Raw genomic sequence first — 115,343 nt, 5'->3', positions numbered from 1 at the left:
TTTTTTTTGTAACGTCAAAATAGCATGGCAAGGGGTTAAAACCCCTTGTTTTAAAAATAAAAATGCGTCAAACTGAATTTATTTCAGTTTCTCATCCTGATTTGCCGTAGTTATTCCTTTTTTTGATGATTCTTGTCAATTCGAGTGATTTTAATGACTAAAAGGAATTAAAATTGTATCGAGAATTTGAGTTATTTTATGTTGATTTATATGTTAAAAAGTTCTCGATACAATTTTTTTAAAGGAAAAAAATCACTCGAACTGACCGTTTATTTAATTTTTAAATAGGTTCTAAATGTTATTCGTTTTTATTTTTGATAGTATAATTATTGATAGCATTTCGAACGTTTCCGTATTTTTTTAATATTTCGGTAGCTTTTTCGGGTGAGATATTTAATTCAGCAACTAACATTTTTTCGGCTCTTTTCACTAATTTTTCGTTAGATAGTTGCATATCTACCATTTTGTTTCCTTTTATTTTTCCAAGTTGAATCATGGTAGCGGTTGAAATCATGTTTAGGATTAATTTTTGAGCCGTACCAGCTTTCATACGAGAACTTCCAGTAACAAATTCTGAACCAACAACAACTTCAATAGGAAATTGGGCAGTTACAGCGAGCGGACTATTTTTATTACAAGTGATACAACCTGTTATTATTTTATTTTCGTTGCATTTTTTTAGTGCTGAAATAACGTAAGGTGTTGTTCCTGAGGCGGCAATACCGATAACGACATCATTTTCTGTAATTTCTTGATTTTGTAAATCTATCCAACCTTGGTTTTGGTTGTCTTCGGCATTTTCCACGGCATTTCTGATGGCTTTATCTCCACCAGCGATAATTCCTGTAACTAATTCGGGGGAAACGCCAAAAGTAGGAGGGCATTCGCTTGCGTCTAAAATCCCTAAGCGTCCGCTAGTTCCAGCCCCGATATAGAATAAACGTCCATTTTTTTTAAGTTTTTGAACGATAATTGCTGTTAATTTTTCAATTTGTGGCAATGCTTTTTCTACGGCATTTGGTATTGTTTTATCTTCTTTATTGATGTTTGATAATAATTCAGAAACGCTCATTTTTTCTAAATCATTATATTTTGATGTTTGTTCGGTTGTTTTTATAAATTTCATATTTCAAATTTAGGAATTATAAATTTTTAATTGATATTTTATCACGTTTTTATAAATTGATACATTCTAAATGTAGGGGTGAACCTATGTGTTCGCCCATTATTATCAAAATTATCAAACCAAAAAAAGTAGCTGAATGAACAGCTACTTTTCAATAGATTATTTTTATTTACAAATATTTTAGATACTTTGTAAAATTGTATTTAAAGTTTCACTAGGTTTCATAACATTGTCTGTTAAGGTATCATTTGGTTTATAATAACCGCCGATATTGACTGCTTTTCCTTGCACTTTATTTAATTCATTTACAATTACGGCTTCATTTTTCGCTAATTTTTCAGCAATCGGTGTAAATTGAGTTTTTAAGGTTGTTTCTTTATTTTGATTTGCTAATGCTTCTGCCCAATACATTGCTAAATAAAAATGCGAACCTCTGTTATCAAGTTCTCCAGTTTTTCTTGAAGGTCCTTTTTTAGTATCTAATAATTTATCGGTTGCATCGTCTAGTGTTTCGGCTAAAACGTTTGCTTTCGGATTATTTGTACTTGTTCCTAAATGTTCTAAAGAAACGGCTAATGCTAAAAATTCTCCTAAAGAATCCCAACGTAAATGATTTTCCTCTACTAGTTGTTGCACGTGTTTTGGAGCAGAACCACCAGCACCTGTTTCGAACAATCCACCACCATTCATTAATGGTACGATAGATAACATTTTAGCGGAAGTTCCTAATTCTAAAATCGGGAATAAATCGGTTAAATAATCACGTAATACGTTTCCAGTAACAGAGATGGTATCTTTTCCTTCTTTTACTCTTTCTAGGGTATATTTAGTGGCTTCAATTTGCGATAAAATTTGAATATCTAAACCTTCAGTATCATGATTTTGTAGATATTTCTCTACTTTTTTGATGATTTCAGTATCATGCGCTCTTTCTTTTCCTAACCAGAAGATAGCAGGAGTTTGAGATGCTCTAGCACGAGTAACGGCTAATTTCACCCAATCTTGAACAGGTGCATCTTTTGTTTGACACATTCTCCAAATATCGCCTTTTTCCACTTCGTGTGATATCAGGACAGTTCCATTTGAATCGATTACGGTAACTTTTCCATTTTCTGAAATTTCAAAAGTTTTATCGTGCGAACCATATTCTTCAGCTTTTTGTGCCATCAAACCAACATTAGGAACAGTTCCCATTGTTGTTGGATCGAAAGCGCCATTCTTTTTACAGAAATCGATTGTTTCTTGATATAATCCAGCGTATGAGCTATCAGGAATTACGGCTTTTGTGTCTTGTAATTTTCCTTGTTTGTTCCACATTTGTCCAGAAGTACGAATCATTGCAGGCATGGAAGCATCAATAATTACATCTGAAGGCACGTGTAAATTGGTAATTCCTTTATCAGAATTTACCATAGCAAGGTCAGGATTTGCATCGTAAATAGTTTGAATATCTGCTAAAATCGCTGCTTTTTTTTCTGCGGATACTTCTTCTAAATTGCTTAATAAATTTCCGAATCCGTTATTTACATCAACGCCAATTTCTTTAAAGGTTTCGTTATATTTTTCGAATAAATCTTTAAAGAAAACACGAACGGCATGCCCAAAAATAATTGGGTCAGATACTTTCATCATGGTTGCTTTCATGTGTAGTGAAAGTAATAATTTTTTGTTTTTGGTATCGTTAATTTGTTCTGATAAAAATGCGATTAATGCTTTTTTACTCATTAAAGAACCGTCAATAATTTCGCCTGCTAACAAGGCTGTTTTTTCTTTTAATACGGTTATTGTTCCGTTATTACTTGTATGTACAATTTTTACATCGGTAGCGTCTTTTACCGTTACTGATTTTTCAGTATGTGCAAAATCTCCAGCATTCATGGTCGCTACATGAGTTTTAGAATCGCTACTCCAAGCACCCATTGAGTGCGGATTTTTACGGGCATAATTTTTTACTGCTTTCGGAGCTCTACGGTCGGAGTTTCCTTCACGTAAAACTGGGTTTACAGCTGAACCTTTAATTTTATTGTAACGTGCTAGAATTGTTTTTTCTTCTTCGGTGGTTGCTTCTTCAGGAAAATTTGGCAACGCATATCCTAATGTTTGCAATTCTTTAATTGCTTCTTTTAATTGAGGAACAGAGGCAGAAATATTTGGTAATTTAATAATATTTGCTTCTGGTTTTTTGGCTAAATCTCCTAAAAAAGTTAAGGCATCTTCAACTTGTTGTGCTGGTGTTAAGAAATCAGAAAAGTTAGCAAGAATACGTGCTGAAAGCGAGATGTCTTTTGTTTCTATTTCTATGTTAGATGATTTTGTAAAAGCTTTTACAATAGGTAAAAACGAGCGAGTAGCCAATGCAGGAGCTTCGTCCGTTTTTGTGTACATAATTTTTGCAATTTTGCTCATATTTCAGTTTTTTAGAGAGTTTTAGAAAGGTGTTCTTAAAAACACGCAACCTAATTATTAATTTTATATTGAATTATTACAAATTTAATAATTACTTATGAGTTTATTGATGATAAAATGTTAATAGTTGTGGTGCTTTATTATCAATATGATAAAAAAATAGATCAGTTTGAGAGGTGTTTTTCTTTAAAAAAAGATGTTTGAGATTTTTTTATATTCAATTAATCAAAATAATTCAAATTCTTGATACAATTTTAATTCCTTTTAATCATTAAAATCACTCGAATTGACAAGAATCATCAAAAAGCTAAAAAACACAGAAAATCAGGATGCGAACCTGAAATAAATTCAGGTTGACGGATTCTATTTCTTATTTTTCTGTGATGTTTTTTTTTAGATGAAATTTAAACAGGCTCTAAAATCACTTGAATTTACAAGAGAACTTGATTTTTTAAGCCAAAAAAAAGCACTGTGAAAAATCACAATGCTTTTTTATAAGTTGAATACAGATGTTATTCCTAACCTCTTCTTTCTTTAATTCTTGCTTTCTTACCAGTAAGATCTCTAAAGTAAAAGATACGTGCTCTACGTACAATACCTTTTTTGTTTACTTCAATTTTTTGAATAGCAGGTAAGTTAATAGGGAAGATACGCTCAACACCTACAGTACCAGACATTTTTCTGATTGTAAAAGTTTCAGAAGCACCAACACCTCTTTTTTGAATAACTACACCTCTAAAAAACTGAGTACGTACTTTTTCTCCCTCTCTAATTTCATAATACACAGTAAGTGTATCTCCAGCTGAAAATTCTGGTAATTCGTTTCTTGTTACAAATTCGTCTTGAACAAATTTTACTAAATCCATGGTAATGATATTTATATAGTTTTATAAAACAACATTCACGAGTATCGTCAGAGGTTAATTTATGACGGCAAAATTAATTAAAATTTTGTAAAACACATACTTATTTATGGTTATTTTATAATAATATTTTAACTTATTTTATAAATCGTTCAATAAATCGGGTCTTATATTTTTGGTGTGTTGGTAGGCTTTTTCTTCTCGCCACTTGTCAATTTTCGGAAAATTCCCTGATAATAATATTTCAGGAACTTTCATTCCGTCATATTCTGCGGGTCTTGTGTAAACGGGTGGTGATAATAAATTATCTTGAAATGAATCTGTTAAAGCCGATTGTTCATCGCCTAAAACCCCAGGAATTAAACGCACAACAGCATCACATAAAATGGCTGCGGCTAATTCTCCGCCTGTTAAAACATAATCGCCAATAGAAATTTCTTTGGTGATAAATTTATCACGTACACGTTGATCGACACCTTTATAATGTCCTGTTAAAATGATAATATTTTCTTTTAACGAAAGGGTATTCGCTATTGATTGATTTAGCGTTTTCGCATCTGGCGTCATATAAATAATTTCGTCATATTTTCTTTCAGCTTGTAATTTCGAAATACAAGTATCAATCGGTTCAATCATCAAAACCATACCTGCGCCACCGCCAAATTGGGTGTCATCTAATTTTTTGTAAGAGCCAAGTCCGTAATCACGTAAATTATGAAAATGAATTTCGGCTAAACCTTTGTCAATGGCACGTTTCATCATTGAATGTTCAAACGGGCTTTTTAATAAATCGGGTGCTAGGGTAATAATATCTATTCGCATGTTGGCAAAGATATAATTTTTTTAAATTTCTTCGGAAGTTCTTTTGTGATTACGAATTGTTTTTTTGTAAACGGATGTTCAAATTGTAGGGTAGAGGCGTGTAAATAGAGTCCTTTTCCGTTTAAGATCAAACCTTCTGAAAAGTATTCTTTATCGCCTAAAATTGGATTATTTATAGCGAATAAATGTTTTCTTAATTGATGTTTTCTTCCTGTTTTTGGTGATAATTCAACAAGGTTTAACATTTTGAATCGTTCAGAAATAACTGATTTTATCAGTTTATAAGATGTTTGTGCTTTTTTATCATCAATAGGAAAATCAATAATTCCGTTATTTTCTATCTTCCCGATAGTTATAGCGTGATATGTTTTTGTAATTTCTTTATTTTCAAACAATTTATTTAAAGCGATGATGCTCGAATTTGTTTTTCCAATTAATAAAAGTCCGCTTGTCGGATAATCTAATCGATGTACAGGTCGTGGACGTGTTGCATCTTCCAAAGGGCTTTTGGTGATGTTTTGTAAGAGTGCATTATCAATAGTTGCAAACGAATTTCCACTGACTAAAATACCCGCAGGTTTATAAATAACGGCTAAATAAGCATCTTCAAAAAGAATTTCTAAAGGAAATTCAAATTGTTTAAGTGTTTCTTTTTCCGATGTTTTGTATAATTCTATTTTTTCATTTCCATTGATAAAAAGTGCTGTTGTTGCAATTTTATCATCAACGAAAACCAATTTTTTCTTAATTGCTTTTTTGATGCCCGATTTTGTTGGAATTGTTTTAAAAATACCAACGGCGTATTCTTGTAATCGAATTGATTTTTCTAGAAAAGGTACTTTATGTGTTTCAGATAACATCATATTTGGGATATTTGAAGTTTGCTAAAAGCACGTAAATCTTCAAAAAAAAGGTTAAAATCTTCTTCAAATAATTTATAATGAATGGTTAAATCTTCAGAAGCTAGATTCATTTTTGAGCGTCCTTCGGTGCGTTTATTGATGCTATTTAAAACCTCTTGAATTCCATTGGTAAACTGATAATTATAGAGCCAATCATATTGAATCATACTAGGTAATAATTTCTGTGTTTTTTCAGGAAGAATAGCCTTATTTTTATGCAATAATTGATATACGGAATTTACATAAATATCTAATGGAATTTCAGAATACATTGTCCAATTTTTGGCTAAAAAATGGTCATAAAAAACATCGATAATTACGCCATCATAATGTCCGTAGCGTTCGTGTAAGCGTCTTTTACTTTTTCGAACAATTTGGTGTGCATCGGTATAGGTATCAATTTGACGGTGTAAAATAATTCCTTTTTGAATATGATGCTTGAAATGAGAAATTTTAGTTCCTTTAATATGGTCGGCAATAAAATTACCAATCATTAATTGGGTATTGTTTCCCGATAAATATAAATGTGATAAAAGATTCATAAATTAAAGAATAAAACTCAAACAAAAAACCACAAACTATTAATTTGTGGTTGTACGTTTTTTATTGATATTTAGTTTTTACTAGGAATATTTTTTAATATTTCTAATAAAAATTTCCAATATTTTTGAGTTGATGATATTTGTGCGCGTTCATCAGGAGAGTGTGGTGCTCTAATATTCGGACCAAAAGAAACCATATCCATTTCAGGATAATTTTGTCCTAAAAGTCCACATTCTAAACCTGCATGACAAGCGGCAACATTAGGTTGTTCGTTATGTAAATCTACGTATAATTTTTCAACAATTTTTAATATTTCAGAATCTAAATTTGGCAACCAACCTGGATAGGTTCCTGAAAATTCTACATTAAAACCAGCTAATTCAAAGGCACAGCGCAATGAATTTGCTAAATCCCATTTGTTACTATCCGAAGAAGAACGTGTTAAACAGGCTACTTCAACATTTCCTTCTTTTACAGTAACACGTGCAATATTGTTTGATGTTTCAACTAATCCTTCAATATCTGGACTCATACGATACACGCCGTTTAATGCGGTATATACAGCTTTAATTAATCCTTCCTGAATGCCTAAATCCATTACATATTTGGGCGTTTCAATCGTTTCTAATACGATTGCTAAATTAGGTTCTAAGGAAGCAAACTCTTTTTTAATGGTGTTTATTAATTCTTGAGTTTCGAATAAAAACGGTTCTTTAGAAATGGTATCAATCACTACTTTTGAGAAGCTTTCACGAGGAATAGCATTACGTAAACTTCCGCCATTTATTTCAGCGATACGCAATCCGAAGTTGGTAAAACCATCAAATAACAAACGATTCATTATTTTGTTGGCGTTTGCTAAACCTTTATGAATATCCATTCCTGAATGTCCTCCTGTTAATCCTGTAATTGCTATTGAAAAAGCGGTGGTATTTTCAGGTGTATTTTCTTGGGGATACTTTCTTGTTGCGGTAACATCTACGCCACCTGCACAACCCATGCTGATTTCATCATCATCTTCAGTATCTAAATTTAATAAGATTTCTCCTTTTAAGATTCCAGCATCTAATCCCATAGCGCCAGTCATTCCTGTTTCTTCATCAATGGTAAACAAGGCTTCAATAGCAGGATGTGCAATATCCGAAGCTTCTAAAATAGCCATAATTGACGCAACTCCTAAACCGTTATCGGCACCTAAAGTTGTTCCTTGAGCTTTTACCCAATCACCTTCGATAAACATTTTAATTCCTTGGGTATCAAAATCAAAAACGGTATCAGCATTTTTTTGATGTACCATATCTAAATGACTTTGTAATACAATGGCTTTGCGATTTTCCATTCCAACAGAAGCTGGTTTACGAATAATTACGTTTCCAACCTTATCAACCATGGTTTCTAAATTTAGATTTTCACCAAAATCTACCATAAATTGAATGATTTTTTCTTCTTTTTTTGATGGACGAGGTATTGCGTTTAAATTCGCAAAATTTTTCCAAATAGCTTTCGGTTCTAGGTTTTTTATATCTGAATTCATTGTAAATAAGATTTTTAACTTTAAAGCACGAAGGTACTTTTTTTAAGTGAGATATATAGCGTGCATTGTTTGAAAAAATGTAAATTTGTCCTATGGATTTTTCTTCAAAATTATTAGAAAACGCAGTGCAAGAAGTGAGCCGATTACCAGGAATTGGCAAGCGTACGGCACTTCGTTTGGTATTGCATTTATTAAAACAACCCACCCAAACAACCGAGTATTTAACAACAGCTTTAACACGTTTGCGAAACGATGTAAAAACCTGTGAAAAATGTCATAATATTTCAGATACTATTCTGTGTGAAATTTGTAATAATCCGAAACGAAATACTGAAATTGTATGCGTGGTGGAAGATATTCGTGATGTCATGGCGATTGAAAATACGGCTCAATTTAGAGGTGTTTATCATGTTTTGGGTGGTAAAATTTCACCGATTGAAGGTATTGGTCCTCAAAACTTGCAAATAACTTCTTTAGTTGATAAGGTAAAACAAGGTGAAGTAAAAGAGTTGATTTTTGCGTTAAGTTCGACTATGGAAGGCGATACGACTAATTTTTATATTTTCAAACACATTGAGAAGTATAAAATTATTACCTCTACAATTGCCCGTGGAATTTCGGTAGGTGATGAGTTAGAATATGCTGATGAGGTTACGCTTGGTAGAAGTATTGTAAATAGAATTCCTTTTGAACAATCAGTGAGTAATCAGTAAAAAAAAAAGACTTATAAAAAATAGTATAAAAAAGCGATGTTTAAACATCGCTTTTTTTATAAAATATTATATTGATGGTGATTTTCGATAGGTAAATCCGTTGTTTGAAAAAGTTAATTCTTGATTGTCATCAGAAAAAATAATATTTAAGTCAGCGCCGTTTCCTTCGTATCCTTGTATTTTGATATTATAGGTTTTGTTGTTGTTATTTTTCCAATATCCTTTGCGAGATTCTTTAGCATCTTTTTCACATAAACCAGAATTATCATTATAATCGTTAAAAGAGTAGGAATTATCTTTCCTAAATACATAAGTGTCTTGAAAATCACAATTATTAATTGCTTCTTCGCCCTTTTTTTTAATAAATTTCCACGATCCTACTATAATATCAACTTCTTCAGTTTCATTGTCTTCGGGTACTTTTTCAGTTTCAGAAGAACATGAAAACAGGAACATCATTGTTGCAAATACTAAAATTATTTTTTTCATAATAGGGGGTTTTTATGTTAAATTATTGTTCGTTTACTCTTTATTTTAACGAAAATATAATTAAATATCTAATTTAGAGTATCTTTAATTAATTATTTTTTAGTTTTAGCTTCATTTGTGTCCCATGATTTTTTTATTCTTAACCTTTTATAAAATCGAATACCGAGCATCAATAATACGCCAAAAAGAATAATACCTGTAACGCCCCAAACCCAACTAACGGCATTTTTTAAGACCACTAAAAAGACAACGGCAAATAGAATTACGGTAGGTGCTTCGTTAAAGATTCGAAGCTTTGTAGGCGTGTAATTAATTTCATTACGTTGTAATTCTTTATATATTTTATGACAGAATCCGTGATAAAAATACAATGCCAAAACAAAGGATAATTTAACGTGCATCCAAGGCATTTCTAAATAACTAGGGTTTACAAAAAGCATCCAAAAAGCAAAAAAACTTGCTAGAAATAAAGATGGCCACGTAATTATATACCACAAACGCTTGGTCATTAATTTGTATTGTGTTTGCAAAATTTCCTTGGCAGGTTCGTCTTTTTTTTCGGCTTCTACATGATAAATAAATAAACGACCAACGTAAAATAAACCCGCAAACCAAGTAACTACAAAAATAATATGCAGTGCTTTTATGTATAAAAAATCCATAATAAAAAAAATGAGGTCTTAAAACTTTATGTTTTAAGACCTCAAATTTAATGTTTTTTTTAAATAAAAATTACATTTGCTTTTTTAATTCAGCGATAGATTTAGCAACAAGAATTCCAGGTAATTTTACAGGTGCTCCAATTTGAGCTAAAAAAGTACCTTTAACCTCTCCTTTTTTATAGGTTGTAAAACCAATTCTATATAAACCAACAGTTAATGCTTTTAAAGGATCTCCTGTTTTACTTTTATATCTTAATAATGAGTTATACTTAGATCCGCTAGGAAGTTTAGGCATTTCACTACTGTCATCATTTTTAGCAAGCGTAAACCATTTGGCACTTTTTACGTTACTTTCTGAAATACTATTTTTTGATACAATACTTGAACGTTCTAAAGTAATGTAAGTATCAAAATAATCTTTAGAATCTTTATTTGCTTCAAAATCATCAGAAACAATTGCGTTTTTAGCTTTGTTTTTCCCTACAGGAGATACCATTCTTACACCTAATTCAGGAGCAATAGCAGGAACCCAAACATATAAGTAATAGAATTTTTTTCCTTCTCTAGTTTCATCTTCATTTCCAGGCTTTACAAAACCTTTGTAAGAAACAACATCTGTATAAGGTAATCTAACTTTTTTAAATCCTAGATTTTTTTGTGTTAAACCACCAAAACTTCCTAGTTTTTTTTGAGCATTTACACTACCTAATGCGATACTTGCGATAGCAACAGAGGCAACAATTTTTTTAATGTTTTTCATTGTGTTTTTTATATTAAGTTAGACCAAATGTAAATAAAATTAATCAATTAAATAATTTTACCTAACAAAAATATTTTTTTAAAATTCACGAATCCAATTGGTTAAAACAGTCACCCATTCTTCATTGTCATTAATACACGGAACGGTGTGAAATTCTTCGCCACCAGCTTCTAAAAACTCTTCTTTTCCTTCCATGGCAATTTCTTCCAGTGTTTCTAAACAGTCAGAAACAAAGGCAGGCGTTACGATGGCTAATTTTTTAATACCTTCTTTTTCGGCTTTTTTAACAATTGTTCTATCGGTATAAGGTTGTAACCAAGGGTCGACACCTAAGCGAGATTGAAACGATGTTGAAACAGTTTTTGGATCTAAATTTAAGGCTGAAATTACATTTTTTGTCGTTTGAAAACATTGATGACGATAACAAAACTCATGTGCTTTTGATGGCGTATTACAACAACTTCCATCTATCTTACAATGACTTTTTGTAATATCGGATTTACGAATATGACGTTCAGGAACACCATGATATGAGAATAATAAATGGTCGTATTCTTTATCGGCTAAATAATCTTTAATGCTATTTGCTAAGGCGTTAATATATTCAGGTTTTTTGTAAAAAGCAGGAACATCGGTAATTTTCATTTCAGGGAAAAATTCCTTTCTAATTTCTTCGGCTAATACGACGATTGTTTCGGTAGTTGCCATGGCAAACTGCGGATATAACGGAACTAATAACACTTCGGTAACACCTTTATCGTGCAATTCTTGGAGTCCTTTTTTGATGGTCATTGTACCGTATCGCATTGCTAATGCTACGGGAATATCGGTTTTTTCTTGTACTTTTTTTTGCAAGCGCTCCGATAAAACAATTAATGGTGAACCGTCTTTCCACCAAATTTTTTTATAAGCGGCGGCTGATTTTTTAGGTCTGGTGTTTAAAATAATTCCTTTTACTAAAAATGAACGAAACCAATACGGAACATCAATTACGCGTTCGTCCATTAAAAATTCTCCTAAATATTTTTTAACATCCTTAGGATCGGTACTTTCTGGAGATCCTAAATTTACTAATAAAGCTCCTTTCATCTTTTTTATTTTTACGTATTTTATTTTTTACTTTTTTACCTTTTCTTTTAAAAATAATTAAATTTTAACCAAATTTAATTATTTTTTATGTTCTTTAATTGATTTGTTGTTTCATATAATGCGATACTTAAACTATGAATCACGTTCATTGATGAATTGCGTCCGTACATTGGAATTGCGACAGTTGCATCGACATTATTAATATCTTCGATACCATTTCGTTCGCTTCCTAAAAGTAATACTATTTTTTCTTTGGATGTAAAATCAAAATTTTGAATAGCGACACTTTTATCGGCAATTTCGATACCGATAATTGTATTTCCTTCTTCTTTTAATTGCTTAATTAGTATATTAAAATCATCATAAACTTCGTGTTCAATTTGAGTAATGGTATTTCTAGCGGTACGTTTTACGTTTCTATTTTCGGTAGATGGTGAGCTTTGATGTAAAAAGATTTTTTGAACGCCAAAACTCTCTGCAATACGAAAACACATACCGATATTTTCGGGAGTTCGTATGGCATCGCAAACAATGGTTATCGGGAATTGTTGCTGTTTATTTTTGATATCGTAATGCGTAAGTTGTTTCATTCTTCACTTTTGATTTTTATTTTTGATTTTTTTGAGTTGCTTGTAAAGACATTACATATTGTTTTGGAGTTGTACCAAATTTCTTTTTAAAAGCAGCGATAAAATGACTAGAAGCACTATAACCAACCTGTAAACCAACTTCATTTACATTAAATTGATTACTTTCTAATAATTTCCGAGCGTGTTCCATTTTATAATCAAACAGAAAACTGTATACGGTATCGCCATATATTTGCTTGAAACCTTCTTTTAATTTCTTTAGATTTAAACCAACTTCACAGGCTAATTCTTGCAAGGTTGGCGGTTCACTCATTTTAGAAATAATAAAATCTTTGGCATGTCTTATCTTTAAAACATCTCGATCATCAACTAAAAACGGACAATATTCATTTTCGGTATTTTCGCCTGTATCAAAATGAAGACTTAACAATTCGTATGTTTTTCCTCTAACGTAAAGATCTCTCATAGAACTATGATTCTTTGCCGTTAAAATTTGATGTAAAACCATTAGTGTATTCGGGCTAATGGCAGTACTATCGTAATATTTTTTATGCTTATTATTATCACTTAAAAAAGGAATATAACTGGCTTCTTTTGAAAATAAAGAATGAAATTTTTCAATAGTTATCAAAACAGAAACGATAGCTGTTTTAGGTAAGATTTCTAAATTAATAGGTAAGTTTTGCTGTGGATTATACAAAAAAATAACCTGTTTATCTAATACGTTAAAGGTATAGCTCGTGTTATTAAAATGAAACTTGCAATTTCCTTTAACACAATAATGTAACTGTATATAAGAGTTATCAATATCTCTTTTATAAAATTGTGTTTTTTCGGTGTTATTCTGAAATTTTAACACGAAAAAACCCTTTTCTAAAACGACCTCTCTAAATGTACTTTCTGCGATGTTTTTTGGCATGAGTCAAAATATAATTAAAAACAATTTATTTAGAATGACTCTAAATTGAAGTGTTCTCCATAGTTGATTTTAGTGCAAAAATACACTTTATCTGTGTTTTATGGCTCTTTTTATACTAAAAAACAGCTATCGACATTAAAAGTTCTTTGAGCGACATTTTTTTATAATTAATCTTTTTACTTTTGCTTGACCTTATTGACTAAAACTGAATGACAGCAGATAAACATAATAAGAATTTATACAATATAGGTGTTAGTTATAAAAAAGCTGATGCAACTATACGTGGTAAATTTAGTATTTCTAAAGAAAATCAAGTAGCACTTTTAGAAGAAGCCAAATCAAATGGCGTTGATGGTATTTTTGTATTATCAACCTGTAATAGAACCGAAATTATGGGTTTTGCAGCACATCCTTTTCAATTGATTAGTTTGTTGTGTAAATACTCAAACGGAGCAATTGAAGAATTTGCAGCCGTTTCGAATGTTTATAAAGATAACGATGCTATTCGACATTTATTTCGAATGGGAACTGGTTTAGATAGTCAAATATTAGGAGATTACGAAATTGTTGGTCAGTTACGTCAAGCTTTTAAATTAGCCAAAGAAGTGGGAACGGTAAACGCCTATTTTGAACGTCTATTAAACCATGTAATGCAAGCAAGCAAGCGTGTAAAAAATGAAACGAAACTAAGCTCAGGAACAACTTCTGTTTCGTATGCTGCGGTTCAATATATTATTGAAAATTTACCCGATTATAATTTAAAAGATATTTTAGTCTTCGGATTGGGGAAAATGGGGAAGCATACCTGTAAAAATTTAGCAGAATATACACAGAATAAAACGGTTCGTTTAATCAACCGAACCGAAGAGAAAGCTATTGAATTTGTAAAAGAACATCCCGCTATTCAAAAAGCCAAGTTCGAAAACTTAAACAAAGAAATTGCCAATACTGATGTATTAATTGTATCGACAGGAGCACCCGAAGCAACCATTAAAAGAGAACACGTTTTAACCAATAACGAACTTTTAATTCTCGATTTATCAATGCCTGCAAACGTATCGAAAGAAGTAGCAGATTTACCAAACGTTACCTTGGTAAATGTTGATGAATTATCAAAAATAACCGATCAAACTTTAGCCATTCGTCAGCAAGAAATACCCGAAGCTGAAAAAATTATACAAACTCATAAAAATGAGTTTAAAGAATGGTTAAGTCATCGCAAATTTACACCCGCAATCACCGCCTTAAAAGAATCGTTAATTATCATCCAACAAGATGAAATTGCTTTTCATAAGAAAAAAATAAAAAACTTTGATGAATCGCAAGCAGAAGTAATTACTTCTAGATTTATTCAGAAAATAACTACACAATTTGTAAAACACTTAAAAACCGAAGAAACTTCGATAAATACAAGTATCGAAGTAATGGCAAAAGTGTTTGGTGCAACTTTAGAAACTATCCATGCAGAAGACAATTAAAATAGGTACACGAGATAGCCAATTGGCTATGTGGCAAGCAAATAAAGTTCGTAAAGAACTAGAAGAATTAGAATATGAATGTGAGATAGTTCCCATAAAATCAACAGGAGACCTTATTTTAGATACTCCCTTACACGAGTTAGGAATTACAGGTGTTTTTACTAAAAACCTTGATCTTGCCATGTTAAGTGGTGAAATTGATATTGCCGTGCATTCTTTAAAAGATGTTCCAACCGTTTTACCTGAAGGAATTATTCAGGGAGCTGTTTTGAAACGTGCCAATTATAACGATATTTTAGTTTTAAAAGATAATGAAGAGTTTTTCGGACAGCCAAACGGTGTTATTGCAACAGGAAGTTTGCGTAGAAAAGCACAATGGTTAAATCGTTATCCGACACATAAAGTAGTTGGTTTACGAGGAAACGTAAATACTCGTTTGCAAAAATTAGAAGAAAATGATTGGGATGGAGCTGTTTTTGCTGCCGCAGGATTAGAGCGTTTAGGTAAAAGACCAGAAGGAGCAATTAACCTTTCATGGATGATTCCAGCGCCAGCACAAGGTGCTATCATGATTACCGTTTCTGATAATGATGATTTCTCTAAAGATGCTTGTGAACAATTAAATCATTATGAAACCCAACTTTGTGTAGGTATCGAACGTGAATTTTTAAATCTTTTGGAAGGCGGATGTACTGCACCAATCGGAGCGTTAGCCTATGTTGATCCTAAAACTGAAGAAATAAACTTTAAAGGATTACTATTAAGCGAAGACGGAAAAAAGAAAATATCTGTAACCAAAAATGCAAAAGTAGGCCGTCATCGCTTTTTAGCAAAAGATTGTGCCGATTATATCATCAATAAAGGAGGAAAGGAATTAATGAAAAAACAAATAGTCGAAGAAAAAGAATTCGCTATTTATTCTACTAAAAAATTATCCGAAACTCAAAAAGAATTAGTAAACGAATCTGTTGCTGTTCAAGATAGTGATTTTATCAAAATTCGATTCAATAGAATCTCGCCTAAAGTTATCAAAGATGAAATTGAAAATGTAATTATTACCAGTCAAAATGGAGCGGAAGCAATCGCAAATTCTTTTACTGCGGATGAATTAAACTTCAAAAATATCTATTGTGTTGGGCGTAGAACTAAAAAATTAATCGAACAAAAAATAGGGAAGGTTGTTAAATCAGAAAGGAATGCCCAGAAATTAGCAAGCTATTTATCAAAAGAAATAAAAGGACAAAAAGTAACCTATTTTTGTAGCGATTTACGATTAGATACCTTACCAAATATCTTAAAAGAAAACGAAATCTCAGTAACCGAAATTGAAGCCTACAAAACAATGTTAAGCCCATCTAAAATTGATGAAAATAATAATGGCGTGTTGTTTTATAGCCCATCAACAGTGGAAAGTTATGTAATTGGAAATACGGAGAGTAATATTGGAAATACTCAAAATAAAATCGCTTTTTGTATCGGTGAAAGTACCGCAAAAGAAGCTCGAAAGCATTTTGAAAACGTACAAGTTGCAAAATTACCATCCGTAGAAAGTGTACTCGAATTAGTAAATGCACATTTTATAAAAGCATAAAAAATGAACTAAAACGCAGTCAAGAGGTTTTTTAAATAGACATTTCGACTGCGTTTTTTATATAAAATAAAATAGTTTTTAAACTAGTACTAAAATTATGTTTAGAACAAGAAGACTTAGGAAAACCGAAGGAATCAGAAGATTAGTAAAAGAAACAAAAGTATCCGTAGACGATTTTGTCTATCCTTTATTTATTGAAGAAGGAGAAAATATCGAAAAAGAAATTGTTTCGATGCCTGGTATCAAGCGTTTTTCATTAGATAGAATTTCAAAAGAATTAGATGAGGTAGTCGCCTTAAATATTCCTGCTGTTTTATTATTCGGAATTCCTGCTAAAAAGGATGATCAAGGAACAGAAACTTGGAATGACAACGGAATTATGCAACAAGCAATCCGTTTTATCAAAAAGAATTACCCAAGTTTATACGTAATTACCGATGTTTGTTTTTGTGAATATACTTCCCACGGACATTGCGGAATTATCCATGATAACGATGTTGATAATGATGCCACTTTGGTCAATTTAGCCAAACAAGTAATTTCACACGCAAAAGCAGGTGTCGATATGGTTGCGCCTTCAGGAATGATGGATGGAACAATTGCAATGGTTAGAGAAAGTTTAGATAATACAGGTTTTGCAAACTTGCCAATTATGGCATATTCTGTAAAATATGCATCAGCTTTTTATGGGCCTTTTAGAGATGCTGCCGATTCTGCACCAACTTTTGGTGATCGTAAAACCTATCAAATGGATCCTTCAAATAGAGATGAAGGAATGCGTGAAGCAACTTTTGACGACCAAGAAGGAGCCGATATTTTAATGGTAAAACCAGCATTGTCGTATTTAGACATTATTAGAGATTTAAAAAATAATTTTGACCGACCAATTGCCTGTTATAATGTAAGTGGTGAGTATGCGATGGTAAAAGCTGCCGCTGAAAAAGGTTGGATTGATGGCGAAAAAGTGATGATGGAAAGTTTGCTATCAATGAAAAGAGCAGGAGCTGATATTATTATCACGTATTTTGCCAAAGAAGCTGCCAAAGTTCTGAATAGAAAATAATACGATACACGATAATATAATAATATTATGACAAGATAAGATTGTCATATATCGTAGATATTATAGATACGTATTATAAATACAAAAATTGTATCGAGAAGTTATTTAATAGCTTTTTGATACATTTTTGCTTGATAAAAAGCATATAAATACTAGAATAGAGATTAAAATACTATAAAATGGAATTCAAAAAATCACAAAAATTATATAAAAAAGGATTGGTAAACCTTGTAGGAGCTGTAAATTCTCCTGTAAGAGCATTTTCATCAGTAGGAGGAAATCCGTTGTTTATCAAAAAAGCAAAAGGAAGTAAAATTACCGATGTTGATAATAATACCTATATCGATTTAGTATTGTCTTATGGACCGATGATTTTAGGACATCGTCATAAAAAAGTGCAAAAAGCCATCACAAAAGCCTTGAAAAATGGCTATTCTTTTGGAGCATCTACAGAAAATGAAATTAAATTAGCAAAAATAGTATGTGATGCTTTTCCTGGAATGGATAAAGTTCGTTTTGTAAATTCAGGAACAGAAGCCGTTTTAAGCGGAATCCGTTTGGCTAGAGCGTTTACAGGAAAAGATAAAATTATAAAATTTGCAGGATGTTATCACGGACATCAAGATGCGTTATTAGTTGCGGCGGGTTCTGGTTTAGCAACCTTGAGTTTACCAGGAAGTAAAGGCGTTCCAGAAGGTGCCGTAGAAAATACATTAATCGCTACTTATAATGATTTAGAAAGTGTAAAAGCACATTTTGAAGCACATGACGATATCGCAGGTGTTATTTTAGAACCAATTGCAGGAAATATGGGCGTTGTAGTGCCTTATACAAACTTTTTAAAAGAACTAAAAACATACTTAGAATCGAAAGGAGCGTTGTTAATTGTTGATGAGGTAATGACAGGTTTCCGTTCTAAATTTGGAGGCGCACAAGAATTATTAGGCGTAACCGCTGATATTACGTGTTTAGGAAAAGTAATCGGTGGTGGTTTCCCTGTAGGAGCTTACGGAGCTCGTAACGAAATTATGCAAGAAGTTGCCCCTTTAGGAGGGATGTATCAAGCAGGAACGTTAAGTGGAAACCCGATTGCAATGGCAGGAGGAATTGCTACTTTAACCGAATTAAAAAGACAAAATCCGTATGATAAATTTAACGAAACAGCACAAGTTATTGAGGAGTTTCTGTTAAATTCTGCAAATAAATATGGCGTAGAAATTACGGTAAATAGGTTTGGTTCTATGGTAAACCCATTTTTTACCAATGTTACGGTAACTAATTTTGAACAAGCGCAAACATCAGACACCAAGAAATTTGCAACCTTCTTTTGGGCAATGATTAAAAACGGCGTATTTTTACCACCATCGCAGTTTGAAGCATGGTTTTTAGCATCCGCTTTAACAAAAAAAGACCTTAAAAAAATAGCAAAAGCGATTGATAAAGCAATGGAAGCTGTTTCTAAAATGTAAATAAAAAAATAACTATTTGTTAATTTTTTTTGATGATATTTTGATGATTTTATGAAAATTATCTTTTAAAAAATTATTAAAAATCTGAAAAATAAAGAATTATCAAAAGTAAAAAAGTATAAAAATGATAAAAAACGATTTATTTTTAAGAGCATTAAAAGGCGAAACAGTTGATCGTCCACCAGTTTGGATGATGCGTCAAGCAGGACGTTATTTACCTGAATTTATTGAAATCAGAAAAAAATACGACTTTTTTACCCGTTGTAGAACTCCTGAATTAGCATCAGAAATTACTGTACAACCTATCCGAAGATTTGGTATGGATGCCGCTATTTTATTTTCTGATATTTTAGTGATTCCACAAGCAATGAATATCGAAGTTCAAATGAAACCAGATTTTGGACCGTATTTACCAAATCCGATTAGAGATCAAAAAGGATTAGATACCGTGGTTGTTCCTGATGTAAATATAGAATTAGACTACGTAATGCAAGCTATTAAAGCGACCAAAGAAAAGTTAAACGATGAGGTTCCTTTAATTGGTTTTGCAGGATCGCCATGGACTATTTTATGTTATGTAGTACAAGGGCAAGGCTCGAAAAATTTTGACAAAGCAAAAGAATTTTGTTTTACAAAACCAGTTTTGGCACACCAATTGCTAAGTAAGATTACAGAAACCACAATTGCTTATTTAAAAGCAAAAGTGAAAGCAGGTGTAGATGCTGTTCAAATTTTTGACTCTTGGGGAGGAATGTTATCACCAACCGATTATCATGAATTTTCTTGGCAATACATTAATCAAATAATAGAAGCATTAAAAGACGATGCACCAGTAATCGCTTTTGGAAAAGGATGTTGGTTTGCTTTAGATAAAATGGCAAATTCAAACGCAGCAGCTCTAGGAATTGACTGGACATGTTCTCCTAAAAATGCACGCTATTTAACAGGTGGAAATATTACATTACAAGGTAATTTTGACCCTTCAAGGTTATTGTCGCCACCAGCTGAAATTAAAAAAATGGTACACCAAATGATAAATGAGTTTGGTAAAGATAAATATATTGTTAACTTAGGGCACGGAATTTTACCTAACATTCCGCTTGAAAATGCAAAAGCATTTATTGATGCGGTAAAAGAGTATAAGGTTTAAAACTGTAACCCCCTTTTAAATTATTAAAAATGAATAAAATAGTACTTATATTAACTTTATTGCTAGCAACACAAGGCTTTTCTCAAAAGAGAATTTATTACAAAGATATTGTTGAAGAGTGTATTTCTACAGCAAGTAATGACGCTGCAATGTTAGACGATGTAGTATATAATTGTATTAAAGATAAATATATCTCTAATTATAATTTCACATCAATTAAAGGAGAAACCATAAGTACTGATGCTATTGATACACCTATCGTTTTGCTTGCCGCAGCCACTTGGTGTGCGCCTTGTTGGGGAGAAATTCCAGCATTGAATAAAATGGTCGAAAAATATGATGGTAAAGTAACGTTTATCATGCTTTTTTCAGATTTAGAAAAAGGGGTTACCAGAATGGCAGAAAAACTTGATAAAAGAATATTTTTAGTGCCTTCCAAAGAAAAATTAGAAAATAGATCTTCCTTAAAAGTAGCAGGATTTATTCATAAACTAGATTATCCATCAGCATATTTAATTACAGATAACAAAAGAATTTTAGATTTTAAAAGAGGAGCGTTATCACCAACCAAAAAAATGGGCTGGGATGAAGTTAATAAAATCAACGAACAAGAATTAGATGAATTTATTAAAGCTGTAATCAAATAAATGTTGATTTTACGTTAATAATACATTGAAAATATAGTGAAAATACTTTAAAACCTCTTTCTTTTTAGAAAGAGGTTTTTTAATTTAGTCGAAATATAAAAAAAATATAAAAAAGAAATGATTAAAAATATATTAGAAGCCATTAAAGCCTATTTCGGAGCTTTTCAATTAATATCAAAATTGAAATTATGGAAATATTTTACAATTCCGATATTAATAAGTGTTTTTACTGCCATTATAATCGCAAGTTCAGCCTACGCTTTATCAGATGATATTGGACATTATATCGCTAATTTTTGGAAATGGGATTTTGGCAAAGAAACCTTTGAAATGATTAGTACTTTTTTAAGTGGATTATCAATTTTACTTATCGGATTGATACTTTACAAACATATTGTAATGGCGTTATCAGCTCCTTTTATGAGTCCTGTATCAGAAAAAATTGAAGCGTATTTAAATCCAGCAATACACGGACATCGAAAAACATCATTTCAGGAACAATTAATTAGAGGAATTCGAATAAATATACGTAATTTATCGAGAGAATTATTTTTTACAATTCCCATTTTATTGCTTAGTCTAATCCCTTTTGTTGGAATTATATTTACCGTTTTATTATTTCTGATGCAGGCGTATTACGCAGGTTTTGGAAATGTAGATTACACTTTAGAACGTCATTTTAAATACAAAGAAAGCATCAATTTTGTAAACAAAAATAAAGGACTCGCTATTGGAAACGGAATCGTATTTATGTTGTTTTTATTAATTCCATTTGTTGGTGTACTATTAGTATTGCCTTTATCAGTAACTGCTGCAACAACCGAAACTATTAAGAAAATTCAGTTAAAAGAAGTATTAGAATAAGTATTTTTGCATCAAATTTAGTGTTAAGTTAAGCGATAAATTCAGTATAAATAATCAAGAATTACCCATAAATGAAAGATAAGTTTTACAAATACATAGAAAAATTACAAGATACCATAACCGAAAAATTAGAACAAATTGATGGCAGTGCAAAATTTCAAGAAGATACTTGGAAACGTGCCGAAGGTGGTGGTGGAAGAACCCGTGTTATCGAAAATGGAACTATTTTTGAAAAAGGCGGTGTGAATATTTCAAAAGTTTTTGGAGAATTACCAGAAGTATTACGCAAACAATTCGGCGTTAAAAATGGTGATTTTTTTGCCTGTGGATTAAGTTTAGTGTTGCATCCGAAGAACCCATTTGTGCCAACAGTACACGCAAATTGGCGCTATTTTGAAATGTATGATGAAAAAGGAAACATCGTTACACAATGGTTTGGCGGCGGTCAAGATTTAACACCGTATTATTTATTTGAACAAGATGCAACCCATTTTCATAGCGTTTGTAAAACAGCCTGTGATAAACATCATGCTGCTTTTTACCCGAAGTTTAAAGAAACTTGCGATCGCTATTTTTGGAATACTCACCGAGAAGAAGCTCGTGGAATTGGAGGTTTATTTTTTGATTATTTAAAAGAAACTCCTGAGTTTTCAATCGAAAATAGATATGATTTTGTAACAGAAATAGGAGATAGTTTTCTAGAATCATACGTGCCAATTGTCGAAAAAAGAAAAGAAATTCCCTATGCAAAAGAACACAAAGATTGGCAAGAAATACGAAGAGGACGCTATGTAGAATTTAATTTAGTACACGATAGAGGAACATTATTCGGACTAAAAACAAACGGACGCATAGAAAGTATTTTGATGAGTTTACCGCCTGTTGTGCAATGGAAATACGATCATCATCCAAAAGAAGGAAGCGAAGAAGCGAAATTAGTACATGTTTTAAAAACACCCAAAAATTGGGTATAACCAGTATCATAAATTATTGATTATCACTTTTGATGATAAATGTGTAATTTTAATGCTTTTTAAAATAGTTTTTGTGTGATAAATATTTTTTTATTGTATTATTTCTGATTATAATTTAATAATTGGTAAATTTAACTTTTTTTTAAATCATTAAAAATATAAAAAAATGCTCGATTTTTAGTAACTTTGCGTACCTTAAAAAAAACGGATACTATGGCTAGATACGAATTGAAATTACCGAAAATGGGAGAAAGTGTTGCAGAAGCAACTATCACGTCTTGGGTTAAAGAAATTGGAGATACAATTGATATTGATGATACCGTTGTTGAAGTAGCAACCGATAAAGTCGATAGTGAAGTGCCAAGTGAAGTAGAAGGAACTTTAGTTGAAATTCTATTCGATAAAGATACCGTTGTGCAAGTTGGTCAAACGATTGCAATTATTGAAATAGCAGGAAATCAAGAAAATCATCAAGAAAATCAGGATGAAAATCAACGAGAAGATACTAAAAAAGCTGTCGTTGCAGTAGAAAAAACAATTTCAGAAGCTAAAAATACCATTTCTAAAACAATAGATACTTCCGAGAGTGATCGATTTTATTCGCCTTTAGTGAAAAATATCGCCAAAGAAGAAGGAATTTCACTTGAAGAATTGGAAACCGTAAAAGGAACAGGAAAAGAAAACAGAGTTACCAAAACAGATATTTTATCTTATTTAAAAGATAGAAAAAATCAAATTAAAGCAACTGATACCGTACAAAATACCGTAAAATCAGTAAAAGTTGAAACGCCAAAAGTTACAAAAAAACCATCAGTACCACTTACTTTAACGGGGCAAGACGAAATTATCGACATGACTCGCATGGGAAAATTAGTGGCAAAACATATGGTCGATTCTGTACAAACATCAGCACATGTGCAGTCTTTCATAGAAATTGATGTAACTAATATTGTAGCTTGGAGAAATAAAGTTAAAAATGCATATCAAAAAAGAGAAGGTGAAAAATTAACATTTACGCCAATTTTTATGCAAGCCGTAGCGCAAACAATTAAAAAACATCCGATGATAAATATTGCTGTTGATGGCGATAAAATTATCAAAAGAGGTAATATTAATTTAGGAATGGCAGCAGCTTTGCCTGATGGAAATTTAATCGTGCCAGTTATTAAAAATGCCGATCAATTAAGTTTAGTTGGCATCACCAAACAGGTAAATAATCTGGCTGTAAAAGCTCGTGGAAATCAGTTAAAACCAGACGATATTCAAGGCGGAACGTACACGGTTACCAATGTAGGAAGTTTTGGAAGTATCACTGGAACGCCAATTATCAATCAACCGCAAGTAGCGATTTTAGCCTTAGGAGCGATTGTGAAAAAACCTGCAGTTATTGAAACGCCAGAAGGCGATTTTATAGGGATTCGTCAAAAAATGATGGTGTGTCATTCGTACGATCATCGAGTTGTAAACGGCGCTTTAGGAGGGATGTTTATCAAAACATTAAAAGAAATTTTAGAAGCTTGGGATGTAAATCAAGATTTTTAGAGATAATAATAAAATTAAGTATTAAAACAAGGGACTTTAATTACAAAGTCCCTTGTTTTAATTATTGCTAGTTTTTGATTTATAATTTAGTTTTGATGATAAATATTTTCCAAAGCTGTTTTTAATTCAGGATATTCAAACGTATAATTTTCCGCTGTTTTTTTAGCAGAAATTCGACTACCTTTTAATAAAATATCCGCCATTTCGCCTAAAATAATTTGCAATACAAAAGCAGGGGCATTTAATGGAAAAATCGGTTTTTTAATGATATCACCAAGTGTTCTTGTAAAACTATTATTCGTTTGATGTTCGGGAGCTACCGCATTATAAATCCCTATAAAATGCCTGTTTTCTACCGATTTTACATACAAATTACATAAATCATCTATATGAATCCACGGCATATATTGGGTGCCATTTCCTAAAGAGGCTAAAAATAAAGGCGTGTTTATTTTTGATAAAGCTCCGCCAGATTTAGAAAGTACCACAGCAGTTCGCAAAATAGTAACAGGAATGTTTAATTCCGTAAATTGATTTGCCGATTTCTCCCAAGCAACACATACTTTTGAAATAAAATCATTTTGAGGAGCGTCAGTTTCGGTGAAAATTGTATTCGAAGTAATTGCGCCATAATAGCCAATTCCAGATGCCGATATAAAACCATCTAACCGAATATTTAATGCTTTAATAGTATCAAAAAGTAAATCAGAAGAAGCTACTCGACTATTAATTAAAATTTCTTTTCGTTGTGATGTCCAGCGTTTATCAGCAATTCCTGCACCCGCTAAATGAATAATATGTGTAACATTCTCAAACGCTTTTTTATCAATGTATTTTTGTGAAATATCCCACTTAAATTCATTTACTCTCTTCGGATTTCTTGTCAAAATCGAAAAATCAATGCTTTTTTGCTTAAAAATATCTTGCAATTTGTTGCCTACCAAACCTGTACCACCTGTAATTAATACTTTTGTCATTGCTTTTGTCATTGCTTTTATGATTAATTTAATATGAAGATTTTTTTATGCTCTTAAAATCTATTAAAATAAACTTTTTAAAGAAATAAAAAAAACAAAAAATGAATAAATAGTGAAAAATGAAATTTAGTAAATAAGCTTAGCCCCGATTGAAGCAATTGTTTGAGCTCCTTTTTTTTGATTTTTCTTCAAAAAAAAAAGCGAGTGCGGAAAGCGGGAAATAGCTCCAAAAAAAAAATCTCCTCAATTTCAGAAGAGATTTTTATAATAGTTCTACTATTTTGATTTTTTTATTTACTGGCAATAATCCATTTGTTGATTTTATCTTCCAACAACGCCAACGGAATACAACCCGTTTCTAAAATTTGATGGTGAAATTCACGAATATCAAATTTATTTCCTAATTCTTTTTTCGCTTTTGCTCTTAATTCGCTAATTTTTAACTGACCAATTTTATACGATAACGCTTGTCCTGGATTCGCCATATAACGCTCAATTTCTGAAATAATACTCACTTCAGATTCCGCTTCATTATCCAACGAATATTGAATGGCTTTCTCACGACTCCAACCTTTGGTGTGAATTCCTGTATCAACAACCAAACGAATTGCTCGGTGCATTTCCATACCCAACATTCCAAAATATTGATAAGGGTCGCTATATAAACCCAATTCTTTTCCTAAATTTTCCGTGTATAACGCCCAACCTTCGCCATAAGCACTGTACCATAAGGTTTTTCTGAAATCTGGTAAATCATCATTTTCTTGCGTTAATGAAACCTGATAATGATGCCCTGGAATGGCTTCGTGCAAAAATAATGCTTCGTCCATAAATACATTGTATTTTGTAGCATCAGGAATTGGTACGTAAAAAACACCTGGACGTGTGCCGTCCAATGAACCCGCATTATATTCGGCACTTGCCGATGCTTCTCTGAATTTTTCGGTTTGCATAACCGTAAAAGGTGTTTTGGGTTTGTTCCCAAATAATTTGGCTAATTGCGGTTTCATTTTAGCATGAATCGCATTAAAATTATCAATAATTTGTTTCGGCGTTTTGTAAGGCATTAATTTTTTATTATCACGAACATCATTGAAAAAATCTTTTAAACTTCCTGTAAAACCGACTTCCTTTTTTACTTTTTCCATTTCTGATGAAATACGTGCCACTTCACGGAATCCTAATTCATGAATTTTATCAGCAGTCATTTCGGTAGTCGTGTAATTTTTAATGGCGTGTGCATAATATGATTTTCCATTTGGAATCGCATCAATTCCGCTGGTTTTTCTACCAGATTTTAAATAATCTGTTTTTAAGAAAGTGTACATTTTTTTAAAAACAGGAATTAATTTAGCTTCTAAAATTTTCGTGTAATCTTGGGCTAGTATTTTTTTATCAGCATCTGAAAAAGTATTTGGTATATTTTTTATCGGCGTATAAAACAAGTGATTTTTGATATTACTTTCTGCCAATGATTGGAATTGTGGAATTATTTTTAAAATTAAAGATTTTGGCAACACATAGTTTTCCGCAATTCCTTGACGCATATTTTTCATCGCATTTTCTAACCAAATATGATATCCGTTTAATCTTTTTAGCCAATTTTGATAATCTTTTACGGTTTCAAAAGGTTGTGAACCGCTACCACTTGCAAAAGTTCCCATCGTTAAATTGATCGTCCACATTTGGTTTATCGGCATTAAAATATCATTCTTAAAACTGTTTTGTGCTAGTGCCATATCGCAATCCCACACTAAAACGGCTTTGCTCATTTGCTCACTTTCGCTTAAATCCGATTCCTTAAAAGCAAGTATTTTTGCTTTAAAATCAGTATAAAAAGCGTTGTTTTTTTGCTGATACGCTTTTGATAAACTATTTGGAAATTTATCATTAAAGCGATTATCACCAGCATTGGTGGCGTTAATCGGGTTTAAGTTGAATTTCCCTTGGTTATAATCTTCTAAAACTTTCGTAAATGCGGTGTTTTTTAACGCAGTTCTTTTCTCTTGATTTTCTTGTGTTTTTTGCTGATTTTCTTGTTTATTTTCTTCTTTTTTACAAGAAGTAAAAAGCGTGGCGATCGCAATTAAGCTGATGGATAAAAATAATTTTGTCGTGTTTAATTTTGTCATTTTTTTTTGTTTTATGTATGTTTTTTATTTTTTTTAGTTTTTATATTTTTTCTAAAATTTATTTTTTAGTAGTTTCATACAGTTCGGCTCCCCAAAGTTGAATGTCTTTTTCATGCAAATCCGAATGATTAAATAATTGATAAAACTCTTTTTTAATTTCTCGAATTGCTTTAGAATCTTCAGTTCTGATACTTGTTTCGTAGTTATTTTTAAAACCACTTACCGTAAAATTTAACGAACCTAAATACGCAATTTTATCATCAATAATATAAATTTTACTATGAATAAATGAATCGCTTAATTTTGATTTGTAAGGCGACATATATACTTTAAAAGGAAAAAGTTGCGAATATTTATACCTGTTTTTCTGTTTCTTTTTAGCTTTTTTTCTAACAGAAATATAACTGATAAGTAAGATGATTATAGGGATAAATCCAACAGCAATTCTTACATCTTCGGTTTGATAAAAAGCATATAGCATCGTAGCTACAACTCCAAGAATACTAAATAATATGATTTGTGAAAAAGCCTGCCATTTTTTAGGAATGTTGTTTTTATTTTTATGTTGAATGATTAATTGATGAATATTTTTGTCTGCATCTCCTTTAAAATCTTCAATAGTATCGGATGTAATTAATTCGATACTTAATTTTCTATTTTTTAATTTGATGAGTTCTCGAACCAAAGAAGCAGATAAATAAGGTGATACAATTTTTACTGATTTTTTGGCTTTGTAAATATCACTAAGTAAGTTTTTTCCAGCACTTTTACCTATGTGAATATCACACGTTGCTTTGTTGATAAACATTTTTTATGTTGTTGTAATTTTATCCGATTCGTGTTCCATTTTTCATTTTTTTATCCGCAGAAATTAAAGAAATTTCGTAGCTATCACCAATGGCACCTAATACTAAACATTCGCTCATCATGTTGGCGATTTGTTTTTTAGGAAAGTTGATGACCGCTATAATTTGATTTCCGATTAATTCCTCTGGCGTATATAATTTGGTGATTTGTGCCGATGTTTTTTTAATGCCAAATTCACCGAAATCAATTTGCATTTTGTACGCAGGATTTTTCACTTCTTTAAAAATTTCGGCACTCATAATCGTTCCGATACGCATTTCTATTTTGATAAAATCTTGCCAAGTTAAGGTATTATTTTGCATTTATATTGTTTTTGAATCCCTGTTTAAAATCTGAAAAAACAGAAAAGTAAATTTAGAACTAAAATAGGTTTCAAAAGGCAAGGAATCAAAAAAATAATTAACGATTATCTTGTTTTTATTTAACATAAAATTCACTAAAATTCCAATTCATTATTTTTTATAAAATACCTATCTTTTACTTATCTTTAGCACCTATTAATAGTCATTTTTCGTATGAAATTATATCAAGAAAATCAGTTAAAAGTATACAATTCTTTATCAAAAAGTAAAGAGCTTTTTAAACCTGTAAACGACGGATACGTAGGTATGTACGTCTGCGGACCAACCGTGTATAGCAATGCTCATTTAGGAAACGTACGAACGTTTATGTTTTTTGATGTGGTGTATCGTTATTTATTGCATTTGGGGTATAAAGTGCGTTATGTGCGTAATATTACCGATGCAGGGCATTTAGAAAACGATGCCGATGAGGGCGAAGATAGAATTTCTAAAAAAGCACGTTTAGAAAAAATTGAACCGATGGAAGTGGTACAAAAGTACACGGTTGATTTTCATGATGTTTTAAAAAACTACAATTTTTTACCACCAAGTATCGAACCAACGGCAACAGGACATATTGTCGAGCAAATCGAAATGATTAAAGAAATCATCGAAAAAGGTTTTGCCTATCAAGTAAATGGTTCGGTATATTTTGATGTGTTAAAATATAATGAAACGGGTAATTACGGAATCCTTTCAGGACGAAAAATTGAAGATGCCATTCATAATACTCGAACTTTAGATGGACAATCGGATAAGAAAAACCCACAAGATTTTGCACTTTGGAAAAAAGCTGATGAACGTCATATTATGCGTTGGCCTTCGCCTTGGAGCGATGGTTTTCCAGGTTGGCATCTAGAATGTTCAGTAATGAGTACGAAATATTTAGGTGAAAAATTTGATATTCACGGTGGTGGAATGGATTTAAAATTTCCGCATCACGAATGTGAAATTGCACAATCGCAAACCTGTAGCGGTGTTTCGCCTGTAAATTATTGGATGCATACCAATATGTTGTTGTTAAATAGTCAGAAAATGGCAAAATCAACAGGGAATTTTATTTTACCAAATGAAATTTTAACAGGAGAAAATGACATTTTACCAAAAGCTTTTTCAGCAAGTGTCGTTCGTTTTTTTAATATGCAAGCCAATTATAGAAGCATTTTAGATTTTTCAGGAGAAGCCTTAGAAGCATCAGAAAAAGGACATTCAAAATTAATGGAAGCAGTAAACTTCTTAGAAAAAATTGAAGCAGGAAATACGTCTACTTTTGATGTTCAGAAATGGAAAAAAGACTGTTATAACGCCATGAATGACGATTTTAATACGCCTGTATTAATTTCTCATTTATTTGAAGCTGTAAAAACAATCAATCAAATAAAAGAAAATACCGCAAGTTTAACCCAAACAGATTTATCAGAATTTACAACAACTCTAAACGCTTTTGTTTTTGATGTTTTAGGATTGATGAATCAAGCAATTCAAGGAAATTCTTCGGATAAAGTAAATGGTGTTGTTGAATTATTAATCAAGCTACGAAAAGAAGCACGTGAAAATAAAGATTGGACATTATCTGACCAAATTCGTGATGAATTGTTAGCTTTAGGCGTTCAATTAAAAGATGGAAAAGACGGAACAAGTTTTTCTATCAATTAAGAAAATAGCCATTAAAAAGAAGATAAAAACTTGAAGAAAATTTTAGCTTATCCGTTTATCTTATTGGTGCGATTTTATCAAACAGCAATTTCACCATTTACACCCGCAAGCTGTCGATATTCTCCAACGTGTTCTAGTTACACCATAGAAGCATTGCAGAAACATGGATTATTTAGCGGCGGTTGGTTAGCCTTGAAAAGAATTTTTAGCTGTCATCCGTGGGGTGGAAGCGGGTATGATCCAGTGCCTGAAAAGCCTGTGTCAAAAAAAGAAAATAAATAATAGTCGTTTTAATGTAATGACATAAAATAAAATAATACATGAATTTTTTATCCATCGTATGGGATTTAGACCCTGAAATTATAAAAATAGGAAGCTTCGGTATTCGTTGGTACAGCTTAATGTTTGTTACCGTATTTGTATTAGGACTTCATTTAATGAAGAAAATTTTTATAAACGATAATATTCCTGCGGAAAAATTAGATCCATTATTTATGTACGTATTCGTTTCTATGTTGGTGGGAATGCGTTTAGGAGATGTTTTCTTTTATAGTTGGGATTATTATCAAAACCATTTATTAGAAATCATTTTACCAATGAAACAACTAGCTGATGGTTCTTGGAAATTCACAGGTTTTACAGGTTTTGCAAGTCATGGAGCAGCCATTGGTATTCCGATTGCCTTGTATTTTTACGCTAAAAAACACTTGCAAAAATCGTGGTTATTTATTTTAGATAGAGTAGCCGTTTTGGTTGCTTTGGCAGGTTTTTTTATCCGATTAGGAAACTTTTTTAATTCTGAAATCTACGGAAAACCAACAGGAAGTAGTTTTGGTGTCATTTTTAAAAGAGCAGGAGAAACTGTGGCGTGTCATCCAACGCAATTATATGAAGCGTTTAGTTATTTAGCGTTGTTTTTTGCTTTGTGGCATTTTTATTGGAAAACAGATAAAAAGAAGCAATCAGGATTTTTATTTGGATTGTTTATGGTCGTTTTATGGTCATTGCGATTCTTTATTGAATTTTTGAAAAAAGCACAAGTTGATAGCAGAGAAGATTGGGTTTTCAATTCTTTAAACACAGGGCAAGTATTAAGTATTCCACTTGTTTTAATCGGTTTTTGGTTGATGTTTAGAAAATCAAAATAAGCAATTTTATAAAAAATAAAAACCTCCAAGTTGCTGTAAATTACAGCTTGGAGGTTTTTTTATGGTAGTGTTTTAATTTTGAAGATATTTAAGCATCTAAATTATCTAAAACCTATTTTTGTTTTTTAGTGTGCGAAAATATTTTATACTGAAGCAATGCCATCATTAGAAAAAAAGCAACAAAATTTATCAGTAATAACATTGAAATTTCAGGCTTAATAGAGGCTAGGTTTCCTCCGTAAAAGGCAACTTTTCGAAAGCCACTCAAAAATTGAGTAAGTGGAATATATTGTGCAATATTTGAAATCGCATTTGGTATCGCCATCGTTGGCCAAGTAAAACCACTAAGAACAAAGGCGGGCGTTGAAATAACCATTAATAATTCGGTCGCTTTTAATTGATTTTGAAAAGCAATAGAAAACAACATTCCAATACTCATTGATGATAAAGTAACCAAAAAAGTTAAAACTAACATCGGAAAACTATAAATTTCTGCATCAATATTAAAATACGGAATAAAGAAGCTAACGACCGTCCACATAATAGGAATCATCAGAAAAAAAGGCGTAGATTTAAGGACAATATGATACAAAGACCACTTACTTTCTTTCACTAAATTTGAAAAATAACCATCTTCAAAATCTCTAGCAAAAACCAAAGCCATTGCCAAAAATATAATTTGTTGCATAATCCCAGCAAGCAATCCTGGAAGCATAAACGTTACATAATTTCCTGTTGAATTATATAATTTGTTGAAATTTATTTTAAAACTTTCGTAAGCGTTTATAGCTTGTTCAGGATGTAATCCTTGTTTTTTAAGTCCTTCAATTTCAATTCCTGCATTTACAGTCATTAGTACCGATTGAATATTTTTACTAGCCGTATTAGCGTTTAAAATATTTGCCATATTCAAATCTACACGTACTTCAGGATGTCGTTTTTGTAAAACATCTGCCTCAAAATCTGTAGGAAATGTAATAACAGCTACATATTGTTCGGTTGGCATTTCTGCTTTAATATTGCCAGGCGTATATCTTATATCTTTAATTTTTAAGCCTTCGTTGTCATTAAAAGCATCAATGATTTTATCAGTTGTTGGACTGTTATCCTGATCTATAATGACAATCGGCAGGTTTATTACTTTTGCTTGCTGATACACAAAACCAAATAATACTCCATATAAAATAGGCGCTCCAAAGAAAATAGCAAGTAATACGTTGTTCGAAAAGATACGTGAAAATTCTATCCGAAGTAATTTTATAAATTTTTTCATGCGGTTATTCTTTAATTAAAACAGTGGCATTTAGATAGAATATTTGCTCGTTATTTTCACCTGTTTTTTCGATATTTTTATCTAAAGGAATTATTTTTAACTCATAAATAGCTTCTGATAATTCATACAAAGGAGCGGTACTGGTAATATCAGCATATTTAGCAAGCTGTTTTATGGCGATAATTTTACCTTGAATTTCTTCTTTGGTGTACGGGTTTATAAGCGTAATTGGCGCACCTGTTTTAAAGTTATATACTTTTGATTCTGGCACGGTAAAACGAAAATATACACTGCTTTTTTTATAGCCATTAAATAAAGTGTAACCAGGCGAAAGTAGTTCGCCTGGCTTTAAGCTAATTGTTTCTATTGACATATCGGTAGGCGCAATAATGTATTTTTCGTTCGCTGCCGAAAGCACTTCTTGCTTGGCACCGATAGCACGGTCTAGTTGTCCTTTTGCCTGATCTATTTGCTCGGTTCTGGCACCATTTTTAGCTTCATTTCGTTTTGCTTCTATGGCAGTTACTTGTGCTTTTGCCATGTTTAATTTCATTTTTACTTCATCAAATTGTTGCTGGCTTATTAATGAATCTTGATACATTGCACGCATTCTATTGAAAGATTCTTGCGCAAATTCTAACTGTGCTTTTCCTGCGTTTAATTTTCCATCAATTTGAATTAATTGGTCTTTTGTGGCACCATTAAAAGCCATTTTTAATTGTCCTTTAGCAGCTTTTATAGCACCGTTTACTTGCGTCATTTTTGCATTTACTTCAGGAATATTAATAAAAGCTAAGGTATCTCCTTTTTTCACATCTTGTCCTTCGGTTACATATATGTTGCCAATTCGCCCTGCTATTTTACTACTAATAGACATGGTTTCAAACTTCACTTTTCCTTTATATGGAGTAATTGTTTGCTTGTTGGTGCATGAATTAAGTGATATTAATGCCGTGGCTCCAATAAAAATAGTTTTAAATAAATTCATTTTTTTTTGAGTATTAATTATAAAAAGAAGTAAGAATTCCTTTTGCGTGTAACAGGTTTGTAATGGCTCTTCGTTGCTTAAAATAAGATTCTTGTAATTTAAAATTTGCTTTTTCTAAATCGGTTAAGGCATCTAGGACATCATTTATTGGGGCTAAATTGTTTTTATATTGTGTATTTATCATATTATAAGTGGCGTTTGTCAAATCAATTTCTTTTTCACTTATTGTAATATTTTGAACGGAAGATTCATAATCGAGTGTTGCTTTTACAAGGCTTAAAGCAATCATTTCTTGCGCCTGTTTGCGTTGCTCTTTATATTTTAGGTTTTCAATAAGTGCTTTTTTACTGTTTAAAGTTGTTTTAAAACCATCAAAAGCGTTCCATTTTACGCCAACGCCTACATACCATTTCGGGTCTAATAATGATAAATCATCTTCTAAAAATTCATAATGTCCTTTTAGGGCTATTTTAGGAATGAAATTATTTTTTTCCATTTTAGCTTTATAAAGTGTTGCTTTTTCAGCTTCTTTTAAGGCTTTTATTTCATTACGTATTTCATTCGGAGTATCATTTGTATTTTTAAAGTTATTTTCTAATAAATTTTGATTAAAAGTTAGTGGAAATAATTGTGGATTTATCAATTTTAAATGGCTTATTTTTTCGCCAGTAAGCTGTTCTAAAACTGCTATTAATAAGGTTTTATTTTGATTAAAAGCTAACTTTTTAGAAGCTAATTGTTGCTGTGCTACTTCAATTTTTTTACGACTGATAGGCGTTGCTAAGCCATTTTCAATCGCTTTTTTCACAAAATGTTCTTGTTCGTTTAAGTATTTTTCAGAAATGGCTAGTACTTTTTTAGAAGCATAGACCAAGGCTAATTGATCGTAAGTTTCTATAATTTTTAAGGCGATTTTATCTTTTTCTGCAATTCCCAAATAAGTTAAAGAAGCCTCTTTGTGCTTGCTTGCTTTTAAGGCGTTGCTTGCTTGAAATCCGCTAAATAATACCCAATCAACATCAACTGCCGCTTTTAAAAGGTTTTTATTTTGAAGAACAGGCACGGCTGTTAAAGGAATATTATTTGGAAGTGGCGTATTAAAAGGAACACCAATAGCCTCTTTAATTAATAGTTTTTGCGAACCCATTAAAAGATTTTGGGTAGCACTATCAAAGGAAATATCATCATTTAAATGGGTAAAACTCCCATTAAAAGTCAGGTTAGGTAAAAAAACCGCTTTCGCTAATTGTTGGTTTATTTTTGTTTTTTTTATCTCTAAATTATGAATAGCAATAGGATGACTTTTATCCAAACCTTTATTGATAAGTTCTTTTAAAACAGGGTTTAGCTGTTGAGCAAAACTCATAAACGGATAAAAGCCTACCAAGGCGAGTAAGAAAATAGTTGTTTTTGATATTTTTATTTGCATTGCAAAGGTTTTAAAAGTGCAATGCAAATATCTTAATAATAAAAGGAAATTCTTTTGACTTTGGTTAAAATTTGGTCAAAATAACAGCAATAAAATAACGATACTATTTTAACTGCAAAAAGTTAAAAATCAGGTATTTTAAAGCTTGTTTTTTGTGATTTATTTACAGAAATAGGTATGAAAAATGATTTTAAGAAGTAATTTTTTTTAATTCTGAAATTAACGCAATTTTATTTTGTTCATCCGAAGAAGAATGTCCTGCATTTTCAATATTTAATGTTGCATTATTTAAACTTTCATGCAATCTAAAAGCTTGAATTGGCGTACAAATAAAATCATAACGTCCGTGAACAATTGCCGTTTTTATATCTTTAATTTTATCAATATTATTCATGATAAAATCTTCGGAAATAAAACAATTATTTTTAATATAATGCGCTTCTAAAATCGCCATTGATTTATACGAAAAGGTTTTTAAAACTTCTTCGGTATCGGTAATTTTGTTAATTGTATAAAAAGACATTTCATAAAAAGCCCATTCATACGCATATTTATTGCTGATTTCTTCATCATCGCAAGTCATCATTTTTAAATAATAATCCACAGGGTTTTCACCTTTAGGAACTAATTTATTAAAACGATTCCAAACATCAGGGAAAAATTCTTTAATTCCACCGCCAATATAATGGTCAAAAGCGTATTTATTTGCCAACCAAATTCCTCGAATAATCAATCCTAAAACACGCTCTGGATGATGAATTGCATACACTAGCGAAAGCGTGCTTCCCCAAGAACCGCCAAAAACATAGACTTTTTCGAAATTTACATAATCCAATAAGGCATTAATATCTTCCAAAAGAAGTTGGGTTGTATTATTTTCAATGCTTCCAAAAGGCTTACTTTTTGAAGTTCCTCGCTGGTCGAAAAACAGCACATTATATCTTTCTGGGTCAAAAAATTGCTTGTCTTTTTCTCCAAAACCTGCTCCAGGACCACCGTGTAAAAAAATCACAGGAATCCCTTTTGGATTTCCATATAATTCAAAATAAAGTTCGTGTCCGTGAGAAACAGGGAAATATCCTGTTTTATAAGATGCTATGTTTTTTTCTGATGTCATAATATATGTTACTTGAAAGTTTGCGTTTAAAAAGATAAAGATACGGGTTTTCTTATTTTTACGAGCTTTTTTATATTTCTTCTAAAATAAGAATCACGTTGTAAGTAACAAGAGTTTTAATCCAAAATAAATTTAAAACCTGCAGTTATAATACTCGAATTAAAATCGGTATCTCTATCATATTGATAAAATTTTAAATCAATACTTTTTAACCCTAATTTCCAAATATGTGCTTTTGCAAAAATATCGGTATATGAAATTCCAAAGCCAATTTGACTTGATGTATATTCCGAAAGGTCATAATCAGAAGTGTAAAATTTATCCGTAGATAACGCTTGCTGATAAGGCTTAAAATACTCTGATGCCGTTTGTGTATAAAATCGGTATGACGGATATAAAGTGAATTTAGGCGCTATTTTAATTGGAATTTCAAGGCTCGCAGTGTGTGAAGAAATATCCCAATTATCAGAATAATACCGATAAAATGTTCTAAAAGTAATCATTTCATTAAGATACCAGTTTAAACGCCCTCCAATTGCGACTTTAAATCTTGAATCTGGTAACTGTTCAATAGCATCTGCAAGTTGAAAATCATCAATAAACGAGTCGGGTTTATCCTTGAAATAAACTCTTTGAAATGGCGTAGATAACAAACCTTGTTGCTGAATAAAATCAAGCAATAATGTTCCTTGTACGTTTTTGTGAAGTATTTGAGAAAGTCCAAATCCGAAGGAATATGAAGTACGTCCTTCATCTTCAAATTCCGTAAATAGAGGGCTGTAATTCGTGTTACCCGTAATGGTTTTTTGACTAAATAAAGGACTATTTAAACCATTTCCATTTTTCCCAAAAGACCTTATTTCTATTGGATAAATCGCTTTCCAAGTATCTACATAAATATTTCCATTGACACTAATTTCGGTATTTTTTTGATTTAAAAGTTTGGTATAACTACCGCCAATTCCAGTTGAAAAATAATCAAATTCTGATGAAATAGCAATTTTTGCAGACCAAACATCATTTCTATCGTCTGAACTATGCGTATAATTTCCTGTTAAATTAACCCAAGTATCACTTTTTGATGCTCCAGAAGAAGCTTGAAATGGCGTTGCAAATCCATCATCAAAAGGGTTAATATTACTTGAAGAAGCAGAAGTATATGCTGAAATTCCAGCATCAATAGTTAATATATCATCATCATTTAATGGAATAGAAACTACAAATGTACTTGTAATATCGGTTAATTTTTCTGAACCAAGACCGCCACTAACAGCGGCATTATCGCCTTTTTGGGAGTAGTAACTGGTTAAAAAATCAACTTCGGTCGTTTCTAAAACACGTTTTTTATAAACTTTGGAAACTTTAGAGTTTTTAGAACTTTTGGTTGAATTTGGTGCTGTTTGCGAATATAATTTCGCAAAAGCAAATACGAGTATTATTAAAATGCTATTTTTCAATGTTCTATTTTTTATTAATTACAGCCACAGCCACCACCAGTTTTTCCACCATTTGCACCTACGGAAGCCTCACGATATGAGTGCATTGTGGTTACATTACGGTCGCATTTTTTTGCGGATAAAACCATATCTGGGTCATTTATATTTATTTTTTCATATTCTTTTACTACAACGCAACTATAATTGCAGATTAATAATAATAATACGAAGTGAGTATATTTAAGGTTTTTAATCATAATGTATCAATTTTTATATTCTTTGATTTACTGATATTACCATTATTATCGATAATAATACATTCAATATTAGGCAATTGATTTATGCGATTAATGCCGACTTCTTTTCCCATTACAAAGACCGAAGTTGCAAGTGCATCCGCAAGTTCCGCTTTAGGCGCAAATACCGTTACGCTTATAATTCCCGAACAAGGATATCCAGTTCTTGGGTCAATAATATGTGTGTATCGTTTGCCGTTAATCGTACTATATTTCTCGTAATTTCCAGAAGTAACAACAGCGCTATTTTCAATAGGAAGCAACGCAAAAATTTTATTTTTATCTAAAGGATTTGTAATGCCAATTTTCCAAGCAACACCATCGGGTTGTTTTCCCCAAGCATTCATATCTCCAGAGGCATTGATAATTCCTGAAGAAACGCCTTTTGAAATAAGTAACATTTTTGCTTTATCGGCGGCATATCCTTTTCCAATAGCTCCAAAACCAATTTTCATTCCTTTTAATTTAAGAAATATTGTATTATTATTTTTATCTAAAATAATATTTTGATAACCAACTTTTTTTACAGAAAGATTAATTTCGTGTTCTAAAGGCATCTTTGTAACACTGCCGTCAAATTTCCAAATTTTATCCATCGAGGCATAGCTAATATCAAAAGCACCGTCCGTTAATTTTGAAATATAGATAGCTCTTTCAATTAAATTAAAAAGTTCTGCATCAATTTTAACGGGTTTAATTCCTGCGTATTTATTAATTAAAGACGTTTGTGAATTTACATTCCAAGATGAAATAAGTTTTTCTATTCTTGAAATTTCAGAAATTGCTAGGTTAATATTTTTCGTAGCTTCGGTAGCCTGATTGGCAACGACAGTAATTTCAAACCGACAGCCCATTAATTTGAGAGTACGTTTGTAGGATTTTTGAGCAGAACAAACTACGGAAAACAGTATTATAAATAGGTGGATAATTGTTTTCAAATTATTTTATAAACGTATTTAATTCTTTTAGATAATTCTCTGGGCTTATTTTTTTATAGCCTGTTTCGCCGAGTACTTTTCCTTTAGAATCTAACACAACAACAAAGGGTAAAATGCCATTTTTATTATATTTTTCAAATAATTTAGCATTTGAAGTCGCTTGTTTTTCAGATAAATTATTTCTTCTTTTTCGAGGAAAATCTACTTGTAGCATTACATAATTTTCTTTGGCATATTTTTTAAAAACATCGGTATTCCAAACTTGTTTATTTAATTTGATGCAAGGAATACACCAATCTGAGCCTTGAAAAACCAAAATTAATGTTTTATTTTCTTTAGTTGCAATTGCTTTTGATGTATTGAAATCAGTGTGCCATTCTTGTGCGATTATGCTACTTATATTTAGACTTATTAATACGAATAATATTATTATTTTGTTCATTTTTAAGGTTTAATATAATAACGATTTTATTGTGATTTTTATTGTAGTTAGAGGTAAAAAATTACAGTAAAGTTCGTGTCCGTGAGAAACAGGGAAATATCCCGATTTATAGGATTTAATATTTTTTTCTGATGTCATAATATATTTTACTTGAATATTTGCGTTTAAAAAAGATAAAGATACGGGTTTTACTAGCTTTTAGTATAGTCTAAATATCAGAATAATTTGTAAGAAACAAGGGGTTGAAACCCCTTGTTAAAAATAGTATTGAATTGTAAAAAGAGATTTTTTAGTTTTCTGGCTGATTTTTAAAGAGGATTTTCGGTTAAATAATTGATATAATAATCAATATCATATTTTAACGATATTTCGATTATTTCATTATAATATAAGTTTAAATAAGTCAAATTAGTAAGAGTTGATAAGGTAGAAATATCAGTTATTTTATTATTACCTAAGCCCAATTTAGTCAAATTAGTAAGAGTTGATAAGGGAGAAATATCAGTTATTTGATTATTTTTTAAGTCCAAATCAGTCAAATTAGTAAGATTTGATAAGATAGAAATATCTGTTATTTGATTGTCATATAAGTACAAATCAGTCAAATTAGTAAGAGTTGATAAGGGCGAAATATCGGTTATTTGATTTCCACCTAAAGTCAAATAAGTTAAATTAGTAAGAGTTGATAAGTACGAAATGTCGGTTATTTCATTTCCCCGTAAGTTCAAAGAAGTCAAATTAGTAAGAGTTGATAATGGAGAAATATCGGTTATTTCATTATATTCTAATTCTAAAGAAGTCAAATTAAAAATAGCCGTAAGTTCTTTTCTGTAATTTTCTCATTAGAATTTGCTTTTATACATTCTATAAAAAGAGCCTTTCATTTATCAGATAAATTATTCCACCAAACCCTTTTATTTTTACTCGGAGCAATTAATTTACTGGTTAGCACAATAAGATTTCCTGTTTCAATATCAAGAGCATTAACTTGATTTTCGAGTTTTTTTATGCCACTTTTTAATAAGGAAACTTCTTTATCAACCCAAAGTTCTATTTGTTGATTTTTACTGATAAATTTATCAATAATTGCTATTGCGGAATAGTTTTCTTCTGATGGTACAATTTTTAAAATTTCGGCAATATCCGTGTTAAAATTGTATTTTTCAAGTTTTTGACATTCATTAATTACGGCATCATCATCTTCTAAAAACAGATAATTTTTGATAATTTCCAGTCTTTTAACAATAATATGAACGGGAAAAGGCTCATTTTTGATGATTTTCTTTGGGTTTATAATTTTTAAAATCCGATTAAACTCCTCAATAAATTGTTGTGTAAGAATAGTGTCGTTATAGGTAACAATAATATTTTCAAAATTAGTTTTAGCCTTGTAACTCCAATTATAAGAACCTGTGATGACAGTTTTATTATCAATGATACAAAATTTATTGTGCATCAATTCTGTATCATTAATTTTAAAAATGTTTAGATTACAAATATCTAATTGATTATAATTTATTTTTGAATTATTATTTATTTCATCATCATTAATTATGATGAAAACAGTACAATTATTTTGAGCTTTAGTTTTCAAAATATCGAATAATTCTTTATTTGTAAACCAAGCTATTGCGATATAAATAGTTTTTTCAGCCTTCTGTAATTCTTCTGCTATTCTTTCTGCTATATTTTCAAAAACTGCTTCTGTTTGCATTATTTTTTCATTTTAATTTTTTCTTTAAATTTATAAATAAAAATTAATATGGATAGTTTTTTTTGATGTTAAAAACTTACAAAAAATAAGAGTCTGTTTAAAAATTAAATAAACTGTCAGTTCGAGTGATTTTTTTCCTTCAAAAAAATTGTATCGAGAACTTTTTTAGTATAAAATTCATCAATATAAAAGAATTCAAATTCTCGATTTTAATTCCTTTTAGTCATTAAAATCACTCAAATTGATAATAATTATAAAAAATAAATCAAAATAAATTAGGATATTAAAATATAATATTTGAATATTTGCTTTCACAAAGTTCAATAACTTAATTGACAATGTTATCAAGAAAGGTGGAGGGATTAGACCCTGTGAAGCCTTAGCAACCCTTTGTTTAAGTCAAAGAAGGTGCTAAATTCTACTTAATTTTAGATTCATTTATCTGAAATTGGATAGATAACTCAAAAACAATTACAGCGCTGTAATTGTTATAATTCTTCATAACATTTTTCGAGTAAGCGCATCAAAATAATAGGTGCAGGTAACTTTTGTTTTAATTTTAATTATTTCAAAAAACAAGAAAAATGAGTACCCAAAAATTCGCAACAAACGCCTTGCACGCAGGTCACGACGCAACACAAACCGCAGGAACACGAGCGGTACCAATTTATCAAACAACATCGTATGTTTTTAACAATTCTGAGCATGCGGCAAACCTATTTTCATTAAAAGAATTGGGCTTTATTTACACCCGATTAAACAACCCAACAAATCAAATTTTACAAGACCGTTTGGCGAGTTTAGAAGGCGGAATTGGGGCGGTAGTTTTCGCGTCAGGAACATCGGCAATTTCAACAGGATTATTAACCTTGTTAAAAGCAGGCGACCATATTGTAGCATCGAGCAGTTTGTACGGTGGAACGTACAATTTATTAAGCGTTACCCTGCCAAGATTAGGAATTACAACGACTTTTGTTGATGCTTCAAATCCTGATAATTTCGGCAAAGCAGTACAAGAAAATACCCGTGCTTTTTTTGTAGAATCTTTAGGAAACCCAAAGTTAGATGTGTTAGATTTAAAAGCAATTTCAACCCATGCAAAAACGGCAGAAGTTCCTTTTATTGTTGATAATACCGTAGCAACTCCAGCGTTATTAAACCCAATTGAGCATGGTGCAAATATCGTAATTCATTCGTTAACAAAATACATCGGCGGACACGGAACGTCTTTAGGTGGCGCAATAATTGATGCAGGAACTTTTAATTGGGCAAATGGTAAATTTCCAGAATTTACAGAACCTTCAGCGGGCTATCACGGTTTGGTTTACAATGATGTTTTAGGGGCATCTTCTTATACTTTTAAATTAATTTTAGAAGGATTGCGTGATTTTGGTGGCGCATTAAGCCCAACAAATGCGTTTAATATTATCCAAGGGTTGGAAACCTTAAACATCAGAATTAAAAAACACAGTGAAAATGCGTTGGAATTAGCCAAATGGTTAGAAAATCAAGAAGCGGTTGCTTGGGTGAATTATCCAGGATTGGAAAGTAGTAAATATAAAAGTTTAGCAGATGAATATTTACCAAAAGGACAAAGTGGTATTGTAACTTTTGGCGTAAAAGGAGGTTATGAATCGGCTAAAAAAGTAGCGGATACTACAAAATTATTTTCATTATTAGCCAATATTGGCGATACGAAATCTTTAATTATTCATCCTGCAAGTACCACGCATCAACAGTTAAGCGAAGAAGCGCAACAAAGTGCAGGCGTTACTAGCGATTTAATTCGTTTATCCGTAGGATTAGAAGATATTGAGGATTTAAAAAATGATTTAACGACGGCTTTTTTAAAAATATAATATGTTAACACAGCAACTTTCTCACATAAATATTACCAACTTTACCACAGAAAATGGACTTTTTTTTGATGAAATTCCATTAAGTTATGAAGTTTTTGGTAAAAAAATAGGCACAGCGCCCGTGGTTTTAATCAATCACGCATTAACAGGAAATAGTAATGTTGCAAATCCAAAAAATGGCTGGTGGAAAGATTTAATCGGAAAAAATAAAGCCATAAATACGGAAAATTATACGGTTTTATGTTTCAATATTCCAGGAAATGGCTACGATGGTTTTTTAATTGATGCGTATAAAAATTTTATCGCTAGAGATATTGCAAACCTATTTCTAAAAGGATTAGAAAAACTGAAAATAACAAAATTATTTGCTTTAATTGGTGGTTCTTTAGGCGGTGGAATTGCTTGGGAAATGGCGGTTTTAAATCCTGAAATAACTCAAAAATTCATTCCAATAGCCACCGATTGGAAAGCTACCGATTGGTTAATTGCAAATTGTCAAATTCAAGAACAATTTTTAGTGAATTCAAGCAATCCTGTACATGATGCCCGCATGCACGCTATGTTGTGTTACCGAACGCCAAAATCTTTTAAAGAACGTTTTCATCGCTCAAAAAAGGAAAATTCTGAAATATTTAATGTCGAAAGTTGGTTGTTGCATCACAGTGAAAAATTACAGGAACGCTATCAGTTGGCATCCTATAAATTAATGAATCAATTATTAAAAACGATTGATGTTACCAAAGGACAAAATAATGCCGATATTTTAGAAAAAATTGAAGCCGATATTCATATTATTGGCGTTGATTCTGATTTATTTTTTACCGCCGAAGAAAATAGAGAAACGCAAAAAGAACTCGCTTTAGTACATGATAATGTAACGTACAATGAAATAAATTCGGTACACGGACACGATGCTTTTTTAATGGAATATGAGCAATTGGATAAAATTATCAGCCCAATTTTTAATCCAAAATTAAAAAATAAGAACATAAAAATAATCAAATTTGGAGGAAAATCGTTGTCAAATAACGGAATTAGCAATGTAATTTCTATTATTGAAGAAAAAATAAATAATCAAGAAAAAATAGCAGTAGTTGTTTCGGCAAGAGGAAATGCAACAAATCAACTAGAAGAAATTTTAGAAAAATCTGCTAAAAATGAAAATTATCAACAGCAGTTTGAAGCTTTTAAATTTGAGCAATCAAAATTAACGCCACTGCTTGATTTTTCATCAGAATTTACACATTTAGAAAAACTTTTCGAAGGAGTTCGTTTATTAGGTGATTTTAGCCCAAAAATAAAAGATGAAATTCTAGCACAAGGAGAGCTTTTATCAGCAAAAACAGTTACTGAACTTTTAATGCAAAAAGGAATATCAGCAAAAATTACCGATGCAAGAAAATTAATAAAAACAGATGCTAATTTTGGAAATGCACAGCCAATTATAAAAATATCAAAAGAAAATGTACAAAAATATTTTAAGAAAAATAACAATACAGTAACTATTGTAACAGGTTTTATAGCCTCTAATTTAAAAGGAGAAACCACTACTTTAGGACGAAATGGAAGTAATTATACAGCATCGTTATTGGCGAATTTTTTAAATGCTGATGAATTGCAAAATTATACACATGTAGATGGAATTTTTACCGCAAATCCTGATTTGGTTGCCGATGCTCAAAAAATAGAAACACTTTCTTTTTCTGAAGCAAATGAATTAGCCAATTTTGGAGCCACAATTTTACACGCAAAAACAATAAGTCCGTTATTGGAAAAAAATATCAATCTTCGGATTTTAAATACGTTTAAACCCAACGATTCAGGTACTTTAATTACATCAAAAACAACTTCAAAAGGCATAAAATCGATTGCTGTTTTAGATAATGTTGCTCTATTAAATTTTGAAGGAAGAGGTTTATTAGGAAAAGTTGGCGTAGATGCGCGTATTTTTAAAGCGTTAAGTAATAAAGAAATAAGTGTGAGTATTGTGTCGCAAGGTTCTTCGGAAAGAGGCATCGGTTTAGTAATTGATAAAAGTAAATCCGAAGAAGCTGTAAAGGCATTAGAGCAAGAATTTGAAAGTGATTTTTATACCAAAGATGTACATCAAATTTCAATTATAGCCGATGTTTCGGTGATTTCAATTATTGGGCAAGATTTAAGTGAATTTCATCATTCGTATAATGCGTTGATTAAAAATCAAATTGTTCCGTTGCTTTTTAATAACACGATTTCAGGGAAAAATGTAAGTTTAGTTGTTAAAAAACAGCAATTACATAAAGCTTTAAATGTTATTCACGGGCAAGTTTTTGGCGTTGCTAAAAAAATAAATATTGCCATTTTTGGAAAAGGATTAGTGGGTGGAACTTTAATTAATCAAATTATAGAAAACACAAAATCAGTACTTGAAAGAAAGAAAATTCAATTGAATATTTTTGCCATTTCAGGTTCTAAAAAATTGCTGTTAAATGAAAAAGGAATTGATGAAAATTGGCAAAATAAAATCGAAAATAGTCAAGAGATCTCTTCGGTAAATACCATTATTAATTTTGCAAAACAACATCATTTAGAAAATTTAATTGCTGTTGATAATACGGCAAGTCATCAATTTATTGAAAATTATACATCGTTAATTGAAGCTGGTTTCGATTTGGTTTCTTCCAATAAAATAGCCAATACCGTATCGCATAGTTTTTATAAAAAATTAAGAGATACTTTAGCTAAAAATAATAAATCGTATTTGTATGAAACCAATGTTGGTGCAGGTTTACCGTTAATTGATACGATTAAATTATTACACGATTCAGGAGAAAATATCACCAAAATTAGAGGCGTTTTTTCGGGGTCGTTAAGTTATTTATTTAATACTTTTTCTTCGGATGATGTAGCTTTTTCTGAAACACTTCAAAAAGCAATTGACAAGGGGTTTACCGAGCCAGACCCAAGAGAAGATTTATGTGGAAACGATGTGGCTAGAAAATTATTAATCTTAGCGCGTGAGTTAGATTTAGAAAATGAATTGGAAGATATTGTCATTGAAAATTTAATTCCAACAGCATTTAGAGAAAGTTCTTCGGCTGATTTTTTATCGAATTTAAAAGCTTTAAATACTGTTTTTCAGCAGAAAAAAAAGGCACAAAAACCCAATCATGTATTGCGTTATATTGGTGATTTATCAGGCGATTTATCTAAAGAAAAAGGAAATTTAACGGTGAAATTAGTTTCTGTGCCAACAAATTCTGTTTTGGGAAGTTTAAAAGGTTCGGATGTTATTTTTGAAATTTATACGGAATCTTATGGCGAAAAACCGATTGTTATTCAAGGAGCAGGAGCGGGTGCAAAGGTAACCGCAAGAGGCGTTTTTGGCGATATTTTACGCTTGGCAAAAAATCATTAAAAGATAAAAAACAACAAATATGAGTTATCAATTTGAAACCCAAGCGATAAGAAACCAAACCGAACGTTCACAATTTTCGGAACATTCTACGCCGTTATATCTAACATCTAGTTTTGTATTTGAAGATGCAGAAGATATGCGTGCTTCTTTTGCTGAAGAAAAAGATAAAAATTTATATAGCCGATTTTCAAATCCTAATACAACCGAATTTGTTAATAAAATTGTAGCGATGGAAAAAGCGGAAGCAGGATATGCTTTTGCTACAGGAATGGCGGCTGTTTTTTCGACTTTTGGAGCGTTGTTAAATTCGGGAGATCATATTGTTTCGTGCAGGTCTGTATTTGGTTCAACACATAGTTTGTTTACTAAATACTTTCCAAAATGGAATATTCAAACGAGCTATTTTAATATAAATCAACTTGAAAAAATTGAAGGTTTAATTCAGCCAAATACTACAATTTTATATGCCGAAACGCCAACAAATCCAGCAGTTGATATTATTGATTTAGAATTGCTTGGTGAAATTGCTACAAAACATAACTTATTATTGATAATAGATAACTGTTTTGCGACGCCTTATTTGCAAAATCCTATTGATTTTGGTGCCGATTTAGTCATTCATTCGGCAACCAAATTAATTGACGGACAAGGAAGAGTTTTAGGCGGAGTAACTGTTGGAAAAGCCGATTTAATTCGAGAAATTTACCTGTTTTCAAGAAATACAGGTCCTGCAATGTCACCTTTTAATGCGTGGGTTTTATCAAAAAGTTTAGAAACATTAAGTATTCGTGTGGAAAAACATTGTGAAAATGCCTTAAAAGTAGCGGAGTTTTTAGAAAATCATCCGAAGGTAAATTTAGTGAAATATCCATTTTTAAAATCGCATCCAAAATATGAAATCGCCAAAAAACAAATGCGATTTGGTGGAAATATTGTAGCCTTCGAAATAAAAGGAGGCATTAATGCAGGACGCAAGTTTTTAAACAGTATAAAAATGTGTTCTTTATCAGCAAATTTAGGTGATACCAGAACTATTATAACACATCCAGCATCAACAACACACAGTAAATTAAGCGAAATTGATCGGTTGGAAGTAGGAATTACCGATGGATTAGTTCGATGTTCTGTCGGTTTAGAAAATGTAATAGATATTATAAACGACTTAAAACAAGCATTAGAAAATCATAAAAATAACTCATAAAAATAATTTAGAAAAATAACAAATAATAAAAAATTAAATAAAAAGTGTACTTTTGGGGTATGCTATCTAAAAAAACAAAATACGGAATTAAAGCCCTAACATACATTGCTAGGCAAGAACACGGAATAAAAATGCAAATAGCCACTATTTCCGAATGTGAAAATATTTCACATAAATTTTTAGAAAGTATTTTACTCACATTGCGAAAAGCAGGTTTTTTAGGTGCGAAAAAAGGAAAAGGTGGAGGATATTATCTGCTAAAAGAAGCATCAGAAATACAAATGACCGACGTTATTAGAACCCTCGAAGGACCAATAGCAATGCTACCTTGCGTGAGTTTAAACTATTATGAAAAATGTAGTGATTGCCCCGATGAACAGGCTTGTGGTGTTCGTAAATTGATGATACAAGTTAGAGATAGTACGTTACAAGTATTGAAAAATACAACCCTTGCTGATTTAGTATAAAAATTATTGTATGCTTTTTTACTACGGTTTTTAGTTTTTTTATAAATTTTACCTTTATTTTTTTTGTTATCTAATTTGAATTAATACATTTGTAATCTTAAAACCTAGTTACCCGATAGGGAAATAGTATTTTGAAATGATTTTAGAACAATTAATAAAAGAAATAAAACAAAATAAGCCAAATAAAGAGGCCGATAATCAAACTGAAAAAGGGTCTGAAAACACCTGGAGAAGTATTGTGAAATCAATAAGTTGGCGAATAATCGGTACGATAGATACGGTTTTAATATCATGGTTTATCACAGGAGAATTAGCCCTAGCATTTTCAATAGGAAGCATCGAATTAATAACAAAAATGGTATTATACTTTTTTCACGAAAGAATTTGGAATAAAATAAAATGGGGGAAATAATGAGCTTAAAAAACGAATTGAATTTAGAATTTTTAAATAAAAAATTAGCAAAACTAAGTCCAAAAGAAATTGTACAATGGGTTTTTAATTTAGATAAAAAAAACATTATTACCACAAACTTTAGACCTTATGAAGTAGCGATTTTACACCTAACATCCCAAGAAAGTCCCAATATAAAAGTTATTTGGTGCGACACAGGTTACAACACCCCCCAAACCTATAAACACGCCGAAGAACTGATTGAAACATTACACTTAAATGTTGATTTATATGTGCCGAAACAAACTGTAGCACATCGTACTGTTATTATGGGACTTCCTTCGGTTGATGATCAAAATCATGCAAAATTTACCGAACAAGTAAAATTAGAACCTTTTAAAAGAGCTATGAAAATTCATCAGCCTGAAATATGGTTTACCAATCTTCGAAAAGGACAAACGGCTTTTAGAGATGGTATCGATATTTTATCCTTTAGTAAAGATGGAATTTTAAAAGTGAGTCCTTTTTATCATTGGTCGGATGAAGATTTAGATGGGTATTTAGAAACCCATAAATTACCAAATGAGTTCAAATATTTTGATCCAACAAAGGTAGAAAGTAACAGAGAATGCGGTTTACATATTTAAAAATAAGAGTATCATTATGGACACTATAGCAATAGAAAAAACAGCTACAACATCAAAAAAAGTATCAAAAATAGCATCAAAAACTTTAGAAAATACGATAAAAGTAGGCGCCTTAGAAAGCGAAGCTATTTATATTTTTAGAGAAGTTGTAGCGCAGTTTGAAAAACCTGTGTTATTATTTTCAGGAGGAAAAGACAGTATTACGTTGGTTCGATTGGCGCAAAAAGCGTTTTATCCAGCGAAAATACCGTTTCCTTTAATGCACATTGATACAGGACATAATTTTCCTGAAACCATCGAATTTAGAGACCGTTTAGCGAAAGAATTAGGAGTGGAATTAATCGTTCGAAATGTACAAGATAATATCGATAACGGAAAGGTTAAAGAAGAAACGGGTAAATATGCGAGTAGAAATATGCTACAAACCGAAACGTTATTAGATGCAATTGAAGAATTCGGATTTGATGCTTGTATCGGTGGTGCTCGTAGAGATGAAGAAAAAGCAAGAGCGAAAGAACGTATTTTTTCTGTAAGAGATGATTTTGGGCAGTGGGACGAAAAAAATCAGCGTCCAGAATTGTTTGATATTTTAAATGGAAGAATTGATTTAGGGCAGAATGTGCGTGTTTTTCCTATTTCAAATTGGACAGAATTAGATGTTTGGAGTTATATTCAAAAAGAAAAAATTGAAATTCCATCAATTTATTTTGCGCATAAAAGAAAAACATTTGTTCGTGATGGAATGATTTGGTCTGCTGAAGATGCCGTGGTTTATCGTGAAGAAGATGAGGTTGTTGAAGAAAGAATGGTGCGTTTTCGTACTGTTGGCGATATGAGTTGTACCGCCGCTGTGTTGTCGTACGCTGTGAGTATTGATAAAGTAGTCGCTGAAATTAAAGAATCAACCATTTCAGAAAGAGGTGCCAGAATTGATGATAAACGCTCGGAAGCAGCCATGGAAAAACGCAAACAACAAGGTTATTTTTAATATGATTTAATTATCTAAAGAAATAAAAATAATAATTAAAGAATACAAACTAGGTTTTTAATTATCAGTAAAAACCAATAGCAGACTAAAATGAACGTATTAAAAATAGCAACAGCAGGAAGTGTCGATGATGGTAAAAGTACTTTAATTGGTCGTATTTTATATGATACCAAATCATTAACCGACGATAAATTGGAGGCAATTGAAGCAAAAAGTAAACAAAGAGGTTTTGATTATTTAGATTTTTCATTAGCAACTGATGGTTTAGTTGCCGAACGTGAACAAGGAATTACCATTGATGTTGCACATATTTATTTTTCAACACCAACAACCAGTTTTATTATTGCCGATACGCCTGGACATATTGAATATACTCGAAATATGGTTACAGGAGCGTCTAATTCACAAGCTTCTATCGTTTTAATTGATGCTCGAAATGGCGTAGTTGAACAAACGTACCGTCATTTTTTTATCAATACCTTATTACGAGTAAAAGACGTGGTAATTGCAGTTAATAAAATGGATTTGGTTGATTTTTCTGAGGATAAATTCAATGAAATCAAAAAAGAAATTCAAGATTTAGCAAGTAAAAGTGGCTATGAAAATCAAAAATTAACATTTATTCCTATTTCTGCGTTAAAAGGAGATAATGTTGTAACAGGATCAGATAAAATGTCTTGGTATAAAGGTGAAACTTTATTAAATCATTTAGAGACTTTAGAATTTGATGATGTTGCTGAAGAGTCTCAAACACGTTTTCCTGTGCAAACAGTTATCAGACCTAAAACGGAAGAATATCACGATTTTAGAGGATATGCTGGTAAAATTTATGGTGGCGATTTAGCCGTTGGCGATACAATTACAGTATTACCATCTGAAACAAAATCTAAAATAAAAAGCATTCATTTTTTCGATAAAGAATATCAAAAAGCAACGCAAGGAAGTTCAATAACCATCACTTTAGAAGATAATATAAATATCAGTAGAGGCGATATGTTGGTTAAAAAAGACCAAGAACCAACCGTTGCAAAACAATTAAATGCCACTATTTGTTGGATGGATAAAACGCCTTTACAAGCATCTTCAAAATACATTATAAAACATGGCGTAAATGAAGTGCAGGCAAAAATTACGGCTTTAACATCAATTATAAAAACCGATTTTTCGGGGAAAGAAGAAAACCCTTCAGAATTGGTTTTAAATGCAATTGGCGAAGTTTCTTTAAAAGTGAATAAACCGTTGTTTTTTGATAGTTATAGTAAAAATAAAGCAACAGGTTCGTTTATTTTAATCGATCCAAAAACCAACAATACTGCAGGAGTTGGCTTTATTCAATAATTAAAAACGAATACGTAGTTATGGCAATTATAATAACTGATGAATGCATCAATTGTGGTGCTTGTGAGCCAGAATGCCCAAACACAGCAATTTATGAAGGTGCTGTTGATTGGAAATATAGTGAAGGAACTTCACTAGAAGGAAATATAAAGTTACCTAACGGAGAAGCGGTTGATGCAGATATAACACAAGAACCAGTGTCTGATGAGTTTTACTTTATAGCACCAGACAAGTGTACAGAATGTGTAGGTTTTCATGAAGAACCACAATGTGCCGCTGTTTGTCCAGTTGATTGTTGTATCCCAGATGATGCACACGTTGAAACAGAAGCAGCACTTTTAGATAAACAAAAGTTTTTACACAATTAAAAAATAATAATGCTTATACCAAGCTGATAAGTAATAAAATTATGCAAAGTTTTAGATCCGAAATAGAAAACCCAATTGTAGAAAAAGACATTCTAGAATTAGCACGAAAAATTGAACTTTTTAAAGAGGGAAAGATTGATGAAGAACGCTTTCGTAGTTTACGATTAGCACGAGGAGTTTACGGACAGCGTCAATTAGGTGTGCAAATGATTCGTATTAAATTGCCTTACGGAAAAATTTCTAGCCAACAATTACACCGAATTGCCGATGTTTCTGACGAATATTCTCGTGGGCGTTTGCATATTACAACGCGTCAGGATATTCAAATTCATTATGTGAGTTTAGATAGAACTCCAGAATTATGGGCACAGTTAGAAAAAGATGATATTACTTTACGTGAAGCTTGTGGTAATGCAGTTCGAAATATAACGGCTTCAGAAACCGCAGGAATTGATGTAAAGGAACCTTTTGATGTGTCGCCTTATGCCGATGCTACGTTTAAATTTTTCTTAAGAAACCCAATTTGTCAAGAAATGGGACGAAAATTTAAAATGTCATTTTCAGCTACGGATGATGATACGGCTTTAAGTTTTATGCACGATTTAGGATTTATTGCCAAATCAAAAATAATAGACGGAAAACCTGAAAAAGGATTCAAAGTTTTATTAGGCGGAGGATTGGGTTCACAGCCTCGACATGCCGATGTTATTTATGAATTTTTACCTGTGAATTTATTAATCCCTACTATTGAAGGCGTTTTACGTGTTTTTGATAGATACGGAGAACGTGCAAAAAGAGCAAAAGCACGTTTAAAATTCTTAATAAAAGAAATAGGTGTTCCTGCTTTTTTACAATTGGTAAAAGAAGAACAAAAAGCATTTTCATACACAAATTACCCAATTGATACAACTGCTTTTGAGCAGGAAATAAAATTTGAAACTGCTGAAATTCCTTTGGTAAAAATCAAAGATAAAGAAAGCTATAATAAATGGAAACAGTCAAATGTTATCAAACAAAAGCAAGCAGGTTTATTTGCTATTGGAATTAAAGTTCATTTAGGTGATTTTTATACTGATAAAGCTCGTTTGTTAGCCGATTTAATTAAAAAATATGGTGCAAATGAATTGCGTTTTACTTTACGTCAAAACATATTAATTCGTCATATTCGTGAAGAAACATTGCCTTTCTTTTATACCGAATTAGAAAAATTAGGTTTCACAGAAGCGGGATATAATAGCTTAAATGATATTACAGCCTGCCCTGGAACAGATACTTGTAACTTAGGTATTTCTAGTAGTACAGGTATTGCTGCAGAATTAGAGCGTGTTTTAAAATCGGAATATCCTGAGTATGTAAACAATAAAGAGCTTGCTATTAAAATTAGTGGATGTATGAATGCTTGTGGTCAGCATAATATGGCGCATATTGGTTATCAAGGAATGTCTGTAAAAGTTGGTAATTTATTAGCTCCTGCTTTACAAGTTTTAATTGGTGGTGGTGTTGTTGGTGATGGACAAGGTCGTTTTTCTGATAAATTAGTGAAAATACCAAGTAAAAGAGGTCCAGAATCTTTACGTATTTTATTAAATGATTTTGAAAATAATAAAGATGAGGATGAAGATTTCTTAGCTTATTATGATAGACAAGGTAAAACTTATTTCTATGATTCATTAAAGCATTTATCAGATACAACAAACTTAACTGAAGATGATTTTATTGATTGGGGACATGATAAAAATTATGTAAAAGCTATTGGAGTTGGTGAATGTGCTGGTGTTGTTATCGATTTAATCGCTACACTTTTATTTGAAAGTGAAGAGAAAATTGAAAATGCAGGTGCAGCTTTCGATGAAAAACAATGGTCAGATAGTATTTATCATTCATATTCAGCAATTGTTAATACAGCAAAAGCTTTATTAACTGCTGAAGGAGAAAAAACAAATACACAAGCAGGAATTATAACTAATTTTGATAAAGTATTTGTTGAAACAAACAAAATATCTTTACCTGTATCAACTTCTTTTACTGAGTTTATATATCAATTAAAAGAAAACGAACCTACTGAAGCATTTGCTAGCGAATATTTAGCAAATACAAAAGCTTTTTATAAAGCAGTAGATTCTTACAGAAAATTAGCATTAGAAAACTAAAAGTAACAATGATAAATTTACCAAAATTAACCGTAGTTGGTGCAGGACCTGGAGATGTTGATTTAATAACTTTAAAAGCGGTTAAAGTATTGAAACAAGCAGATGTTGTTTTATATGACGCTTTGGTAAATGACGAATTGTTATCATATATAAACCCTAAAGCAGAAGTTATTTTCGTAGGAAAACGAAGAGGATGTTATAGTTATCAGCAAGAGCAAATTAATGAATTAATTGTGGCTCGAGCAAAATCACATGGTCATGTGGTACGTTTAAAAGGAGGTGATCCTTTTATTTTCGGGCGAGGATCTGAAGAAATGGAGTATGCAGCAAAATTTGGCTTGGAAGTAGCCGTTGTTCCAGGAATTTCATCATCATTAGCCGTGCCAGCATCACAAAATATACCGTTAACAAAACGTGGATATTCAGAAAGCTTTTGGGTAATAACAGGTACAACAAAACAACATTTAATTTCAAATGACGTTGCGTTAGCTGCAAAATCTAGCGCAACAATTGTTATTTTAATGGGAATGGGTAAGTTATCGGAAATTGTTGAAATTTTTCAAAAAGAAAATAAAAACAATTTACCAGTAGCTATTATTCAAAATGGTACTACCAAAAATGAAAAAATTGGAATAGGTACTGTAGACACTATTGAACAAGTTGTATTAGAAAATGAATTAGCAAACCCTGCTATTATAGTATTAGGAGAGGTTGTTAAACACAGACAAGAATTACAGCAAGTACAGGCACAAGTAATAACAACTGCATTATAATATGATTGGTGAAGAAAGAAATAATCTGTATCCTATTTTTTTAAAAATGGATCAGCTTAATGTTTTAATCGTAGGTGGTGGAAATGTAGCTTTAGAAAAACTAACTTTTTTATTAAAGTCTAGTCCAAATGCAAAAGTGAAAATGGTTGCTCCTTTTTTTAGAGAAGAAACAATAGCATTTGCAAATAAGTATGCAATAGAAATGATTAATGATGTTTATCAAGAAGAATATCTAGAAAATAAGCATATTGTTATTGCCACTACAGATAATGTACCTGTTAATATAAGTGTATATAAAAACTGTAAAGAAAAAAATATTTTAGTAAATGTAGCTGATAATCCACCATATTGTGATTTTTATATGGGAGGAATCGTAACAAAAGGAAATGTGAAAATTGCTATTTCTACCAATGGAAAATCGCCGACAACTGCTAAAAGATTACGTCAATTTTTTGAAGAAGTAATTCCTGATAATATTGACGATTTAGTACAAAATTTAAACAAATATAGAAAAACGCTGAAAGGCGATTTTGAACACAAAGTTGAAACATTAAACGAATTTACCAAAAGTTTAGTAGAAAAAATAAAGTAACATGATTACAACAGATATTCTAATTATAGGGGCAGGTCCAACAGGATTATTTACTGTTTTTGAAGCAGGATTACTAAAATTACGCTGTCATTTAATTGATGCATTGCCACAACAAGGAGGGCAATGTTCGGAGATTTATCCGAAGAAACCGATTTATGATATTCCTGCATATCCTGAAATTTTAGCAGGCGATTTAACCGATAAATTAATGGAACAAATTAAGCAATTTGAACCAGGATTTACTTTAGGTGAACGTGCCGAAACTATCGAAAAACAAGAAGACGGAAGTTTTATTGTAACTACTAATAAAGGAACAAAACATCAAGCGCCCGTAGTAGCAATTGCAGGAGGTTTAGGAAGTTTTGAACCACGTAAACCACCCATTCCAAATATCGCTGATTTTGAAGATAACGGCGTGGAATACATGATTAAAGAGCCAGAATTATATCGCAATAAAGACGTGGTAATTGCAGGTGGTGGCGACTCTGCTTTAGATTGGTCAATTTTTTTAACAGACATTGCAAAATCTGTTACTTTAGTTCACCGAAGAAATGAATTTCGTGGTGCTTTAGATTCTGTTGATAAAGTACAAGAATTAAAAGATGCAGGAAAAATCAACTTAATAACACCTGCGGAAATAAAAGGAATTGTTGGGCAGAACCATGTTGAAGGCGTTGTAATTGCTGAAAAAGATAAAGAAGAATATACATTAAACTGCGACCATTTTATACCTCTTTTTGGTTTATCACCTAAATTAGGACCTATCGGAAATTGGGGCTTAGAAATTGAAAAAAACGCGATTAAAGTAAATAATGCGTTGGATTATCAAACAAATATTCCAGGAATATATGCCATTGGCGATGTAAATACCTATCCAGGGAAATTAAAATTAATTTTATGCGGTTTTCACGAAGCAACTTTAATGTGTCAGAGTGCATTTAAAATCATTTATCCAGATAAAAAATACGTAATGAAATACACCACAGTAGGCGGTATTGATGGTTTTGATGGAACTCGAAAAGAAGCGCCAAAAGCAGTTGTAAAAGCGATAAATTAATTTCATTAAATCTCAAAATAAAAGCATAATTTTACGAGTTATATAGAATGTTATAATTTGCTACTTTTAAAATAAGTAAAAGTAGCAAATATAACAATTAATTATATTGGTAATTGAGAATTTGAGAAGTAATGAGTACAATAGAAAAACCACTAGAAAACTATAATATCTGTTTAAAAGACACTGTTGAAGTTTTTACCAAAAAAATATTTTATGCCTTGTTCGATCAAGAATTTAAGGCAAAGAATAAAGAACGTATTACTGAAAATTTCTTTGAAATAACAAGACGTTTAAAAATAAAAAATGCGCCTGAAATTTGGAAATCATTTCAAGATAAATTACCAGAAATAAGAAGAGAATTAGATTTAGATGCTATTGCTTTTGAAAAAACAGATCCAGCAGCAAAAAGCTTAGAGGAAATTTATTTGGCGTATCCAGGTTTTCATGCTATTGCAGTGTATCGTTTAAGCCATGAATTGTACCGTTTAAAAGTGCCTACTTTACCAAGAATGATGAGCGAATATGCGCACGGATTAACAGGTACCGATATTCATCCAGGAGCTACAATTGGCGCTTCGTTTTTTATAGATCATGCCACGGGAATTGTTATTGGTGAAACCACATTGATAAAAAATAATGTAAAAATTTACCAAGGAGTTACTTTAGGAGGTATTCAGGTGAAAAAGAGTTTAGCGGAAACAAAAAGACATCCGACCATCGATAATAACGTTACTATTTATGCCAATGCGACTATTTTAGGTGGCGATGTTATAATTGGTGAAGGCAGTGTAATAGGAGCTAATGTGTGTGTTACCGAATCAGTACCGCCAAAATCGTTAGTTATTTATCAAACAGAAAATAAAATTGTTTCATTACATAAAGTTTAAATTATGAAAGCAAAAAAAATAACCGACTTTGTTGGAAATACGCCTTTAGTAGAGGTTAGTAATATTTTGGATAAAAAAGGCGTACGTCTTTTTTTGAAATTAGAAGGAAATAACCCTGGAGGAAGCGTAAAAGATAGGGCTGCTTATAATATGATTTTGGAGGCGTTAAACCGAAGAAATATTAAAAAAGGAGATCATTTAGTCGAAGCAACTAGCGGAAATACAGGGATTGCATTGGCATTTATAGCAAATGTATTAGGCTTGAAAATGACCCTAGTAATGCCTGAAAACTCTACAGAAGAACGTATAAAAACCATGAGAGCTTATGGTGCAGAAGTTATATTAACATCAAAAGAAGAAGGAATTGAAGGATCAAGAGATTTTGCCCAAAAATTACGCTATAAAAAAGGGTATTTTATGCTAAATCAATTTGAAAATAACGATAATTGGAAAGCACATTATAAAACTACAGGCCCTGAAATTTGGAAAGATACCGAAGGTGAAGTAACACATTTTGTATCGGCAATGGGAACTACAGGAACTATTATGGGTGTTTCTACCTATTTAAAAGAGCAAAACCCAAACATTCAAATTATTGGAGCACAACCAACCGATGGTTCAAGTATTCCTGGAATTAGAAAATGGTCAAAAGAATATTTACCAAAAATATTTGATCGTTCAAAAGTAGATCAAGTACTAGAAGTAAGTGAAAATCAAGCTAGAAATATGACCCGAAAATTAGCGAGTCAGGAAGGTGTTTTTGGCGGTATGAGTAGCGGTGGTGCTGTGCATGTTGCTTTGCAAGTTGCAGAGCAGATTGAAGAAGGAATTATTGTCGCTATTATTTGTGATATCGGTGATCGATATTTATCATCAAATTTGTATAATTATTAAAATACAAGATTTATTAGAGCCTGTTTAAATTTCATTTAAAAACATTTTATTTGAAAAATCGCATCCGTCAAACTGAATTTATTTCAGTTTCGCATCCTGATTTGCCGTAGTTCTTCTCTTTATGCGATTCTGAAATAAATTCAGAATGACGAGAATGCGAGAATTTGGTTTTTATTTAATTTTTTAACAGGCTCTTAAAAATTATTATCAAAATACTTATAAAAAATAAAAAAAAGTTCGTTAATTTGCACTTTTTAGTTCATTAATTTAATAAGAATGTTATCAAGAAAGGTGGAGGGATTAGACCCAAAGAAACCTTAGCAACCCTTTATTTGGAAAGTTTAAAAATTTTAGAATTTTTAAATTAATCAAATAAAGAAGGTGCTAAATTCTACTTAAAAACTGTTTCATTACAAAATACAGCTTTTTAAGAGAGATAACGGCAAAGAACTTTTCTTCCTCTTTTCCTGATAGCTTCTACCAATAATATCAGGAATGTCAAATATTTATCAAGAAATACAAAAACGTATTCTAGTGCTCGATGGAGCAATGGGAACTATGCTTCAGGCGTATAAATTTACTGAAGAAGATTTCCGTGGAAAACGCTTTAAAAATTATCCAACATCGTTGCAAGGAAACAACGATTTACTTTCCCTTACACAGCCAAAAGCTATAAAAGAAATCCATGCAAAATATTTTGCAGCAGGCGCCGATATTATAGAAACCAATACTTTTTCAGGGACAACAATTGCGATGGCTGATTATCAAATGGAAAATTTAGTCTATGAATTAAATTATCAATCAGCAAAAATAGCCAAAGAAGTTGCCGATGAATTTACCCAAAAAGAACCACATAAACCACGATTTGTTGCAGGTTCAATAGGTCCAACAAATCGTACTGCAAGTATGTCGCCAGATGTAAACGATCCTGGGTATAGAGCCGTTACTTTTGATGAATTACGCATCGCTTATAAGCAACAAGTGGAAGCACTTTTAGACGGCGGTTGCGATATGTTATTAGTAGAAACTGTTTTTGACACCCTAAACGCAAAAGCGGCATTATTTGCTATTGAAGAAGTAAAAGAAGCTCGAAAAATAGACGTTCCAATCATGTTAAGCGGTACAATTACCGATGCCAGCGGAAGAACGTTGTCGGGGCAAACTGCCGAAGCTTTTTTAATCTCTATTTCTCATATTCCGCTGTTATCCGTAGGATTTAATTGTGCTTTAGGCGCTAATTTATTACAACCTCATTTAGAAGCAATCGCATCGAAAACCAACTTTGCAATTTCGGCGCATCCAAATGCTGGACTTCCAAATGCTTTTGGTGAATACGATGAAACTGCTCAAGAAATGGCAGATCAAATTGAAGAATATTTCAAGAAAAATCTGATAAATATTATCGGCGGATGTTGCGGTACAACGCCAGAACATATTGCAACGATTTCGGAATTAGCAACTAAATATCCTCCAAGAAAATGCCTATAAAACAAGAAATAAAACAAGAAAAATATTTGCATTTATCGGGTTTAGAACCATTGGTTTTAAATGAAAATAGCAATTTTATTAACGTTGGAGAACGTACCAATGTTGCAGGTTCTCGTAAGTTTTTACGATTGATAAAAGAAGAAAAATTTGAAGAAGCATTAGCCGTTGCAAGACATCAGGTAGAAGGCGGAGCGCAAATTATCGATATTAATATGGATGATGGTTTAATTGATGGAAAACAAGCCATGGTTCGGTTTTTAAATTTGATTGCCGCCGAGCCTGATATTTGCCGTGTTCCGCTGATGATTGATAGCTCAAAGTGGGAAATTATTGAAGCAGGTTTACAGGTTGTACAAGGAAAAAGTATTGTAAATTCTATTTCTTTAAAAGAAGGCGAAGAAAATTTTATTTGGCAAGCAACGCAGGTTAAAAGATACGGAGCGGCGGTAATTGTTATGGCTTTTGATGAGGTTGGGCAAGCTGATACTTATCAAAGACGTATCGAAATTGCTGAACGTTCGTATCGTGTTTTGGTTGATAAAGTAGGCTTTGCATCCGAAGATATTATTTTTGATTTGAATATTTTTCCTGTCGCTACAGGAATGGAAGAACATCGAAAAAATGCCATCGATTTTATTGAAGCAACTCGTTGGGTGCGTCAAAATTTGCCAAACGTAAGCGTAAGTGGTGGCGTTAGTAATGTGTCTTTTTCTTTCCGTGGAAATAATACCGTGCGAGAAGCAATGCACTCGGTTTTTCTATATTATGCGATTCAAGCAGGGATGAATATCGGGATTGTAAATCCTGCGATGTTAGAAATTTATGATGATATTCCAAAGGATTTATTAGCGCATATTGAAGATGTTATTTTAGATAAAAGAGAAGACGCAACGGAGCGTTTGTTAGATTTTGCAGAAACCGTAAAAGGTGTTAAAAAACAAGATGAAGCAACTGTTTTAGCTTGGCGAAGTTTGCCATTGCAAGACCGAATTACGCATTGTTTGGTAAAAGGAATTGATGCTTTTATTTTAGAAGATATTGAACAAGCACGGCAAGAAGCGCAAAAACCAATTCAAGTTATTGAAGGCAATTTAATGATCGGTATGAATGTGGTTGGCGATTTATTTGGTGCAGGAAAAATGTTTCTGCCTCAAGTGGTAAAATCGGCTCGGGTGATGAAAAAAGCGGTGGCATATTTAAACCCATTTATTGAAGCCGAAAAAGGAGAAAAACAACAAGCTTTAGGAAAGGTATTAATGGCAACTGTAAAAGGTGATGTTCATGATATTGGTAAAAATATTGTAAGTGTTGTTTTAGGTTGTAATAATTACGAAATTGTTGATTTAGGTGTAATGGTTGCACCTGAAAAAATTATCGAAATGGCTAAAAAAGAACAGGTTGATATTATTGGTTTATCAGGATTAATAACTCCTTCTTTAGATGAAATGGTGTATTTGGCAAAAGAAATGGAGCGTCAAAATTTTACAGTTCCGTTGTTAATTGGCGGCGCAACAACTTCAAAAGCACATACGGCGGTAAAAATAGATACTCAATATAAAAATGCGGTGGTTCATGTAAATGATGCTTCAAGAGCGGTAACGGTTGTCAGCGATTTATTAAATAAAGAAACGAGTAACGCTTATGTTGCAAAACTTAAAAAAGACTACGATGAATTTCGTGAAAAGTTCTTAAAACGAGGAAAAGCAAAAGCATATATTTCTATTGAAGAAGCGCGTAAACGTAAATTTAAAATTGACTGGGAAACGTCATCAATAGTAAAACCAAAAGAATTAGGCATTCAAACTTTAGAACAAGTAAGTTTAAAAGATTTGTTACCTTTTATTGATTGGAGTCCGTTTTTTAGAAGTTGGGATTTACATGGAAAATATCCCGCTATTTTAACAGATGAAATTGTCGGTGAACAGGCAACACAATTATTTGAAGATTCAAGAATTATTTTAGATAAAATCATTACGAAACAATTATTAAAACCTAAAGGGATTTTTGGTTTATTTGAAGCAAATTCTATAAACGATGATGATATTTCCATTCAGAAAAATTCAAAAGAAATTGCTGTTTTTAGAACCCTGCGTCAGCAATTAAAAAAGCGAGATGGAAAACCAAGTATTGCTTTAGCCGATTTTATCGCTCCAAAAGAATCAGGAAAACAAGACTATATGGGCGCATTTTGTACCGCAATTTTTGGAGCTGACCAGTTAGCTAAAAAATATAAAGACCAAGAAGATGATTATAATGCCATTATGGTACAAGCAATTGCCGATCGTTTTGCCGAAGCTTTTGCGGAATATTTGCATCATAGAATACGAACAAAACATTGGGGATATGCAGTTGATGAAAATTTATCCAACGAAGAATTAATAAAGGAAACTTATAAAGGAATCCGCCCTGCACCTGGTTATCCTGCTTGTCCTGACCATTTGGAAAAACAAACAATTTGGAGTCTTTTAAATGTCGAAGAAAAAATAGGCGTAACCCTTACTGATAGTTTAGCGATGTGGCCAGCAGCAGCAGTTTCAGGATATTATTTTGCAAATAAAGAAGCAAAATACTTTGGATTAGGGAAAATTACCGATGACCAAGTTCGTGATTTTGCTACTAGAAAAAATATCACGCTAGAAAAAGCTAGAAAATGGTTGCATCCTGCTATTGCTGATGTATAAGAGCCTGTTTAAAAATTAAATAAACTGTCAGTTCGAGTGATTTTTTTTCTTCAAAAAAATTGTATCGAGAACTTTTTTAATATTAAAGTTAATCAACATGAAATAATTCAAATTCTCGATACTATTTTAATTCCTTTTAGTCATTAAAATCACTCGAATTGACAAGAATTATCAAAAAAAAGCAAAGAACTACGGTAAATCAGGATGCGAAACTGAAATAAATTCAGTTTGACGGACTCGATTTTTCAGCTATAAAACCTTTTTAAATAAAATTTAAAAAGGCTTTAAATCATTAAAAATAAATTTTATGAAAGTTACCAAACATATTGAAAAAGCAAACGGAAAAACATTATTTTCGTTTGAAATAATTCCGCCAAAAAAAGGAAATAATATTCAAGATTTATATCAAAATATTGAGCCGTTAATGGAATTTAAACCGCCTTTTATTGATGTAACAACGTCAAGAGAAGAGCATTTATATATTGATAAAGGAAACGGTTTATTAGATCGGAAAATTACTAGAATGCGCCCTGGAACAGTCGGGATTTGCGCGGCGATAAAACATAAATACGATGTCGATACCGTGCCACACGTGCTTTGTGGCGGTTTTAGCAAAGAAGAAACCGAATATTTATTGGTCGATTGCCATTATTTAGGAATTGAAAATGTGATGGCGTTGCGGGGCGATGCCATGAGTCATCAAAAATATTTTGAAAGAAGTAAAGGTGGGCATCAATATGCAACTTCTTTGGTGAATCAAATTCAAAATTTGAATAAAGGGAAGTATTTACACGATGTTATTGAAGCAAATCATAAAGCTGATTTTTGTATCGGTGTTGCGGGATATCCCGAAAAACATTTAGAAGCTCCTTCTTTACAAACTGATTTAAAGAGATTGAAAGAAAAAGTTGATGCAGGAGCAGATTATGTGGTTACGCAAATGTTTTTTGACAATAAAAAGTATTTTGAATTTGTAAAAGCGGCCAGAGAAATGGGCATTACCGTACCGATTATCCCTGGAATAAAACCCATTGCGGTAAAGCGTCATCTGCAATTATTGCCACAAGTTTTTAAAATTGATTTGCCACAAGATTTAATCACCGAAATAGAATTATGTAAAAATAATCAGCAGGTTCGAGAAGTTGGCATTGCATGGGCAATCGCACAATCACAAGAGTTATTAAAAGCGGGTGTGCCTGTTTTACATTATTATTCGATGGGAAAAAGTGATAATATTAAAGCCATTGCCAACGCGTTATTTTAAATTTTTAGTACTATTTTTTTTTACTGTTTTTTATTTTGAAGATATTTATTTTTGATAATTTCGGCGACAGTTTTATTGGCAATTTTAGATTCTAGCCAAGAAAGAATATCTAAATATAAAAAAGCTCTTTTTTCATACGGATGATGTTCATATACTTTTAAACGGTCGTATATTTTTTTAAATTCCTTTTTTATTTGATGCGGAAAAACATCACCTAACGCTTTTATTGATGAAATGAACTCTTTTTGAACTTCTTGAAGATTTTCCATTTTTAATAAAAAGCGGTAGGTGTCTTTAAATTGACGTTCAAAATCATAATCTAAACCACATTCGTAATGAGCAATTAAGCTTAAAATTCGGGCAAAACATTGCAGGTCTTCGGCAACATGAATTTTTTTAGAAGAAATAATTTTATTCAAATAGAAAATACATTCTTTATTTTTTCCCATTCCAAAATACAAACTCGCTATTTTGTAATACATCAGCACAATATGATGATTATCTAATTTATTTTTATAAAGTGCAATTTTACTATTGATAGTTGCCACTAAATATTCTCCTTCCGAAAAAGTTCCTTCTAAAAAATGCAAGTGTAATTTATTGGCATAATAATATTGAAAAATTAAAATTTCGGTATTGCTATTTATCGGAATTAAATTATTGTCAATTTCTTGCTCAAAAGAAGTAAGCTCTTCTTTAAATTTTTCAAAATGTTTGATAAAAAATAAACTTTCCAGTAAATAATTTTTTCCTTTCAGATAAAAAACTGGATTAATCGTAATATTTCGGGTATCATTTTTAAATAAATAGACCCATTTATGTGCATATTTATAACTCTGAAGAAAATCTTGCGTTAAAAAACTACGCCATAAATTTGCTTTGTAAAGCCATAATTTTTCTCTGAACCCTAATTTTTTGTAATCATAATTTGGCAATTTAGAATTGAAATATGTATGTACTTTTTGAAGTTCGATATCATTTCTGGCATAGCCTGTTTTTAGCAACGCGCCGTATAATTGCAAGGATAAATTCGATAATTTACTCGTAATTACATTTTGCTGACTTAGTTCTTTTGCTTGAATCGTTAATTCATCGGCTCGAGTATCAATGCTTCGTGTAATGTGTTGACTTTCAATTAGTTTTTCAAATTCTACAATTTCGTACGCAATGTTTTTCTCTTCGCTGTCAATTGCCATATTTTTGGCTTTATCGAGTAGTTTTAAACTTTGTTTGTACAATCCTTTTTGATATAAAATAGTCGCAAAATCCAATAATTCTCGAATTTGAATTCGGATATTTTTATGTGCTGGATTCATACGTAAACTAATCAATAATTGTTTGTATAGATGGGCTTTTAAGTTTGATAATTGTTGCTTGCTCACAATCCCACTTTTGATGATTATTTTTTCATCATATTTTTTTTGTTTTTCTAAGAACTTGAATAGTGCAAAAAACTTTGCGTGATTATTTCCTTCTAAACGACCAACGTAAAGATTAAACTGACGTTTTTCGGATTTTGATAATGATTTTATCAAAACAAATAACATATCGTTTTGTTGATTGGATAGTGTAGTAGATTTAATCATAAGTTTTTGTTTATCAGTATTTTAAAATATGTTTTTTTAGCTTTAATATCGTAAGTAGTTGCTTTTAAAAAAATAAATTAATCGCACTAATATATATATTTGATTAATTAAAGGTAAATAAATTAATAGAGATGCAAAACGATAAAGTCCAAATTTTTGATACAACACTTCGTGATGGCGAGCAAGTGCCTGGTTGTAAGTTAGACACCACACAAAAATTAATTATTGCCGAACGACTTGATTTTTTAGGCGTGGATGTTATTGAAGCTGGTTTTCCTGTGTCGAGTCCTGGAGATTTTGCTTCTGTACATGAAATATCAAAAATTGTTAAAAATGCCACGGTTTGTGGTTTAACAAGAGCCGTAAAAAAAGATATTGAAGTAGCAGCAGAGGCGTTAAAATATGCTGTAAAACCAAGAATACATACAGGAATCGGAACAAGTGATTCTCATATAAAATATAAATTTAATTCGTCGCAAAGTGAAGTTATCCGAAGAGGAAAAGAAGCGGTTTCTTATGCCAAGAATTTTGTAGATGATGTCGAATTTTATGCCGAAGATGCAGGAAGAACAGACAATGCTTTTTTAGCCAAAGTCTGCGAAGAAATGATACAATCAGGCGCCACGGTTTTAAACATTCCTGATACCACAGGATATTGTTTGCCTGAAGAATATGGTGCGAAAATCAAGTATTTAAAAGAAAATGTAAAAGGAATTGAAAATGTAATCTTATCTTGTCATTGTCATAATGATTTAGGTTTGGCAACCGCAAATTCAATTGCTGGAGTTATCAATGGTGCAAGGCAAATAGAATGTACGATTAACGGAATCGGAGAACGTGCAGGAAATACCGCACTAGAAGAAGTCGTAATGATTTTAAAACAACATCCGTATTTGAATTTGCAAACCGATATTAATACCAAATTATTATATGATACCAGTATGATGGTTCGTGAAAGTATGGGGATGCCAGTACAGCCAAATAAGGCAATTGTTGGAGCAAATGCCTTTGCGCATAGTTCAGGAATTCATCAAGATGGGGTTATCAAAAATAGAGAAACCTATGAAATTATGAATCCGTTGGATGTTGGTGTTACTGAAAGTGCTATCGTTTTAACGGCTCGAAGCGGAAGAGCCGCCTTGGCATATCGTTCTAAAAATATTGGCTACGAATTGACAAAAATACAGTTAGATTCGGCGTATCAGTTATTTTTAAAAGTTGCTGATACACAAAAAGAAGTGATTGATGAAGATCTTCATAGATTAATGAAGGAAGTCAATAAAATATCAAAAATAATAATATCATAAATATAAATGATAATGGGAAAAACATTATTTGACAAAGTTTGGGATGCTCATGTGGTAGATTCTATTGAAAACGGTCCACAAGTTTTATATATCGACAAACATTTAATTCATGAAGTTACCAGTCCACAGGCTTTTAACGAACTAAAAGAACGTGGAATTTCCGTAGCGCGTCCTGATAAAATTGTTGCAACCGCTGACCATAATACGCCAACGGTAAATCAACATTTACCGATTGAAGATGATTTATCGAGAAATCAATTAGCGGAATTAACTAAAAATTGCAAGGAAAATAATATTACTTTATACGAATTAGGACACGAAAATAACGGAATTGTACACGTTATTGCGCCAGAATTAGGAATTACACAGCCTGGAATGACGATGGTTTGTGGAGATTCTCACACTTCTACACATGGCGCTTTTGGAACCATTGCTTTCGGAATTGGAACAAGCCAAGTGGCACAAGTTTTTGCAAGTCAATGTTTATTGCTTCAAAAACCAAAAAGTTTGCGAGTTACGGTAAACGGAAAATTGAAAAAAGGCGTTTTATCCAAAGATGTTATTTTGTATATTATTGCCCAATTAGGAACCAATTCAGGGACAGGTTATTTTTGCGAATATGCAGGAAATGTATTTGAAGAAATGTCGATGGAAGGCAGAATGACGGTTTGTAATATGAGTATTGAAATGGGAGCAAGAGGTGGAATGATTGCTCCTGACCAAACTACTTTTGACTATGTAAAAGGAAAAGAATTTGCTCCGAAAGGCGAAGATTTTGATACAAAAGTAGCTTATTGGAAAACCTTAAAAACGGATGCTGATGCTACTTTTGATAAGGAATATACGTTAAATGCTGAAGATATTGAGCCGATGCTTACTTTCGGAACAAATCCAGGCATGGGAATTAAAATTTCTGAAAATATTCCGCAGGAAAATGATGCGTCTTTTGAAAAATCATTATCCTATATGAATTTTCAAAAAGGAGAAAGTTTAATTGATAAAAAAATAAATTACGTGTTTATCGGAAGTTGTACAAACTCTCGAATTGAAGATTTTAGAGAAGTTGCAAATTACGTAAAAGGAAAGCAAAAAGCGCAAAATGTAAACGCTTGGCTAGTTCCAGGATCGCAAAAAGTGGCAAAACAAATTGAATCCGAAGGCTTAAAAACTATTTTTGAAACGGCTGGTTTTGAATTGCGTCAACCAGGATGTTCGGCTTGTTTAGCGATGAATGATGATAAAATTCCGGAAGGAGAATATTGTGTTTCAACATCAAATAGAAATTTTGAAGGAAGACAAGGACAGGGTTCTAGAACCATTTTAGCAAGCCCATTAATGGCAGCAGCAGCAGCCGTAGCAGGGAAAATCATTGATATTACAAAACCATTAAATTAATACGTTAAATAAAATGGAAAAGTTTATAAAATTAACAGATACCGCAGTTCCGCTAACAACAGAAAATGTGGATACCGATCAAATTATTCCCGCTCGTTTTTTAAAAGCGACTGATAAAAAAGGCTTCGGCGATAATGTTTTTAGAGATTGGCGTTTTCATAAAGATGGAAGCATAAACGAAGATTTTATCTTAAATAATAAAAATTATAAAGGAAGTATTTTAGTTGCTGGCGATAATTTTGGATGCGGTTCGAGTAGAGAACACGCGGCTTGGGCGTTGTCTGGCTATGGTTTTAAAGTAGTTATCAGTAGTTTTTTTGCTGATATATTTAAAGGAAATGCTCTGAATAATGGAATTTTACCCATACAAGTATCCGAAGAATATTTAAAAGAATTATTAAAAGTAGTACTTGAAAAACCAAACACCGAAATAATTGTAGATTTGGAAAATCAACAACTAAAAACACCCGTTGGTACCAGCGAATTTGATATCAATCCATATAAAAAAGTATGTATGATTAATGGGTATGATGATATCGATTTTTTAGTTAGTAAAAAAGATAAAATAGAAGCTTTTGAAGCATCATTATAATCAAAAAATATAAAAAATGAAATTTAATATCGCTGTAATTCCAGGGGATGGTATTGGTCCAGAAGTAACTGCTCAAGCTCAAAAAGTTTTAAAAGCAGTGGCAAATGTGTATGACCATACCTTTATATTTAACGAAGGCTTAATGGGCGCTTGTGCTATTGATGCTACAGGAAATCCGTTGCCAGAACAAACCATTGATTTATGTAGAAAAAGTGATGCTATTTTGTTTGGTGCAATTGGCGATCCTAAATATGATAACGACCCAACCGCGAAGGTGCGCCCAGAACAAGGTTTGTTAAAATTAAGAAAGGAATTAGGGCTTTTTTGTAACGAACGTCCTGTAAAAGCATACAGTCAATTAATTGATAATTCTCCTTTAAAAAGAGCAATTATTGAAGGAACTGATATTACCATTTATAGAGAATTAACAGGCGGTATTTACTTCGGAACAAAAGAATTAAGTGAAGATAAGCAAACCGCTTTTGATGGTTGTTCTTATTCGGTATTTGAAATTGAACGTATTGCACATTTAGCTTTTAAAGCTGCTCAAAATAGAAGAAAAAAATTAACATTAGTTGATAAAGCAAATGTGTTAGAAACCTCAAGATTGTGGCGTAAAACAGTTACCGCTTTGGCGAAACAATATCCTGATGTTGCACTTGATTTTATTTTTGTTGATAACGCAGCAATGCAATTAATTTTAAATCCAACGCAGTTTGACGTTATTTTAACCGAAAATTTATTTGGCGATATTTTATCAGATGAAGCAAGTGTAATTGGTGGTTCTATCGGTTTATTAGCATCTTCTTCTATCGGAAAAGAAAATGCACTTTTTGAACCAATTCACGGTTCATTTCCACAGGCAAAAGGAAAAAATATCGCTAATCCATTGGCATCTATTTTATCCGCAGCGATGTTGCTAAAACATTTAGAATTACACGAAGAAGCAGAATTGATAGAAAAAGCTGTCGAAAAATCATTAGAATTAGGAATTACGACCGAAGATATTCATTCTGATAAAAATTTCGGAACTAGCAAAGTCGGCGATTTTATCGAAGATTATATTTATAATCAGGAAGATAGCAATATCAATTTTAAAAATATCCATACTGGACAAAGTACGATTATATAAAGTGGTTTTGTTGCCGTTTTATTGAAAATCTGTTTAAATTTTATCTAAAAAAAATATAGTGGCAAAAAATGATGGCAAGGGGTTTTAACGCCTTGTCATGCTATTTTGATGTTACAAAAAATTTTAGAATAAAATTTAAACAGGCTCTTAAAAAATAAAACTATGAACACAGCAATAAACGACTTAAATAAAAGAAAAATTCCTATTTTGAAGATTGATAATTCATTAAAAGAGTTTTTAAATAAACCTATTTTTCAAGACAAAGTTAATAAAGCAAATGAAACTTTAAAGAAGGTAGGATTACCTAAAAGATGATAATTCATTTTGTAGGGTGCTTTTTTGATGAAAAACAGAAATATACAAATCCCGTGCTTTTTAGTATGGGTTTTTTGTTGGTTTAGGGTAATTAATGTAAAAACTAAATAGCTCTTTAAAAGGTATTTGGTTTTTATTTAATAGTTTTTTTATTGTAGTTTTCAGACTTGAATAAATAGGAGTTTTCTTTTATCGACTCAATTTTAAAAAAAATATATTCTATGAAAAAGTATTTAATAACACTTGCTATATTATTTTTAGCAATTAGCTCATTTGGGCAATCTTTTACCGAAACAAAACTAAAAGCAGAACAAGGAGATGTTGAAGCTCAATTCAATATAGGGTTTATGTATCATACTAGAAAAGGAACATTAACAGATAAAAAACAAGCACTTTATTGGTATAAAAAAAGTGCAGAACAAGGACAGGCTATTGCTCAATATAATCTTGCGGTTATGTATTATAGTGGAGAAGGAACATTAAAAAATTTAAAACAAGCGTTTTATTGGTATAAAAAAAGTGCAGAACAAGGAAATGCTCCTGCTCAATATAATCTTGGAAGTATGTATTTTTATGGAGAAGGAACATTGAAAGATAAAAAACAAGCATTTTATTGGTTGAAAAAAAGTGCAGAACAAGGAGATGCTAAGGCTCAATTTAGTGTAGGGTTTATGTATTTTTATGGAGAAGGAACATTGAAAGATAAAAAACAAGCATTTTTTTGGTATAAAAAAAGTGCTGAACAGGGAGATGCTAGGGCTCAATTCAATCTCGGAGATATCTATTTTAATAGAGAAGGAACATTGAAAGATAAAAAACAAGCATTTTATTGGACTAAAAAAAGTGCAGAACAAGGATATGCTAGTGCTGAGTATAATCTAGGGTATATGTATCATTTAGGTAAAGGAATATTAATAGATAAAAAACAAGCATTTAATTGGTATAAAAAAAGTGCAGAACAAGGAAATGCTAATGCTTAATACAATCTTGCAGTTATGTATTTTTATGGAGAAGGAACATTAAAAGATATGAAACAAACTAAATACTGGATGAAAAAAGCGTATGAAAATGGTAATCAAAAAGCAGAAGGAATTTGGAATGACCTTGAATTATGGAAATATTAAAAAAAAACAATTATGAAAAAACAAATTTTAGGGTTCTTATTTTTAGCGGTAATTTCAATTTCATTTGGACAAAATATCGAATCTTCAACTAGAAAATTTATAGATAAAGCTAAATTTACTAGAATTAATAAAGATTGGACAACAATAGCGAAGTTTAAATCTGGAATTGGAGAAACAGTAGAATTTTATCCAATTGAGGTTATCAATTTAAAAACTGGAGAAAAAACGAATGCTTTACAGTTAGATATGAAGATTAAAAAACCTGATGTATTTAAAACTGCTTGGATTGGAATAGAAGAAATCAACGAATTTATTAATTTTATTGAGAAGAATGTAATTCCAAATTTAGATTTAAGATTCAAAGATAAGTCCTCTGAATTTATTTTTAAGGCAAATGAAATGACTTTATCGTATTTTGTTTATGAAAAAAATAGAAGATTAACGATAAAACTTAATAGTTACGACGATAGTAAAATTAAAAATTATACTTTTTGGACAGAAACGCAAGTTGATAAAATCCCCAGACTTTTAGAAATATTGAAAATTATAAAGTAATATTATCAAGAAAAGTCGGCGATTTTATTTATAATCAGGAAGATAGCAACATCAATTTTAAAAATATCCATACTGGACAAAGTACGATTATATAATAATTATATTTTTTATCAAAATAAATTGAAATTACCTAGGATACTTTAATAAAAAACATGCATATTTGCAGAATCAAATGAAAAAACAAATTTTAAATATTATTTCTATTATTGTCATTGTAATTATTTTGCAAGGATAGGAAGTATATATTTTTATAATTATAAATTGAAAGCTTCCTATTTTTTAGGGAGTTTTTTTTATGGCTATTATTTAAAATTTATAAAAAAATAGGCTATTGAATATTAGAAAATAAATAATTTAAGTATTTGGTAATTAGGTGTTTGAGTCGTAAAAGGCGTTTGTAGATATCATTAAATTATAGAAATTATACAATAGATGTTCTATGAATTAAATAATTTTGAGTAACAAAGTTACAACAGGTTCAAATAAGTTAGAAAATTATAATGAAAACAATAAAACGATAAAAAATAGAACTCGTTGTATTTAGGTTAAAAAAGAAAAGAAAGTAAAATGGAATTAAATAAACACAGTCGTAGATTAACACAAGACGAATCGCAACCAGCTTCTCAAGCAATGTTATATGCCGTGGGCTTAACAGAAGAAGATATGAGTAAAGCTCAAGTTGGTATTGCAAGTACAGGATATGATGGAAATCCGTGTAATATGCACTTGAATAATCTGGCATCAGAAGTTAAAATTGAAACAAAAATTGCAGGTTTAGTCGGTCTAGGTTTTAATACAATTGGTGTTTCTGATGGAATTTCTATGGGAACTTCAGGAATGAATTATTCATTAGCATCAAGAGATGTTATTGCCGATTCTATTGAAATAGTCATGAACGCACAAAGTTACGATGCACTAGTTTCCGTAGTTGGTTGCGATAAAAATATGCCTGGTGCTGTTATTGCGATGTTACGTTTAAATCGTCCGTCAATTATGATGTATGGTGGAACAATCGCTTCTGGAAATTATAAAGGAAAAAAATTAAATATCGTATCGGCTTTTGAAGCTTTAGGGCAAAAAGTCGCAGGCGAAATTGACGAAGATGAATATAAAGAAATTATCAAAAGAGCGATTCCAGGTGCAGGAGCTTGTGGCGGAATGTACACCGCTAATACCATGGCTTCCGCAATTGAATGTATGGGGTTTTCATTGCCTTATAATTCTTCAATTCCTGCCGAAAATCCTAATAAATTATCCGAAGCTGAAAGAACCGCTTTGGCAATTAAAAATTTATTGATTTTAGATTTAAAACCTTTGGATATTATCTCTAAAAAATCAATAGAAAATGCTATTGCACTTGTAAATGCTTTAGGCGGATCAACCAATGCGGTATTGCACTTTTTAGCAATTGCACATGCTGCAGATATTGATTTTACGTTAGATGATTTTCAAAAAGTAAGTGATAGAACTCCTTTAATTGCTGATTTAAAACCTTCAGGAAAATATTTAATGGAAGATGTTCATTCAGTAGGAGGAACGCCTGCAATTATGAAATATTTGTTAGATAATGGCTATTTACATGGCGATTGTTTAACCGTTACAGGAAAAACTTTAGCCGAGAATTTAGCCGATGTTACGCCAATGGAATTTGAAGCACAAGATGTAATTCATCCAACAGATAAAGCGTTAAAAACATCAGGAAATATTCAAATAATTTATGGGAATTTAGCCAGTGAAGGAGCTGTTGCTAAAATTTCAGGAAATGAAGGCTTACTTTTTGAAGGAAAAGCAGTTGTTTATGATGGTGAACAAGCCGCAAATACAGGAATATCAAATGGAGAAGTGGAAAAAGGAGATGTCGTCGTTATTCGATATGTTGGACCAAAAGGAGGACCAGGAATGCCTGAAATGTTAAAACCAACATCATTAATTATGGGTGCTGGTTTAGGAAAATCGGTCGCTTTAATTACCGATGGTCGTTTCTCTGGAGGAACACACGGGTTCGTAGTAGGACATATTACGCCTGAAGCACAATCTGGAGGAAATATCGCTTTACTGAAAACAGGTGATAAAATTAAAATTAGTGCCGAAGATAATACGATAAATGTTTTAATTTCAGAAGAAGAATTAGCAGAAAGAAGAAAACGTTGGGTTGCTCCTGCATTAAAACACAAAAAAGGAATTTTATATAAATACGCAAAAACAGTAGCATCAGCATCGAAAGGATGTGTTACCGATGCATTTTAATCGCTGAAATTATGAACACGAAAACTGAACCAACATCAACAATAGCTACTAAGCAAAAAGTACACATTTCTGGCGCAGAAGCTGTTGTAAAATGTTTACTTGAAGAAGGAGCAGATTTAATTTATGGATATCCTGGTGGCGCAATTATGCCAGTTTATGATGAATTGTACAAATACGAAGGCAAAATAAACCACGTATTAACACGTCATGAACAAGGAGCAACACACGCCGCACAAGGTTTTGCCAGAGCAACAGGAAAAGTAGGAGTAGCAATTGCAACCTCGGGGCCTGGAGCTACCAATTTAATTACAGGAATTGCCGATGCACAAATAGATTCTACGCCAATGGTTTGTATCACTGGGCAAGTAGCTTCTCATTTATTAGGGTCGGATGCTTTTCAAGAAACTGATATTGTTGGTATTTCTACGCCTGTAACCAAATGGAATTATCAAATTACAAAAGCTTCGGAAATTCCTGAAATTTTTGCAAAAGCATTTTATATCGCAAAATCTGGTCGTCCAGGACCTGTTTTAATTGATATTACTAAAGATGCGCAGTTCGAAATGTTCGATTTTGAATATGAAAAATGTACATCAATACGTAGTTATAAAGCAAAACCAGACGTTGATTTAACACAAGTTAAAGCGGCTGCAGCATTAATCAACAAGGCTAAAAAACCTTTAGTTGTTTTTGGACAAGGTGTTATTTTAGGAGAAGCAGAACAAGAGTTTAAAACGTTTATTGAAAAAGCAGATATTCCTTCAGCTTGGACAATTTTAGGGTTATCAGCATTGCCAACCGATCATCAACTAAATATTGGTATGGTTGGTATGCACGGAAATTATGCACCCAATGTTTTAACCAATGAATGCGATGTGTTAATTGCTGTCGGAATGCGTTTTGATGACCGTGTTACTGGTGATTTAAGTAAATACGCCAAACAAGCAAAGGTCATTCATTTTGAAATAGATCCTGCCGAAATTGATAAAAATGTAAAAGCAGACGTACCTGTTTTAGGTGATGTTAAAGAAAGTTTAGCCGAAATTTTACCGTTAATCAACCAAAATAAACATACTGAATGGCTAGCAGAATTCACCAAATTAGAAGCCATCGAATATGATAAAGTAAAGAAAGAAGATTTATTTCCATCAAAAGATGGCTTAACTATGGCGGAGGTTCTAAAGGAAATAAATATCGCTTCTGGTGGTGATGCTATTATTGTTTCTGATGTTGGGCAACATCAAATGTTTACCTGTCGTTATGCGAAATTTAACAAAACAAAAAGTAATATTACCTCTGGCGGATTAGGAACCATGGGGTTTGCATTACCTGCCGCAATCGGGGCGAAAATGGGCGCACCCGAAAGAGAAGTTGTAATGATTGCTGGTGATGGTGGTTTTCAAATGACTATTCAAGAATTAGGAACTATTTTACAGAATAAAACAGCGGTGAAAATTGTCGTACTTAACAACGAATTTTTAGGAATGGTTCGCCAATGGCAACAACTATTTTTTGATAAAAGATACGCATCAACAGAAATGACAAATCCTGATTTTGTAGCAATCGCAAAAGGATATAGCATCGATGCAAAAAGAGTTACTAAAAGAGAAGATTTAGCAAGCACGGTTAAAGAAATGATGGCATCTAAAGACGCTTACTTCTTGGAAGTTTGTGTAGAAAAAGAAAATAATGTGTTTCCGATGATAGAAACAGGAGCATCAGTTTCAGATATAAGATTATCGTAAAATATCGTAATTATGGAAAACATGGAAAATAAACAAACATATACCGTTTCTGTTTATACAGAAAATAATGTAGGATTGTTGAATAGAATTTCAGGAATCTTTTTAAGAAGAAATATCAATATTGAAAGCATGAATATTTCTAAATCAGAAATAAAAAGCGTTTCAAGATTTACCCTATTAGTAAAAGTATCCGAAGAACAAATTAAAAAAATTATCGGGCAAATAGAAAAACAAGTAGAGGTAATTAAAGCGTATTATCATACTGATGAACATACGATTTATCAAGAATCTTGCTTGTTTAAATTGAGTTCTAAATCATTACTCGAAAATGATGAAATTCAAACAATTATAAATAGTAGTAAATCGAGAGTTATCAATATTAATAAAGATTTTTTTGTCCTTGAAAAATCAGGAACAAAAGAAGAAATTGAAGATTTATATCATACCTTAGATAAGCACGGAATTATGCAATTTGTTCGCTCAGGACGTATTGCAATTACCAAAGATGAAATGAAAATATCAAGCTTATTATCAGTAAATAATTAATCAGAAATAAGTAAAAAACAACAACACCAAACAACTATAAAAATGGCAACAAATTATTTCAATACATTATCATTAGCAGGAAAATTAGCACAATTAGCAAAATGTAGATTTATGAACGCTTCAGAATTTTCTGACGGCGTAAAAGCATTAGAAGGAAAAAAAGTAGTCATTATCGGTTGTGGAGCGCAAGGTTTAAATCAAGGTTTAAACATGAGAGATTCAGGTTTAGATGTTTCTTACGCATTACGTGCTGCAGCAATTCAAGAAAAAAGAGCGTCGTTTAAAAATGCCTCTGAAAATAATTTTAATGTTGATACTTTTGAAGCCTTAATTCCTACGGCTGATTTAGTCTTAAATTTAACGCCAGATAAACAACATACCAGCGTTGTAAATACGGTAATGCCTTTAATGAAAAAAGGAGCAACGTTATCATATTCTCACGGTTTTAATATCGTAGAAGAAGGAATGCAAATTCGTGAAGATTTAACAGTAATCATGGTCGCTCCAAAATGTCCTGGAACGGAAGTAAGAGAAGAATATAAAAGAGGGTTTGGTGTGCCAACTTTAATTGCAGTTCACCCAGAAAATGACCCTGAAAATAAAGGATGGGCACAAGCAAAAGCATACGCAGTAGCAACAGGCGGACATAAAGCAGGTGTTTTAGAATCGTCTTTCGTAGCTGAGGTAAAATCAGATTTAATGGGAGAACAAACCATTTTATGTGGAGTGTTACAAACAGCTTCTATTTTATCATTTGAAAGAATGATTGAAGAAGGAATTGAACCTACGTACGCATCTAAATTAATTCAATATGGTTGGGAAGTGATTACAGAAGCTTTAAAGCATGGAGGAATTACTAACATGATGGATCGTTTATCGAACCCTGCAAAAATTAAAGCTTTTGAAATTTCAGAAGAATTAAAAACAATCATGGAGCCATTGTTTATAAAGCATATGGACGATATCATGTCAGGTCATTTTTCTAAAACTATGATGGAAGATTGGGCAAATGATGATGTTAATTTATTGTCTTGGAGAGCTGAAACTGGTGAAACATCTTTCGAAAAAACACCTGCAACATCTGCAGAAATTAGTGAACAAGAATTTTTTGATCACGGTACGTTAATGGTTGCTTTTGTTAGAGCAGGAGTAGAGTTAGCTTTTGATAATATGGTCGCTTCAGGAATTAAAGCAGAATCGGCATATTATGAATCGTTACACGAATTACCATTAATTGCAAACACAGTCGCTCGAAAAAAATTATACGAAATGAACCGTATTATTTCTGATACCGCAGAATATGGTTGTTATTTATTTGATCACGCAGCAAAACCTTTGTTAGTTGATTTTATGAAAACTGTTGATACCAATGTTATCGGTAAAGCGTTTAAAAATTCAGCGACAAATTCAAACGAAGTAGATAATTTAGCGTTAATCGCTGTAAATACGGCAATTCAAAATCACCCAATTGAGGCGATTGGTAAAACATTAAGAGCGTCAATGACTGCCATGAAAACAATAACTCAAGAAGAAGAAAAAGAAGCCGTAGTTTTTCATTAATATGCTAGTAAAAACAATCTATACTCCAACAATAAAAGCAGTAGAAGAGGCTGTAGCCACACTAAAAGGTGTGGCTATAGAAACTCCATTATTAAATAATTATATTTATTCAGAAAAATATAAAGCGAATATCTTCTTAAAAAGAGAAGATTTACAACAAGTTCGTTCGTATAAAATTAGAGGTGCTTACAATAAAATAAGCTCGATAACTCAAGCGCAACGAGCAAACGGAATTGTTTGTGCAAGTGCGGGAAATCATGCACAAGGTGTTGCTTTTGCGTGTAAAAAGCTTCAAATTCACGGTACAATTGTAATGCCCGCACCCACGCCAAAACAGAAAGTAGAACAAGTTAAAATGTTTGGAGGCGATTATGTTGATATTCAATTATCGGGCGATACTTTTGATGATGCTTATAAATATGCAAAAAACGTATGCGATACCTTAGGTAAAACATTTGTACATCCGTTTGATGATCAAAAAATAATTGAAGGACAGGCAACCGTTGGTTTAGAAATTATAAAGCAATCTAAAGAAATTATCGATTACGTATTTGTTCCCGTGGGCGGTGGTGGCTTGGCTTCTGGGGTGTCTAGTATTTTTAAATTATTGTCACCAACAACCAAAGTAATAGGTGTAGAACCAGCTGGAGCAGCGTCTATGAAAACATCTATCGAGGCAAATGAAAATGTTAAATTAGCTAAAATTGATAAATTTATTGACGGGGCAGCAGTCCAGCAAGTAGGGAAGTTAACTTTTGATATCTGTAAAGAAAATTTATACGATATGATAACCGTTCCTGAAGGAAAAGTGTGTCAAACAATTTTAGATTTATATAATAAAGAAGCGATTGTAGTAGAACCTGCAGGTGCTTTAACCATAACTGCTTTAGATTTTTTTGCAGAAGAAATTAAAGGTAAAAATGTTGTTTGTGTCATCAGTGGAAGCAATAATGATATTGCTAGAACTGCCGAAATTAAAGAACGTGCCTTATTATATAGCGAATTAAAACATTATTTTATTATTCGATTTCCGCAAAGAGCAGGCGCGTTAAAAGATTTTTTAATGGATGTTTTAGGCGAAAATGATGATATTACTTTTTTCGAATATTCCAAGAAATCAAGTAAAGAAAATGCACCAGCTGTCGTTGGAATTGAATTGATGAAAAAAGAAGATTTAGCACCTTTAATCCAAAGAATGAAAGCGCTTAATTTTTATGGCGAATATTTAAACGATAAACCTAATTTATTTGAGTTTTTAGTATAAAATATATTTTTTATCAAAATTTAAAACCGTAATTTCTTTGGCTTTTTTTAGATTCAAAACCTAAGTAAAAGTTTACAAGAAATTACGGTTTTTTCATTTTTTTTCATTTTTGATAATTATTGTAACATCTGTTACAGTAATTTTTTGAGCTTTGAAGTATCTTTATAAAAATAAAACAAGATAACAAAAACAAAATAAGATGAGGAAATACCTGAAATATTTTAGCTTATTAATGGTCATTATTTTTGTGAATTGCAACGGAAAAAAAGAAGTTGCAAAAATATCAAAAAAAGAAAATTCAAAAGAAATAAAAGTTGTAAAAGAAATAAAAGAACATGAAGGAAAAAGATTATTAGAAACAAAATGTTTTGTATGTCATAATGTTTCTACATCAAAAAAAGATAGAATTGCTCCGCCGATGATTGCCGTTAAAGCGCATTATATTCAAAAAAACACCAAAAAAGAAGATTTTATAGCGGAATTTACCAGTTTTGCAACAAATCCGACTCAAGAAAAAACCAAAATGCGTGGAGCTGTTAAAAAATTTGGCGTAATGCCAAAACAAGTTTTTGATAAAAAAGATATTGAAAAAATTGCGAATTATTTATTCGATTATAAAATAGCAGAGCCTTCTTGGTTTCAAAAACATTGGGTAGAACATAAAGGGAAAACGTATTTTAATGAAGGAAAAACAAGTTTTATCGAACATAAAACACACGAAAAATCAAAAGCTGAAATCGGTTTAAGCTACGCTTTAGGAACTAAAAAAGTGTTAGGAAAAAATTTAATGGGAACGATTCAGAAAAAAGGAACCCTATCGGCACTTAAATTTTGTAACGAAAAAGCCTACAAACTAACGGATAGCATGGCACTGAAATATAACGCCAAAATTAAACGAGTTTCTGATAAACCTAGAAATCCTAAAAATATCGCAAACGCAAAAGAATTGGAAATTCTAGAAAATTACAAAAAAATAGTTGCCAATAAACAAAAAATTACGCCACTATTAACAACAGAAAATCAGCAAACAACATTTTATTATCCGATTGTAACAAATGCGATGTGTCTGCAATGTCATGGAAAACCAAAAACGCAAATAGCTCCAGAAACACTAACAAAATTAGCTGATTTATATCCAAAGGATAAAGCCGTAAATTATGATATCAATCAAGTACGAGGAATTTGGAGTATCACTTATACAAATTAAAGCATCGGTAAATAATGAATAATTTAACAACAATTTTAAAAGGAAAAACGCCTGTATTAATAGATTTTTATGCAGATTGGTGTCAGCCATGTAAAATGATGACGCCTATTTTAAAGGAATTAAAAAATGATTTAGGAGAGGATATTATCATTTTAAAAATAGATGTAGATAAAAATACTTTAATCGCTAAAAAATATCAAATTAAAGGTGTGCCAACTTTTATGCTCTTTAAAAATGATAAAATGTTATGGCGGCAATCGGGTTTACTTTATAAAAATGATTTAATTAATATTATAAAAGAATATCAAAATAATTAATTAAATTTTATTTAATTCTTCCAAAATAAGATGACACCCTTCCTTAATTTCATCATCAGAAATTGTTAAAGGCGGGGTAATTCTGATAGCACTTCCTTCAAAAAGTAACCAGAATAAAATCAAGCCTTTATCCAAACAATTCAAAATTATTTTTGAGGCAATTTCAGGCGATTCTACCATTAAAGCAAGCATTAAACCCCTTCCTCGGATTTCTTTCACAGCCTTATGATCTTGAAAGAAATTTCTAATAATCGTTTCTTTTCTAAGCGTTTCTTGAATAAGATTTGACGATATAATTTCTTCAACAGTTGCTAAACCCGCACTCGCAATTACAGGATGTCCGCCAAAAGTAGTAATATGCCCTAATTTAGGATTTTCTTTTAAGCAATTCATCACTTCGAAAGATGCAATAAAAGCACCAATTGGCATTCCTCCGCCTAAACCTTTTCCTGTGATAATGATATCAGGAATAACATTATAATTTTCAAATCCCCAAAATTTCCCTGTACGTCCAATACCTGTTTGAATTTCATCTAAAATAAGCAATGCACCAACTTCTTCACAACGCTTTTTTACTTTTGATAAATAATTATTTTGAGGTTCGATAAAACCTGCACCACCTTGAATAGTTTCTAAAATAACACCTGCTGTTTTTGTCGTAATTTTTTCTAAATCGATTTCATTATTAAATTCGATAAATTTTACTCCAGGAATTAAAGGACGAAATGCACGGTTTTGTGCTTCCGCTCCGCAAACGCTCATTGCACCTTGCGTATTTCCGTGATACCCGTTTTTGCCTGCGATAATTTCCGACCTTCCTGTGAAGCGTTTTGCTAATTTTAACGCGCCTTCGGTGGCTTCTGTTCCTGAATTTACCAAATAAACCGATGCTAAATTTTCAGGTAACGTATTTGCCAAAGCCTTGCATAAATCCAATTGTGGTTGCTGAATAAACTCCCCGTAAACCATTACGTGCGTATAGGAATCAAGTTGTTTTTTTATGGCATTGGTAACTTTTGGATGATTATGACCTAAGCTATTTGCCGAAACTCCTGCCACGAAATCCAACATTTTTTTGCCCTTTTTATCGTAAATATAACTGCCTTTTGCGTGAGAAATTTCAATAGCTAAAGGATGTGGTGTTGTTTGTCCTTGATATTTTAAGAAATCGTTTTTCATTTTGATATTAATGCGTTTTGATAGAATTATTTAATTTCTTTTAAATATTGTTTTTTCGCTTTTTTCACGGCAGAATCATTTTTTTTGATACTCGAAATTGGAGTATTACTGTCTTTTTGTATGTCTTTTTTTATATTTTTATTGCTGATTTTATCTTTTTTGAAAATATCTTCAACAGTTAAAGGTTGTTCATCGCTACGCCAAATAAACCCTTTAAACTTTTTTTCTTCGGATGGAAATTTAGAAGGCGGAAATGTTTTTCCTTCGGATAATTTAAAATATTTAGTTTCTATAATTTCATTTTCGGCGAAGGTAAATTCAATATCGCTTGCAATTTCTTTGGTAACGGTTTCTAATTGTTGGCTTTTTTCGTTTCGATTATAATATAACGATTCGGCATTTCCTTTTACAAGCATTGTTTTTAACTTGTTTTCTTCAAATTTACCGTACATATTTCGTCCTTTTATTTGATTAAAATCATCTTTGGATAAAGAATCTTTTTGAATCATAAAAGCGTTTTGTAAGATTTTTAAAGAATCTAATTTATTGGTAATTTTATTAGTTTTTAACTGAATACTATCCCCTGTAATTTGATTTTCTCCAGACCAAATAATCGGGTTTTTAAACATTCTGGTAAGTCCTGAAACTTGGCTTGTATGAATAGAATCACATTTCCCTTGCAAGTCTGATTTAAAAATTTTTACATTGTTAAAAACTCGAATTATTCTGTTATTTGTTTTACCTGTTAATAAAATTTTATCACCTGCAACATACATCGAATCCTTATCAATAGCAGTAATAGCAACGGCTTTATCAATAATAAATAGCGAATCTTTCTTTTCATATAATTCGGCATAATTACCTTTGGTTACCATTTTTTGAACAGTGTCAATTACCTTAATATTATTGGTTGCCGAGGCAAAACCGTTTCGTTTATCATAATATAAACTATCGGCTAAAACGGTGCGTTCTTTTAAAAATAATTTGGCATTTTTCACAAAATAAGCAACAGAAGTATTAGTGTTATAAAAACCTTTTTCACAATAAATTTGAGTGCTATCTTTTAAATTTGTAATCGTACTTGCACCATATAAATAGGCTAAATTTGAATTGGTATAATAATCCAAATGATTAGATTCTAAAGTGTTTTGAGGATTTACAACCGTTACTTTTGATTTGGCAGTAAATTTTTTATCCTTTAAAAAATACGTTCCTCGGATACTTTTTAATACATTTTTTTTATCACGAATTGTGCCTCCATTAGGGTAATATAGTATCTGATTTTTACGGTCGAAATGAAGCGTATCGGTGCTTAATTTCATTTCTTTATCATTAATTTCAACGTTTCCCCAAGAGGTTGCTTTTTTTGAATTTCCATTATAAATCGCAAAATCACTGTATTGAATAATGCTATCACCTTGTTCAATAACAACTTCACCGATGGCTTTAAAAATATTTTTATCTTTATAAAGTAAGGCTCTTTGACAATCTAAGGTTGCACCTGCGTGTTGCATTTTTACCTTTCCGATAAGTAAGGTCGCTCCTGGGTATTTTTCTTGATCAGCAGTACTTATTTGTGTAGAAAGTATTTTGATTTTTTTTGCTTGAGAAAAAATACCCACTGAAAATCCAATGGAAAATAATAGAAAAGCTAAAAGAAATATTTTATTCAAAGTAAGAATTTTTAGATTGCAAAAATAATGAAAACATTACGGGCTATTTCTTAATAAATCAATAAAATTATTCTGATAAAAGTTTTTGATAAAAATATCTTCAAAAAATCTTTAAAAAAGAAGGCTTCGTTCTTTTTTAAAGCTAATTTTGTACAAGTTTAAAAATAAAAAAATATATAATTATGAGCGCCCATTTTGATTTATCTGTAGAAGAAATGAAATCCTATGGTTATAAAATAGTAGATTTAATTGCCGAACATTGGGATACGCTAAAAGATAAAAAACCAGTAACTTCGGCAACTCGTGAACAAATGGATGCATTATTTTTGGAAGAAGTTCCTGATAAAGGTATGAATCCAACAGAAGTCTTGGATTTTGTAATCGATAACGTAATACCAAATAGTACGGTTATTTCACATCCGAAAGCCTATTCTTTCGTACCAGGACCGAGTAATTTTATCAGTACCATGGCAGATAGTTTGGCTACTGGATTTAATATTTTTTCAGGAGGATGGATGGTTTCTCCAGCAGCAGCGGAGTTAGAAATTGTAACGATGAATTGGCTACTAAAAATGTACGATTTTCCTGTTGAAAAAGGAGGAGGGATTTTTACAAGTGGTGGTTCGATGGCAAATTTAACAGCCTTGGTAACGGCAAGACGCATTAAATGTGGCGATGATTTTTCAAAAGCAATTATTTATTTATCAGATCAAGCACATTCCTCAAATATTAAAGCAATTCGGGTTTTAGGTTTTAAAAAAGAACAAATCCGTATTTTACCTACCGATATTGAATTTAAAATTAGTATCAATAAACTAAAAAATGCCATTGCAAAAGATAAGTTAGAAGGCTTACAACCCTTTTGTTTTATAGCATCCGCAGGAACAACAAATACAGGAACTGTTGATCCGTTAAATGAAATTGCCGATATTTGTGAAGCTGAAAATTTATGGTTTCATATTGATGGAGCGTATGGAGGTGCTGCTATTTTATCTGAAAAAGGAGCAAAAGCATTGCGAGGAATAGAAAGAGCAGATTCGTTAACAGTTGACCCGCATAAATGGTTTTATCAACCTTATGAAATAGGCTGTTTATTAGTAAAAGATTCGTCTTGGTTAAGTGGAACTTTTAGCGAAAAACCTGAGTATTTACGTGATATTGAAGGAAATGAATCTGAAATTAATTTTTACGATTATGGAATTCAATTAACGCGTCGTTTTAGAGCCTTGAAGTTTTATATGTCGATAAAAACATACGGTTTAGATACTTTTAAGCAAGCCGTAACCTATAATATCGATTTAGCTGATACTGTTGAAAAAGTTTTACGAAAAAGTAGAGATTGGGAAATTGTTTCTCCAGCTACTTTAGCGATTATTAATTTTAGATACAATCCGATTGGCGCAAATTTATCAGAAAAAGAAATCGATGCGTTAAATAATGAAATATCTAAAAAAATAATGGATTCTAAAGAAGCATTTTTAGTAACCACTATTTTAAATAAACAAGTTGTTTTAAGAATGTGTCTAATAAACCCAAAAACAACAATTGACCATGTAGAAGAAACATTAGCATTATGTCATCAATTTGGACAAGAGATTTTATCAAAGTAAAATTTTAATTAAAAAAGAAATAAACAGAAAAAAGCCTTCATTATTTTAAATAATGAAGGCTTTTTATTATAGTAAAAAACAGTTAATTATCTATTAATTGTTTGTTTTCTATCTGGTCCTACAGATACAACCGTTACAGGAACTCCTGTTTCTTTTTCGATAAAAGCAACGTAGTCTAGTAAATTTTTAGGTAATTGTTCAGCAGATGTCATTTTCGTTAAATCATCTTCCCAACCTTTAAATTCTGTATAATTTACACTGATGTTTTCAGGTTCAATATTATAAGGAAAATGTGTAATTTCTTCGCCTTTGTAGTTGTAAGAAGTACAAATTTTTAAGGTGTCAAATCCAGAAAGAACATCTCCTTTCATCATCATTAACTTAGTAACTCCGTTTACATCAACTGCATATTTTAAAGCAACTAAATCTAACCATCCACATCTTCTTGCACGACCTGTGGTTGCTCCAAATTCATGACCAACTTTTGCCATTTCAGCGCCATCTTCGTCAAATAATTCGGTAGGAAAAGGACCAGAACCAACACGAGTTGTATAGGCTTTGAATATTCCGAATACATCGCCAATTCTGTTAGGAGCAATTCCTAAACCAGTACAAGCACCAGCTGCTGTGGTGTTTGATGAAGTTACAAACGGATATGTTCCAAAGTCAATATCTAATAAAGAACCTTGCGCTCCTTCTGCTAAAATTGTTTTCCCAGCTTTAATTGCGCTGTTCAAATATTCTTCAGAATCTATAAATTGTAATGTTCTTAATTTTTCAATACCCAAGTCAAATTCAGCTTCTAATTCGTCTAAATCGTATTCTACTTGAACATCAAAAAAGCTAAGCATACTTAAATGCTTTTCAGTTAAAGCTCTGTACTTATCTTTCCAGTTATCCAATTCTAAGTCTCCAACACGCATTCCGTTTCTACCGGTTTTGTCCATATATGTTGGGCCAATTCCTTTTAATGTAGAACCAATTTTTGCTTTTCCTTTTGATGTTTCAGACGCTGCGTCTAATAATCTGTGGGTTGGTAATATTAGGTGTGCTTTTCTAGAAATTAATAATTTAGAAGTATAATCGATATTGTGTACGTCTAAATTTTCTAGTTCTTTTTTAAAGATAACAGGGTCAATTACGACTCCATTACCAACTACATTTAAAGCGGTTTTATGAAAAATTCCTGAAGGAATTGTGTGTAAAACGTGTTTGTTACCGTCAAAAATTAAGGTATGACCAGCATTTGGTCCTCCTTGAAATCTTGCAATAATATCGTAATCTCTTGTTAAAACATCTACGATTTTACCTTTTCCCTCGTCTCCCCATTGTAATCCGAGTAATAAATCTACTGCCATTTAGTATGTTATTAAGTGTATTTGTTGTGTTTGTTATTTTTTATTCTGATGCTTTAGCGTTTTTAACATCTTTAACATCTTTTAGTTCTTTTGATGTTTTTTCTTTAGTTTCTTTTGATTTTCGCTTTGTTCCGTAAAAATAAAGCGAATGATTATGAATATCAATATCAAAAACGTCTTCTATTGTTTTTTTGATAACCTGTATTCTAGGATCACAAAATTCTTTTACTTCTCCAGAATCAGTCATAATTAAATGGTCATGATTTTTATCGAAATAACTTTTTTCATAGCGTGCCATTGACTGTCCATCAAACTGATGTTTACGAACTAATCCGCAGTCTAAGAGCAGGTCTATCGTATTGTAAAGCGTGGCTCTACTTACTCGATAGTTTTTATTTTTCATCTTAATATATAATGATTCTATATCAAAATGTTCTTCCGCAACATATATTTCTTGTAAAATAGCGTAACGCTCAGGAGTTTTACGATGTTTATTTTCTTCTAAAAAAGTCGTGAAAACTTTTTTTACAATTTCTTGATTTTCGGTTGAATTACTCATTATAGTTTATAATTTTACGGACGGGCAAATTTACAGTTATTTATTGATAAAAAAAGAAGTATCTTAAAATGATATTTACAAATAGCTTACAATGTGTTTACACGTTCTATTTTTTGTATTCCGTCTATTTTTTTTAATTCAAAAATTATTTTGTTTAATTGGACTTTATTTTTAACACTTAACGAGAGTGTACCATCAAATATTCCGTGAGCTCCAGAGAAATTAATACTATGTATAAACACGTCCGTACTATTTGAGATAATACGTGTTATATTATTAATAATTCCATTATTATCAATTCCAGATAGGTTTAAAATTGCGGTAAAATCTTGTTTTGTAGAATCAATCCATTTGGCGGGCATAATTCTATATGCGTAATTAGATTGTAATGAAATAGCGTTCGGACAATTATTTTTATGTATTTTAATACCTTCATTAATTGTAGTGAAAGCAAAAACTTTATCACCAGGAATAGGCGTACAGCATTTGGCAAAGCTATAATCGAGTGTTTGTTCTTCTTTTCCAAAAACGAGTGCATCATATTTATGAGTAACTTCTTCTTTTTCTGAGATGTCATTATTAGAAGAATTTCTACGGAAAGTATTTTTGATAAATCCCATAATAAGTCCACTTCTTTGGGCAACAAATTCTTTTAATTGTTTGTTGTCGATAGCACCGTTACCGATTCTAAAAAACAAATCGAAGCTTGTTTTTAACCCAAAATAGTTGGCGAGTTCATTAATTATTTTTTCACCAGAACCTAATTTTAAATGGCGTAATTTTCGAAATAAGATGGCTTTTCCTTCTTCGGCGATAATTTTTTCTTCGGCTTTTAAGGCTGATTTTATTTTGGTACGTGCTCTTGCGGTTATCACAAAATCGAGCCAACGGACATTTGGTTTATTGTTGGCGGCTGTTTGTACTTCGACTTGATCACCGCTACGTAATGTGTGGCTCAGGGGAACTAATTTTCCGTTTACTTTAGCGCCACGGCATTTTAAACCGACATCGGTATGTACAGAAAAGGCAAAATCTAAGGCGGTTGCTCTTTTTGGTAATGATTTTAAATCTCCCTTTGGGGTAAAAACATATATTTCTTTGGCGTATAAATTAAGTTTGAAATCTTCTACAAAATCCACGGCATTTATGGTTTGATTCTCTAGTGTTTCTTTCAAACGATTTAGCCATCCGTCAAGTCCATTTTCTTGAATTTCTCCTTGTTTATATTTAAAGTGAGCGGCGTATCCTTTTTCGGCAATTTCGTCCATTCTTTCAGAGCGAACTTGTACTTCGACCCATTTGGCTTCTGGTCCCATAACGGTAATATGTAAGGCTTCATAGCCTGTTGTTTTGGGTTGTGAAATCCAATCACGTAAACGGGCGGGATTTGGTTTGAAAAAGTCAGTAACGATAGAATATATTTTCCAAGCATCAAATTTTTCATCATCAGAAGTTGGTTCATAAATTATTCGAATGGCAAATTTATCGTATACTTCATCAAAGGTTACATTTTGTTTTTGCATTTTTCTTCTGATAGAGAAAATTGATTTAAAACGTCCTTTAATTTGATAGGTAAAACCTTCTTTATCTAAAGCTTCTTTTAAGACTCCAGTAAAGTTATCGATATATTTTTGTTGTTCTTCTTTGCTATCTTTTATCTTGATTAAGATATCATTATAAACTTCTGGTTCGGTGTATTTTAAGCCTAAGTCTTCTAGTGCTGTTTTGATGTTAAACAATCCTAAACGATGGGCTAGAGGAGCATAAATATACAAGGTTTCGGAAGCGATTTTTACCTGTTTGTAGCCAGGCATTGCGTCCATGGTTTGCATATTGTGTAGGCGATCTGCGATTTTTATCAGAATAACTCGTACATCATCGTTTAATGTAAGAAGCATTTTTCTAAAATTTTCTGCCTGAATAGAATGGTCTTGTTCTTTTTTTAGGTTTGATATTTTGGTGAGTCCGCTAACAATTCTGGCGATATTTTCACCGAATAAACGTTCCATATCCTCTACGGTATATGGCGTATCTTCTACCACATCGTGTAGTAAAGCGGCGGCAATAGAGGTGGCTCCTAAACCAATTTCATCAGCTACAATTTTAGCAACTGCTATGGGATGAAAAATATAAGGTTCGCCTGTTTTTCTACGTTGATCAGAATGTGCTTCAACGGCTATTTCAAAAGCTTTACGTATCAGTTTTTTATCCTCTTCCGATAATGTTTGATACGTTCCTTTTAGTAAATTTTTATATCTGTGGGCTATTTCTTTATTTTCTTCTTCTATCGTTGCATTATAACTCATACGCTTAAATATTTGCTTATTTTTTATTTGCTATGTTTCATAATAAAAATAGGCTAAAGAATTTTATTGAGCAAGTTTTTATAACAAATGTTTAGCATCAATTTAATAATGAAAAAAAAAGGCTATTTTTACAATAAAAGCTAAAGAAATTTAAAATATGGAAACTATTGATGGTTTTGAACTGGAAATGTTAATTGAAAATCAATATCGAATTTCAAATAAAATAATAAATCTGGACTCAATCCTTGATATTAGATATTCAGATTCAAATATAATTGGTTTTATTAATTGTCATTTTTTTGGTTCAAGTATTCAGTTTGTAAATTTTAAGTCAAAAAATGATGAAGCTTCTAAAATATTTTTTACTGATTGTATTTTTAATAATGATTCATTAGAATTTATTTGTTGCGAGAAACTTGATTCTGTTACTTTTATGGGAGAAACTAAGATTAAAAATTATTTAAGCTTTGATGGTTGTAATTTATATCTTCTATACTTTGAAAAAAAGTGTAAAATTGAAACTTTAAATATTCATAGATCTGAAATTATTAAAAAATTTACTATCAATAAAAGTACTATTACAAAATTATCAATTAATAATACCGATTTTAAAGGTAAAGTAGAAATTTTAGATTCAACTTTTAATAGCGCTAGTATTTCAAATTTAACATGTGCTAATGTTTTTAATTTTAATAAAAATGAAATAAAAAATAATTTAGATATTACAAATGTTACTTTCCAAAAATTTAATTTTTATGAAAATAAATTTTCAGAGGAAGAAGAAAACTGTCAAATGAAATTTTTAGACAATACTTTTGAAGGGAAAAGTTATTTATCAAATTGGAAAGCTTTGAATACTGATTTAATTATTCAAAATTGTGATTTTAAGAAATCCACTCGATTTAATAATTCTATTTTTAAATCTTTAAAGCTAGAAGAAACCACTTTTAATGATATTTGTTCTTTTCAAGATACGAAATTTAAGAATGTTATTATTGATAGAACAAGTTTCGATAAAACTGCCTATTTTGATGATATTTTAATTTCAGATATCGAAAATTGTGATAGAAAAACATTAAGGAATATTAAACATGAACTTCAACGGAGTAATAATAAAATCGATTTAGATAAATTTAAAGCACATGAAATTAATGCTTACAGAAAAGAACTTATAAAAGATAAAAGGTTTTGGTTTAATGATAAAGATGCTTTTATTCTTCATGTTGGATATTGGTTTTCTAAAAATGGAACAAATTGGTTTAGGGCATTAGGTAGGTCAATATTTGGCAGTCTTCCTTTTTATGCTCTTTTCTTTTGGGCAAGTGTTGGTGATTTCGGCTTTGGGAATTTTGATTTTTCTGAGCTATGTTTTTTTATGGATGGGTTTACAAAATTTTTAATCCCTACAAATATTTATAATCCTTTAATAGATAAAACGTTTGTAATAGGTTGGTCTTGGTTTCCTTTTATTTTGGGTAAAATATTTTTATCAATAGGTATTTATGAAATTATAGTTTCATTTAGAAAATTTAAATCTTAAGTTTTTATTAATAAGAGTCTGTTGAATTAATTAAAAACACTATCTTTGCAAACTTATACATAAAATTTAAACAATTTAATTATGAATCATTACGAAACTGTTTTCATTTTGAATCCCGTTTTATCTGAAACTCAGATAAAGGAGACAGTAAAGAAGTTTGAGGACTATTTGCTTTCTAAAGGTGCAGAAATGATTTCTAAAGAAGATTGGGGCTTAAAAAAATTAGCGTATCCAATTGAAAAGAAAAAAAGTGGATTTTACCACTTACTAGACTACAAAGTAGCAGGAGATGCAATCGCAGCTTTTGAATTAGAATTCAGAAGAGACGATAGCGTTATGCGTTATTTAACCGTAAGGTTAGATAAACATGCTGAAGCGTGGGCTGAAAAGAGAAGAGAACGTGTTAAATCTGCAAAAAAGTAAGCAATGGCGTCAACAACTATAGATCAACAAGCAAAAGGAAACAAGCAAGGTGAAGTACGTTACTTAACGCCGCTTGATATTGAAACAAAAAAAGAAGCAAAATACTGTCGTTTTAAAAAGAACGGTTTTAAATACATCGATTATAAAGATGCTAGCTTCTTAATGTATTTAGTAAACGAGCAAGGTAAAATTTTACCAAGACGTTTAACAGGAACATCATTAAAGTATCAACGTAAAGTGGCTCAAGCTATCAAGAGATCTCGTCACTTAGCATTAATGCCATACGTTGGTGATTTGTTAAAATAATAAAGAAGTAGAAACATGGAATTGATACTAAAACAAGACGTAGAAAATTTAGGTTTTAAAGACGATGTTGTAACTGTTAAGAATGGTTATGGTCGTAATAGCCTAATTCCTAAAGGATATGCAACATTAGCTACTTCATCAGCTAAAAAAGTATTAGCTGAAAACTTAAAGCAACGTGCTTTTAAAGAAGCTAAATTAGTAGAAGAAGCTACTGCGGTTGCTGAAGCTGTTAAAGGATACGAACTAAAAATTACTTCTAAAGTAGGTTCTGGTGATAAATTATTTGGTTCAGTAAACAACATTAATGTTGCTGAAGCATTAGCTAAAGCTGGTACTGTTATTGATAAGAAATTTATCAAGGTTACAGGAGGTAGTGTAAAAAGATTAGGTAAATATAACGCTGCTGTACGTTTACACAGAGCTGTTGTTGCTGATATCGTATTTGAGGTTGTTGCTGAAAAGTAAGAATTTTAAATTAAACTATATAAAAATCCTACTCATTTATTTGAGTAGGATTTTTTTTGCATATATTATATCATAAAAATGGAAACATGTAGGGGCAGACCTGTGTGTCTGCCCCTATATATTGTCTGCTCTAATGTGTGTCGTCTATATTCTAATCAATTTTAATATTTTCTTGATTTCTAAGAATATCGTCGATAGTTTCTCTTTTTCTAATTAAGTAATCTTTTCCTTTGTAAATCATTACTTCGGCAGGCTTATATCTTGAATTATAATTCGATGCCATAGAATAACAATACGCACCTGCATTGCTAAAACATAAAATATCTTCTTCGGATATTTCATTAATTCTTCTGTTAGAACCAAATGTATCGGTTTCACAAATATAGCCGACAATGCTATAAAAACGAGCTCTTCCTTTTGGGTTTGATAAATTTTCAATATGATGATATGAATTATAAAGCATCGGACGAATTAAATGATTCATTCCGCTATCAATACCAGCAAAAACAGTAGATGTTGTTTGTTTGATAACATTTACTTTGGCTAAAAAATAACCAGATTCACTGACTAAAAATTTTCCAGGTTCAAACATTAATGTAATATTTTTCCCATATTCTTTACAGAATTTATTAAATCTATCGGATAATTTAGCACCTAATTCAACAATATCTGTAGAAATATCATCAGATTTATAAGGAACTTTGAAACCACTTCCGAAGTCAATAAAATCAATATTTTTAAACTGTTTTGCAACATCAAATAAAATATCTGAAGCACGTATAAAAGTATCAATATCTAAAATATCAGAACCTGTGTGCATGTGAATTCCATTAATTCGCATTCCTGTATTTTCAACAACTCTTTTTATATGGGGTACTTGATGAATTGAAATTCCAAATTTAGAGTCAATATGTCCTACAGAAATATTGCTATTTCCGCCCGCCATAATATGCGGATTGATACGAATACAAACAGGTGTTTTAGGGTGTTTCTGTCCAAATAATTCTAGTATTGATAAATTATCAATATTAATTTGAATACCTAGTTTTGCAACTTCTTCAATTTCGTGTAATGATACACCGTTTGGTGTATAAATAATATCTTTTGGATTAAATCCAGCAAGTAAACCAAGTTTCACTTCTTGAATAGAAACGGTATCTAAGCCACTATTTAGTGTTTTAAAAACTTTTAAAATATTGATGTTAGACAATGCTTTTACGGCATAATTTATTTTTAAGTTCTTAACTTTAGAAAAAGCAGTGGTCATATTTTTATACTGCTCAATTATTTTTTCAGTATCATATACATAAAGTGGCGAACCGTACTTGTTTGCTAAATCTAATAATGCTTCTCTATTCATTGTACTTGTATTATTTTATGGATGTTTATACAAGGCAAATGTAGCAAAGGAGTTTTCTTGAAAAAATTAATTATAAAAAATAGACAAATTGGTTTTTTTTGTGATTTTTGATTAAATTCTTTTAAAATTTCTTCTTTTTAAGTTCAAAATCTTTTCCTAAATACACACGACGTACGGTTTCATCTTCGGCTAATTCCTCGGGAGTTCCTTCTTTTAAAATCCCTCCGTTGTACATTAAATAGGTTCTATCGGTAATAGCGAGTGTTGCTTGTACATCGTGATCGGTAATTAAAATTCCAATATTTTTGGTTTTTAACTTCGCAACAATTCCTTGAATATCTTCCACAGCAATTGGATCGACTCCAGCAAAAGGTTCATCTAATAAAATAAATTTAGGATCGGAGGCAAGGCAACGTGCAATTTCTGTTCTACGGCGTTCTCCTCCAGAGAGTAAATCACCCCGATTTTTACGAACGTGTCCTAAACTAAATTCATCAATTAATTCTTCTAAACGTTGTTTTCTTTCCGATTTATTTCGGTCAGTAAATTCCAAAACCGCCATGATATTATCTTCTACCGATAATTTTCTAAAAACAGAGGCTTCTTGTGCTAAATAGCCAATTCCTTTTTGAGCACGTTTATACATGGCATCTTCTGTAATTTCCTCATCATCTAAAAAAATACGACCATCGTTGGGTTTTATCATGCCGACAATCATATAAAAAGAAGTTGTTTTTCCAGCACCGTTAGGACCAAGAAGTCCGATAATTTCACCTTGTTCTACTTCTAAGGAAATTCCTTTTACAACTTTTCGTTTACCGTATAGTTTTTGTATGTTATCTGCTCTTAATTTCATTTTATGGGTAATCAATTGATAATTTTTGGCATTATTTATAGAGCATAAAACGCTATAAATAATGCTAAAAATTGGAATTATAGTTCTTTATTTTCTTCTAAAGCTTCCCAAAATTCTACGGCTTTACGCAAATGCGGGATTAAAATAGTACCACCAACAAGCGTTGCAATACTCATTGTTTCCATCATTTCTTCTTTGGTCACGCCATTTTTATAGGCTGTTTCTAAGTGATATGCGATACAATCATCGCAACGTAAAACCGCTGAGGCTACTAAACCAAGTAATTCTTTTGTTTTTTCAGGAAGATGTCCTTCTTTAAAAGCGTTGGTATCTAAATTAAAAATTCGTTTGATTATTTTATTATCACTTGCTAAAATTTTATCATTCATTTTAGCTCGATAGTCGTTAAACTCTTGGACTTTTTGAGACATTTTTCTGTTCTTTTTTTAAGATAAATTTTGATACATAGATACTTACTTCATAAAGTATCATAATCGGTACGGAAACAATTATTTGACTCGCAATATCTGGCGGTGTTATTATTGCTGATAATACCAAAACTACAACGAGCGCATGTTTACGATATTTTCGTAAAAATTCAGGAGTTATCAATCCTACTTTTGTTAGGAAATAAATAATAACAGGCAATTCAAAAAACACAGCAACTCCTATTAATGTATTGGTTATTAAGCTGATATAAGCTTCTAGTTTAAAATTATTTTCAATAGCACTCGATATTTCAAAATTGTAAAAGAAATATACCGACATTGGTAAAATAACGTAATAACTAAATAAGATTCCTAAGAAAAATAATAAAGAAGCGATAAAAATAAATCCTTTTGATTTTTTTATTTCTGAACTGTGTAAACCAGGGGCTACAAAACGCCAAAACTCCCATAATATATACGGAAATGAAACTACAAAACCTAAAATTAAAGACGACCAAATCCCTGTCATTAATTGTTGCGTAGGATTTAATGCCTGTAATGTTTGTTTAAAACTGATAGTACAAAAATTGCTATCAATACCGATGCTTGTAAATACCTTACAGAAAAATTGATATGTTGTAAAATCGGGTTTTAAATGGGCTAATAAAATTTCATTAAAAACGAAATTTATATTTGCGAAAATAAGAATTGCAACAATAAAAATTGAAGCAAAAGCTCTTACTAAATGCCATCTTAATTCCTCAAGATGGTCTAAAAACGACATTTCTTTTTCAGCCATATTAAAAGATACCTTCTTTAATCAAATCATGTAAGTGTACGACACCAACATAATTATCGTTATTATTATTACTATTTATTGTGTTTTTAGCTGAATTATCGGCAGTTACTAAAATTTGCGTAATGCTATTGTTTTCCAAAGCTTCCAAAGCTTCGACTGCCATGGCATTTACGTTGATTGTTTTAGGGTTTTTACTCATAATATCATTGGCGGTTAGTTCATCAATTTTAGTTGTTTTACTAAGCATTCTACGGATATCGCCATCGGTAATAATTCCAATTAATTGGTCATTATCATCAACAACAGCAGTTACGCCAAGTCTTTTTTCTGATATTTCAATAATTACTTTGGTAATTTTATCCGAAGCAAATACTTTGGGTACTTGATTGTTTTTTATCAAATCGGAAACTCGTAAATAGAGTCGTTTTCCTAAAGCACCTCCTGGATGATATTTAGCGAAATCGCTACTGGTAAATCCTCGAAGTTTTAACAAACAAACTGCTAAAGCATCACCTAAAACTAATTGTGCTGTCGTACTTGAGGTTGGTGCTAAATTGTTAGGACAAGCTTCTTTTGTTACAAAAGAATTTAGTGAAAAATCAGCATTTTTTGCTAAAAAAGATTCAGGATTTCCTGTAATCGCAATTAATTTATTGTTTGATTTTTGAATCAAAGGAACTAATACTTTAATTTCTGGCGTATTTCCACTTTTTGATAAACAAATAACAACATCGTCTTTTTGTACACTTCCTAAATCGCCATGAATGGCATCGGCAGCGTGCATAAAAAGAGAAGGTGTCCCTGTCGAATTAAAAGTAGCGACCATTTTACTAGCAATGTTGGCACTTTTACCAATTCCAGTAACCACAACACGACCTTTTGAATTGAATATAAAATTTACAGCATCAATAAACGAACTATCTAATAAATTTGCTAAATTAGCGATAGCATTACTTTCTAAAAGTATGGTTTCTTTTGCTGTTGAGAGAATTGCATTTGCGTCTTTCAAGTTAAAAAAGTTTTAAGTAATTTTTAAAATGTAAAAATAGGAATATTTAAGAAGAAAACTTTTTAATAAAAATAAAATTTACATTAGTTTGTATAAAGTTTTTTTGTAAATTGGTTTATGTTTTTAATTTTTTGATATTAGAGGATGAATATAGAGGAATCGGAGTTATACGGATCATTAAAGAAGATTTTTGGTTTTAACCAATTTAAAGGTCTGCAAGAATCAGTTGTAAAAAGTATATTAAATAACGAAAATACATTTGTAATAATGCCCACTGGAGGTGGGAAATCACTTTGCTATCAGTTGCCAGCATTGATGAAAGAAGGTACGGCAATTGTAGTATCACCCTTAATAGCCTTGATGAAAAATCAAGTAGATGCTATTCGAGGAATTTCGGAACAACACGGAATTGCACACGTGTTAAATTCTTCTTTAAATAAATCGGAGATAGCTCAGGTAAAAGCAGATATTGAATCAGGAATTACAAAATTATTATATGTAGCGCCCGAATCGTTAGTAAAAGAAGAATATGCTACTTTTTTAAGAGGACAAAATATTTCCTTCGTAGCTATTGATGAAGCACATTGTATCTCCGAATGGGGACACGATTTTAGACCAGAATACAGAAATTTACGCAACATTATTAAACAAATCGATAATGTGCCAATTATTGGTTTAACCGCTACAGCTACTGAAAAAGTACAAGAAGATATTTTGAAAACCTTAGGAATGAGCGATGCAAATGTTTTTAAAGCATCTTTTAACAGACCTAATTTGTTTTATGAAGTACGTCCAAAAACGAAAGATATTGAAAAAGATATTATCCGTTTTATTAAAAAACGACTTGGAAAAACAGGAATTATATACTGTTTAAGTCGTAAAAAAGTAGAAGAAATCGCACAAGTTTTACAAGTAAATGGGATTAATGCACTTCCGTATCACGCAGGATTAGACGCCAAAAAAAGAGCCAGACATCAAGATATGTTTTTGATGGAAGATTGTGATGTAATCGTAGCAACAATCGCTTTTGGAATGGGAATTGATAAACCTGATGTTCGGTATGTAATTCATCATGATATTCCAAAAAGTTTAGAAAGTTATTATCAAGAAACAGGAAGAGCTGGACGTGATGGCGGTGAAGGCTATTGTTTAACTTTTTATTCTTATAAAGATATTGAGAAGTTGGAGAAATTCATGGCGAACAAACCTGTTGCCGAACAGGAAGTCGGACATGCGCTTTTACAAGAAGTTGTTGGATATGCCGAAACTTCGATGAATAGACGTAAATATATTCTTCATTATTTTGGAGAAGAATTTGATGAAATAAACGGAGAAGGAGCCATGTTAGATGATAATATGAGAACTCCAAAGAAACAACACGAAGCCAAAGAGGAAGTGAAAACATTGTTATCGATTATTAGAGATACCAATGAAATGTATAAGCCTAAAGAAATCGTGAATACGATTATTGGTGCTGAAAATGCTTTGTTGAAATCACATAAAACGACGGCACAACCTTTTTTCGGAATCGGAAAAGAGAAAGACAATCATTATTGGATGGCGTTAATTCGTCAAGTATTAGTGGTCGATTTAATCAAAAAAGAAATTGAACAATACGGTGTTTTAAAATTAACAGAAAAAGGAAAACAGTTTATTGAAAATCCGAAGTCATTTATGATGACCGAAAATCATGTATATGCCACAGATGATGCGGGAATTATTATTGCAACTAGCAAATCTATCGGAAATAGTATTGATACAAAGCTGGTTAGCATGCTTAAAGATTTACGTAAAAGTGTAGGGAAACGCTTAGGTGTACCTCCATTTGCTGTCTTTCAAGATCCTTCTTTAGATGATATGGCATTGAAATATCCAATGAATTTAGAAGAATTATCGAAAGTTCATGGGGTTGGAGAAGGGAAATCTAGAAAATTTGGAAAAGATTTTGTAAAGCTTATCACAAGTTATGTCGCTGAAAATGATATTATGCGTCCTGATGATTTAATTGTGAAAAGTACGGGCGTAAATTCGGGTTTAAAATTATTTATCATTCAAAATACCGATAGAAAATTACCACTAGAAGATATTTCAAAATCGAAAGGATTGGCAATGCACGAGCTGATTAAAGAAATGGAAGCCATTGTATTTTCAGGAACAAAATTAAATATCGATTACGCTGTTGAAGATTTATTAGATGAAGATCAGCAAGAGGAGATTCATGATTATTTTATGGAATCTGATACTGATAAAATTCAAGATGCTTTAGATGAATTTGATGGCGATTATGATGAAGATGAATTACGTTTAATGCGTATTAAATTCACTAGCGAAATCGCAAATTAAAAATTTATTTCAATCTGATGATTTAAGAGCATAAAAAAACGCAAGATTTTTAAAGTCTTGCGTTTTTTATAATTTTGATATTGATTCAAATCTAAATTAGCGTATTATTATTTCATCAATAGTACTTGTCGAATCACATCGAATTACATATAAATCAATATTTTTTAGACTGTCTTTTCCTGTGATAAAATATTCAGGACAATGTTCTAAACGAGGTTTACTTTTCCCAAAATTAACATTCCCATTTTTTAAAATAGTCGCAATTGTTATTGAATCGATATGCGAAGTTTTTAACACTTGTTTTGCTGTATCAGAAAATAAACGCTTTCTAATTCGGATTGTTTTTAAGGTACGAGCATCCATTCCGTAATCAAAAGAAACATCTTTTCCTTTCCAAATAAATAATACGACTAAAGAACCAAAAATTAATCCAATAGAATAATAACCAAAACGTTTTAATAATTGCATAGTGAAATTTTGTAACGGCAAAAGTAAGCAAAAAAGCGCTTATAAAATGAATAAATTAATATCTCTATAGGGTAAATCGAACCAATCTGCTACGGTTCTGTTTGTTAAAATTCCATGATAGATATACATACTATTTCGCAAACTTTTATGGTAGCGAGCGGTATTTTCAAAGCCACCTTCTTCAGCAATATTTAATAAATACGGCATAAAAATATTACTAATAGAAACCGATGCGGTACGGGCATATCTCGAAGGAATATTAGGTACACAATAATGGATTACGCCATGTTTTGTAAAAGTTGGTTTACTGTGTGTGGTTATTTTTGAGGTTTCAAAACATCCGCCACGGTCAATACTGACATCGACAATAACAGCACCGTCTTTCATTTGTTCGACCATACTTTCTGTGGCAACGATAGGCGAGCGGTCTTTTCCTCGGATAGCACTAATTACGACATCGCATCGCATTAAGGCTTTTTTTAAACTTTTTGGTTGAATCGTTGAGGTATAAATAGGCGATTGCACACTGTGTTGTAAATCCCTGAGTTTGCTGATAGAATTATCAAAAACTTTAACTCTTGCACCTAATCCAATTGCGGAACGAGCTGCAAATTCACCAACAGTACCTGCTCCTAAAATAACAACATTTGTAGGTGGAACACCACTAATATTTCCTAATAAGAGTCCGTTACCATTGTTGGAAGTAGTCATTAATTCCGAAGCAATATGTATCGATGCAATTCCTGCAATTTCACTTAATGATTTCAAAATAGGATGCAATCCTTGTTCGTCTTTCATATAATCAAAAGCAATGGCAGTGATTCGTTTTTGAGCAAGTGCTTCAAAATATTTTTTAGTACGTGTTTTTAATTGCAACGTAGAGATTAAAACCGCTTGCGGATGCAACATTTTAATTTCCTCTAAAGAAGGAGGTGCTACTTTTAAAACAATGGCACAGGCAAAGGCTTCTTTAATATCATAGGCGATTTTTGCACCCGCTTCAGAATATAAATGATCGCTATAATTAGCACCATCTCCAGCACCTGTTTCAATCACAACACGATGTCCTTGAGCCACTAAAGCTGTTACAGCGTCAGGGGTTAAACAAATTCGTTTTTCTTCAAAATGAGTTTCTTTAGGCAAGCCGATAAACAATTCGCCTTTTTGCTTTTTTATTTCAAGCATTTCAGGTTGTGGCATTAACTCATCCTTGGTAAAAGGTGATATAAGACTCATTTTAAGTATTTTTTAGTTAGTTTTATTAGTTTTTTTGTTGAATTAAAGAGTTTGTAGTTAATTTTCAGTGTTAAATTGAATATTTCGTTGTCCATTTTCTAAAAGAACAATTTTGATAGTAACTGCCTCTAAAGGTAGTAAATTTTTAACATTTTCTGGCCATTCAATTAAGCACCAATTATTGCTGTATAAATATTCTTCAATTCCCATATCGTATGCTTCTTCTTCGGATTCAATTCGATAAAAATCAAAATGATAAACAGGCGTATTATTTTGAGCTTCGTACTGATTTACCAACGAAAAAGTAGGCGAATGTGCGATATCAATAACGCCTAAAGTTTTACAAATTTCTTTGATTAAGGTTGTTTTTCCTACGCCCATATCTCCTTGAAAAAGCAGTACTTTGTGTGGTGCTTTTTCAAGGATGTTTTTGGCTATTTCTGGTAAATCGGTTAAAGAATAATTGATGTTCATAAAAAATATTGATAAAAAATATATAATTAATATAGATAGATAAAGGCAAAAATAGTAAACACTTAAATAGTATCTATTATTTAGAGCCTGTTTAAATTTTATTCCAAAAATTTTTGTAACGTCAAAATAGTATCATTTTTTGCCACTATTTTTTTTTCAGATGAAAATTAACGAAAATATTATCTAAATAATTAGTTTATTTAGGGGTATAGGTAACGCAGGGAATAATCATTTCTTCAAGTGAAATTCCGCCGTGTTGATAGGTATTTTTAAAATACTTCACAAAATGATTATAATTGTTCGGATAGGCAAAAAATAAATCTTCTTTAGCGAAAATAAACGGACTATTAATAGCAATACTTGGTAAAAAAATATCTTTAGGATTTTTAACTGCAAAGACATCTTTTTCTTGATAACTTAAACTTCGTCCTGTTTTATACCGCAAATTAGCACTGATGTTTTTATCACCAATAACTTTGGTCGGATTTTTAACGTTAATCGTACCGTGATCGGTGGTTATAATTAGTTTTTGTCCTAATTTTTGCGCTTTTTGAATAATTTCAAACAACGGAGAGTTTTTAAACCAACTAACTGTTAAAGAACGATATGCTTTATCATCACCAGCGAGTTCTTTAATCACTTCCATTTCTGTTTTGGCATGCGATATCATATCAACAAAATTATAGACAACAACGGTTAAATCATTTTGTTTGGTACCGTTGTAATTATCGGCGAGTTCTTTTCCGCTTTTAAGCGACACAATTTTATAATATTGATGCTTAATCTTTAAGCCTAATCTTTTAATTTGAGCGTTTAAAAAATCGGGTTCGTATAAATTTTTTCCGCCTTCATCGGTGTCATTTTTCCATAAATTGCGATGTTTTTGTTCCATTTCTAAAGGCATCAATCCTGAAAAAATAGCATTTCGAGCATATTGCGTAGCGGTGGGCAAAATACTATAATACGTATTTTCGTGTTCTTTTTTGTAATATCTGTTGATAAAAGGTTCTAAAACTCGATATTGATCGTAGCGAAGATTATCAATAACGACTAATAAAACGCCTTTTTTATTATCTTTATTACTTTTTTCTTCCTGCTTTTCATTCTCTTTTTTAGGAAGTTGCGGTACTACGAAATCTTTAAATAATGTGTGAGAAAACGTAGGATTGTTATATCCTGTAAGCGATTCTTGGTAATTTTTTTTGATAAATTTAAAAAACTGTGCGTTGGCTTCTGCTTTTTGAGATTCTAGAATTGCCAACATTCCTGTATCGTTAATATTTTCGAGTTCTAATTCCCAATGCACTAATTTTTTATAGAAATCACTCCATTCTTCGTAGGAATTAACCATGGCTAAATCCATAGAAATTTTGCGAAATTCTTGCTGATAATTAGACGTTGTTTTTTTGGAAATTAAATGTGTGTGTTCTAAGCTTTTTTTCAAGCTCAATAATATTTGATTCGGATTGACAGGTTTTATTAAATAATCGGCAATTTTAGAACCGATTGCTTCTTCCATAATATATTCTTCTTCACTTTTGGTAATCATCACCACAGGAAGATTGGCATTTTTTTGTTTAATCAATGAAAGTGTTTCTAAACCCGTTATTCCTGGCATATTTTCATCTAAAAAAACAATATCAAAATTTTGTTCATTCACTAAATCAATAGCATCTGCACCGTTGGTTGCTGTGGTTACGCTATAATTTTTTTTCTCTAAAAATAAAATATGAGGTTTTAATAAATCAATTTCGTCATCAACCCAAAGTATTTGTATGTTGCTCATAAATATCTTTTTTTATTTTTATAATTGCTGATTTTTGTTTTTATCTTAAAAATAACGCTTAAAAATGGAATTGTTGTATCTGAAAAAGCTAAAAATACGTTAATAAAGCTTTTGTTAATTTGGTTTTGTAGATTAATTATGATTATTTTGTAGAAACTCAAGCATTTCTATTATTTTGAACAAGCAAAAATCAAACAAGTTAAAGATTATAAATGATCCTATTTACGGATTTATAAGCATTCCGAATTCTTTAATTTTTGATATTATTGAGCATCGTTATTTTCAACGATTGCGAAGAGTCTCACAAATGGGATTGTCGAATATGGTGTATCCAGGAGCGAATCATACGCGTTTTCATCACGCAATTGGTTGCATGTATTTGATGCAAAAAGCGGTGCGGGTTTTAAGAAATAAAGATATTGCTATTTCTGATAAAGAAGCAAATGCGTTGTATATCGCCATTTTATTGCACGATATTGGACACGGTGCTTTTTCACACGCCTTAGAACATAGTATTGTCAGCGGGATTTCTCATGAGGAAATATCCTTGAAATTTATGAACGCTTTAAATGAAGAATTTGATGGGAAATTAAGTCTTGCCATCGAAATTTTTGAAGGTAAACATCCTCGGAAATTTTTATATCAATTAATTTCAAGTCAAGTAGATATTGATCGGTTAGATTATCTGAAAAGAGATAGTTTTTATACAGGAGTTACCGAAGGAAATATTTCTTCCGACCGCTTAATTACCATGATGAATGTCGTAAATGATGAATTAGTTATCGAACAAAAAGGTATTTATTCGGTGGAACAATTCATTATTGCAAGACGCTTTATGTATTGGCAAGTGTATTTGCATAAAACCTGTTTGGTTGCCGAAAATACGCTGGTAAATGTCCTGAAAAGAGCCAAGGAATTAGCTGAAAAAGGTATAGAAATTCCTGCGAGTAGGGCGTTACATTATTTTTTATACCATAAAATATCCGAAGAAAATTTTTCAAAAGAAACCTTGCCTATTTTTGCGGAATTAGACGATTATGACGTAATGACTGCCATAAAAGAATGGGTACATCATTCCGATTTTGTACTTTCGTCTTTGGCAAAAATGATTATCCATCGAAAATTATTGAAAATTGAAATTCAAGACACGCCTTTTAAAGAAAAATATATACAAAAAATTCAAGAAAAAGTAGTGTCAAAAGTTGAATCGAAATTTTTAAAACTAAAAAATACACAAGAAAATACACAAGAAAACATAAAACAAAATATAGCACAAAACATAGAAGAAAATAAAAAAGCAATAACAACCTATTTTGTTTTCTCAAAAAAAATAACACATCTGGCGTATAATACCGAAATCCCCATAAAAATATACACCAAAAAAAGAAAATTAAAGGATATCGAAAAAGCGTCAAATCAACTAAATTTGAAAGCATTATCGAAACCCGTACTTAAATATTACCTGTGTTATCCTAAAAAAATAATTTAGTTTAATTGATAAACAACGCTAATAAGAAGTAATTAAACAAAAAATATTACTTTTGCATTCAATGAAATTTACAGCAGAACAAATCGCAGGCATTTTAGAAGGGGAAGTCGTAGGGAATCCTGAAATAACGGTTTCCAAACTCTCTAAAATTGAAGAAGGCTCACAAGGGTCTTTAAGTTTTTTATCGAATTCGAAATATAATTCCTATATATATGACACAAAAGCATCCGTAGTTATTGTTAATAAAAGCTTTGAACCTTTAAAAGAAATTCAAGCAACCTTAATAAAAGTTACCGATGCCTATCAATCTTTTACCAAATTATTAGCATTCTATAATGAAGTAAAAAATAATAAACAAGGACGTGAAAATCCGCACTTTATTCATGAATCTGCTATTATTGGCGATCAAGAATATATCGGTGCATACGCGTATATCGGTGAAAATGTCAATATTGGTGAAAATGTTAAAATTTATCCAAATTGCTATATTGGTGATAATACTGAAATTGGTGATAATACCACCATTTTTGCAGGTGTAAAAATATATTCTGAAACGATAATCGGTCAAAATTGTACGATTCACTCAGGTTGTGTTATCGGTTCTGATGGATTCGGTTTTGCACCCACAGAAACAGGAGAGTACAAAACAATACCGCAAATAGGAAATGTAATTATTGAAGATTATGTAGATATCGGCTCTAATTCAACGATTGATAGAGCAACGCTAGGAGCAACAATTATCAGAAAAGGCGTAAAGCTCGATAATCAAATACAAATTGCACATAATGTGGAAATCGGTAAAAATACCGTAATCGCTTCGCAAACAGGCGTTGCTGGTTCTACTAAAATTGGCGAAAATTGCATGATTGGTGGACAAGTAGGAATTGTAGGGCATATTACCATTGGTAATAATGTACGCATACAGGCACAATCGGGTATCGGAAAAAGCATCAAAAATAACGATGTCGTACAAGGAACACCCGCTTTTGCATATAATGATTACAATAAATCATACGTTTACTTTAAAAATTTACCAAAATTAGCATCAAAAATAGATAAAATAGAAAAAGAGTTAAATGCTCAAAAAATAAAAAATGAGTAAGCAACAAAAAACAATACAGAACGAAATTACATTAACTGGTGTAGGATTGCATACAGGAAATGAAGTAACAATGGTTTTAAAACCTGCACCCGTAAATCATGGATACGCCTTTGTTAGGGTAGATTTAGAAGGTTCGCCAAAAATTCAAGCGAAAGCAGAATACGTAACCAATACCCAGAGAGGTACAAATTTTGAGTATAAAGACGTGCAAATTCAAACTTCAGAACACGTTTTAGCTGCCGCTGTCGGTTTGGAAGTAGATAACCTAATTATCGAATTGAACGCTTCAGAACCTCCAATTATGGACGGCTCTTCAAAATATTTTGTGAAAGCACTCGAAGAAGCAGGAATTGTTACCCAAGATGCCGAAATCGTAGAATACGAGGTTAAAGAAATTATCAGCTATAAAGACGAAGAAACAGGAAGTGAAATTATTTTAATGCCTGCCGATGAGTATCAAGTAACTACTATGGTAGATTTTGGTACGCAAGTTTTAGGAACACAAAATGCAACCTTAAATACAATCTCCGATTTTAAAGAAGAAATATCTGAAGCAAGAACCTTTAGTTTCTTACACGAAATTGAGATGTTACTCGATAATAATTTAATTAAAGGGGGCGATTTGAATAACGCAATCGTATATGTTGATAAAGAATTATCAGCAAATACCACTGAAAAATTAAAAAAAGCCTTTAATAAAGAAGAAATAAAAATACAATCTAACGGAATTTTAAATAACTTAGAATTACACTGGAAAAATGAAGCTGCACGTCATAAATTATTAGACGTTATAGGAGATTTAGCCTTAGTTGGTATCCGTATAAAAGGAAAAATTATCGCCAATAAACCTGGACATCTGATAAATACCATGTTTGCTAAAAAATTAGCGAAAATTATCAAATTAGAAAGACGAAACAATGTTCCTCAATATGATTTGAATAAACCACCATTGATGGATATTCATAAAATAATGGAAATCTTACCACACAGACCACCATTTTTATTGATTGATCGTATTTTAGAATTATCTGATACGCATGTTGTAGGAATGAAAAATGTAACCATGAATGAACCTTTTTTTACGGGTCATTTCCCTGGAGCACCTGTAATGCCTGGCGTTTTACAAGTAGAAGCCATGGCACAATGTGGAGGCGTTTTAGTCTTAAATACCGTACCAGATCCTGAAAATTATTTAACGTATTTTATGAAAATGGATAACGTTAAATTTAAACAAAAAGTGCTTCCTGGCGATACATTAACTTTTAAATGTGATTTGATAACGCCTATTAGAAGAGGAATCTGTCATATGAAAGCATACGGATATGCAAATAACAAAGTGGTTGTAGAGGCCGAATTAATGGCACAAATAGCAAAAAAATAAAACTTTATGAATCAACCACTGGCATACGTACATCCACAAGCAAAAATTGCTAGAAATGTAGTCATCGAACCTTTTACAACCATACATTCTAATGTTGAAATCGGTTCAGGAACTTGGATAGGTTCTAATGTTACTATCATGGAAGGAGCGCGTATAGGTAAAAATTGTAGAATTTTTCCAGGTGCTGTAATATCGGCAATACCACAAGATTTAAAATTTGATGACGAAGAAACAACCGTTGTTATTGGTGATAATGTAACTATCAGAGAATGTGTTACCATCAATCGAGGGACTTCCGATAGAATGAAAACAGTTATTGGAGATAATTGTTTAATAATGGCATATTGTCATATTGCTCACGATTGCTTGGTGGGAGATAATTGTATTTTTTCTAATAATACCACCTTAGCAGGACATGTAACTGTCGGAGATAATGTCGTATTAGCAGGAATGGTAGCAGTACATCAATTCGCATCGATAGGAAGCCACGCTTTTGTAACAGGAGGTTCTTTAGTTCGTAAAGATGTGCCACCTTATGTAAAAGCAGCACGTGAACCTTTATCATATGTAGGAATAAATTCCGTAGGACTGCGTAGAAGAGGATATTCCATCGAAAAAATTAGAGAAATTCAAGATATCTTTAGAATATTATTTCAACAAAACTATAATAATTCACAAGCAATTGATATTATTGAAGCTGAAATGGAAGCAACCTCTGAACGTGATGAAATTATTCAATTTATAAAAGATTCGCATCGTGGAATTATGAAAGGATATTTTAAATCAAATTAAAATCAATCATAGTACGCTTAAAAATAATCAAAACTAATTAAAAAAGTTTATACGCCTGTTAAAAGGCTGTAAACTTTATATCAAATATAATAAATACAATGGCTACAACATCAGATATTAAAAACGGATTATGTATGAGATACAACAACGATATTTATAAAGTTGTTGAATTTTTACATGTAAAACCAGGAAAAGGACCTGCTTTTGTAAGAACAAAATTAAAAAGTGTAACCAATGGGAAAGTCGTTGATAACACCTTTCCTTCAGGAAGAAAAATTGATGATGTAAGAGTTGAAACACATAAATTTCAATATTTATATAAAGAAGGTGAAACGTTTCACTTTATGAATCAAGAAGATTATTCTCAAATTACCTTAGAAAAAAGTGCTTTAGATGCACCTGAATTAATGAAAGAAGGTGAAGTCGTTACGATTATTATCAATTCTGAAGATGAAATGCCATTATCTGTGGATATGCCTGCAAGTGTAATTCTAGAGGTTACTCATACCGAACCTGGTGTAAAAGGAAATACGGCGACAAATGCTACAAAACCAGCAACGGTTGAATCTGGAGCTATTGTAAATGTACCACTTTTTATCAACGAAGGTGATAAAATTAAAGTCGAAACGACTAAAGGAACGTATCAAGAACGTGTTAAAGAATAAATATATTCTCGTTTTTACGGGAATCTCTTTTTAGAATAATGAAATTTAAAAAACCACAAACATTAGCTCAAATAGCCTCTTTATTAAAGGTGGAATTTGTAGGCGATAAAAACTTTCTTATAAAGGGAATTAATGAAATTCATGTTGTAGCGGAAGGAGATATTGTTTTTGTCGATCATCCAAAATATTATGAAAAAGCATTAAATTCGAAGGCAACGACTATTTTAATCAATAAAAAAGTGGATTGTCCCGTTGGAAAAACATTATTAATTTCTGAGGATCCTTTTGCTGATTTTAATAAATTAACGATTCATTTTAATCCGTTTATAGCATCTAAAGAAAGTATTTCTGAAACTGCAATAATAGGAAAAGGAACTATTATTCAACCAAATGTTTTTATTGGAGATGATGTAATTATTGGGGAAAATTGTATTATTCATCCGAATGTAACGATTTATAGTAATTCGATTATTGGTGATAATGTTATCATTCACGCTAATACGGTTTTAGGAGCGGATGCTTTTTATTATAAAAATAGACCTGAAGGATTTGACCAATTAATCTCTGGTGGACGTGTTATTTTAGAAGATAATGTAACTCTAGGTGCTTCTTGTACGATTGATAAAGGCGTAACAGGTGATACCACGATTGGTGCAGGAACAAAAATTGACAATCAAGTACATGTTGGACATGATACGATTATTGGTAAAAAATGTTTAATTGCTTCGCAAACAGGTATTGCAGGTTGTGTTATTATTGAGGATGAGGTTACTATTTGGGGACAAGTCGGTACTAATAGTGGTATTACTATCGGTAAAAAAGCGATAATCCTTGGGCAAACAGGCGTTACAAAATCTGTGGCAGGAGGAAAAACCTATTTTGGAACTCCAATTTCAGAATCTAGAGAAAAGTTAAAAGAAATGGCTGGAATAAAACGTTTCTTAAAAGAACAAAAAAACAACTAAAAATTTTTCACAAATCAATATCAAACGATTACTTTTGTGAAGCACAAATAAAAATAAAAATCCATGAGTGTTTTAGTAAATAAAGATTCAAAAATTATTGTACAAGGTTTTACTGGTAGCGAAGGAACTTTCCACGCTGGTCAAATGATTGATTACGGAACAAACGTAGTTGGAGGAGTTACTCCAGGTAAAGGTGGTCAAGAGCACTTAGGAAAACCAGTTTTTAATACGGTTGATCAAGCTGTACAAAAAGTAGGAGCAGATACTTCTATTATTTTTGTGCCACCAGCATTTGCTGCGGACGCTATTATGGAAGCTGCAGAAGCAGGAATTAAAGTAATCATTTGTATTACTGAAGGAATTCCTACAGCTGATATGGTAAAAGTAAAATCGTATATCGACCAATTAGACTGTACTTTAGTAGGACCTAACTGTCCAGGGGTAATTACTCCAGATGAAGCAAAAGTTGGTATTATGCCAGGTTTTATCTTCAAAAAAGGAAAAGTTGGTATCGTTTCTAAATCAGGAACTTTAACCTATGAAGCAGCTGACCAAGTTGTAAAACAAGGATACGGAATTACAACAGCTATCGGTATTGGTGGAGATCCAATTATTGGAACTACTACTAAAGAAGCCGTTGAATTATTAATGAATGACGACGAAACAGAAGCAATCGTAATGATTGGTGAAATCGGAGGTAATTTAGAAGCAGAAGCTGCACGTTGGATTAAAGCGGACGGAAATCGTAAACCAGTTATTGGTTTTATCGCAGGACAAACAGCACCAGCAGGTAGAACAATGGGACATGCAGGAGCAATTGTAGGTGGCGACGATGATACAGCACAAGCTAAAATGAAAATCTTAGCAGAAAATGGTGTTCACGTTGTGGAATCTCCAGCTAAAATTGGTGAAATGGTAGCTAAAGTATTAGCATAATAATACAGTTATTTAAAATTTAAAAAAATCTACTAAATGAAAATTTAGTAGATTTTTTTTATTTCACTAAATTCAACGGAAGTTCTTTTTTATTTTTAACACCTAATTCTTTTAGTTTTGTGGTTTGTGTAACTAGGTTATCATTCCCTGTACTTAACTGTTTATAGGCATCATGATACGAATTTTGAGCATTATTTAAGTGTTTTCCAATTTTATCTAAATTATCAACAAAACCAACAAATTTATCGTATAATTTGGCACCTCTATCTGCAATTGCAATGGCATTTTTATTTTGATATTCACGTTTCCATAAATCAACAATTAACTTTAGAGAAGTAATAAGATTGGTCGGATTCATTAATAAAATTCGTTTATCGTATGCGTAATTCCAGAGATTAGCATCGGCTTGCATGGCGGCAATATAAGCAGGTTCGCTAGGAATAAACATCATTACAAAGTCTAAAGATTTATCATAATCATCATATCCTTTGGAGCTTAGGGCGATAATATGATTTTTAATTGCTGTTACATGCGATTGAATTTCTTTCTTTTGAGTTTCAATTTCATCGGAAGCGATATATCTTGTAAAAGCGTTTAAAGAAACTTTTGAATCAATAATAACATTTCTATTATCAGGATATTTGATAACAAAATCTGGGCGCATTTTTTTTCCTTCCACATCGGATTTTAAAGGATTTCCATCTTCATCTTCGAGTTGATGTTCTTTAAAATATTCTTCATTTTTACGCAATCCAGATTTTTCTAAAATATTTTCTAAAATCATTTCGCCCCAATTTCCTTGTGTTTTTGCTTCGCCTTTTAAGGCGTTAGTAAGGTTGATGGCATCTTGACTAATTTGGTCACTTTTATCGGCTAATTCTTTCACTTTTTCGCCCAAAGAAAACCGTTCTTTTGCTTCTTTATCGTAGACATCTTGAACTTTTTGTTTAAATTCTTTTATGTTTTCGCCTAAAGGATTTAACAATGCTTTTATTTTTGTTTCATTAAGTTCTGTAAAAGATTTGGTGTTATCTTTTAATATTTCGGAAGCAATATTTTTAAATTCCAAATTAAATTTTTCACTCATTTCTTTTATTTCTTCTTTTTGGGTGATTAATTTTTCTTCTAAAGCATTATTTTTAGCATTAGCCGTTGTAAGATTTTCAAAAAATGTATGATTCGTATTTTTTAAATTATTAATTTGATTGTCTAATTCTTGCTTCTTTTCTTCGTGTTTTTTCAATAAATCTTCTGAAGTTGCTTTGAGTATTGCATATTTTTTATCTAAAAGGATGAAATTCTCTAAACTTTCTTTTTTCTGTTCTTGTAAGGTGATGTTACTTTTCAAGCGACCGATAAACCAGCCAATAATACCGCCTAGAATAAGTCCAATACTTATGTAAATAATAATTTCTATCATTGTTTTTTAGTTTTTTTATTTTTCAACTTTTTTTGATTTTTATTTGTATTCTTTTTTTAATAAGTTCTTTTTTTTGTCATAGGTTTGAAAATCAGTGTTTTTAAGGAGTTTAAAAGTAGTAAAATAAGTAGGATAAAACCTAATTTATTTTGATAGTAATACCGTAATTTTGTCGTGTTATTTAGTGAAGAATCACTTTAAATAATTAAAAATAGGATGAAATAAGAATGACGAAACCAACTATAAATATCGGTATTTTAGCGCATGTAGATGCAGGAAAAACAACACTTACAGAACATTTTTTATACAATTCAGGTGCTATTCGAATTCTTGGAAGTGTCGATAAAGGTTCTACAAATACCGATAGTTTATCCCTTGAAAAAGAACGAGGAATTTCGATAAAAGCCTCAACAACTTCATTTGATTGGAAAAACATCAAAATTAATTTAATTGATACTCCTGGACACGTTGATTTTTCTAGTGAAGTAGAACGTGCTTTATGCGTTGTTGATGCCGTTATTTTGGTCGTTTCTGCGGTGGAAGGCGTGCAAGCACACACCTTAAATATTTGGGATTCATTACAAGAATTAAAAATACCAACATTAATTTTCATCAATAAAATTGATAGGCAAGGAGCAGATACCGAAACTGTAATAACGCAATTAGAAACCGATTTAAATGCAAAACCTGTGGTAATAATTGCTTCTGAAAATGACGGTTTACCAAACGCAACAATTTCGCCTATTTTTACTATTTCTTCGGATGATAAAACAGTAGTCGCAATTTCTGAAATTAGAGAAAAAACAATTACAACAATTCTTGATACTGATGAAGTATTATTAGAACGCTTTTTTAATGATGAAATAATTACTGATGAAACGTATTTAAAAACGATTCAAAAATTAACGATTGACACTAAAATTACGCCTGTTTATACAGGAATTGCCAAAAATAATATCGGAGTAACCGAATTATTAGACGGAATAATTCAATTTTTTCCAACTTCTTTAAATTCAAATATCTCAGAAAATACATCAGAAAAAATACTAGAAAAATCACTTTCAGCCTATGTTTTTAAGTTAGAACAACATGCTGTTTTCGGAACGATGGCGCATGTAAAAGTTTTTTCAGGAAGATTATCTTCTAAAACAACGGTGTATAATTATACACAACAATTAGAAACTAAAATACATCAAACCAAACAATTACAGCAAACAAAATATATTGATAATTGTATTTTAACATCAGGAGATATTGGCGTAATTACAGGTGTTTTAGGTACAAAAGCAGGAGATATTTTAGGCGATCCAACGAACATTCCAGCACTTCCAGAATTGCATATTCCAGTGCTTACGGTTCAAGTAATTCCTGAAAATAATGCCGATTATAATGCCTTAGCAAAAGCCTTAACACAGTTAGATAGTGAAGATCCATCATTACAATTCAAGTGGTTTAAGGCAGAAAAAGAACTGCAATTATTATTGATGGGACAAATGCAAATTGAAATATTAGCACATCTTTTAAAAGAGCGTTTCGATATTTCGGCAACATTTACCGATCCGCAAGTTGTGTATAAAGAAACTATCAGCAAAAAAGCCGAAGGATATATTCGATATTGGATGCCAAAACCTTGTTGGGCAATCATGACTTTTTTAATTGAACCTGCGCCGTTAAATTCGGGCGTTGAGTATCATTCTGTGGTTTCTCAAAATGATGTGCATATTAAATATCAACATGAAATTGCACGAACAATTCCAAAAGCATTGGCACAAGGAATTTTAGGTTGGGAAGTAACAGATGTGAAAATTACACTCATAAAAGGTGAAGATCATAACGTACATTCCAGACCTGGTGATTTTAATTTAGCAACTCCTATGGGAATTATGCAAGGATTAAAAAAGGGAGGAACGCATTTATTAGAACCTATTTTGAGCTTTGAGATAAAAGCAAATGAATCTTTATTAGGGAAAATAACTGCCGAATTAAGTACTCGAAGAGCCACTTTTGATACGCCTGAATTTATATCAGAAACTGAAAATTTTATATTAAGAGGAAAAATACCCGTGGCCACTTCTTTGGATTTTAGTATCAAATTAAATACGATTAGTAGCGGTAAAATTCGTTTGCGTTTGAAATTTTATGGATATGATGTTTGTCCTAAAAATGAAGGAATATCAAGAGATTATAAAGGTGTAAATCCGTTAGATGAAGCCCAATGGATTTTGCATAGACGTGGAGCTTACAAAGCCGATGAACGAGTGATTTAAAATATTTTGAAAAAAGTAAAAAAACAACTAAAAAAACAAGTAAATATAACAAGGGGTTAAAACCCCTTGTTATATAAAACTATATAAATTACGATATAAATTTATTTTTTAAGAATCTCGTCTACTACAGGCAAGTAAGGTATTTTTTAATAACATTGCGATAGTCATTGGACCAACACCACCTGGAACAGGTGTTATAAATGCTGATTTTTTAGAAACTTCATCAAAAGCAACATCACCAACTAAACGGAAACCATTTTTCTTAGAAGAATCGGCAACACGAGTAATTCCTACGTCAATAACCGTTACATGATCTTTTATCATATCGGCTTTTAAAAATTCAGGAATCCCTAAAGCAGCAATAATAATATCAGCTTGTAAGGTAAGTTCTTTTAAGTTTTTTGTTCTACTATGTGTTAAGGTAACAGTAGCGTTTCCTACTTTTCTTTTTTGAGCTAATAAAATACTCATCGGACTACCAACAATATGACTACGCCCAATAACAACCACGTGTTTTCCTGATGTTTCTACTTTATAGCGTTCTAATAATTCTAAAATTCCGAAAGGAGTTGCAGAAATAAAAGTAGGTAAATTTAAGGCCATTTTACCAACATTTGTAGGGTGAAAACCATCTACATCTTTATCAGGATTTATAGACATTAATACTTTTTGTTCATCAATATGATCGGGTAGTGGAAGTTGCACGATAAAACCATCAATATCATTATCGATATTTAAAATAGCAATTTCGTTTAACAATTCTTCTTCGGTAGTTTCTTTTGGTAATCGAATTAAAGAAGATTCAAAACCGACACGATCACAGGCTTTAACCTTTGCATTCACGTAGGTTAAACTTGCTCCATCATTTCCTACTATTATAGCGGCTAGATGTGGTGTTTTTTTATCCTGATTTTTTAAATCTACTACTTCAAGAGCAATTTCTTCTTTTATATCTGCAGATGTTTTTTTACCGTCTAATAAAATCATTTTGTGTTGTGTTGTTGTTAATAATTTTGATTATTTCATGTTTTGCATCATCTGCATCATTTTTTTTCCGCCACCGCCTTGCATCATTTTCATCATTTTACTCATTTGATTGAATTGCTTCATCAACTGATTTATTTCTTGAATTGATGTTCCAGAGCCTTTGGCAATTCGTTTTTTACGACTAGCATTTAGTGTGGAAGGCGTGCTTCTTTCTAAAGGAGTCATTGATTGGATAATAGCTTCAATTCCTGTAAAAGCATTTTCATCAATATCGACATCTTTTAAGGCTTTACCAGCACCAGGAATCATTCCGACTAAATCTTTCATGCTACCCATCTTTTTGATTTGTTGAATTTGACTTAAAAAGTCATCAAAACCAAATTGATCTTTTGCAATTTTCTTCTGAAGTTTTCGAGCTTCATCTTCGTCGTATTGTTCTTGGGCACGTTCTACTAATGAGATAACATCTCCCATTCCTAAAATACGATCTGCCATACGATCAGGGTGAAAAATATCAATAGCATCCATTTTTTCACCAGTACCAATAAATTTAATTGGTTTATTTACTACTGATTTAATTGATAATGCTGCTCCACCACGAGTATCACCGTCTAATTTTGTCAGTACAACACCATCAAAATTTAAGATATCGTTAAAAGCTTTTGCTGTATTTACAGCATCTTGTCCTGTCATTGCATCCACTACAAATAGGGTTTCCTGCGGATTAACAGCTTTATGAATGTTTGAAATTTCATTCATCATTTCTGTATCGACAGCCAAACGACCAGCGGTATCAATAATTACAACATTTTTACCTGTTGCTTTTGCATGCTTGATAGCATTTTGAGAAATTTCAATAGGATTTTTATTGTCTATT

Annotated in this window: 104 protein-coding genes, 1 pseudogene and 2 riboswitches (1 of these 107 only partly in view); of the genes and pseudogenes, 60 read left to right on the top strand and 45 right to left on the bottom strand. The window is 31.5% G+C overall.

What is annotated here, in order from left to right; translation table 11 throughout:
- Positions 1-298 precede the first annotated feature (298 nt).
- The 7 genes from murQ to L0U77_RS07085 all read right to left on the bottom strand — a co-directional run bounded on the left by murQ (position 299) and on the right by L0U77_RS07085 (position 8,196).
- Positions 299-1,126: an N-acetylmuramic acid 6-phosphate etherase gene (gene murQ, locus L0U77_RS07115; RefSeq protein ID WP_233900941.1), complete on the bottom strand. Its 828-nt coding sequence runs from the start codon at positions 1,124-1,126 to the stop codon at positions 299-301.
- A gap of 180 nt (positions 1,127-1,306) precedes the next feature.
- Entirely contained in the window at positions 1,307-3,532 is a 2,226-nt protein-coding gene (locus L0U77_RS07110; RefSeq protein WP_233900940.1) for an NADP-dependent isocitrate dehydrogenase, read from the bottom strand.
- A gap of 518 nt (positions 3,533-4,050) precedes the next feature.
- On the bottom strand, positions 4,051-4,398 hold the full coding sequence (gene rplS / locus L0U77_RS07105) for a 50S ribosomal protein L19 (RefSeq protein WP_233885070.1): 348 nt from the start codon (positions 4,396-4,398) through the stop codon (positions 4,051-4,053).
- A 138-nt stretch (positions 4,399-4,536) separates the two neighbouring features.
- Positions 4,537-5,217 carry a tRNA (guanosine(37)-N1)-methyltransferase TrmD gene (gene trmD, locus L0U77_RS07100; protein WP_233885072.1) on the bottom strand — a complete coding sequence of 227 codons (681 nt, stop codon included), beginning with the start codon at positions 5,215-5,217 and terminating at the stop codon, positions 4,537-4,539.
- Entirely contained in the window at positions 5,208-6,080 is an 873-nt protein-coding gene (locus tag L0U77_RS07095) for an RluA family pseudouridine synthase (RefSeq protein WP_233897226.1), read from the bottom strand. The genes trmD and L0U77_RS07095 overlap by 10 nt, the downstream gene beginning before the upstream one ends.
- Positions 6,077-6,661 carry an acyl carrier protein phosphodiesterase gene (locus tag L0U77_RS07090; protein ID WP_101917560.1) on the bottom strand — a complete coding sequence of 195 codons (585 nt, stop codon included), beginning with the start codon at positions 6,659-6,661 and terminating at the stop codon, positions 6,077-6,079. The genes L0U77_RS07095 and L0U77_RS07090 overlap by 4 nt, the downstream gene beginning before the upstream one ends.
- 71 nt (positions 6,662-6,732) lie before the next feature.
- On the bottom strand, positions 6,733-8,196 hold the full coding sequence (locus L0U77_RS07085; RefSeq protein WP_193700327.1) for an aminoacyl-histidine dipeptidase: 1,464 nt from the start codon (positions 8,194-8,196) through the stop codon (positions 6,733-6,735).
- A 92-nt stretch (positions 8,197-8,288) separates the two neighbouring features.
- Between L0U77_RS07085 and recR the strand changes: the two genes are divergently transcribed.
- On the top strand, positions 8,289-8,909 hold the full coding sequence (gene recR / locus L0U77_RS07080) for a recombination mediator RecR (protein ID WP_101917557.1): 621 nt from the start codon (positions 8,289-8,291) through the stop codon (positions 8,907-8,909).
- A gap of 66 nt (positions 8,910-8,975) precedes the next feature.
- Here the strand turns inward: recR and L0U77_RS07075 are convergent, their stop codons facing one another.
- From L0U77_RS07075 to L0U77_RS07050, 6 genes are all read right to left on the bottom strand, one after another.
- The gene (locus L0U77_RS07075) at positions 8,976-9,398 is read right to left on the bottom strand and encodes a lipocalin family protein (protein WP_233885081.1); all 423 of its coding nucleotides are present in this window, start codon (positions 9,396-9,398) and stop codon (positions 8,976-8,978) included.
- Positions 9,399-9,490: 92 nt separating this feature from the next.
- Positions 9,491-10,060 (bottom strand): CopD family protein, encoded by a 570-nt coding sequence (locus L0U77_RS07070; protein WP_233885082.1) that lies wholly within the window; start codon positions 10,058-10,060, stop codon positions 9,491-9,493.
- 70 nt (positions 10,061-10,130) lie between these two features.
- Positions 10,131-10,820 carry a LipL32 family surface lipoprotein gene (locus L0U77_RS07065; protein WP_233897229.1) on the bottom strand — a complete coding sequence of 230 codons (690 nt, stop codon included), beginning with the start codon at positions 10,818-10,820 and terminating at the stop codon, positions 10,131-10,133.
- Between the two features lie 78 nt (positions 10,821-10,898).
- Entirely contained in the window at positions 10,899-11,909 is a 1,011-nt protein-coding gene (gene hemH, locus L0U77_RS07060) for a ferrochelatase (RefSeq protein ID WP_101917551.1), read from the bottom strand.
- Positions 11,910-11,983: 74 nt separating this feature from the next.
- Positions 11,984-12,499: a TrmH family RNA methyltransferase gene (locus L0U77_RS07055; RefSeq protein ID WP_233900939.1), complete on the bottom strand. Its 516-nt coding sequence runs from the start codon at positions 12,497-12,499 to the stop codon at positions 11,984-11,986.
- A gap of 16 nt (positions 12,500-12,515) precedes the next feature.
- Entirely contained in the window at positions 12,516-13,418 is a 903-nt protein-coding gene (locus L0U77_RS07050; protein WP_101917548.1) for a helix-turn-helix domain-containing protein, read from the bottom strand.
- Positions 13,419-13,627: 209 nt separating this feature from the next.
- Between L0U77_RS07050 and hemA the strand changes: the two genes are divergently transcribed.
- The 9 genes from hemA (at position 13,628) to L0U77_RS07005 (ending at position 24,196) form a co-directional block, all read left to right on the top strand.
- Positions 13,628-14,896 carry a glutamyl-tRNA reductase gene (gene hemA, locus L0U77_RS07045; protein WP_233900938.1) on the top strand — a complete coding sequence of 423 codons (1,269 nt, stop codon included), beginning with the start codon at positions 13,628-13,630 and terminating at the stop codon, positions 14,894-14,896.
- Positions 14,880-16,487: a hydroxymethylbilane synthase gene (gene hemC, locus L0U77_RS07040; RefSeq protein WP_233900937.1), complete on the top strand. Its 1,608-nt coding sequence runs from the start codon at positions 14,880-14,882 to the stop codon at positions 16,485-16,487. The genes hemA and hemC overlap by 17 nt, the downstream gene beginning before the upstream one ends.
- A 97-nt stretch (positions 16,488-16,584) precedes the next feature.
- Positions 16,585-17,550, top strand: a complete 966-nt coding sequence (hemB, locus tag L0U77_RS07035) for a porphobilinogen synthase (RefSeq protein ID WP_233897232.1) — start codon at positions 16,585-16,587, stop codon at positions 17,548-17,550.
- A gap of 179 nt (positions 17,551-17,729) precedes the next feature.
- Positions 17,730-19,019 carry a glutamate-1-semialdehyde 2,1-aminomutase gene (gene hemL, locus L0U77_RS07030; RefSeq protein ID WP_233897233.1) on the top strand — a complete coding sequence of 430 codons (1,290 nt, stop codon included), beginning with the start codon at positions 17,730-17,732 and terminating at the stop codon, positions 19,017-19,019.
- A 124-nt stretch (positions 19,020-19,143) separates the two neighbouring features.
- Positions 19,144-20,169 (top strand): uroporphyrinogen decarboxylase, encoded by a 1,026-nt coding sequence (gene hemE, locus L0U77_RS07025; protein ID WP_101917541.1) that lies wholly within the window; start codon positions 19,144-19,146, stop codon positions 20,167-20,169.
- Between the two features lie 29 nt (positions 20,170-20,198).
- Positions 20,199-20,816: a TlpA family protein disulfide reductase gene (locus tag L0U77_RS07020; RefSeq protein ID WP_101917539.1), complete on the top strand. Its 618-nt coding sequence runs from the start codon at positions 20,199-20,201 to the stop codon at positions 20,814-20,816.
- A 117-nt stretch (positions 20,817-20,933) separates the two neighbouring features.
- Positions 20,934-21,680: an EI24 domain-containing protein gene (locus L0U77_RS07015; RefSeq protein WP_101917538.1), complete on the top strand. Its 747-nt coding sequence runs from the start codon at positions 20,934-20,936 to the stop codon at positions 21,678-21,680.
- Between the two features lie 71 nt (positions 21,681-21,751).
- Positions 21,752-22,654, top strand: coding sequence for an oxygen-dependent coproporphyrinogen oxidase (gene hemF / locus L0U77_RS07010; RefSeq protein ID WP_233897235.1), 903 nt, complete (start codon positions 21,752-21,754; stop codon positions 22,652-22,654).
- A 213-nt stretch (positions 22,655-22,867) separates the two neighbouring features.
- On the top strand, positions 22,868-24,196 hold the full coding sequence (locus L0U77_RS07005; protein WP_233897236.1) for a dihydrolipoamide acetyltransferase family protein: 1,329 nt from the start codon (positions 22,868-22,870) through the stop codon (positions 24,194-24,196).
- Positions 24,197-24,282: 86 nt separating this feature from the next.
- On the opposite strand, the gene L0U77_RS07000 is transcribed toward L0U77_RS07005, so the two are convergent.
- The 4 genes from L0U77_RS07000 to L0U77_RS06985 all read right to left on the bottom strand — a co-directional run bounded on the left by L0U77_RS07000 (position 24,283) and on the right by L0U77_RS06985 (position 28,474).
- Positions 24,283-25,185 carry a TIGR01777 family oxidoreductase gene (locus tag L0U77_RS07000; RefSeq protein WP_233900936.1) on the bottom strand — a complete coding sequence of 301 codons (903 nt, stop codon included), beginning with the start codon at positions 25,183-25,185 and terminating at the stop codon, positions 24,283-24,285.
- A 278-nt stretch (positions 25,186-25,463) separates the two neighbouring features.
- Positions 25,464-27,305 (bottom strand): DUF885 domain-containing protein, encoded by a 1,842-nt coding sequence (locus L0U77_RS06995; RefSeq protein WP_233900935.1) that lies wholly within the window; start codon positions 27,303-27,305, stop codon positions 25,464-25,466.
- A 58-nt stretch (positions 27,306-27,363) separates the two neighbouring features.
- Positions 27,364-28,113 carry a phospholipase D-like domain-containing protein gene (locus L0U77_RS06990; protein WP_233900366.1) on the bottom strand — a complete coding sequence of 250 codons (750 nt, stop codon included), beginning with the start codon at positions 28,111-28,113 and terminating at the stop codon, positions 27,364-27,366.
- A 19-nt stretch (positions 28,114-28,132) separates the two neighbouring features.
- The gene (locus tag L0U77_RS06985) at positions 28,133-28,474 is read right to left on the bottom strand and encodes a tRNA-binding protein (RefSeq protein WP_233900934.1); all 342 of its coding nucleotides are present in this window, start codon (positions 28,472-28,474) and stop codon (positions 28,133-28,135) included.
- 213 nt (positions 28,475-28,687) lie between these two features.
- Between L0U77_RS06985 and cysS the strand changes: the two genes are divergently transcribed.
- From cysS to lgt, 3 genes are read left to right on the top strand one after another with little or no spacing between them, the layout of a single operon-like run.
- Positions 28,688-30,169 (top strand): cysteine--tRNA ligase, encoded by a 1,482-nt coding sequence (cysS, locus tag L0U77_RS06980; RefSeq protein ID WP_101917528.1) that lies wholly within the window; start codon positions 28,688-28,690, stop codon positions 30,167-30,169.
- A gap of 30 nt (positions 30,170-30,199) precedes the next feature.
- Positions 30,200-30,451 (top strand): membrane protein insertion efficiency factor YidD, encoded by a 252-nt coding sequence (yidD, locus tag L0U77_RS06975; protein WP_193706616.1) that lies wholly within the window; start codon positions 30,200-30,202, stop codon positions 30,449-30,451.
- 38 nt (positions 30,452-30,489) lie between these two features.
- On the top strand, positions 30,490-31,317 hold the full coding sequence (lgt, locus tag L0U77_RS06970; RefSeq protein ID WP_233900933.1) for a prolipoprotein diacylglyceryl transferase: 828 nt from the start codon (positions 30,490-30,492) through the stop codon (positions 31,315-31,317).
- Positions 31,318-31,429: 112 nt separating this feature from the next.
- On the opposite strand, the gene L0U77_RS06965 is transcribed toward lgt, so the two are convergent.
- The 10 genes from L0U77_RS06965 to L0U77_RS06920 all read right to left on the bottom strand — a co-directional run bounded on the left by L0U77_RS06965 (position 31,430) and on the right by L0U77_RS06920 (position 40,950).
- A complete protein-coding gene (locus L0U77_RS06965; RefSeq protein WP_233900932.1) occupies positions 31,430-32,590 on the bottom strand; it encodes an ABC transporter permease in 1,161 nt (386 codons plus the stop codon).
- Positions 32,591-32,594: 4 nt separating this feature from the next.
- On the bottom strand, positions 32,595-33,578 hold the full coding sequence (locus L0U77_RS06960; protein WP_233900931.1) for an HlyD family secretion protein: 984 nt from the start codon (positions 33,576-33,578) through the stop codon (positions 32,595-32,597).
- Positions 33,579-33,591: 13 nt separating this feature from the next.
- Positions 33,592-35,007, bottom strand: coding sequence for a TolC family protein (locus L0U77_RS06955; protein ID WP_233900930.1), 1,416 nt, complete (start codon positions 35,005-35,007; stop codon positions 33,592-33,594).
- A 190-nt stretch (positions 35,008-35,197) separates the two neighbouring features.
- On the bottom strand, positions 35,198-36,124 hold the full coding sequence (gene pip / locus L0U77_RS06950) for a prolyl aminopeptidase (RefSeq protein ID WP_233900929.1): 927 nt from the start codon (positions 36,122-36,124) through the stop codon (positions 35,198-35,200).
- A 116-nt stretch (positions 36,125-36,240) separates the two neighbouring features.
- Positions 36,241-37,581, bottom strand: coding sequence for a DUF3570 domain-containing protein (locus tag L0U77_RS06945; protein ID WP_233900928.1), 1,341 nt, complete (start codon positions 37,579-37,581; stop codon positions 36,241-36,243).
- Positions 37,582-37,595: 14 nt separating this feature from the next.
- On the bottom strand, positions 37,596-37,817 hold the full coding sequence (locus L0U77_RS06940) for a DUF4266 domain-containing protein (protein ID WP_233885128.1): 222 nt from the start codon (positions 37,815-37,817) through the stop codon (positions 37,596-37,598).
- Complete coding sequence (locus L0U77_RS06935; protein ID WP_420895225.1) at positions 37,814-38,794, bottom strand: FAD:protein FMN transferase; 981 nt, start codon at positions 38,792-38,794, stop codon at positions 37,814-37,816. Before L0U77_RS06935 ends, L0U77_RS06940 begins: the two co-directional genes overlap by 4 nt.
- A 1-nt stretch (position 38,795) precedes the next feature.
- Complete coding sequence (locus L0U77_RS06930) at positions 38,796-39,236, bottom strand: thioredoxin family protein (RefSeq protein WP_233885130.1); 441 nt, start codon at positions 39,234-39,236, stop codon at positions 38,796-38,798.
- A gap of 308 nt (positions 39,237-39,544) precedes the next feature.
- Positions 39,545-40,039, bottom strand: coding sequence for a leucine-rich repeat domain-containing protein (locus L0U77_RS06925; protein WP_233900927.1), 495 nt, complete (start codon positions 40,037-40,039; stop codon positions 39,545-39,547).
- A 77-nt stretch (positions 40,040-40,116) separates the two neighbouring features.
- The gene (locus tag L0U77_RS06920; RefSeq protein WP_233900926.1) at positions 40,117-40,950 is read right to left on the bottom strand and encodes a phospholipase D-like domain-containing protein; all 834 of its coding nucleotides are present in this window, start codon (positions 40,948-40,950) and stop codon (positions 40,117-40,119) included.
- A 338-nt stretch (positions 40,951-41,288) separates the two neighbouring features.
- Positions 41,289-41,413, top strand: a riboswitch (SAM riboswitch).
- A gap of 121 nt (positions 41,414-41,534) precedes the next feature.
- Between L0U77_RS06920 and L0U77_RS06915 the strand changes: the two genes are divergently transcribed.
- The 18 genes from L0U77_RS06915 (at position 41,535) to metF (ending at position 63,392) form a co-directional block, all read left to right on the top strand.
- Complete coding sequence (locus L0U77_RS06915; protein WP_233900925.1) at positions 41,535-42,809, top strand: O-acetylhomoserine aminocarboxypropyltransferase/cysteine synthase family protein; 1,275 nt, start codon at positions 41,535-41,537, stop codon at positions 42,807-42,809.
- Between the two features lies 1 nt (position 42,810).
- Positions 42,811-46,206, top strand: a complete 3,396-nt coding sequence (thrA, locus tag L0U77_RS06910) for a bifunctional aspartate kinase/homoserine dehydrogenase I (RefSeq protein ID WP_233900924.1) — start codon at positions 42,811-42,813, stop codon at positions 46,204-46,206.
- Positions 46,207-46,225: 19 nt separating this feature from the next.
- Positions 46,226-47,407 carry a trans-sulfuration enzyme family protein gene (locus L0U77_RS06905; RefSeq protein ID WP_233900923.1) on the top strand — a complete coding sequence of 394 codons (1,182 nt, stop codon included), beginning with the start codon at positions 46,226-46,228 and terminating at the stop codon, positions 47,405-47,407.
- A 59-nt stretch (positions 47,408-47,466) separates the two neighbouring features.
- A complete protein-coding gene (locus L0U77_RS06900) occupies positions 47,467-47,874 on the top strand; it encodes an RrF2 family transcriptional regulator (RefSeq protein ID WP_233862192.1) in 408 nt (135 codons plus the stop codon).
- 136 nt (positions 47,875-48,010) lie between these two features.
- Complete coding sequence (locus L0U77_RS06895; RefSeq protein ID WP_101917510.1) at positions 48,011-48,286, top strand: DUF2061 domain-containing protein; 276 nt, start codon at positions 48,011-48,013, stop codon at positions 48,284-48,286.
- Positions 48,286-48,912, top strand: a complete 627-nt coding sequence (locus L0U77_RS06890) for a phosphoadenosine phosphosulfate reductase domain-containing protein (RefSeq protein ID WP_233885151.1) — start codon at positions 48,286-48,288, stop codon at positions 48,910-48,912. The genes L0U77_RS06895 and L0U77_RS06890 overlap by 1 nt, the downstream gene beginning before the upstream one ends.
- Positions 48,913-48,928: 16 nt before the next feature.
- Positions 48,929-49,900, top strand: a complete 972-nt coding sequence (gene cysD, locus L0U77_RS06885) for a sulfate adenylyltransferase subunit CysD (protein WP_233897247.1) — start codon at positions 48,929-48,931, stop codon at positions 49,898-49,900.
- A gap of 90 nt (positions 49,901-49,990) precedes the next feature.
- On the top strand, positions 49,991-51,238 hold the full coding sequence (locus L0U77_RS06880; RefSeq protein ID WP_233897248.1) for a sulfate adenylyltransferase subunit 1: 1,248 nt from the start codon (positions 49,991-49,993) through the stop codon (positions 51,236-51,238).
- A gap of 20 nt (positions 51,239-51,258) precedes the next feature.
- Entirely contained in the window at positions 51,259-51,606 is a 348-nt protein-coding gene (locus L0U77_RS06875; RefSeq protein ID WP_233897249.1) for a 4Fe-4S dicluster domain-containing protein, read from the top strand.
- A 41-nt stretch (positions 51,607-51,647) separates the two neighbouring features.
- Positions 51,648-53,756 (top strand): nitrite/sulfite reductase, encoded by a 2,109-nt coding sequence (locus L0U77_RS06870; protein ID WP_233897250.1) that lies wholly within the window; start codon positions 51,648-51,650, stop codon positions 53,754-53,756.
- Positions 53,757-53,764: 8 nt separating this feature from the next.
- Positions 53,765-54,529 (top strand): uroporphyrinogen-III C-methyltransferase, encoded by a 765-nt coding sequence (gene cobA, locus L0U77_RS06865; protein WP_233897251.1) that lies wholly within the window; start codon positions 53,765-53,767, stop codon positions 54,527-54,529.
- A 46-nt stretch (positions 54,530-54,575) separates the two neighbouring features.
- Positions 54,576-55,121 carry a precorrin-2 dehydrogenase/sirohydrochlorin ferrochelatase family protein gene (locus L0U77_RS06860; protein WP_420895224.1) on the top strand — a complete coding sequence of 182 codons (546 nt, stop codon included), beginning with the start codon at positions 54,576-54,578 and terminating at the stop codon, positions 55,119-55,121.
- Between the two features lies 1 nt (position 55,122).
- On the top strand, positions 55,123-56,178 hold the full coding sequence (locus L0U77_RS06855; RefSeq protein ID WP_233897253.1) for an NAD(P)/FAD-dependent oxidoreductase: 1,056 nt from the start codon (positions 55,123-55,125) through the stop codon (positions 56,176-56,178).
- A 131-nt stretch (positions 56,179-56,309) separates the two neighbouring features.
- Positions 56,310-57,065: a serine O-acetyltransferase EpsC gene (epsC, locus tag L0U77_RS06850; RefSeq protein ID WP_233897254.1), complete on the top strand. Its 756-nt coding sequence runs from the start codon at positions 56,310-56,312 to the stop codon at positions 57,063-57,065.
- 3 nt (positions 57,066-57,068) lie between these two features.
- Positions 57,069-57,959 carry a cysteine synthase CysM gene (gene cysM / locus L0U77_RS06845; protein ID WP_233897255.1) on the top strand — a complete coding sequence of 297 codons (891 nt, stop codon included), beginning with the start codon at positions 57,069-57,071 and terminating at the stop codon, positions 57,957-57,959.
- A 276-nt stretch (positions 57,960-58,235) separates the two neighbouring features.
- Positions 58,236-58,402: riboswitch (SAM riboswitch) on the top strand.
- Positions 58,403-58,454: 52 nt separating this feature from the next.
- Positions 58,455-59,447, top strand: coding sequence for a homocysteine S-methyltransferase family protein (locus L0U77_RS06840; protein WP_233900922.1), 993 nt, complete (start codon positions 58,455-58,457; stop codon positions 59,445-59,447).
- Complete coding sequence (metH, locus tag L0U77_RS06835) at positions 59,438-62,128, top strand: methionine synthase (RefSeq protein WP_233900921.1); 2,691 nt, start codon at positions 59,438-59,440, stop codon at positions 62,126-62,128. Before L0U77_RS06840 ends, metH begins: the two co-directional genes overlap by 10 nt.
- Before the next feature lie 307 nt (positions 62,129-62,435).
- Positions 62,436-63,392, top strand: coding sequence for a methylenetetrahydrofolate reductase [NAD(P)H] (gene metF / locus L0U77_RS06830; RefSeq protein WP_101917495.1), 957 nt, complete (start codon positions 62,436-62,438; stop codon positions 63,390-63,392).
- A gap of 20 nt (positions 63,393-63,412) precedes the next feature.
- Here metF and L0U77_RS06825 read toward each other — a convergent pair whose 3' ends face one another.
- A complete protein-coding gene (locus L0U77_RS06825; RefSeq protein WP_101917493.1) occupies positions 63,413-64,978 on the bottom strand; it encodes a hypothetical protein in 1,566 nt (521 codons plus the stop codon).
- Positions 64,979-65,109: 131 nt separating this feature from the next.
- On the opposite strand from L0U77_RS06825, the gene L0U77_RS06820 reads away from it, so the two are divergent.
- The 15 genes and pseudogenes from L0U77_RS06820 (at position 65,110) to trxA (ending at position 80,284) form a co-directional block, all read left to right on the top strand.
- Positions 65,110-66,285 carry a 2-isopropylmalate synthase gene (locus L0U77_RS06820; protein WP_233900347.1) on the top strand — a complete coding sequence of 392 codons (1,176 nt, stop codon included), beginning with the start codon at positions 65,110-65,112 and terminating at the stop codon, positions 66,283-66,285.
- Between the two features lie 12 nt (positions 66,286-66,297).
- Complete coding sequence (leuC, locus tag L0U77_RS06815) at positions 66,298-67,680, top strand: 3-isopropylmalate dehydratase large subunit (RefSeq protein WP_233862158.1); 1,383 nt, start codon at positions 66,298-66,300, stop codon at positions 67,678-67,680.
- Between the two features lie 13 nt (positions 67,681-67,693).
- Positions 67,694-68,272 (top strand): 3-isopropylmalate dehydratase small subunit, encoded by a 579-nt coding sequence (gene leuD, locus L0U77_RS06810; protein WP_233900346.1) that lies wholly within the window; start codon positions 67,694-67,696, stop codon positions 68,270-68,272.
- Positions 68,273-68,288: 16 nt separating this feature from the next.
- Complete coding sequence (gene leuB, locus L0U77_RS06805) at positions 68,289-69,404, top strand: 3-isopropylmalate dehydrogenase (RefSeq protein ID WP_193700160.1); 1,116 nt, start codon at positions 68,289-68,291, stop codon at positions 69,402-69,404.
- A gap of 162 nt (positions 69,405-69,566) precedes the next feature.
- Positions 69,567-69,719, top strand: a complete 153-nt coding sequence (locus L0U77_RS06800) for a hypothetical protein (RefSeq protein WP_233897262.1) — start codon at positions 69,567-69,569, stop codon at positions 69,717-69,719.
- A gap of 221 nt (positions 69,720-69,940) precedes the next feature.
- Complete coding sequence (locus L0U77_RS06795) at positions 69,941-70,699, top strand: tetratricopeptide repeat protein (protein ID WP_233897263.1); 759 nt, start codon at positions 69,941-69,943, stop codon at positions 70,697-70,699.
- Between the two features lie 12 nt (positions 70,700-70,711).
- Positions 70,712-70,843, top strand: a pseudogene (locus tag L0U77_RS06790) (hypothetical protein); the annotation flags it as partial.
- A gap of 12 nt (positions 70,844-70,855) precedes the next feature.
- Positions 70,856-71,398: a hypothetical protein gene (locus L0U77_RS06785; protein ID WP_233897265.1), complete on the top strand. Its 543-nt coding sequence runs from the start codon at positions 70,856-70,858 to the stop codon at positions 71,396-71,398.
- A 567-nt stretch (positions 71,399-71,965) separates the two neighbouring features.
- Positions 71,966-73,645 (top strand): dihydroxy-acid dehydratase, encoded by a 1,680-nt coding sequence (gene ilvD / locus L0U77_RS06780; RefSeq protein ID WP_233897266.1) that lies wholly within the window; start codon positions 71,966-71,968, stop codon positions 73,643-73,645.
- Positions 73,646-73,656: 11 nt separating this feature from the next.
- Positions 73,657-75,390 (top strand): biosynthetic-type acetolactate synthase large subunit, encoded by a 1,734-nt coding sequence (gene ilvB, locus L0U77_RS06775; protein ID WP_233900920.1) that lies wholly within the window; start codon positions 73,657-73,659, stop codon positions 75,388-75,390.
- 21 nt (positions 75,391-75,411) lie between these two features.
- Positions 75,412-75,936 (top strand): acetolactate synthase small subunit, encoded by a 525-nt coding sequence (gene ilvN / locus L0U77_RS06770; RefSeq protein ID WP_101917594.1) that lies wholly within the window; start codon positions 75,412-75,414, stop codon positions 75,934-75,936.
- Between the two features lie 42 nt (positions 75,937-75,978).
- Positions 75,979-77,496, top strand: coding sequence for a ketol-acid reductoisomerase (ilvC, locus tag L0U77_RS06765; RefSeq protein WP_233885183.1), 1,518 nt, complete (start codon positions 75,979-75,981; stop codon positions 77,494-77,496).
- Between the two features lies 1 nt (position 77,497).
- A complete protein-coding gene (gene ilvA / locus L0U77_RS06760; protein ID WP_233900919.1) occupies positions 77,498-78,760 on the top strand; it encodes a threonine ammonia-lyase IlvA in 1,263 nt (420 codons plus the stop codon).
- A 199-nt stretch (positions 78,761-78,959) separates the two neighbouring features.
- Positions 78,960-79,967 (top strand): Tll0287-like domain-containing protein, encoded by a 1,008-nt coding sequence (locus tag L0U77_RS06755; protein WP_233897269.1) that lies wholly within the window; start codon positions 78,960-78,962, stop codon positions 79,965-79,967.
- A 14-nt stretch (positions 79,968-79,981) separates the two neighbouring features.
- Positions 79,982-80,284, top strand: a complete 303-nt coding sequence (trxA, locus tag L0U77_RS06750) for a thioredoxin (RefSeq protein WP_233897270.1) — start codon at positions 79,982-79,984, stop codon at positions 80,282-80,284.
- On the opposite strand, the gene L0U77_RS06745 is transcribed toward trxA, so the two are convergent.
- Entirely contained in the window at positions 80,285-81,463 is a 1,179-nt protein-coding gene (locus L0U77_RS06745) for an aspartate aminotransferase family protein (protein WP_233897271.1), read from the bottom strand. It lies immediately after the preceding gene.
- 26 nt (positions 81,464-81,489) lie between these two features.
- Complete coding sequence (locus L0U77_RS06740; protein WP_233885191.1) at positions 81,490-83,136, bottom strand: OstA-like protein; 1,647 nt, start codon at positions 83,134-83,136, stop codon at positions 81,490-81,492.
- 182 nt (positions 83,137-83,318) lie between these two features.
- Here L0U77_RS06740 and L0U77_RS06735 point away from each other — a divergent pair, with 182 nt between their 5' ends.
- Complete coding sequence (locus L0U77_RS06735) at positions 83,319-84,746, top strand: pyridoxal phosphate-dependent decarboxylase family protein (protein ID WP_233885197.1); 1,428 nt, start codon at positions 83,319-83,321, stop codon at positions 84,744-84,746.
- Between the two features lie 86 nt (positions 84,747-84,832).
- On the opposite strand, the gene L0U77_RS06730 is transcribed toward L0U77_RS06735, so the two are convergent.
- The 3 genes from L0U77_RS06730 to L0U77_RS06720 all read right to left on the bottom strand — a co-directional run bounded on the left by L0U77_RS06730 (position 84,833) and on the right by L0U77_RS06720 (position 88,969).
- Positions 84,833-86,104 carry an adenylosuccinate synthase gene (locus L0U77_RS06730; protein ID WP_101917418.1) on the bottom strand — a complete coding sequence of 424 codons (1,272 nt, stop codon included), beginning with the start codon at positions 86,102-86,104 and terminating at the stop codon, positions 84,833-84,835.
- A 40-nt stretch (positions 86,105-86,144) separates the two neighbouring features.
- Positions 86,145-86,663 (bottom strand): Fur family transcriptional regulator, encoded by a 519-nt coding sequence (locus L0U77_RS06725; RefSeq protein WP_233897272.1) that lies wholly within the window; start codon positions 86,661-86,663, stop codon positions 86,145-86,147.
- Positions 86,664-86,749: 86 nt separating this feature from the next.
- The gene (locus tag L0U77_RS06720) at positions 86,750-88,969 is read right to left on the bottom strand and encodes a RelA/SpoT family protein (RefSeq protein WP_101917417.1); all 2,220 of its coding nucleotides are present in this window, start codon (positions 88,967-88,969) and stop codon (positions 86,750-86,752) included.
- Between the two features lie 157 nt (positions 88,970-89,126).
- Between L0U77_RS06720 and L0U77_RS06715 the strand changes: the two genes are divergently transcribed.
- From L0U77_RS06715 to rplI, 4 genes are all read left to right on the top strand, one after another.
- Positions 89,127-90,509, top strand: a complete 1,383-nt coding sequence (locus tag L0U77_RS06715) for a hypothetical protein (RefSeq protein ID WP_233900918.1) — start codon at positions 89,127-89,129, stop codon at positions 90,507-90,509.
- An 81-nt stretch (positions 90,510-90,590) separates the two neighbouring features.
- Positions 90,591-90,932: a 30S ribosomal protein S6 gene (gene rpsF, locus L0U77_RS06710; RefSeq protein WP_233885204.1), complete on the top strand. Its 342-nt coding sequence runs from the start codon at positions 90,591-90,593 to the stop codon at positions 90,930-90,932.
- Positions 90,933-90,935: 3 nt separating this feature from the next.
- The gene (gene rpsR, locus L0U77_RS06705; protein ID WP_233885205.1) at positions 90,936-91,238 is read left to right on the top strand and encodes a 30S ribosomal protein S18; all 303 of its coding nucleotides are present in this window, start codon (positions 90,936-90,938) and stop codon (positions 91,236-91,238) included.
- Positions 91,239-91,253: 15 nt separating this feature from the next.
- Positions 91,254-91,703, top strand: a complete 450-nt coding sequence (gene rplI / locus L0U77_RS06700) for a 50S ribosomal protein L9 (protein WP_233900917.1) — start codon at positions 91,254-91,256, stop codon at positions 91,701-91,703.
- Positions 91,704-91,854: 151 nt separating this feature from the next.
- Here the strand turns inward: rplI and lysA are convergent, their stop codons facing one another.
- From lysA to L0U77_RS06675, 5 genes are all read right to left on the bottom strand, one after another.
- Complete coding sequence (gene lysA, locus L0U77_RS06695) at positions 91,855-93,063, bottom strand: diaminopimelate decarboxylase (protein WP_233900916.1); 1,209 nt, start codon at positions 93,061-93,063, stop codon at positions 91,855-91,857.
- A gap of 121 nt (positions 93,064-93,184) precedes the next feature.
- Complete coding sequence (gene lptB / locus L0U77_RS06690) at positions 93,185-93,919, bottom strand: LPS export ABC transporter ATP-binding protein (RefSeq protein WP_101917410.1); 735 nt, start codon at positions 93,917-93,919, stop codon at positions 93,185-93,187.
- Positions 93,920-93,996: 77 nt separating this feature from the next.
- A complete protein-coding gene (locus L0U77_RS06685; RefSeq protein WP_101917408.1) occupies positions 93,997-94,350 on the bottom strand; it encodes a carboxymuconolactone decarboxylase family protein in 354 nt (117 codons plus the stop codon).
- On the bottom strand, positions 94,325-95,146 hold the full coding sequence (gene tatC, locus L0U77_RS06680; protein WP_233885212.1) for a twin-arginine translocase subunit TatC: 822 nt from the start codon (positions 95,144-95,146) through the stop codon (positions 94,325-94,327). The genes L0U77_RS06685 and tatC overlap by 26 nt, the downstream gene beginning before the upstream one ends.
- A 1-nt stretch (position 95,147) precedes the next feature.
- Positions 95,148-96,155 carry a KpsF/GutQ family sugar-phosphate isomerase gene (locus tag L0U77_RS06675; RefSeq protein WP_193700151.1) on the bottom strand — a complete coding sequence of 336 codons (1,008 nt, stop codon included), beginning with the start codon at positions 96,153-96,155 and terminating at the stop codon, positions 95,148-95,150.
- Positions 96,156-96,299: 144 nt separating this feature from the next.
- Between L0U77_RS06675 and L0U77_RS06670 the strand changes: the two genes are divergently transcribed.
- The gene (locus L0U77_RS06670; protein ID WP_233897275.1) at positions 96,300-98,498 is read left to right on the top strand and encodes an ATP-dependent DNA helicase RecQ; all 2,199 of its coding nucleotides are present in this window, start codon (positions 96,300-96,302) and stop codon (positions 98,496-98,498) included.
- Between the two features lie 96 nt (positions 98,499-98,594).
- On the opposite strand, the gene L0U77_RS06665 is transcribed toward L0U77_RS06670, so the two are convergent.
- The 4 genes from L0U77_RS06665 to porX form a co-directional block, all read right to left on the bottom strand.
- The gene (locus L0U77_RS06665) at positions 98,595-98,966 is read right to left on the bottom strand and encodes a DUF4258 domain-containing protein (protein WP_233897276.1); all 372 of its coding nucleotides are present in this window, start codon (positions 98,964-98,966) and stop codon (positions 98,595-98,597) included.
- Between the two features lie 39 nt (positions 98,967-99,005).
- Complete coding sequence (locus L0U77_RS06660) at positions 99,006-100,202, bottom strand: alanine dehydrogenase (protein WP_233885219.1); 1,197 nt, start codon at positions 100,200-100,202, stop codon at positions 99,006-99,008.
- Positions 100,203-100,259: 57 nt separating this feature from the next.
- Complete coding sequence (gene tsaE, locus L0U77_RS06655) at positions 100,260-100,676, bottom strand: tRNA (adenosine(37)-N6)-threonylcarbamoyltransferase complex ATPase subunit type 1 TsaE (protein WP_101917398.1); 417 nt, start codon at positions 100,674-100,676, stop codon at positions 100,260-100,262.
- Between the two features lie 196 nt (positions 100,677-100,872).
- Positions 100,873-102,462 (bottom strand): T9SS response regulator signal transducer PorX, encoded by a 1,590-nt coding sequence (gene porX, locus L0U77_RS06650; RefSeq protein WP_233897278.1) that lies wholly within the window; start codon positions 102,460-102,462, stop codon positions 100,873-100,875.
- 175 nt (positions 102,463-102,637) lie between these two features.
- On the opposite strand from porX, the gene L0U77_RS06645 reads away from it, so the two are divergent.
- From L0U77_RS06645 to sucD, 7 genes are all read left to right on the top strand, one after another.
- Positions 102,638-103,951, top strand: a complete 1,314-nt coding sequence (locus tag L0U77_RS06645) for an HD domain-containing protein (RefSeq protein ID WP_233897279.1) — start codon at positions 102,638-102,640, stop codon at positions 103,949-103,951.
- A gap of 61 nt (positions 103,952-104,012) precedes the next feature.
- Complete coding sequence (gene lpxD / locus L0U77_RS06640) at positions 104,013-105,053, top strand: UDP-3-O-(3-hydroxymyristoyl)glucosamine N-acyltransferase (protein ID WP_101917392.1); 1,041 nt, start codon at positions 104,013-104,015, stop codon at positions 105,051-105,053.
- The gene (locus tag L0U77_RS06635; protein WP_233900915.1) at positions 105,046-106,434 is read left to right on the top strand and encodes a bifunctional UDP-3-O-[3-hydroxymyristoyl] N-acetylglucosamine deacetylase/3-hydroxyacyl-ACP dehydratase; all 1,389 of its coding nucleotides are present in this window, start codon (positions 105,046-105,048) and stop codon (positions 106,432-106,434) included. The genes lpxD and L0U77_RS06635 overlap by 8 nt, the downstream gene beginning before the upstream one ends.
- A gap of 6 nt (positions 106,435-106,440) precedes the next feature.
- Positions 106,441-107,226, top strand: a complete 786-nt coding sequence (gene lpxA / locus L0U77_RS06630; RefSeq protein WP_101917389.1) for an acyl-ACP--UDP-N-acetylglucosamine O-acyltransferase — start codon at positions 106,441-106,443, stop codon at positions 107,224-107,226.
- 98 nt (positions 107,227-107,324) lie between these two features.
- Positions 107,325-107,891 carry an elongation factor P gene (gene efp / locus L0U77_RS06625; RefSeq protein WP_233898946.1) on the top strand — a complete coding sequence of 189 codons (567 nt, stop codon included), beginning with the start codon at positions 107,325-107,327 and terminating at the stop codon, positions 107,889-107,891.
- Positions 107,892-107,929: 38 nt separating this feature from the next.
- Positions 107,930-108,856: a UDP-3-O-(3-hydroxymyristoyl)glucosamine N-acyltransferase gene (locus L0U77_RS06620; RefSeq protein WP_233898947.1), complete on the top strand. Its 927-nt coding sequence runs from the start codon at positions 107,930-107,932 to the stop codon at positions 108,854-108,856.
- 63 nt (positions 108,857-108,919) lie between these two features.
- Positions 108,920-109,792 carry a succinate--CoA ligase subunit alpha gene (gene sucD / locus L0U77_RS06615; protein WP_101917385.1) on the top strand — a complete coding sequence of 291 codons (873 nt, stop codon included), beginning with the start codon at positions 108,920-108,922 and terminating at the stop codon, positions 109,790-109,792.
- Positions 109,793-109,850: 58 nt separating this feature from the next.
- Here the strand turns inward: sucD and L0U77_RS06610 are convergent, their stop codons facing one another.
- On the bottom strand, positions 109,851-111,212 hold the full coding sequence (locus L0U77_RS06610; RefSeq protein WP_233897280.1) for a DNA recombination protein RmuC: 1,362 nt from the start codon (positions 111,210-111,212) through the stop codon (positions 109,851-109,853).
- Between the two features lie 227 nt (positions 111,213-111,439).
- Between L0U77_RS06610 and L0U77_RS06605 the strand changes: the two genes are divergently transcribed.
- A complete protein-coding gene (locus tag L0U77_RS06605; RefSeq protein WP_233897281.1) occupies positions 111,440-113,479 on the top strand; it encodes a GTP-binding protein in 2,040 nt (679 codons plus the stop codon).
- Between the two features lie 108 nt (positions 113,480-113,587).
- On the opposite strand, the gene folD is transcribed toward L0U77_RS06605, so the two are convergent.
- Together folD and ffh are read right to left on the bottom strand one after the other, a co-directional pair.
- The gene (gene folD / locus L0U77_RS06600; RefSeq protein ID WP_233897282.1) at positions 113,588-114,466 is read right to left on the bottom strand and encodes a bifunctional methylenetetrahydrofolate dehydrogenase/methenyltetrahydrofolate cyclohydrolase FolD; all 879 of its coding nucleotides are present in this window, start codon (positions 114,464-114,466) and stop codon (positions 113,588-113,590) included.
- Between the two features lie 30 nt (positions 114,467-114,496).
- On the bottom strand, positions 114,497-115,343 hold the 3' portion of the coding sequence (gene ffh, locus L0U77_RS06595) for a signal recognition particle protein (protein ID WP_101917379.1). It continues 482 nt past the right edge of the window; 847 of the gene's 1,329 nt are visible here — the last part of the coding sequence; its start codon lies off the right edge, out of view; the stop codon is at positions 114,497-114,499.

This window comes from Tenacibaculum piscium, assembly GCF_021390715.1.
GTDB classification, from domain to species: Bacteria; Bacteroidota; Bacteroidia; order Flavobacteriales; family Flavobacteriaceae; genus Polaribacter; species Polaribacter piscius.
The sequence above is the reverse complement of the archived record's forward strand: the minus strand, read 5'-3'. Positions and strand labels throughout refer to the sequence as shown.

What these genes read in the sequence shown, in the direction of transcription:
- murQ (WP_233900941.1), bottom strand. Translation starts at nt 1,126, where the DNA reads ATGAAATTTATAAAAACAACCGAACAAACATCAAAATATAATGATTTA.
- L0U77_RS07110 (WP_233900940.1), bottom strand. Translation starts at nt 3,532, where the DNA reads ATGAGCAAAATTGCAAAAATTATGTACACAAAAACGGACGAAGCTCCT.
- rplS (WP_233885070.1), bottom strand. Translation starts at nt 4,398, where the DNA reads ATGGATTTAGTAAAATTTGTTCAAGACGAATTTGTAACAAGAAACGAA.
- trmD (WP_233885072.1), bottom strand. Translation starts at nt 5,217, where the DNA reads ATGCGAATAGATATTATTACCCTAGCACCCGATTTATTAAAAAGCCCG.
- L0U77_RS07095 (WP_233897226.1), bottom strand. Translation starts at nt 6,080, where the DNA reads ATGATGTTATCTGAAACACATAAAGTACCTTTTCTAGAAAAATCAATT.
- L0U77_RS07090 (WP_101917560.1), bottom strand. Translation starts at nt 6,661, where the DNA reads ATGAATCTTTTATCACATTTATATTTATCGGGAAACAATACCCAATTA.
- L0U77_RS07085 (WP_193700327.1), bottom strand. Translation starts at nt 8,196, where the DNA reads ATGAATTCAGATATAAAAAACCTAGAACCGAAAGCTATTTGGAAAAAT.
- recR (WP_101917557.1), top strand. Translation starts at nt 8,289, where the DNA reads ATGGATTTTTCTTCAAAATTATTAGAAAACGCAGTGCAAGAAGTGAGC.
- L0U77_RS07075 (WP_233885081.1), bottom strand. Translation starts at nt 9,398, where the DNA reads ATGAAAAAAATAATTTTAGTATTTGCAACAATGATGTTCCTGTTTTCA.
- L0U77_RS07070 (WP_233885082.1), bottom strand. Translation starts at nt 10,060, where the DNA reads ATGGATTTTTTATACATAAAAGCACTGCATATTATTTTTGTAGTTACT.
- L0U77_RS07065 (WP_233897229.1), bottom strand. Translation starts at nt 10,820, where the DNA reads ATGAAAAACATTAAAAAAATTGTTGCCTCTGTTGCTATCGCAAGTATC.
- hemH (WP_101917551.1), bottom strand. Translation starts at nt 11,909, where the DNA reads ATGAAAGGAGCTTTATTAGTAAATTTAGGATCTCCAGAAAGTACCGAT.
- L0U77_RS07055 (WP_233900939.1), bottom strand. Translation starts at nt 12,499, where the DNA reads ATGAAACAACTTACGCATTACGATATCAAAAATAAACAGCAACAATTC.
- L0U77_RS07050 (WP_101917548.1), bottom strand. Translation starts at nt 13,418, where the DNA reads ATGCCAAAAAACATCGCAGAAAGTACATTTAGAGAGGTCGTTTTAGAA.
- hemA (WP_233900938.1), top strand. Translation starts at nt 13,628, where the DNA reads ATGACAGCAGATAAACATAATAAGAATTTATACAATATAGGTGTTAGT.
- hemC (WP_233900937.1), top strand. Translation starts at nt 14,880, where the DNA reads ATGCAGAAGACAATTAAAATAGGTACACGAGATAGCCAATTGGCTATG.
- hemB (WP_233897232.1), top strand. Translation starts at nt 16,585, where the DNA reads ATGTTTAGAACAAGAAGACTTAGGAAAACCGAAGGAATCAGAAGATTA.
- hemL (WP_233897233.1), top strand. Translation starts at nt 17,730, where the DNA reads ATGGAATTCAAAAAATCACAAAAATTATATAAAAAAGGATTGGTAAAC.
- hemE (WP_101917541.1), top strand. Translation starts at nt 19,144, where the DNA reads ATGATAAAAAACGATTTATTTTTAAGAGCATTAAAAGGCGAAACAGTT.
- L0U77_RS07020 (WP_101917539.1), top strand. Translation starts at nt 20,199, where the DNA reads ATGAATAAAATAGTACTTATATTAACTTTATTGCTAGCAACACAAGGC.
- L0U77_RS07015 (WP_101917538.1), top strand. Translation starts at nt 20,934, where the DNA reads ATGATTAAAAATATATTAGAAGCCATTAAAGCCTATTTCGGAGCTTTT.
- hemF (WP_233897235.1), top strand. Translation starts at nt 21,752, where the DNA reads ATGAAAGATAAGTTTTACAAATACATAGAAAAATTACAAGATACCATA.
- L0U77_RS07005 (WP_233897236.1), top strand. Translation starts at nt 22,868, where the DNA reads ATGGCTAGATACGAATTGAAATTACCGAAAATGGGAGAAAGTGTTGCA.
- L0U77_RS07000 (WP_233900936.1), bottom strand. Translation starts at nt 25,185, where the DNA reads ATGACAAAAGCAATGACAAAAGTATTAATTACAGGTGGTACAGGTTTG.
- L0U77_RS06995 (WP_233900935.1), bottom strand. Translation starts at nt 27,305, where the DNA reads ATGACAAAATTAAACACGACAAAATTATTTTTATCCATCAGCTTAATT.
- L0U77_RS06990 (WP_233900366.1), bottom strand. Translation starts at nt 28,113, where the DNA reads ATGTTTATCAACAAAGCAACGTGTGATATTCACATAGGTAAAAGTGCT.
- L0U77_RS06985 (WP_233900934.1), bottom strand. Translation starts at nt 28,474, where the DNA reads ATGCAAAATAATACCTTAACTTGGCAAGATTTTATCAAAATAGAAATG.
- cysS (WP_101917528.1), top strand. Translation starts at nt 28,688, where the DNA reads ATGAAATTATATCAAGAAAATCAGTTAAAAGTATACAATTCTTTATCA.
- lgt (WP_233900933.1), top strand. Translation starts at nt 30,490, where the DNA reads ATGAATTTTTTATCCATCGTATGGGATTTAGACCCTGAAATTATAAAA.
- L0U77_RS06965 (WP_233900932.1), bottom strand. Translation starts at nt 32,590, where the DNA reads ATGAAAAAATTTATAAAATTACTTCGGATAGAATTTTCACGTATCTTT.
- L0U77_RS06960 (WP_233900931.1), bottom strand. Translation starts at nt 33,578, where the DNA reads ATGAATTTATTTAAAACTATTTTTATTGGAGCCACGGCATTAATATCA.
- L0U77_RS06955 (WP_233900930.1), bottom strand. Translation starts at nt 35,007, where the DNA reads ATGCAAATAAAAATATCAAAAACAACTATTTTCTTACTCGCCTTGGTA.
- pip (WP_233900929.1), bottom strand. Translation starts at nt 36,124, where the DNA reads ATGACATCAGAAAAAAACATAGCATCTTATAAAACAGGATATTTCCCT.
- L0U77_RS06940 (WP_233885128.1), bottom strand. Translation starts at nt 37,817, where the DNA reads ATGATTAAAAACCTTAAATATACTCACTTCGTATTATTATTATTAATC.
- L0U77_RS06930 (WP_233885130.1), bottom strand. Translation starts at nt 39,236, where the DNA reads ATGAACAAAATAATAATATTATTCGTATTAATAAGTCTAAATATAAGT.
- L0U77_RS06920 (WP_233900926.1), bottom strand. Translation starts at nt 40,950, where the DNA reads ATGCAAACAGAAGCAGTTTTTGAAAATATAGCAGAAAGAATAGCAGAA.
- L0U77_RS06915 (WP_233900925.1), top strand. Translation starts at nt 41,535, where the DNA reads ATGAGTACCCAAAAATTCGCAACAAACGCCTTGCACGCAGGTCACGAC.
- thrA (WP_233900924.1), top strand. Translation starts at nt 42,811, where the DNA reads ATGTTAACACAGCAACTTTCTCACATAAATATTACCAACTTTACCACA.
- L0U77_RS06905 (WP_233900923.1), top strand. Translation starts at nt 46,226, where the DNA reads ATGAGTTATCAATTTGAAACCCAAGCGATAAGAAACCAAACCGAACGT.
- L0U77_RS06900 (WP_233862192.1), top strand. Translation starts at nt 47,467, where the DNA reads ATGCTATCTAAAAAAACAAAATACGGAATTAAAGCCCTAACATACATT.
- L0U77_RS06895 (WP_101917510.1), top strand. Translation starts at nt 48,011, where the DNA reads ATGATTTTAGAACAATTAATAAAAGAAATAAAACAAAATAAGCCAAAT.
- L0U77_RS06890 (WP_233885151.1), top strand. Translation starts at nt 48,286, where the DNA reads ATGAGCTTAAAAAACGAATTGAATTTAGAATTTTTAAATAAAAAATTA.
- cysD (WP_233897247.1), top strand. Translation starts at nt 48,929, where the DNA reads ATGGACACTATAGCAATAGAAAAAACAGCTACAACATCAAAAAAAGTA.
- L0U77_RS06880 (WP_233897248.1), top strand. Translation starts at nt 49,991, where the DNA reads ATGAACGTATTAAAAATAGCAACAGCAGGAAGTGTCGATGATGGTAAA.
- L0U77_RS06875 (WP_233897249.1), top strand. Translation starts at nt 51,259, where the DNA reads ATGGCAATTATAATAACTGATGAATGCATCAATTGTGGTGCTTGTGAG.
- L0U77_RS06870 (WP_233897250.1), top strand. Translation starts at nt 51,648, where the DNA reads ATGCAAAGTTTTAGATCCGAAATAGAAAACCCAATTGTAGAAAAAGAC.
- cobA (WP_233897251.1), top strand. Translation starts at nt 53,765, where the DNA reads ATGATAAATTTACCAAAATTAACCGTAGTTGGTGCAGGACCTGGAGAT.
- L0U77_RS06860 (WP_420895224.1), top strand. Translation starts at nt 54,576, where the DNA reads ATGGATCAGCTTAATGTTTTAATCGTAGGTGGTGGAAATGTAGCTTTA.
- L0U77_RS06855 (WP_233897253.1), top strand. Translation starts at nt 55,123, where the DNA reads ATGATTACAACAGATATTCTAATTATAGGGGCAGGTCCAACAGGATTA.
- epsC (WP_233897254.1), top strand. Translation starts at nt 56,310, where the DNA reads ATGAGTACAATAGAAAAACCACTAGAAAACTATAATATCTGTTTAAAA.
- cysM (WP_233897255.1), top strand. Translation starts at nt 57,069, where the DNA reads ATGAAAGCAAAAAAAATAACCGACTTTGTTGGAAATACGCCTTTAGTA.
- L0U77_RS06840 (WP_233900922.1), top strand. Translation starts at nt 58,455, where the DNA reads ATGTCAAATATTTATCAAGAAATACAAAAACGTATTCTAGTGCTCGAT.
- metH (WP_233900921.1), top strand. Translation starts at nt 59,438, where the DNA reads ATGCCTATAAAACAAGAAATAAAACAAGAAAAATATTTGCATTTATCG.
- metF (WP_101917495.1), top strand. Translation starts at nt 62,436, where the DNA reads ATGAAAGTTACCAAACATATTGAAAAAGCAAACGGAAAAACATTATTT.
- L0U77_RS06825 (WP_101917493.1), bottom strand. Translation starts at nt 64,978, where the DNA reads ATGATTAAATCTACTACACTATCCAATCAACAAAACGATATGTTATTT.
- L0U77_RS06820 (WP_233900347.1), top strand. Translation starts at nt 65,110, where the DNA reads ATGCAAAACGATAAAGTCCAAATTTTTGATACAACACTTCGTGATGGC.
- leuC (WP_233862158.1), top strand. Translation starts at nt 66,298, where the DNA reads ATGGGAAAAACATTATTTGACAAAGTTTGGGATGCTCATGTGGTAGAT.
- leuD (WP_233900346.1), top strand. Translation starts at nt 67,694, where the DNA reads ATGGAAAAGTTTATAAAATTAACAGATACCGCAGTTCCGCTAACAACA.
- leuB (WP_193700160.1), top strand. Translation starts at nt 68,289, where the DNA reads ATGAAATTTAATATCGCTGTAATTCCAGGGGATGGTATTGGTCCAGAA.
- L0U77_RS06800 (WP_233897262.1), top strand. Translation starts at nt 69,567, where the DNA reads ATGAACACAGCAATAAACGACTTAAATAAAAGAAAAATTCCTATTTTG.
- L0U77_RS06795 (WP_233897263.1), top strand. Translation starts at nt 69,941, where the DNA reads ATGAAAAAGTATTTAATAACACTTGCTATATTATTTTTAGCAATTAGC.
- L0U77_RS06785 (WP_233897265.1), top strand. Translation starts at nt 70,856, where the DNA reads ATGAAAAAACAAATTTTAGGGTTCTTATTTTTAGCGGTAATTTCAATT.
- ilvD (WP_233897266.1), top strand. Translation starts at nt 71,966, where the DNA reads ATGGAATTAAATAAACACAGTCGTAGATTAACACAAGACGAATCGCAA.
- ilvB (WP_233900920.1), top strand. Translation starts at nt 73,657, where the DNA reads ATGAACACGAAAACTGAACCAACATCAACAATAGCTACTAAGCAAAAA.
- ilvN (WP_101917594.1), top strand. Translation starts at nt 75,412, where the DNA reads ATGGAAAATAAACAAACATATACCGTTTCTGTTTATACAGAAAATAAT.
- ilvC (WP_233885183.1), top strand. Translation starts at nt 75,979, where the DNA reads ATGGCAACAAATTATTTCAATACATTATCATTAGCAGGAAAATTAGCA.
- ilvA (WP_233900919.1), top strand. Translation starts at nt 77,498, where the DNA reads ATGCTAGTAAAAACAATCTATACTCCAACAATAAAAGCAGTAGAAGAG.
- L0U77_RS06755 (WP_233897269.1), top strand. Translation starts at nt 78,960, where the DNA reads ATGAGGAAATACCTGAAATATTTTAGCTTATTAATGGTCATTATTTTT.
- trxA (WP_233897270.1), top strand. Translation starts at nt 79,982, where the DNA reads ATGAATAATTTAACAACAATTTTAAAAGGAAAAACGCCTGTATTAATA.
- L0U77_RS06745 (WP_233897271.1), bottom strand. Translation starts at nt 81,463, where the DNA reads ATGAAAAACGATTTCTTAAAATATCAAGGACAAACAACACCACATCCT.
- L0U77_RS06735 (WP_233885197.1), top strand. Translation starts at nt 83,319, where the DNA reads ATGAGCGCCCATTTTGATTTATCTGTAGAAGAAATGAAATCCTATGGT.
- L0U77_RS06730 (WP_101917418.1), bottom strand. Translation starts at nt 86,104, where the DNA reads ATGGCAGTAGATTTATTACTCGGATTACAATGGGGAGACGAGGGAAAA.
- L0U77_RS06725 (WP_233897272.1), bottom strand. Translation starts at nt 86,663, where the DNA reads ATGAGTAATTCAACCGAAAATCAAGAAATTGTAAAAAAAGTTTTCACG.
- L0U77_RS06720 (WP_101917417.1), bottom strand. Translation starts at nt 88,969, where the DNA reads ATGAGTTATAATGCAACGATAGAAGAAGAAAATAAAGAAATAGCCCAC.
- L0U77_RS06715 (WP_233900918.1), top strand. Translation starts at nt 89,127, where the DNA reads ATGGAAACTATTGATGGTTTTGAACTGGAAATGTTAATTGAAAATCAA.
- rpsF (WP_233885204.1), top strand. Translation starts at nt 90,591, where the DNA reads ATGAATCATTACGAAACTGTTTTCATTTTGAATCCCGTTTTATCTGAA.
- rpsR (WP_233885205.1), top strand. Translation starts at nt 90,936, where the DNA reads ATGGCGTCAACAACTATAGATCAACAAGCAAAAGGAAACAAGCAAGGT.
- rplI (WP_233900917.1), top strand. Translation starts at nt 91,254, where the DNA reads ATGGAATTGATACTAAAACAAGACGTAGAAAATTTAGGTTTTAAAGAC.
- lysA (WP_233900916.1), bottom strand. Translation starts at nt 93,063, where the DNA reads ATGAATAGAGAAGCATTATTAGATTTAGCAAACAAGTACGGTTCGCCA.
- lptB (WP_101917410.1), bottom strand. Translation starts at nt 93,919, where the DNA reads ATGAAATTAAGAGCAGATAACATACAAAAACTATACGGTAAACGAAAA.
- L0U77_RS06685 (WP_101917408.1), bottom strand. Translation starts at nt 94,350, where the DNA reads ATGTCTCAAAAAGTCCAAGAGTTTAACGACTATCGAGCTAAAATGAAT.
- tatC (WP_233885212.1), bottom strand. Translation starts at nt 95,146, where the DNA reads ATGGCTGAAAAAGAAATGTCGTTTTTAGACCATCTTGAGGAATTAAGA.
- L0U77_RS06670 (WP_233897275.1), top strand. Translation starts at nt 96,300, where the DNA reads ATGAATATAGAGGAATCGGAGTTATACGGATCATTAAAGAAGATTTTT.
- L0U77_RS06665 (WP_233897276.1), bottom strand. Translation starts at nt 98,966, where the DNA reads ATGCAATTATTAAAACGTTTTGGTTATTATTCTATTGGATTAATTTTT.
- L0U77_RS06660 (WP_233885219.1), bottom strand. Translation starts at nt 100,202, where the DNA reads ATGAGTCTTATATCACCTTTTACCAAGGATGAGTTAATGCCACAACCT.
- tsaE (WP_101917398.1), bottom strand. Translation starts at nt 100,676, where the DNA reads ATGAACATCAATTATTCTTTAACCGATTTACCAGAAATAGCCAAAAAC.
- porX (WP_233897278.1), bottom strand. Translation starts at nt 102,462, where the DNA reads ATGAGCAACATACAAATACTTTGGGTTGATGACGAAATTGATTTATTA.
- lpxD (WP_101917392.1), top strand. Translation starts at nt 104,013, where the DNA reads ATGAAATTTACAGCAGAACAAATCGCAGGCATTTTAGAAGGGGAAGTC.
- L0U77_RS06635 (WP_233900915.1), top strand. Translation starts at nt 105,046, where the DNA reads ATGAGTAAGCAACAAAAAACAATACAGAACGAAATTACATTAACTGGT.
- lpxA (WP_101917389.1), top strand. Translation starts at nt 106,441, where the DNA reads ATGAATCAACCACTGGCATACGTACATCCACAAGCAAAAATTGCTAGA.
- efp (WP_233898946.1), top strand. Translation starts at nt 107,325, where the DNA reads ATGGCTACAACATCAGATATTAAAAACGGATTATGTATGAGATACAAC.
- L0U77_RS06620 (WP_233898947.1), top strand. Translation starts at nt 107,930, where the DNA reads ATGAAATTTAAAAAACCACAAACATTAGCTCAAATAGCCTCTTTATTA.
- sucD (WP_101917385.1), top strand. Translation starts at nt 108,920, where the DNA reads ATGAGTGTTTTAGTAAATAAAGATTCAAAAATTATTGTACAAGGTTTT.
- L0U77_RS06610 (WP_233897280.1), bottom strand. Translation starts at nt 111,212, where the DNA reads ATGATAGAAATTATTATTTACATAAGTATTGGACTTATTCTAGGCGGT.
- L0U77_RS06605 (WP_233897281.1), top strand. Translation starts at nt 111,440, where the DNA reads ATGACGAAACCAACTATAAATATCGGTATTTTAGCGCATGTAGATGCA.
- folD (WP_233897282.1), bottom strand. Translation starts at nt 114,466, where the DNA reads ATGATTTTATTAGACGGTAAAAAAACATCTGCAGATATAAAAGAAGAA.